Below are 97,404 nucleotides of genomic sequence, written 5' to 3'. Positions count from 1 at the left end.
AGGACCAGAAGGAAGGCATGGCCGCCTTCGCCGAGAAGCGCAAGCCGACGTTCAAAAACCGCTGACCGGCCTTCGGGCATCTGGCGGTCACCGCGCCGGGGCGCGATGGCCGCCGAACGGATCAGAGCGGCCGGAAGCCGAGCTTCTTGAGCAATTCCCCGGTTTCGCACACCGGCAGGCCCATGACCCCGGTGTAGCTGCCGGACAGGTGCTCGACGAACATCCCGGCCCGGCCCTGGATGCCGTAGGCGCCGGCCTTGTCCATCGGCTCGCCGCTCATCACGTAGTGGCGAATTTCCTCGTCGTCGATGGCCCGGAAGCGAACCTCGCTGCTCGACAGCACGTACTCGGTGTGCCCCATGTGGTTGATCGCCACCCCGGTCAGGACCCGGTGCGTCTGCCCGGACAGGCGACGCAGGATGTGGGCGGCATCGGCCACGTCCACCGGCTTGCCGATGATCTCGCCGCGAAACTCGAGGGTGGTGTCGGCCGCGAGCACGGGGCGCATCGGCAAACGGCGCTCCTGGACGATCTTCAGGCCGTGCGTCGCCTTGGCGCGGGCGATGCGCTCGACGTAGACCACGGGATCTTCGTTGAACAGCGGCGTTTCGTCCGTCTCCAGGTCGGCCCGCATGCCGTCGCGGAAAACGACGGTGTCGAAATCGATGCCGATCTGGTGCAGGAGTTCGCGGCGACGGGGGCTGCGTGAGGCAAGGTAGAGGCGCATCATCCCTCCCGGTGATACGGATGGTTCTTCAGCACGCTGACAGCGCGATAAAGCTGTTCGCATAATAGCAGGCGGGCCATGCCATGCGGCAGGGTCAGGCTGGACAGGCGCAGCCGGTCGTCGGCCTGCTGCTTGAATTCCTCGTCGAGGCCGTCGGCGCCGCCGATCAGCAGGGCAACGTCGCGGCCGTCCTGCATCCAGGCCTCGAGACGTTTGGCCAGCTTGAGGGTGGTCAGGTCGTCGCCCTTTTCATCGAGCACGACGATGCGGCAGCTGCCCGGCAATGCTTCGCGGATGCGCGCCTTCTCGGCGGCCAGCAGTTGTTCGCGGGTCTTGGAGCCGCGCGGCTCGGGCTTGATTTCGGCAACGCTGGCCGGCAGCTCGCGCGGCATGCGCTTGAGGTACTCGGCGCAGCCTTCGCTCACCCAGCCGGGCTGGCGATGGCCGACGGCGAGTATGGCCAGCTTCATTCGCCGGCGGCCTGCTCCGCCTGCTGCTTGCGGCGCTGGGCCGGGGTGACCTGCCACAGCTCTTCGAGGTTGTAGTACTGGCGGACCATGGGCTGCATGACATGGACGACGACGTCGCCGATGTCGACCAGCACCCATTCGCCGGCATCCTCGCCTTCGACCGAGACGATCTCGCCGCCGGCTTCGCGCACCTTGTCCTGGACGTTGCGGGCCAGCGCCTTGACCTGGCGGTTGGAGTCGCCGCTGGCGATGACCAGGCGGTCGAACAGCGAGGTCAGCTTGGTGGTGTTGATGACTTCAATGTCCTTGCCCTTGATGTCTTCGAGGGCGTTGACGACGATTTTTTGCAGCTTGCGGATGTCCATCAGGCGTTTCTATAGAGAGAGTGAAGTTGAATATAGTCGAGAACGTCGTCCGGCAGCAAATAGCGGGCGGAAAGTCCGTTGGCCAGCAATTTCCGGATCTGGGTCGCCGAAATGGCCAGCTGGGTCATCGCGAAGGTGACGATGCCGCCGGCGGGCGACGCCCGCAACGCACCGACATCGGTCAGCCGGCGATCGTTGAATTCGGTGGCCAGCTCGTGCGGCAGGCTGGCGGTTTCGACCGGAAAACCCGGGCGGTGCGAGACGGCGACATGGGCCAGTGCGAAAATGTCGCGCCAGCGGTGCCAGGTCGCCAGCCCGGCGAAGGCATCGGCGCCGACCAGCAGCACCAGTGGCTGCCGCTCGCCCAGCTCGGCCCGCAGGCGCTCCAGCGTATGCACGGTATAACTCGGCACGGCCGCCTCGACCTCGCCGGCATCGACCGAGAAGCGCGGATTTCCCGCTGTCGCCGAGCGCACCATGTCCAGGCGCTGAACGGCTGTCACCTGCGGTGTGCCGCGATGCGGCGGCTGGCCGGCCGGAATCCAGCGCACGCCGCCCAGCGCCAGGTGGGCGATGGCCTCCTCGGCCAGGCGCAGATGGCCGTAATGCACGGGGTCGAAAGTCCCCCCGAACAGGCCCAGCGGCTCAGACAATTTCGGAGATGCCGAAGATGTCGCGATAGCTGGCATAGAAGCTGGCGAAGATGGTCGGCGCGACGACCAGCACCATCGGCAGCGTCAGGATGGCCGTCGCCAGATTGGCCGCGCCGGGCATGACCAGAAGCAGGATGCCGAGCAGCAGGCCGGGCAGGATGCCGGCCACGATCAGCAGGCCGATGCCGTAGGTCAGGAAGGGCCGCCAGTTCATCCAGCAGGCCATGAAGCTGAAGAACAGCGCCCGGCCGACGCTGAGGCGATGCCAGGAGGCGAGGACCGGGGCAAACCACCAGGCCATGAGCACGGGAACCATCAGCGTCATGACGAACACGGCCGACAGCATGAAGTCGGAATCCTCGACCGCCGCACGCTCCGCGCGGTTGCTGGCGAGCATGAAACGCAGCAGGTCGCCGCCGTCGAGCAGGGACGACAGGCCGAGCACGCCGAGCGTGGCGCACAGATAGAGCGCGCCGAGCGCGACCAGCGTGCGTCCGTTGTCCTTCAGGCTGCCGAACAGCGTCTGCAGGCCGATCGGCTGCCCGCGTTCGAGATTGCGCGCAGCCTGCATCAGGCCGACCGACAGGCCGGGAATGGCGAGCGAGGCGACCAGCACGCCGATGAAGGGCACGACGTTGAGGAACAGCACGGTGAACCAGTAGGCAACGACCAGCATGCCGAGCATGACGGGGTTGCGCCGGAAGATGGCGAAACCGCCCATGATCCATTGCCAGCCGGCGGCCGGCGGAAGTGTTTGCGCCCGCACGGTCAGCTACCCATGAAAATGTCGCGGTAGGACGCGTAGACCGCGCCGGAGAACACCGGCAGCAGCAACAGCAGCCCCATGCCGACCGGCAACATGGCGAAGAACAGCGCGACGACCAGGAAGACGCCGAAGATGCACATCGGCAGCCAGTTCCGGGCGCCGGCCGTGAAGCTGGCCTTCATCGCATCGAGCGGCTTCATGTCGTGGAACAGTACGAGGACCGGGGCATACCAGGTGGCCATGATGACCGGGATCGACAGCACGAGCACCAGCAGGCCGGCCAGCATGACGCCGCCCAGGGCGATGCCGAAGCCCGCCACCTTGCCGGTGACCACGCCGCCCAGCACGCCGCCGCTGACCAGCAGGAAGGCGATGAAGGCGATGCCGAAGATGCCCGCGGCGAAGAAGACGCCGACCATGACCAGATCCCCCGCGCCATGGCGGAAGCCGGCGAACAGGTCGGCGATCTCGGGTTCCTCGTTGTCGGCGATGTGGCGGCAAATGCGGAACATGCCGGCACCGAACAAGGGCACCAGCAAGTGCGCGGCGATCTGCCCGAACAGGGGAACGATGGAAATGGCCATCAGGATGACCAGCAGCAAAACCGTGGTGCCGATCCAGATGCCGGGATTGACCAGGAACATGGCCCAGCCCTGGCGCAGCCAGTCGAAGCAGGCGCCGGGATCGACCTCGCGACTTTCGCCGGTAAACGGTGCCGGAGCCATCGGAAATGCAGGAGTTTCGTTCATGCGCGGATGCTAACGGGGGAGCGCGGCCGGAGCAAGGCGAAAACACGTCAAAAGCCGACGAAAATCGTCAGGATTCTTGATCGTTACCACTTCGCCCTGGCGCGGACGGTGCCGCACCTCCAGGCGCAGTAGCCAGAAGCGCAGCGCGGCGGCCCGCCGCATGGCCGGCCAGGCCTGTCTTTCGGCCTCGACCAGCGGGCGGACGCCGGCATAGCCCTCGACCAGGGCGGCCAGCGCCGCATCGTCGACGCACCAGTCATTGGCGACGACCGCCAGGTCGAACAGCCAGGCGTCCTCGCCGGCAAAATAGAAGTCGAGCACGCCGCTCAGCTGCCCGGCGGCATCCCACAGCACGTTGTCGCGGAAAAGGTCGGCATGGATCACGCCATGCGGCAGCGCCTTCCAGTCCTGCTGCGACTGGAAGGCTAGCTCATCGGCCAGCATGAGGCGCTCTTCCGCGTCGACGAGCGGCAGCAGGCTGGCCCCGACGCGCTGGCGCCAGGCCGCTCCGCAGGGGTTGGGCAAGGGCTCGGGCATGTCGGCGGCGGCCAGATGCAGGCGCGCCAGCAAGGCGCCGACCACCCGGCACTGCTCGACCGTCACCCGCTCAACGGCCGACCCGGGCAGGCAGCTGAGCAGGGCGGCCGGCTTGCCGGCCAGCATCCGCCAGCGCCGGCCCTGGTCATCCGCCACCGGCCGGGGACAAGGCAGGCCGCTGACGGCCAGGCGGTCCTGCAGGGCGAGATAGAAATCGAGGGCGGCCGGCTCGAGATGTTCGAACAGCGTGAGCACGAATCGCCCGGCCGCGGTCGTCACGAAATAATTCGAGTTCTGCATGCCGGCGGCGATACCGGCATGGTCGATCAGCTCGCCCAGCCCGAGCGGCTGGAGCCAGGCGGCGAGTTCGGCCCGCCCGACCGTGGTATAGACGGACAAGACTTACCAGCTATGAATGACCCACATCGGCGGCTTGGTCGGATGCTGGTCGGGACCGACATCGACCATCACGCCGTCGCCCTGGCGGTCGACCAGGTAGTACGGCTTGCCGACGGCGGGGGTGACCTTGACCATGTACAGCTTGCCCTTGATGCGGAATTCCTCGCGCGTTTCGGTCTCGCGCTTGATGATGGTGACCTGCGGTTCGAGCGCTTCGTCGAAGGCTTCCATGCCCGGCGGCGGAGGCGGCACGGCGGGCAGCGGCTGGAGGTCGCCCTTCTGCGCCCAGACAGGCAGTGCGGCAAGCAGCAGGATGGGGAGAAGACGGCGCATGATGGAATCCTCGGAATCGATAAGCCAATTTTACAGGTTGAGCAGCATCTCGTGTTCGTTCGGCAGCGGGCCGAAGGGGCGGGATTCGTAGTGCTTGAAGATGGCTTCGACGACCTTTTCCGGCTCGTCGATGAGCTGGATCAGGTTCATGTCCTCGGCATCGACCATGCCCTCGGCGACCAGCCGGTCCTTGAACCAGTCGATCATGCCGCCCCAGAATTCGGAACAGACGAGGATGAGCGGAATCTTGCGCGCCTTGCCGGTCTGGATCAGGGTCAGCGCCTCCATCAGCTCGTCCAGCGTGCCGAAGCCGCCGGGCATCACCACGTAGGCGCTGGCGAAGCGGACGAACATGTATTTGCGGGCGAAGAAGTGGCGGAAGGTCTGCGAGATGTCCTGGTAGGGATTGGACTTCTGCTCGTGCGGCAGCTGGATGTTGAGGCCGACCGACGGCGACTTGCCGAAGAAGGCGCCCTTGTTGGCCGCTTCCATGATGCCCGGGCCGCCGCCCGAAATGACCGAGAAGCCCGAATCCGACAGCAGCCGGGAGAGCTGCTCGGTGAGCATGTAGTACTTGGACTCGGGGCGCACACGGGCCGAACCGAACAGGGTCACCGCCGGCTTGATCGCCGCCAGGCGTTCGGTCGCCTCGACGAACTCTGACATAATGCCGAAAATCCGCCAGGACTCGCGGGCCGTCGTGTTCTTCAACAGGGCCTCGGTCTCCACACCCATCACCAGCTTATCGCTTTCCGTCACTTCGTATGCCTCTCTTGTTGTTGGTGGACGGTTCGTCCTATCTCTATCGCGCTTTCCACGCCCTGCCCGACCTGCGCAACAAGGCCGGCGAGCCGACGGGCGCCATCTACGGCGTCCTGAACATGCTACGTCGTCTGGAAAGCGACTACAAGGCGGACTTCAAGGCGGTCGTCTTCGACCCCAAGGGCAAGACCTTCCGCGACGACTGGTATCCCGAGTACAAGGCGCACCGGCCGCCGATGCCGGACGACCTGCGCGCCCAGATCGAACCCATCCACGCCGCCATCAAGGCCGCCGGCTGGCCGGTAATCATGGTCGACGGCGTCGAGGCCGACGACGTGATCGGCACGCTGGCCACGCAGGCGGCCGGCGCCGATATCGAGACGCTGATCTCGACCGGCGACAAGGACCTGACCCAGCTGGTCGGCCCGAAAGTCCGCTGGTACAACACGATGAGCAACGAACTGCTCGACGCGGCCGGCGTCGAGGCCAAATTCGGCGTGCCGCCGGAACGCATCGTCGATTACCTGGCGCTGGTCGGCGATGCCGTCGACGGCGTGCCCGGCGTCGCCAAGTGCGGCCCGAAGACGGCTGTCAAATGGCTGAGCCAGTACGGCACGCTCGACAATCTGGTGGCCCATGCCGAATCCGTGTCCGGCGTGGTCGGCCAGAACCTGCGCGACCACCTGGGCTTCCTGCCGCTGGGCAAGAAGCTGGTCACCGTCGTCTGCGACCTGCCCGACCTGCCCGACCTGCCGGCACCGACCGGCCTGACGGCCACGCCGCCGGATAACGAGACGCTGCGCACGCTGTACACCCGCTACCAGTTCCGCACCTGGCTGGCCGAGATCGACGGCCCCGCGGCGGCTGCCAACGTGCCGGCGCAGACGGTCGGCATCGCGGAGGCTCCGCCCCCGGCCGAAAAGATCGCCGTTCATTACGACACCGTGCTCGACTGGCCGCTGTTCGACGCCTGGCTGGCCAAGGTCGAGGCCGCCGGCCTGAGCGCGCTGGACACCGAAACGACCAGCCTCGATTCCTTCGCCGCCCGCATCGTCGGCATTTCGCTGTCGGTGACGCCCGGCGAAGCCTGCTACATCCCGCTCGCCCACACTGCCCCCGGCGTCGCCGACCAGCTGCCGCGCGACGAGGTGCTGGCCCGCCTGAAGCCCTGGCTGGAATCCGCCGCCCACCAGAAGGTGCTGCAGAACGCCAAGTACGACCAGCACGTCTTCGCCAACCACGGCATCGCGCTGGCCGGCATCGCCCACGACACCATGCTGCAGAGCTACGTCATCGAGTCCGACAAGGGGCACGACCTCGGCCAGCTGTGCAGCCGCCACCTCGGGCTGGAGACCATTTCCTACGAAGACCTGTGCGGCAAGGGCGCCAAGCAGATCGGCTTCGACCAGGTCGATATCGAGCGCGCCGCGATCTATGCCGCCGAGGACGCCGATGTCACGCTGCGCGTGCATGACGTGCTGCATCCGCAGTTCGCCAGCGAACCCGGCTTGAGCCGCATCTACCACGACATCGAGATGCCGGCCCGGCAGGTGATCTGGCGGATCGAGCGCAACGGCATCCTGGTCGACGCCGACGTGCTGTCCAGGCAGAGCCACGAGATGGGCCAGAAGATCATGGCGCTGGAAACCCAGGCCTACGAACTGGCCGGCCAGCCCTTCAACCTGGCCTCGCCGAAGCAGCTGGGCGAGATCCTGTTCACCAAGCTCGGCCTGCCGGTGAAGAAAAAGACCGCTTCCGGCGGCCCCTCGACCGACGAGGAAGTGCTGACCGAACTGGCCCTCGACTACCCGCTGCCCAAGCTGCTGCTCGAACACCGCAGCCTGTCCAAGCTGAAGGGCACCTACACCGACAAGCTGCCGCGCATGGTCAATGCGCAGACCGGGAGAGTGCATACTCACTTCTCGCAAGCGGCAGTAGTGACCGGGCGACTCGCCTCGAGCGATCCCAACCTGCAGAACATCCCGGTGCGCAGCGAGGAAGGCCGGAAAATCCGTACCGCCTTCATCGCCCCCGCCGGCAGCAGCATCGTGTCGGCCGACTATTCGCAGATCGAGCTGCGCATCATGGCCCACCTGTCCGGCGACGAGCGGCTGCGCGAGGCCTTCGCCCACGGCGAGGACGTGCACCGGGCGACGGCGGCGGAAATCTTCGGCGTCACGCCGCTCGAAGTCGGCCCCGACCAGCGCCGCGTCGCCAAGAGCATCAACTTCGGCCTGATCTACGGCATGAGCGCCTTCGGCCTGGCCCGCCAGCTCGGGCTGGAACGCAGCGCGGCGCAAATCTACATCGACCGCTACTTCGCCCGCTATCCCGGCGTCGCGCAATACATGGAGGAAGCCCGGCAGACGGCACGCGACAAGGGCTACGTCGAAACCGCCTTCGGCCGCCGCCTGTGGTTCCCGGAAATCCGCTCCAGCCAGGCCATGCGCCGCCAGGGCGCCGAACGCGCCGCGATCAACGCGCCGATGCAGGGCACCGCCGCCGACCTGATCAAGCTGGCCATGGTCGCCGTGCAGGACTGGCTGGACGCCAGGGCCATGCAGTCAAGACTGGTGCTGCAGGTGCACGACGAACTGCTGCTCGAAGTGCCCGATGGCGAACTGGTCGACGTCCGCACCCACCTGCCGCGCCTGATGGGGCAAGTGGCCGAACTGGCCGTGCCGCTGGTCGTCGAGGTCGGCGTCGGGCCGAACTGGGAAGCGGCGCATTAAGCGCCTTCGAGCTCCCGCACAGCGGCTTCAACCTGATCGACCGAAATATCGGCCACTGCGAAGGTGGCCGGCTGCAGCAGCACATGCCGCGCGCCCCACGGATACCAGCGGGTGCGCTTGGCTTCCGAATTCTCGAACAGCGCCGCGGTCTTCAGCTTGAGCGCCGCCGCCAGGTGCATGGCGCCGCCATCGGCGCCGACGAAACCGTCGCACAACGACAACGCGGCGATCAGTTCCTCCAGCCGCTCGGTCACCACCGGCACCGCGCCCTTGTCGCGGCAGGCGGCGAGCACCTGTGCCGCCTTCTCGTCGTCGCCCGGATGGGCCGGATGATCGGCCGGCCCCGGCGACCAGAGCAGTGCGAAGCCGCGTTCCGGCGAAGCCAGGCGTTCGATCAATTCGATGTACTTCTCGGCCGGCCAACGCCGGCTTTTCTCGCGTGCACTGAGGTGGATGGCCCAGATTTTCCGGCCGGCCAAACCGGCCAGTTTCGGGCGCATGGCGGCCACGACTTCAGGTAGCGGCGTCAGTTGCAGGGGCCCCAGTTCCGGCGCGATGCCCAGCGGCGCCAGCAGCTTGCCGACCGCCTCGACCTCGTGGAAAGGCGCGCCCGGCTTGTCGGCGATGATTCGCCGCGCGCCGACCAGGCGCGCGTAACGGTCGCCGCCCGGCGAAGCGACGATGGCGACATCGATCCCCTTGCGCCGCAATGTCCACAGCAGCCCGGCCGTCTCCAGCCAGATCGCCAGCTTGCTCTCGCCCGGACCGCGATGCTTGGCCTTGCGATAGGCGAAGACCGCATCGACATCCGGATTGCCGCGCATCACGGCGACGTTGTACTGGTTGACCAGCACGCCGATCCAGGCGTCGGGCATGGCCTTGCGCAGAGCGGCAAGCATCGGCGTGGTGCACACCAGGTCGCCGATGTTGTCGCGACGGATGACCAGGATATTCATTTGCTCTCCACCGCTGAAATCGTTCGCTCGTTGAACGCCAGGCCGACCAGGATGCCGACCAGCGCGCAGGCCATGTTGGCCAGGCCTCCGACCCAGAAGCCGTTGGCCAGGTTACCGAGCAGGTAGGCGAGCAGGGTCGTCAGGATCACCGCCCGCAGGCGCTGGTTTTCCAGCGTACCGCGAACCAGCCCCTTGAGACCGAGCCAAAATACGGCGAGCCAGAAGGCCAGCACCAGCAACAGGCCGGGAATGCCGATCTCGAACGCCACCTGCAGGAAATAATTGTGCGGATTGACCTTGCCGTAACCCGCCTGCTCCGCCTCGCCCAGGAAGTAGGCCGCCTTGCCCGGATCGCTCGCCTTCCAGCGCTCGGCATAGCCGCCGTCGTTGATCGCCCAGGCCAGCTTCTTCCAGCCGTAACCGTAGCCGAGCAGCGGCCGGGCCTCGATCAGTTCGATGACGCCGGACCACACGTCGAGACGCAGGCTCAAGCCCTGGTTGGTGACATAGGTGTCTTTCTGGGCCAGGGAACGATACTTCTCGAGGTAGCCGAGATTGCCCTGCGCAGCCACCCACCCGGCCCCCAGCGCGATGACCAGGAAAACCGCCGCGAGGGCCTTCCAGGCACGCAGCAAGCCGAACAGCACGAGCACCGATATGGCGACCACCAGCAAGGGGCTGCGCGAACCGTACAGGCCGGTCAGCACGATGCCGGCAATCAGCAGCAGGCCGAGCAGCAGGCGCTGGCGCACGGTAGCCGCCGTCGAAACGGCAAACGCGATGACCAGCGGCAGGCAGAAGCTGGCCATGTTCGCATAGCCGCCCCAGAACGATTTGTGGGAGCGCGGAATCTGCCCTTCGCTCAAGGCGTGATCCTTCAGGTAGGAAGCGACCTCGAAAACCGACAGCGCGCTGACGGCAGCGAAGCCGGCCATGATCACCCACAGTGCCGTTCGCGCCTGAGCGGCGTTGCGCACCAGCAGGCAGCCGACCAGCAGCAGTTCGGCCTGCAGCAGCAGGTCGCGCGGCAAGGCGTGCAGGCTGTCGGCCGGATACGGGCTGGCGGCGGACACCGCGACGCACCAGACGACGATGGCCAGCGCCAGGCCGAGCACGCCGCTCCGGGCGCGCAGCCGCTGGCGGATGTCGGCGCGCCGGGCGAGCGGCACGGCGACGACCAGCAGGCCGACCATCAACAGGTACTTCACGGCCACGAATTTTTCGAAGGGCTGGATGAACAGCAAGCCGAACCACAGGCCAAGGGCTGCCTGCACCCAGCGATCCGGCTTGTCGGCGAAGCTTTCCGTTGCCGCGCTCATCGCCCCTGCTCCATCTTTTCCAGCACGGCCTTCAGCGCCAGGCCGTTCCGGCGCGCATCGTAATGGCGGCGCGCATGGTTCAGGCAATGCACACCCAGTTCGGCCGCCAGTTCGCGCGAGGCATGGATGGCGCGCAGCCTGGCCGCCAGTTCCCGGAAATCGCCCGGCGTGAAGATCAATTCGTCGCGCTCGCCAACCACTTCCGGCAAGCCGCCGACCCGCGACACCAGCGTCGGCAGGCCGCAGGCCATCGCCTCGGCGACGACGAAACCGAACTGTTCGGCCAGGTTGATCGCCGGCAGCGCGGGCAGCACGAAGGCGTCGGACTGCGCATAGATGTCGGGCAAGGCGTCGTATTTCAGGAAGCCGGTGAATTTGACCCGATCCTTGATGCCGAGCAGTTCGGCCGCCTGCTCCAGCCCCTGGCGCTGGGCGCCCTGGCCGACGAAGGTCAGTTCCAGACTGGGGATTTCCGCCAGCAGTTCCTTGGCCGCGTAGAGCAAGGTGTAGCAACCCTTCCAGCTGACCAGCTTGCCGACGAACAGGACGCGGAAAACGTCGTCCTTCGCCGGCTGCGCCCGGGGCTGGAAAACCTCGGTATCGACGCCGGGATAGACGTGCACGATCTTCTCCTCCGGTATCCCTTCGAGCAGCAGCACCCGGCGACAGGTGTCGGTGATCGCCACGAACAGGTCGACCTGCGGAAAGGCCGCCTGGCGGATGGCCAGCGAACGCGGGTCGAACATGTCGACGAAGGGGATGGTGAAGGGAATCCAGTACACCAGCTTGAACCGGTGACCCTTGGCCTTCAGCGAGGCCAGGGTGTGCAGCGAACGGTCGGAGCCGGTCAGCGCGACGTCGAACTCGCCGCTGGCTGCCGAACGTTCAACTTCCTGATAGAAAAAATCGCGCTTCTTGTCCTTGTCGTTTTCCTGCAGACGGCGCCAGGCCTTGAGCGGCGATTTCAGGTAGTCGCGCAACTGCTGCTTCTTGGTGAGCAGATGCACCCTGTGCGGCGTGATGTTCAGGCCGGACTTGTTCTTTTCCGACAGGAAGAAGGTGGTGTCCGGAATCGAATCGAAGAGCTGGGCGAAGTAACGCCCGACGCCATAGTCCTTGAAAACGGCAAGTTTCATTGTCGACACTCGGCAACGGAAGTTTGGGAGGCCAGGATCGCCTCGACCGACGCTACGACGGCCGGGATGGGCAAATTGGCAATGCACGCCCGCGTCCCCAGCCGGCAGGCATAGGGCGCGTCGAAGGCATGCGAACAGGGGGCGCAGGATTCGGTGCTGCGGATCAGCACCGCCTGACGACCGATCGGCCGTTGGTCGTCGGCGTCGGCCGGCCCCATGAAATCGACGACCGGCACGCCCTGCGCGTCGGCCATGTAGGTGGCGCCGGAATCGACGCCGACGAAGCAGTCGAGCGCGCCGAGCAGCACCGGCAGCTCGTCGAGCGCCCATTGGCTGGTGGTATCGACGGCGCGGCCGGCCGGCAAGCTGGCGCACAGCGCTTGCGCCGCCGCCTGATCGGCCTCGGTGCCGATCAGGACCAGCGTCGCCGCGGTGCGGCCGACGATCTGGCCGGCCAGCGCTTCGAGCTGCGCCGTATCGAGCGCCTTCATGCGGTTGCCGGCGCCGAGGCCGAGGCCGACCAGCGGACGGCGCAGTTGCGGCGACAAGGCGGCGAGCCGCGCCCGGCCGCTTTCCACACCGGCAATCTCGTTGGGCAGCGCCAGCAGGTCGGCATCCACCGCGATGCCGAACCCGGCCAGCGCGCGCAACGCGGTTTCGCGGAACAGCTGCCCAGCGCGGTGCAGCTCGCCGTGGGTCAGGAAGGGCCAGGCCAGGCGGGCGCTGCCTTGCCGGCGGTCGGCGAGGACCGACACGCGCTTCGGCACGCCGGCCCAGAAGGGCACCAGCAGGTTGGTCAGGTTCGGGCTGAGGATCAGCACGCCGTCGTAGCCATCGGCCAGCAGGCCGAGCAGCCAGCGCTTGCCGGCCCAGCCCTTGAAGCCGTGCCTGGGCAGGGCCACGATGCGGTCGATGCTGTCCAGCGTTCGGGCCAGCGGCATATTGACCGGATTGAGCAGGACAACGATCTCGGTGCCCGGCAGGCGCTTGCGCAAGGCCCGGAACACCGGCGTCGTGGCGACGAAATCGCCGATCTTGGCGGTCTGGATGACCAGGATGCGCCTTGCCGGAACGGAGCGGCGCAGCGAGGCGCGCAGCCACAGCAGCGGCGCCAGCAGCCAGGTCAGCAGCAGGTAGATCACCGCAGCGCCTCGTCGAGTACCGTCATGACGCCGGCCACGTAGGCCTCGATCGAATAGCGTTCGGCCACCCGCCGACATCCGGCCTCGCCCATGCTGCGGCGCAGTTCGCCGTCGGACAGCAGGCGGCGCAGCGACGCGGTCAGCGCCGCGACGTCGCCGTAGGCGTAGAGCAGCCCGGTTTCCTCATGGACGACCAGCTCGCGGGTGCCGGTCACGTCGGAGCCGACCACCGGCTTGCTCGCCAGCATGGCTTCGAGCACGACGCGCGGCAGGCCTTCCTTGCTCGAACACAGCACGCAGACGTCCATCGCCTGGACCCAGGCCAGCGGCAGCGGCTGGAAGCCGACGAAACTGACCTGGTCGAGCAGGCCGAGCCGGACCACGGCGCTTTCCAGTTCGGCGCGCTGCGGCCCCTCGCCGAGGATCAGGCAGGTCACCGGCAGGCCGTCGGCCTTCAGGTTGGCCACTGCCTGCAGCAGGTGCTGCACGCCCTTGCGCGCCGTCAGCTGGCCGACCGTGCCGATGACCAGTTCCCTGGCCGTCGGCGACAGATCGACCGGCGCCGGCAGCGCGATGCGGCTGTCGATGGCGTTGCAGACCACGCGCAGGCGGTTCTCGGCCACGTGCTGGGCGGCCAGCACGTCGGCCACGCCTTGCGAGACGCAGATGATGCGCGTCGCGGTGCGATTGACCACAGCCGCCTCGTTGGCCTGCAGGGTCGGCTCGATGCGGCAGTGCTGGACAACCGGCAGGCCGGCCGCCTCGGCGGCGAGATAGCCTTCCAGGTTCGACGACGGCTGGTTGTTCATGTACAGCAGGTCGTAAGCGCCCTCTTCGAGCAGCAGCTTGAGGGCGGCGACGCGCGGCTTGATCCGCCACTGCAGCTCGATGCCCAGGACCGCCCGTTTCTTCAGCCGGCCGGACCACGACAGCAGGCCGCGCGCGATCTCCTTGGCCAGCTTGGCCCACAGCGGCTGCCTGCGCTGCGGCAGCACTATCAGCGGAATGCCGATATCGGCCAGTTCCTCGGACAGCAGCCGGCCGCTCTTGCCCTTCTTGTAGTCCTTGTAGAAGCAGCAGGTCACGGCGAAGCGCGTGCGGTCGATGCGCTTGAGCAGCTCGAACATGCTGTTGGTGCCGCCGCCCCACTCGTTGCCGGTGTCGAGCAGCAGGATGCGTTTGGGTACGCTCATGCGACGTTCCGGCTCAGGATGCCATCGACCGCGGCCACCACTTCGTCGACGGCGATGTTGTCCATGCAGATCGGCTCGGCATAGGGGCAGTTCTTCGAGTAGCAGGGATCGCAGGTCCGCCACTTGCGGATCACGACGTGCTTGTCGAGGTCGTAGCCGGGGCCGGAACGCGCCGGGTCGGACACCGCGAACAGCGCGACGACCGGCGTATCGACCGTCACCGCCAGGTGCATCGGCCCGGTGTCGCCGGTGACCAGCAGGCTGGAACGACGTAACAGGTCGGGCAAGGCGATCAGCGGCAGCTGCCCGGCCGAGGCCCAGGCCCGCGATCCATCAGCCAAGGGCGCGGCGGCTTCGATGCCGGCCGCCACCTCCTGGCACAGCGCCGCTTCGGCCGGCGATCCGGTGACGACGAAGCGCAGTCCGGGCCGCGCCTTGACCATCGCGGCGGCCGCCGCGATGAAACGCGAACGCGGCCAGCGCCGGCTCATCGTCGACGCGCCGGGCTGGAAGGCGACGACAGTCGCGTCCTGCCAGCCGCGCTCGGCCAACGCCTGATCGACCGCCGCCTTGCCCTCGGCATGGGCCGGCACGGTCATGCGCCGCGCGAATTCCCCTGTTGCCCCGGCCAGTTTCGCCACGGCCAGGCGCTGGTCAATGCCGTGACCGAGATCGTCCCAGCCGAGCACCGGCTCGCGGTTGCTGAGCAGGAAATTCCAGCGGTTGTTGTTGGGCAGCTTGAAGAGGTGGCGGGCGCCGGACAGGTAGGCCAGCGGCGTCGCCTGCGGCTCGTTGCCATGGAAGATAGCCGCCAGGTCGTAAGCCTTGAGCTGGCCGGCGGCGCGACGAAAACCCCGCCATTTGCCGTCGTAGGGGACCAGTTCATCGACCTCGGCCAGGCCGGTGAACAGCTGCTGCAGCGACGGATGCACGAGCAGCGTGATGTGGGCCTGCGGATAGGTCTGGCGCAGCGCCCGCAGGCCGGGCGTGGACAGCAGCGTATCGCCGAGCGCCGTGCAGGAAACGGCGAGGATGCGACGGATGGCCGGCGTGCCGAGTTCCTCGGCGGGACGCGGCCGCCGGTCGAGCGCCCGTTTCAGGCGCAGCCAGCGGTAAAGCAGCGGTTCGCGCAGGCGCAGGCGCATCAGTGGCCCTTCTTGCCCGACTTCAGGCCGAGATAGAGGGCCGACAGCAGCGGCCGGCCGTAGAGGCCCATGCGTCCGCCGAACCACTTGGCCGGCTTGTCCTTGATGACCAGGCGCGGAATCCGGGCCGGATCGACATCGCGGCGCGCGACGCCAGGCTCGGTGGTGTACAGGTGGGTAAAGCCGGCGGCCCGCGCCACGCGCTGGTAGGCGGCGTCGTAATAGCCCTGCGGCCAGCACAGATGCGGCGTCGCGCTGCCCAGCCGGGCGGCCAGCGTGGCGCGCGAGGCGGCCAGGTCGTCGGCCAGCGCCCGGTCGCGCTCGGCCGGGTCGGCGATCTGGCGGTCCCAGCGGGTATGGGTATGGGTGTGCGAATGGAAATCGAAGGTGCCGGCGGTACGCATGGCCTCGACTTCCGACCAGCGCAGGAAGGCGTCGTCGAGCTTGCCGTCGGCGGCCGCGGCCATCGCCTGGCTGTGGGTCGGCACCTCCGGCACGCCGGGCTGGCCGGCATGCGGGCGGACCGCCCCCTCGCCGATCCAGCCGGTGATCAGGAACAGCGTGGCGCGCTGGCCGAATTCCTCGAGCACCGGGTGGGCGTAGACCCAGTTGTCGAGGTAGCCGTCGTCGAAAGTGACCAGCACGCTTTTCTTCGGCACCTCGCCGCTCGCCAGGGCTTGGGCGAATTCGTCGGCGGACAGCGTTTTCCAGCCGTTAGCGGCCAGCCACTGCATGTGCGCCCGGAAATTTTCCGGCGAACAGGTGACCAGCCCGGGCTTGGGGCTGATGTGGTGGTACATCAGCACGGGCAGCGGCTGCCCGAGGCTCATTGCGCCTCCAGCAGGCGTTCGTACAAGGCTTCCATGCCCTGCGCCATGACTTCGCGGGCGAATTTGCGATGCACGAACTCGGTCGCGTTGGCGCCCATCGACTGGCGCAGCACGGGGTCGGCCAGCAGGCGGACCAGCGGCTCGATCAGCGCCTTGCCGTCATGGGGAGGAACGAGATAGCCGGTCTTGCCTTCGAGGATGACCTCCGGCACGCCGTCGACGTGAGTCGCCACCGCCGGCAGGCCCATGGCGCCGGCCTCGATGAAGGCGGTACCGAGGGCTTCCTGGTGCGTCGGCAGCACGAAGACGTCGAGCGAGGCGAGCACGTTGGTGACGTCGCGGCGCAGGCCGAGCAGGTGGATGCGCCCTTCCAGCCCGTCGACGGCGATGCGCGCCTTCAGGTTGTCGGTCTGCGGGCCGTCGCCGGCGAAGACGAAATGGGCGTTGGGGAAGCGCGCCAGCACGTCGGGCGCCGCATCGAGGATGTCGGCATGGCCCTTCTTGGCGCGCAGGATGGCGACCGTGCCGACGAGCAGGGCGTCGGCCGGCAGGCCCAGTTCCTCGCGCAGGTTGCCCTGCACGGCGGAGCGGTCGTAGCGCGAGAAATCGACGCCGGTCGGGATGGTCGTGATGCCCTCGCGCGGCACGCCGGCCTCGGCCAGGTAGTTCTCGACGAACTTGCTGACCGTCACGACATGGTCGGGCAGCACGCTGTAGGTAAATTTCGACGTGATCGGCAGCGCCAGGTGGCGGGTGCGGACGATGGCCGGGCGATTGCACATCGTGCGTGCCGCCATGCCGGCCAGCTGGGTGTCGCGGCCGCTGTGCGTATTGACGATGTCGGCGTTGAAGCGCTTGATCACCGAGCGCAGGCGGACGATCGCCGGCAGGTCGATGGCGCCGCGCATGTCGACGACGAAAGTCTCGAAACCGGCTTCCTTGGCGCGATCCAGGATGCGCGCCCCGGGCCGGCCGACGACGGCCAGCGTATGCCCCCGGTCACGCATGGTGACCAGCTCGTTCATCGTCCGATTTTCCTGGCCGCCCCAACCTTTGGACGACTCCGTATGCAGGATGCGCATCAGACGGCGACCTCTTCCGCCTTCTGCATGCGGTACAGGCGGGCGTACAGGCCGTCGTGGGCGAGCAGTTCGGCGTGCGAGCCCTCTTCCTGCTTGTGGCCGTGGGCCAGCGCGATGATGCGGTCGGCGCGCTCGATGGTCGACAGGCGGTGGGCGATGACCAACGTGCTGCGCCCCTTCATCAGTTCGTCGAGGGCGGCCTGGACGTGGCGCTCGGACTCTGTATCGAGGGCGGAAGTGGCTTCGTCGAGGATCAGGATGGGCGCATCTTTCAAAATGGCACGCGCGATGGCCAGGCGCTGGCGCTGGCCGCCGGACAGCTTGACCCCGTTCTCGCCGATCATCGTGTTCAGGCCGTCGGGCAGGGCCTCGATGAACTCCAGCGCATGCGCCGCCTTGGCCGCGGCGCGGATCTCGTCGACCGTCGCATCGCGCTTGCCGCCGTAGGCGATGTTGGCGCCGATGGTGTCGTTGAACAGCACGACATCCTGGCTGACCAGCGCGATGTTGTCGCGCAGGCTGTTCAGGCGGATGTTCGGCAGGGCATGGCCGTCGACGCGGATTTCGCCGGCGTCGAGCGCATAGAAGCGGGGCAGCAGATTAGCCGCCGTCGTCTTGCCGCTGCCCGACGGGCCGACCAGCGCCACGCATTCGCCCGGGCGCAGGGTTAGTGACACACCGTCGAGCGCCGGCCGCTCGGCGCCGGGGTAGGTGAAGGTGACCTTGTCGAACTCGACCAGGCCTTGGGCACGGCCCAAGTCTTCCTGGCCGCTATCCGGCTCGGCATCCTCGTCGATCAGCGAGAAGACGCTTTCCGCCGCCGCCAGGCCGCGCTGGATGGGCGCATTGACGTCGGTGACCCGCTTCAGCGGTGCCATCAGCATCAGCATCGCGGTGACGAAGGAAACGAAGCTGCCGACCGTCGTCTGGTCGCTGGAAGCCTGCTTGAGGGCGACGCCCATGATGATGGCGACGCCGGTCGCGGCAAAGAACTGGACCAGCGGCGACTGCGCGGCCGAGGCCATGGTCGCCCGCATGGCGAGGCGACGCTGTTCGCGCACCGATTTGTAGAAGCGGTCTTCCTCGTACTTCTGGCCGCCGAAGATCTTGACCACCTTGTGGCCTTCGATGGTCTCCTGCAATACCTGCGTGATCTTGCCCATCGACTCCTGCTGGCCGCGGGCGACGCTGCGCAGGCGCTTGCTGAAGATGCGCACGACGATGGCGATGAAGGGCACGACCGACAGGGTGATCAGCGTCAATTTCCAGTTCAGCCAGAGCAGCCAGACGAGCAGGCCGACGATGGACAAGGAGTCCTTGATCAGCGAGGTCAGCGCGTTGGTCGCGGCGCCGGCGACGCCGGTCACGTCGTAGGCGATGCGCGACATCAGCCGGCCGGACAGGTTGTCGCTGTAGTAGCGGGTGGGCAGGCGGACCATGCGGGCGAACATGGCCTGGCGCAGCTCGGCCACGACGTTGCTCGACACCCAGCTCATCAGGTAGTCGCCGAGGAAGCCGAAGATGGCGCGGACGAGGAAGATGCCCATGATGGCCAGCGGGTAGAACAGCCAGTCCCACGGGCCGTTGGCCTTGGAAAAACCGTCGTCGAGCAGCGATTTCATGATCGCCGGAAAGACCGGTTCCGCCAGCGAGGCCAGCCCCATGCACGCCAGCGCGGCAAGGAAGGCCTTCCAATAGGGACGGACATAGGTCAACAGCCGTACATAAAGCTCGCGGCTGGTCATGTCATGAGACATGCAAATCCTTGAAGCAAAAAGTAGAACCCGGGATTATACCTGCGCCGCGTCAGCGGCCCAGCGCGCGGTACAGCGTCAGCAGCCGGTCGGCCATCGCCGGCAGGGTCAGCGGCTCGGCGACCGCCCTCGCGGCCGCCCGGGCCTCGGCGTTGCCGGCCAGCCCGGCGAGGTCGTCGAGACGCTGCGCCAGGCCGTTGATATCGACGGCATCGACCACCCAGCCGTTGTCACCGGAGCGCACCCACTCCTGCGCCCCGCAGGTCGTCGAGGTGACTACCGGCAGGCCGCAGGCCAGGGCCTCCAGCGCGGCGTTGGGGCACGGATCGTAGAGGGTCGGCAGCACGAAGCCGTCGGCCGCGCCGTACCACGGGCGGACATCCTTGAGCGGCCCGGTGAACAGCACGCGCCGGCTCAGCCCGAGCAGCCCGGACAATTTCTGCATCGCCTTCAATTTACGGTCGGCGCCGACGATGACGATGCGCGCATCGGTTCGCTGCATGCGTGCCACGGCCCGCAGCAACTGCGGCACGCCCTTGCGCTCGAAACCGCTGCCGACGAAGAGCAGCAGCGGCGCCGCGTCGGGAATGCCATTGCCGGCCCGCATCGAGCGCCGGAATTCATCGGCCAGCCCGGGGTGGAAGACCTCGGTATCGACGCCGTTGTAGATCACCTGCAGCTTGCTGCGCGCCACGCCGTAGTAGCGTTCGACCTCGTCGGCGACCATCCGCGAGTTGCAGATCACGGCACGCAGGGCCGGATGGCCGAACATGGCCTTTTCCGCCCCCAGCACGTAGCGGTGATACGGCGACCAGCGTTGCGTCGCCCGCTGCAGCGGCCCGAGGATGCGGGCGCGATGGTCGAGCCAGGCGGCATGCACGCCGTCGCCGGCGCGGAAGATCATGCACCCGGGAATGCGCTCGTGCGACTGGGTGATGTCGAAGCCGCCCCTGGTCATTTCGGCCTGCGCCGCGGCGGCAAAACTGCGGTCGCGCGCCGCCCGTCCGCCGAGCAACCGGGAATAGGCCGGGTCGCAGGTGATCTGCCGGAAATCGGCACGCGGCGCGCCGTCCCAGCTGCGGGTGATCAGCGTCACCTCGGCCCCCTCGCCGGCCAGCGCGCCGAGGGCGCGCTCGACGAAACGCTCGGCGCCGCCGAACGGGTTGTAGCGCTGGCGAACGATGGCGATCTTCACGCGCCGAGGAATTCCTGTGCGGCGGCCATCACGTCGTCGACGGCAATCGAGGTCAGGCAGTCGCTGACCTTGCCGCCGCCGCAACCGTCGTGGCCGCAGGGGCGGCACGGGTGAACCTGGCTCGCGACGACGCGGCTGTTCGCGCTCCACGGCCCCCACTGCTTGTCGCCGGATGGCCCGAACAGCGCCACGGTCGGCGTGCCGACCGCCGCCGCAATGTGCATGGGTGCCGAATCGACGCCGATGAACAGCTTCGACGCCTGGGTCAGTGCCGCCAGTTCCTTCAGCGACAACTGGCCGGACAGGCTGAAGGCCGGCTTGGCCAACCGCGCCTGGATGGCCTCCAGCATGGCCTTTTCGTCGTTGCTCGGTGCCGCCGTCAGGACCACGGCATGGCCCGCCGCCTGCAAGCGCTCGACCAGCGCCGCCATGCGCTCGACCGGCCAGCACTTGAAGAACCAGCGCGAGGCCGGATGGACATGGATGAAATCCTTGCCCTTCAGGCCAAAACCAGCGAGATACGTCGCCACCGCCGCTTCGGCCGCCGGCCCCGGCACCAGCGTCAGGCGCCGCTCGTCCGGCCCCGGCCGGATGCCCAGGCGGCGCAGCGAATCCAGGTTGGTCTCCGCCATGTGGCGCTGCGGGTTGTGGATGGTCTGGAGGTGCGTGAAGCTCTGTTTCCAGCGCTTCGGCCGCCCCTTCACCGCCGGACCGACCGACCAGCGCGGCTTGAGCAGCCGGCACAGCCAGGCGCCGCGCCAATGCTCGGTGAGGTGGATGATCAGGTCGTAACCCCGCGCCTTCTGGGCGTTGTACAGCGCCAGTTCGGCCTTGAGCTGCCCCATCGCCCCCAACTGCTTCCATTTGCGGTCGATGGTGTGCACCTGCGCGATGGCCGGATGCAGCGTCACCATCTCGGCCGTATCGGCATAGACCAGCGCGTCGATCTCGGCCTGCGGCGCGTGCGCCTTGAGCACCGAGAAAACCGGCGAGCTGACCAGCACGTCGCCGTGATGGCGCAGCTTGATGACCAGCGCCCGGCGGATGTCGCCAACCGGAATCGCGTCGCGCAGGGGATTGAAATTTTCCATGGCCGGCATTCTACCGGGGGACATCGACCCGCGTGCAGGAAGCGTAGGGGAAGCTCAGCTCCGTCCACCGCTCGGGCGGCAGGCCCTGCCAATGGGCCAGCAGGGTGCGGATCACCCCGGCGTGGGTGACGATCACCGCCTCCGGCACGGCAAGCGAAGCCACGAAATCCAGCGCCCGCCGCTGCAATGCGCGCGGCGACTCGCCGCCCGGTGGGGCGTAGCCAGCGACATCGGCTGCCCAGGCGTCGAGCTCGGCACGGGGAATGTCATCCCAGCGTCGGCCTTCCCAGGCACCGAAGTCCATCTCGGCAAGGCGGTCGTCGATGACGGGCTGAGCATGCAGCCGCTCGGCCAGGTCGCGACAACGGCGCAAGGGGCTGCTCCATACCGGCAATCCGGGCGGCAGCTCAGCCAACAGGCTGGCGGCCGCCGAAACCGCATCTTCCGCCGGGCAATCGAGCCGGCCATAGCAGATACCGGCTTCGATCAGGGGCTTGGGGTGGCGGATCAGGTGGAGGCGCATCTGGCTAGTTAAGGGTTGGAACCCTGCTTCACGCCCAAAGCGAAAGCAGGCAATTCGAAAAACAGACGTTCAATGTTGGAATCTGGCAGCCAACAGCTGAAAAATCAGGGGCCACGACCAGAAATCACGTGGGACTTACGCAGCTCAGCCATAAGGCCATCCACAAATTCCGTGGCTCGCCCTGTCGGATTTTCATCGCCGAGAAACCACTTCATATGAGAACTGAAGGATGTTGTCGACCAGTGAACTTTGTTCGTCTGAGCGTCGATAAGCGTCCACCGGATGTCGAAGTTCGAGCCCGTGTTGGACATCATTACCGAGGCCGGGAATACTAGCAGCCGATGCGTGGCACCGAAGGACTGCTCATCTTCGCGGGTCGCCACAACCACCTCATCAACCGGCACTCGCGTATTGGTCGTTGCCGGATTTGGCCCCTTGGCCTCCAACGAAAACTGTGCCCGGAGCGGCGACTCGTTAAACCAAAGCTGTTTCGTCCTAATGCCCTCTTTGGACAGTGCATCAGACAGCTGACGCCTTACTTCGACAAGAAACTGCTTGCCGAGAGCCCCTTCGCGCAGATCAAGAAATGAATAGACGTACACGGCAGTAACTTGGCCGGGGCCGTCATAGACTTGTCCCCGCGAATTGAAAGTTGTACCGCACGCACTGACAAGAACGGCAATTGCAACGACCATTAGCCCTCGCATGATCGCTATTCCTTTTGCTTTGACCCCAGATACCACGGCAATTACCTCCCTGTTGAAAATGGCGCTTAAGCGTTATTAAACAGAGTCACTCGATTCACGTATGAATTGATGCCCATGCATCAATTATGCGTTTCGAATCTCGCACCCAACAAGGAAATTGATGTGACGAATACCTATAAAGCTTCAATAAGGCTATTTAAAGGATGGTTTTGTAGTCAGCGGAGTTAAGGCACCAGAACGGCCATATTCGCCGCCAGACCCAGATAAAACCCAATCTCCGCCAATTGCTGCGTCGCCCCCAGGCAATCCCCGGTATACCCCCCCAGCCAGCGCCTGAATTTTCCGACCAGCCACAGCGTAAGCATGGCAGCGAGCGCCACTCCGGCCAAGGCTTTCCACAAAGGCAGCGCCGCCAGCGGCGCGATGGCGAAACACAGGGCGACCAGCAAGGCGCGGGCGGACATGCGGGTGGCCAATGGCTTGGCCTTGCTCAGGGCGTCGTCGCGGACGTAGTCCATGGTCGCCAGCAGCGTCGTCGCGCAAAAACGCGATACAGCATGCCCGGCAAGCAGCGCCAAGGGCACCAGCGCCGGTTCCAGCGACGAGAGCAGCACGAACTTGCCGAGCAGCGCCAGCACCATGGCGATGACGCCGTAGCTGCCGACCCGGGAGTCCTTCATGATGTCGAGGATGCGCTGCTTGTCCCAGCCACCGCCGAGGCCGTCGGCGGTGTCCGACAGGCCGTCCTCGTGGAAGCCGCCGGTGGCGTACAGGGTCGCCGCCATCGACAGCAGCACCGCGACCGGCTGCGGCCACAGGTGCAGTGCCAGCCAATAGACCAGGGCGCCGATGCCGCCGACGACCAGGCCGACGGCCGGGAAATAGCGTGCCGAATGGCTCAGCGCCTCGGCCGAATGCCCGACCCAGCCGGGCACCGGCAGCCGCGTGAAGAAGCGGATGGCGCCGAAGAAGTATTCGAGCTCGCGGCGGATCATTCCTTGTCCGACACGCCGGCCGACTCGAAGCTGGCCATCTCGTTGAGGAAATCGACCGCCGCCTGGACCAGCGGATAGGCCAGCGCGGCGCCGGTGCCTTCGCCGAGGCGCAGGCCAAGGTCGAGCAGCGGTTCGGCGCCCATGGCCAGCAACTGGGTGCGATGGCCGGCTTCGGCCGAACGGTGGCAGAAGACGCAGTAGTCGAGCAGGGCCGGGGCGAGGCGCGAAGCGACCAGGGCGGCCGAGCCGACGATGAAGCCGTCGATGAGCAGCACCATCTTCGCTTCGGCCGCAGCCAGCATGGCGCCAACCATGGTGGCGATCTCGAAGCCGCCGAATTCGGCGAGCACGGCAAAGGCATCGTTGTTGCCGCCGCCGTTGCGGTAGCGTAGCAGGGCCTGGTCGAGCAGGTCCTGCTTGCGGGCGAGGCCGGCGTCGTCCAGGCCGGTGCCGCGCCCGACGCATTCGGCCAGCGGCAGGCCGGTCAGGCAGTGGGTGAGCAGCGAGGCGGAGGCGGTATTGCCGATGCCCATTTCGCCGAAGCCGACTACATTGCAGCCGGCGGCGGCCAGCCCGAGCACGATGCCGGCGCCCTGCTCGATGGCCTGGGCGCACTGGGCCGCGGTCATCGCCGGTTGTTCGATGTAGTTGGCGGTGCCGGGGGCGATCTTGAGGTCGATCAGCCCTTCGCGCTCGCCGCCGAAACCATGCGCCACGCCGGCGTCGATGACCGACAGCCCGAAACCGTTCTGGCGGGCGAAGACGTTGATCGCCGCGCCGCCGGCCAGGAAATTCTCGACCATCTGCCAGGTCACGTCCTGCGGGTAGGCCGACACGCCGGCCTTGGCGGCGCCGTGGTCGCCGGCGAAGACCAGCATCTGCGGGTTGACCAGGCGCGGGTTCAGCGTCTGCTGGATCAGGCCGATCTTGCGGGCGGTTTTTTCCAGCTGGCCGAGTGCGCCGAGCGGCTTGGTCTTGCGGTCGATCTTGTGTTGCAGGACGGTGTCGATGTCCCGGTTCGGGGCAGCGATGTTGAATTGATGGTCAAACGAATGCATCCGATTCTCCAAAAGCAAAAAAGGGCCTCGCGGCAACGTTGTCCAAACGCGGTCGCGAAGCCCTGTCCACAGGCTTTCAACTAGCAGGTATCGACACGTCTTCTGGCTTTCGGATCGTTCCTCCACCGCGCCTTCCCGCCGGGTCTGTTTCCCCATTGCAGTGGCTGTTGCGGCATCGGTCCCCGATTACAGCGGCGGGCCCGCCCCGGATTCAAACCGGGTTCCGTATTGTCGAAGCGCCCATTATACCGGTTGCCGCCCTGCCGGCCTTCACCCACAATGCCGGCCATGAAAGAACTGATCCTCGGCGGCGCGCGTTCGGGCAAAAGCCTGCTCGCCGAACAACGCGCCCGCGAATCCGGCCTCAAGGTCGTCTACGTCGCCACCGCCCAGGCGCTCGACGGCGAAATGGCCCGCCGCGTCGCCCACCACCGCGAACGACGCCCGGCCGAATGGGGCTGCATCGAGGAAACCCTGCACCTGGCCGACCGCCTGCGCGAACTGGCGGCGCCGGATACCTGCCTGCTGGTCGATTGCCTGACCCTGTGGCTGTCCAACCTGCTCTTCGCCGGCCGCGCGGCAACCCAGGCCGAAGCCGGCGAGGCCATCGACTGCCCGCTGTTCCGCGCCCAGACCGGCGCCCTGGTCGACGCGCTGCCGCAATTGCCGGGCCGCATCATCCTGGTCTCCAACGAAGTCGGCTGGGGCATCGTGCCCATGCACCCGGTGTCGCGCCTGTTCGCCGACGAACAGGGCCGCCTCAACCAGCGCGTCGCCGCCGTCTGCGAACAGGTCACGCTGGTTGCCGCCGGACTGCCGCTGCCGCTCAAACCCCGCTGAGGCACCGGCTTGCGCCGCCGGTCACCCGACAGGCGGCAACGGTTCCATCCACCCGCCGCCCGGCGTATGCTTGCGCGCAGAGGGACAACCGCCATCGGCGACATAAAGACATGCAGAAACTGCTCGACATCCTGGCGTCAGGCATTCACGACGCAAAAAACCAGCTGTTCCAGGCCGAATCGACGCTGATCGAAGCCGAAAGCAGACATGGCGTCGACCTCGGCGAAGCGCGCTACGCCATCGAATCCGCCGCCCAGCGCCTGTCGCGCACGCTGACCGCCTACCGGCTCGGCCGCGACGACCAGGCGCTGGCCATCGTGCCGACCGTGGTCGGCGACCTGTGCGACGAGGTTGCCCTGGCCCAGCGCCATCATCTCGCGGCCACGCAGATCCGGCTGGAAATCGACTGCCAGGTTTTCGACGAATGGCCGCTCGACCGCGACCTGCTGACCGACATTCTCAACAACGCCGTCCAGAATGCCGGGCGTTTCGCCAAGACCTGCGTCCGCCTCGGCGCCGCGCTGGACGACGGCGGCTTGCTGCTGCGCGTCGAAGACGACGGCCCCGGCTATGCGGAAGTGCCGCCGGCCGGGGGCACCGGGCTCAAGCTGGCCGAAACCCTGGCCGCCCTGCATGCGCGCAAGGGGCGGCAGGGCAGCCTGCGCCTGGACAACGGCGGCCCGCTCGGCGGCGCCCGCTTCACGCTGTGGCTGCCATGAACAACCCTTACATCAAAAAGCGCTTCCTGGTCATCGACGACCAGCCGACCGCCCGCGACGCGCTGCGCACGGTCGCCCAGAACATCGGGGCCTTTGCCGTCGAATTCGCCGCCAATTACCAGGACGCCCTGTACCGCATCCGCAACAACACGCCGGACATCATCCTGTGCGACTACATGCTGGGCGAGGGCCGCTCCGGCCAGCAACTGCTGGAAGAGCTGCGCCGCTTCAACCTGCTCGCCGACGAAACCATCTTCATGATGGTGACCGGCGAACAGTCTTACGAGCAGGTCGTTTCCGCCGTCGAACTGGTTCCCGACGACTACATCATCAAGCCTTTCTCGCCGGACAAGCTGCTCCTGCGCCTGGACCGCATCGTCGCCAAGAAGGAGTTCTTCAAGGATTACTACCGGGCCAAGCGCAAGCAGGAGTTCGACCAGGCGCTGGCCCTGCTCGCCAAGAAGCGCGACAGCGAGGCCGGCCGCCCCTACCGTTTCGAAATCCTCCGCCAGCAGGCGGAAACGGAAATGGCCAGCGGCAACGCCAAGACCGCCGAGGAAACCTACCGCACGATCCTCAGCAACTACGAATTCCCCTGGGCGCGCGCCGGGGTGGCGCGCAGCCTGCACAGGCAGGAGAAGCTCAGCGAAGCGCGCGAGGAAATCGAGCGCGTCGTCAGCAGCACCCCGACCTTCTTCGACGCCGCCGACCTCAAGGCCAGCATCTGCATGGCGCAGGGCGAAGCGGAAGAGGCGCAGCGCGTGCTCGACGAGGTGGCCAAGAAAACGCCGCGCAACTACCTGCGCAAGCGCCTGCTGGCCGAGGCCGCAACCCTCAACGGCGACGACGAGACGGCGCGCGCCGCGATGGCCGACGTCATCGCCAACGACAGCATGCCGGGCGCCGTGCAGCCGGAAGACCGGCTCGCCCTGGCGCGCAGCCAGGTCAATGGCAACGAGGTGATCGCCGCCGAAAAAACCCTGGTCGGCCTGAAAGAGTCGGAATTGCAGAACCTGACGCTCGACCTTCAGGCCAGCTATGCGGCGCTGCTGGCGATCTCCTCGCCCGGCAAAGGCAAGCCGCGCTTCGCCGGCCTGCGTCCGGCGCTGATGTCGGCGGCGCTCGAATCGACACCGCGCCTGGACATCCTGCGCGCCGCGCTGAGCCTGGGCGACCACGAACTCGCCGACCACCAGGCCGAAACGCTGATGGAGGCCGACGACGCCAAGAAGACCTTCGGCAGCACGCGCAAGCTGTATTCGCTACACGGCCGCGAAATGGACTTCCGCAACATCCAGAAGCAGGTCGCGCTCAAGCGCATCAAGCACGAAACGCCCGCCGCCTGAACGGCCGGGCGACGATTTCGCTCAGCGCGGCAGCCAGGGCGCCAGTTTCGACCAGTCGAGCGCCGCCTCGACCGAATCGGCCAGCCGATCCAGATCCGCCTCGCGCCGGGCGGCGAAATCGACCGACTGGCTTTCGCTCATGCCGGCCCAGGCGAGCAGGGCGCCGAGCGCATCCGGATGGTCGAAAACGCCGTGGCAATAGGTGCCGAACACCTGTCCGTCCTCGGAAATGGCCCCATCCCGGCGCCCGTCGGCCAGCTCGACCGCCGTGGCGACCAGTCCTTCGCCGCGCGTCACGCCGAGGTGTATTTCGTAACCGGTCATTGCCGGGCAGCCAGGAAGCGACAAGTGACCGCTCACATTGCGCAACTGCTTCTCGCTTTCCAGCGTGGTATCGACAGCCAGCACGCCCAAGCCCGGGGTACTGCCGGCCGCCCCCTCCAGACCGAGCGGATCGTGGATTTCCCGGCCCAGCATCTGGTAGCCGCCGCACAGGCCGATCACCTTGCCGCCGTAGCGCAGGTGCTTGCGGATCGCCGCGTCCCAACCCTGCGCACGCAGCCAGTCGATATCGGCGCGCACCGCCTTGGAGCCGGGCAGCACGATCAGGTCGGCGGCGGGCGGCGCCTCGCCCGGGCCGATCCAGCGGAAATCGACTTCCGGATGCAGGCGCAGCGGATCGAGGTCGTTGTGGTTCGAGGTGCGCGGATAGGCCGGCGCGACGACCTTCAGCCGCGCCCCGCGCTTGTCGCCGATGGCCGCCGTGGCAATGGCGTCCTCGGCGTCGAGCATCAGCCCGTGCAGGTAGGGCAGGACGCCGAGCACCGGCTTGCCGGTGCGCTCCTCCAGCCAGGTCAGGCCGGATTCGAGCAGGCCGATGTCGCCGCGAAAGCGGTTGATGACGAAGCCGACGACCCGGTTCTGCTCCGAGGGCGACAGCAGGTCGAGGGTGCCGACGAGATGGGCGAAGACGCCGCCGCGGTCGATATCGGCGACGATGATCACCGGGCAGTCGACCGCCTCGGCGAAGCCCATGTTGGCGATGTCGCGGGCGCGCAGGTTGATCTCGGCCGGCGAGCCGGCGCCCTCGACCAGCACGCAATCGTAAGTTGCCATCAGCCGCTCCCAGGACTCGAGCACCGCGCGCATCGCCCGCGGCTTGTATTCCTGGTAGTCGCGGGCATTGAGGTCGGCCGCGACCTTGCCGTGGATGACCACCTGCGCCTTCTTGTCGGTGGTCGGCTTGAGCAGCACCGGGTTGAAGTCGGTATGCGGCTCCAGCCCGCAGGCCAGCGCCTGCAGCGCCTGCGCCCGCCCAATCTCGCCGCCGTCGACGGTCACCGCCGAATTGAGCGCCATGTTCTGCGGCTTGAACGGCGCCACACGCACGCCCCGGCGCTTGAGAATGCGGCACAGGGCGGCGACCAGCGTGGATTTGCCGGCATCGGAAGTGGTCCCCTGGACCATCAGGGCGGTACGGAGCATGGCGAGGCGAAAGGACAAAACGTCGATTATCGCGGAAATGGGGCGGGCCGGGCCGGCGATGCGCGATAAACGCCGCACCATGGCGCTAGAATTCCCGGATCGCCGGCGGCGCGACGCTCCGCGCCGGCCCGTTCCGCCACCGAGAATCATGACGACGCCCATCTCCGACCTCGCCACCCTGATCCGTTCGATGGAGCCCGAGCTCCACGCCGGCACCTATGCCTACTGCGTCGTGCCGCACGGCAGCGACACCGCGGGCCTCCAGCCCGTGGCGACGATTGCCGAGCGCGAAGGGATCACGCTGGTCCTGCCCGAGGAGCAGGCCAGCGCAGCCGGGCTGTCCATCCTCTTTCGCGCGGCCTGGATCACCCTGACGGTTCATTCGGACCTCCAGGCCGTCGGCCTGACCGCCGCCTTCGCCGATGCCCTGGGACAGGCGGACATCAGCTGCAACGTGATCGCCGGCGCCTTCCACGACCATATCTTCGTTCCGGTCGAGCGCGGCGCGCAGGCGCTGGCCGCGCTGGAGATGCTGCAGCAGGGCATTGCGATCCGCCCGGCCGGGATACCGGCCGATCTTGGGGCGGTGACCGCGATTTTCCGGGAGTATGTCGCCAGCCCGACGGTCAGCCTGGCGTACCAGGATTACGAAACGGAATTCGCCGATTTGCCCGGGAAATACGCCGAACCGGACGGCCGCATCCTGCTCGCCTGGCTCGACGGCGCGCTCGTCGGCTGTGCCGCGTTGCGCCGGGTGGATGGCGAGCGCTGCGAGCTGAAGCGGGTCTATGTCCGCCCTGCCGCCCGCGGCCGGCGCATCGGCCGGCTGCTGGTCGAGCGGATGATCCGCGAAGCCCGCAAGGCGGCTTACGCGACGATGTGCCTCGACGTGCTGCCCGAATTCGCGGCCGCGCGCCAGCTGTATGCAAGGCTCGGTTTCGTGCCGGCGCCGCCGGTCAGCCACAACCCCGTTCCCGGCACCGCCTTCCTCGCCCTCGACCTGTCGTAAGGCTGCCCGTCGCGCTACCCCGCCTCCACCTGTTATCCTTCGCACTTCAGGTCTCTCGGTGCCGTCTGTTCATGCAGGCGGAGAATCGGGAAGGCGGTGCGATTCCGCCACGTGCCCAACGCTGTAAGGAGGACGTTCGCCGCAGGCGGCCACTGGTGTTTCACCGGGAAGGCGCGGCAACGGGTGAATCCAAGTCAGAAGACCGGCCGGGAGACAAAACCGGGCTGCATGGACAGGCAGCCATCGTTTTTCCACAAGGGGAATTCATGGAAAACCAGAACGACCACGCCTTTTCCGACGCCGAGCGCGCCGCCGTCTATCGCACCATCTTCAACCGCCGCGACGTGCGCGGCCAGTTCCTGCCCGACCCGGTGCCCGACGAGGTGCTCGCCCGCGTCATGCTGGCCGCCCACCACGCGCCGTCGGTCGGCTTCATGCAGCCGTGGAATTTCCTGCTCGTCCGTTCGCCCGAGGTCAAGCGGCGGGTGCGCGACGTCTTCGCCAAGGCCCACGCCGAAGCGGCCATGATGTTCCCCGAGGGCAAACGGGAAACCTACAGCAAGCTCAAGCTCGAAGGCATCGTCGAGTCGCCGATCAACCTGTGCATCACCTGCGACCGCGAGCGCACCGGCCCGGTCGTCGTCGGCCGCACCCACATCAAGACCATGGATCTGTACAGCAGCGTGTGCGCCGTGCAGAACCTGTGGCTGGCCGCCCGCGCCGAAGGCCTCGGCGTCGGCTGGGTGAGCATCTTCAACCAGCCGGAACTGCAGGAAGCCCTCGGCATGCCGGCCGACATCGTGCCCATCGCCTACCTGTGCATCGGCTACGTCAGCCACTTCCACGACAAGCCGGAGCTGGAAAAGGCCGGCTGGCTGCCCCGCCTGCCCATCGCCGACCTGCTCTACTACGACCAGTGGGGCCAGGTCGACGCCGAGCGCCGCGAATCGCTGACCGGCGCGCTCGAAACCATGCAGGACGATATCCAGCAACGGGGCATCTTCCCGAAATGATGCCGGATGGTGCGCTCGCCATGCCGGCCGCCGCGCTGGCGGCGACGCTGCTCGACCGGCTGCTCGGCGAGCCGCGCCGCTTTCATCCGCTGATCGGCTTCGGCAAGCTGGCCGGTGCCGTCGAAAAGCGTCTCAACCGGCGCCGGCTGCCGGCCGGCCTGCTGGCCTGGGCGCTGGTCGTCCTCCCCTTCGTCGCCCTGGCCTTCGCCTTGCGTCCCTTCGCCCCGTTCGCCGTCGACGTCGCCCTGCTCTATTTCGCCCTCGGTTCGCGCAGCCTGGCAGAACACGCCGAAGCCGTCGCCCGACCGTTGCGCGAAGGGCGGCTCGACGAGGCCCGCCGGCGCGTCGGCTGGATGGTGTCGCGGGAGACGGCGCAGCTCGACGAATCCGGCGTCGCCAAGGCCGGCATGGAATCGGTGCTGGAGAACGGCAACGACGCCATTTTCGGCACCCTGTTCTGGTTCGCCCTGCTCGGCGGCCCCGGCGCCCTGCTCTTCCGGCTGGCCAACACGCTGGATGCCATGTGGGGCTACCGCACCGAGCGCTTCAACCTGTTCGGCCGCCCGGCCGCCCGCCTCGACGACGCGCTGAACTGGCTGCCCGCCCGCCTGACCGCCCTGACTTACGCCCTGCTCGGGCAGACGCAACAGGCCGTGCGCTGCTGGCGCACCCAGGCCGGCAACTGGGAAAGCCCGAACGCCGGACCGGTAATGTCGGCCGGGGCCGGCAGCCTGGGCGTTCAACTCGGCGGCGCCGCGATCTACCACGGCCAGGAGGAAATCCGCCCGCCGCTCGGCTGCGGCCCGGCACCGGTGGCGGCCGACCTCGACCGGGCCATCGCCCTGATCCGGCACAGCCTGTGGCTCTGGCTGGCCGTCCTTTTCGTGATTGGATTCCTGCATGCTTGAACACGGTGGCCGCCTGCGCGCAGCCGCAGCGCACTACGACATCCCGCTCGACCGCTGGCTGGACCTGTCCACCGGCATCAATCCGGAAGCCTGGCCGGTGCCCGCGCTGCCGGCGACGGTCTGGCAGCGCCTGCCGGAAACCGGCGACGGCCTGGAGGCAGCCGCCGCGGCCTATTACGGCAACCCCGGGCTGCTGCCGGTCGCCGGCTCCCAGGCCGCCATCCAGTGCCTCCCGGCCCTGCTCCCCAAGGCGGCTGTCGCCTGCATCGCACCCATCTATGCCGAGCATCCGCACGCCTGGCAACAGGCCGGCCACAAGCTCCGCTTCCTGCAGAACGCCACGCTGCCGCGCGCGCTGACGGCGATCACGCCCTACATCCTGCTGTGCAACCCGAACAACCCGACCGCCGACCGCCACCCGGTCGAGGCGGTGATCGACGCCGCCCGGCAGCTGAAAAAACGCGGCGGCTGGCTGATCGTCGACGAAGCCTTCATCGACGCCACGCCCGAACTGAGCCTGACGCCGCTGGCCGGCACCGACGAGGCGCCCAACCTCATCGTCTTCCGCTCGCTCGGCAAGTTCTTCGGCCTGGCCGGGGCGCGGGTCGGCTTCGTGTTCGCCGCCCCCGAGCTGCTCAACCGCATGCAGGAATCCATGGGCCCGTGGACCATCCCCGGCCCGTCCCGCGAAGTGGCCCGCCAGGCGCTGCTCGACACCGCATGGCAGGCGACGGCGCGCAGCCGCCTGCAGGCCCAGGCCGAGCGCCTGCACGGATTGCTGGCGCCGCTCGGCGAGGTCAAAGCGACTTCGCTGTTCGCCACGCTGAACTCGCCCCACGCCGGCGAACTCCACGAGCACCTGGCCCGCCGCGCCATCCTGACCCGCCGCTTCGACCAGCACTCCCTGCTCCGCTTCGGCCTGCCCGGCCACGCCGCCGAATGGCAGCGACTCTCCGACGCCCTGAACGAATGGAAACCCGCATGAAGACCCGCCAGCTCGCCCTCCTGCTCTCAGGCCTTGCCCTGGCCGGCCTGGCTCGCGCCGACCTCAGCCTCAAGGACGACAGCGGCCAGGAAGTCCGCCTCAAGGCGCCCGCCAGGCGCATCGTCGCCCTCGCCCCGCACATCGCCGAAAGCCTCTATGCCGCCGGCGCCGGGGACAAGCTGGTGGGCACCGTGGAATACAGCGATTACCCGCCGGAAGCAAAAAAGGTCGCCCGCGTCGGCGGCTATTCCCGCGTCGACCTCGAAGCCGTCGCCGCGCTCAGGCCCGACCTGGTGCTGGCCTGGGAGAGCGGCAACAACATGACCCAGATCGACAAGCTGAAGGCGCTCGGCCTGACCGTCTATGTGTCCCAACCGAACAAGATGGAGAACGTCGCCGATCAGCTGGAACGCCTCGGCCAGCTGGCCGGCACCGAAGCCGTCGCCAAGCCGGCGGCCGAGCGCTTCCGGCAGCGCCTGGAAAGCCTGCGCAAGGCCAATGCGGCCAAGCCCAAGGTGCGCGTTTTCTACCAGATCTGGAAAGCCCCGCTGATGACCGTCGGCGGCCCGCAGATCATCAGCGATGCGATCAGGCTGTGCGGCGGGGAAAACGTCTTCGGCCACCTCGGCAAGATGGCGCCGACCGTCAGCGTCGAGGCGGTGCTCGAAGCCGACCCGGAAGCCATCGTCGCCACCGGCATGGGCGATTCGAAGCCGGAATGGCTGAACGACTGGGACAAATGGACCAAGCTGACCGCCGTCAAGCGCAACAACCTGTTCCATATCAACCCCGACATCATGCAGCGCCATACGCCGCGCATTCTCGACGGCGCCGAGAAACTTTGCGCGCATCTCGATGTCGCAAGAAGCCATCGTCCCGCCAAGTAAAAAACCATGCCCCGCCTGCCCCAACGCATCGTCTGCCTGACCACCGAAACCGTCGAGGTGCTCTACGCCCTCGGCGAGCAGGAGCGCATCGTCGGCATCTCCGGCTACACCGTCCGGCCGCCCGAGGCGCGCAAGGAAAAGCCCAAGGTCTTCGCCTTCACCAGCGGCGACATCGAGAAGATTCTCGCCACCCGGCCCGACCTGGTGCTTACCTTCTCCGACCTGCAGAGCGAGATCTCGCGCGACCTGATCAAGGCCGGCGTGCCGGTCTACGCCCTCAACATGCGCAGCGTCGACGACATCCTGGCGATGATCGAGACCGTCGGCCGCCTGCTCGGCGCCGAGGCCAGGGCGCTGGCCATCGTCGCCGAACTGGAGGCCGAGATCGGGAAGACGCGGCGCATCGCCGCCGAGCGCCTGGCGCGGACCGGGCGCAAGCCGCGCGTCTATTTCGAGGAATGGGACGAACCGCTGATCAGCGGCATCCGCTGGGCCTCCGAGCTGATCGAGATCGCCGGCGGCGAGGACGTCTTCGCCGAACAGTCCCGCTCCCCGCTGGCCAAGGATCGCCGGCCGACAGCGGAACAGGTCATCGCCGCGGCCCCGGACATCATCATCGGATCGTGGTGCGGCAAGCATTTTCGCCCCGAACGCGTGGCCGCCCGCCCCGGTTGGGAAAACGTCCCGGCGGTTCGCGACGGCCGGATGCACGAAATCAAGTCGGCCGTCATCCTGACCCCCGGCCCGGTCGCCATCAGCGAAGGCCTGCCCGCCCTGCTCGACATTTTTGATCTGTGAAAAGGCCGGCCTCGGCTGAGCGCCTATAATCGGCGGCCAGACTTGAGGAGATACCCGATGAAGATCGCTGCCCCGCTGCTGTTCCTGTCCATGGCCGCCCTGTGCATCCCGGCGCATGCCGCCGACGAAGGCCCGGCCGCCGTTGCCGAACTCGGCCAGCTCAACGGCATCGCCCTCGCCTGCCAGCAGCCGGCCCTGGTCAGCCGCGCCCGCAACGCCATCGTCACCGCCGCGCCCAAGACGCGCGACATCGGCGAGGCCTTCGAAAACGCCACCAATGCCGCCTATCTCGAGCAAGGCAAGGGCAAGACCCCGTGCCCGGACGGCGCCACGCTGGCCAGCCGCATCGCGGCCGGCGAGAAACGCCTGCAGGCCGCCTTTCCGAAGGCCCAATGATCCGCCTGGGCATCCTTTGCCTGGCGCTGCTGGTCACCGGCCCGGCCGCCGCCCAGGCCAGCCACAGCCTGGAACTGCTGCGCGGGGAAAACGCCGGCATCAACCCGCGCTACCTGCTGCAGGACCCGAACGGCCGCGGCGTTTCCAGCGAAGACTTTCGCGGCCGCTTCCAACTCATCTCGTTCGGCTACACCTATTGCCCCGACGTCTGCCCGACCACCCTGGTCGAGATGGCCGAAATCCTGAAACAGTTGGGCAAGAACGCCGACCGCTTCCAGGCCATTTTCATCTCCGTCGACCCGGAACGCGATACCGGCCAGGTCCTGAAGACCTACACCGAGTTTTTCGATCCGCGCATTCTCGGCCTGACCGGCTCGCCCGCCCTGGTTCGCCGCGCCGCCGACAACTTCAAGATCCGCTACGCCAAGGTCCGCGAACCCGGCGCCGATCCCGGCCGCTACGCCGTCGATCACTCGGCCGGCATGATCCTGCTCGGCCCCAATGGCGAGTTCATCAAGAAATTCGCCTTCTCGACGCCCGTCACCGACATAACGAAACAAATTGGCGAACTGTTAAATAGTCGCTGATTTGCCCCAATCCGTCATTGCTTTGGCATACCGGGCATGCGATATTTTGCAAATGCGCACGCTGGCGTCATTTTTCCTCTTTTTCCTGCTTTCCCTGGCCACCCCGGCCTGGGCTGGCAGCATTGCGCTCATTCTCAGCGAGAGCGGCGGTGCCTATGGCGAGTTCGCCAGCGTACTCGAAGATGTCCTGAGCGGCTCCAGCTGGAACATTCATTCGACGACCCAGGCCGACGGCGGCCATCCCCCCCCGGCCGACCTGGTGGTGACCGCCGGCAGCGACGCCCTGCGCAAGGCGCTGAGTCGCGGCGACAGCCCGCCGATCATCGCTACCCTGCTGCCGCGTCAAAGCTACGACCGCATCCTCGCTGAAAATCGCCGGCCCGGCCGCATCACCGCGATCTACCTCGATCAGCCGGCAAGCCGCCAGGCGGCTTTCCTGCGCCACCTGTTCCCGGACCAGAAGCGCTTCGGCATGCTGGTCAGCACCGAAAGCCGCGCGCTGCTGCCCCAGTTCCGGCAGGCCTTCGTCAACGCCGGGCTCAGCCTCGATGTCGAAGATGCCGATACCGACCGGGCTCTGCTCCCGGCGCTCAATTCGGTCCTGGAACGTTCCGCCGCCCTGGTTGCCATACCGGATAACACCATCTATCGGCGCAACAACATCAAGGCCATCCTGATTACCGCCTTCCGCCAGCAGCGTCCCGTGATCGGCTACTCGCCCGCCTTCGTCACCGCCGGCGCGCTGGCCGCCCTGCACACCACGCCGACGCAGATTGCGCGCCAGACGGCGGACATGATCCTCGCCCATGGAAGCAGCCTTCCGCCGCCGAGCGGACCGCAGCAGTTCGCCATTGCCATCAATTCCAACGTCGCGCAGTCACTCGGCCTGAAAATCCCCGACGAAGCTGCCATCCGACGCGCCATGAACGCCGACAGGGAGTCGCGATGAACCATCTGACCCTGCGCCATCGACTGCTATTCCTGACCCTGCTCCCCAGTGCGCTAATCGCCATCGCACTGGTCGCCTATTTCACCCTGAGCGGCATCCATACCCTCGAGGGCGAGCTTCGCCTCAAGGGGCTGGCCACCGTCCGCTACCTGGCGCCGATCAGCGAATACGGGATCATTGCCGGGCAGGTCGAGAGCCTGCACGGGCTGGCCCAGGCCACCGTCCAGGAGTCGGGGGTCAAGGCCGCCGTGGTGGTCAACCAGAAAGGCCGGACCATCGCGGTCAGCGGGCGGGTATCCCTGTCGGCCGAGGAGCTCCGCAATGCGCTGAGCGAACCCCGGCTGGTTGCCGAAACCGACCACTGGATCGCCTTCGGCGCCCCGGTCAAGCGCTCGACCACCGATACCGACCTGTTCTTCGACCCGCCGTCAAACGCCGAAAAATCCTCGACCCCGGAGATCATCGGCTACATTTTCGTCGAACTGGACAAGAGCGAACTGGCCAACAAGCAGCGGGAACTGGTCATGCGCGGCCTGATGATCGTCCTCTTCGGCATGCTGGTGCTGGCAGCGCTCGCCATCGCCATGGCCGACAACCTGGCCCGCCCGGTCATGCGCCTGGTCCAGGCCGTCGCCGGCATGTCGTCGGGCAAGCTGGAAACGCGGGTGCCCACGACCTCCAGCGGCGAACTCGGCGTCCTCGAAAACGGCTTCAACCAGATGGCCTCGCGCATCGAGGAGGTCCACCTCTCGATGCAGGCGCGTATCGAGGAAGCAACCGCCCAGCTCGCCTTCCAGGCCCGCCACGACGCCTTGACCGGCCTGCTCAACCGGCGCGAATTCGAACATCGTCTGGAAAAGGCGCTGGCCAGCGTCCAGGCGGGCGACGAGGAATTCACCGTCATCTTCGCCGACCTCGACCGCTTCAAGCAGGTCAACGACACCTGCGGCTATCTCGCCGGCGACGAACTGCTGCGCCAGATTGCCCTGCTCTTCCAGGGCCGCCTGCGCGAGGACGATACGCTCGCCCGGCTCGGCGGCGACGAATTCAGCATCATCCTCGCCAACTGCACGGGCGCCCGGGCGCGCCAGGTCGCCGAGGACCTCTGCGGGCTGGCTTCCGCCTATCGCTTCATCTGGCAGGACAAGGTCTTCGCCATCGGGGCCAGTATCGGCGTCACGACGGTCACCCGCAAGGTCAGGAACATCAACGAAATCCTCGCTGCCGGCGACGCCGCCTGCCATCGCGCCAAGGAAAGCGGCCGCAACCGTGTGTGCGAACAGGAGGTTGCCCAGACGCAGGACAGGCGCCAGGAAAACAGCAACTGGGCCAGCCGGATCGCCATTGCCCTGTCCGAGGATCGCCTGCTGGTCGAGGCCATCCCCCTGCGTTCGCTGCAGGTTTCGACCGGCGGCCACACCGTTGCGCTGACCGCTCGCCTCAACGAGCCGGGGCAACCCCCGGTGACACTGGCCGCGCTGATCGACGCCGCCGAACGCTACGATCTGGCCCCGGCCATCGACCGCCGCCTGATCGACTGCGCCGTCGCCGCCCTGGCGCGGGCGAGGCTGCAGCAGCGCTCGCTGTACTGCCTGGTGCCCCTGTCCCGCGGCTCGATCAGCAGCCGCGAAACCGTCGATTACATCGCGCATAGCCTGACCACCCACAACCTGTCCGGAGATCGACTGTGCTTCGTGTTCTCCGAAGACATCCTGACCCATCAGACCAGCCAGGCCATCGAGTTCTCCCGCCAGATGAAGAGCCTGCGCTGCCAGATCGGTCTTGAGGATTTCGGCGGCGGTCTGTCCTCCTTCAGCCACCTGCGCAGCATCTACCCCGGCTACGTCAAGCTCAGCCGCAGCCTGACCCGCGACCTGGGCGGCAGCCGTGCGTCCACCGCCCTCCTGCGGGCGGTGCAGGAAATCACCGCCGACCAGCACATTCGCTCGATCGCCGAAGACATCGACGATCTGGAAACGCTGGAACAGTTGCGCGACCTGGGAATCGACTACGCGCAGGGCAAGGCCATCGCCCCCAACGAGCCCTTCGACGTCTGGTTCGAGGGCGCGGTCATGCGCTCCGCGTGATGGCGAGGTCCCGGCCGCCGCGGCCGCTCAGAAATCGAGGCGCAGGCTGATCCACTGGCGGCGGTCGACGATCCGCCCGGTGCCGTCCGGGTCCCTGCCCGATCCGTCGTAGGTCTTGTATTCGCCGTGCGCGCCGTTGATCGACTGGACGACGTAGGCGATCTCGGCATTGACCCCGCCCATCCGGAACGGATAGGCCAGCCGCCCATCGAAGCGGCGATATTTGGCCGACCACGAGTTGGACGACCATTTCATCTTGTCCTGCCAATACCCGGCCAGGGAAAACTGGAGGCCATGAGGCAGGTTCTGCATCCACAGCAGGGAAGTGGCCCGACGCGGCATGGAACGCTCGGTCAAGGCCTCGATGTTGCCGTTGGCGTTCGCCTGGCTGAGCGTTCCGTTGGGATAGGCCAATGCCGATCCCAGATAGTCGGCGTCCAACTTCGCGAAAGCCTGGTTCAGGACCAGGCGTGTCGGCTCGAAGGGCTGCCATTTGAACTGGTATTCGACGCCGTGTATGCGCACATCCTGAATCGGGGTGGTCAGCGACGGGACCAGATCGCTGTTGGCGTTGCGGTCGATGGTGTAGTGGCGATTCCTGATCGTTTCATCGAACAGCCGGACATCGAGGCTGGCCCGCCAGGAGCGCCAGTCGCCCAGATAACCGATCTCCCACGTATCCATCGCCTCGGGCTTCAAGGATCGATCTGCCGCGAACAGGTAGCGGTCGAGCACGACAACGCCCGCATTCTGGACCCGCAGCCGATAGTCGGCCCGATAGTCGTAGATGCTGCCTGTGCGGTAGGCTCGCGAATAGCCGATACGCACGGTATTCTCGGGGCTCAGGTGAAAATTGGTGCTGGCCCGCGGCGACCAGAGAAAACCGGCCAGCGAATCATTCTCGCCGGCCAGGCCGAGGTTGGTGGTCAGCCAGGCGGCCGGCCTGGCCTCCCAGTTGCCGAACAGCCGGGCCGTATCCCGATGCACGCTGCCCTGGCCCGGCAAGGTCCATTCGGAGCGCACGGCGTCCTCCCGCCAGCTTGCCCCCCAGGCCAGCCTTCCGACGCCCGCCAGTTGCAGGCTGTGGAGGAATTCCAGCTCATGGCGAGTGCCCTCGTCGCCGCTCTGGTTGATGCGATACGTCTGCGGCGGAACGAAGGGAACGACGATATTGAAGGCGTCGTCCGAGCGGTCGGCGACATAGGCGTAGCGCAACTGGAAGTCGGCGCTCGAGGACACGACATGGCGCCAGGCGATCTGGGCATAGGTATCGCTCTGGCGCATGCCGCGGATCGGATTGGTGGACTGACCGAAGAACTTTCCGCTGTTCAGGCGGCCGACACCGGTCACTGCCTCGGAACGCCCGGCATTCAACTGCAGGGTGTTGGTTTCGTCGATGGCGAGATCGGCCCTGACATCGAACAGGCGCGAAGCGTAATCGTCGATCCAGTCCCCCCGGTTGGCCAGCGCGTCGTCATTCTGGTGGCGATAGGTGAAGCGGAAATCCCCCACCTCGCCGATCCGTCCTCCCGCCCGCAGGCCGTAATCGCGGACATTCTGGCTGCCGCGGCTGGCCGATACCGAAAATCCCCGCGTCAGCGCCGGATCGATGGTGATGATGTTGATCACGCCGAGGAAGGCATTGCTGCCATACGACACGCTGTTGGTCCCGCGCACGACCTCGATGCGCTCGATATCCTCCAGCGCCACCGGCAGGGTCGCCCAATTGACGCCGCTGCCGAACAAGGGGGAATACATCGAACGGCCGTCGATCAGCACCTGCACGCGCGGCGAGTAATCCTCGTCGCTCAGGCCGTGGTAGCTGACCCGTGCCGGCTCGGTACTGTGCGGATGCGTCTGGAAGCCCGGCACCAGCCGGAACACGTCGTTCAGGCTGCGCGCCCCGGAGGCCTTGATCATCGCCTGGTCGATGACCGTTACCGCGGTCGGCGCGTCGGCCAGACGCTGCGGCAGCCGGCTGACCGAGGCGACCACCGGAAAATCGCTGAAATAGGCGCCCTCGTCCGCGGCCAGGGCGCTGCCGCCCCAGGCCAAAGTCGCCCAGGCGGCCAGCGCCCGGCCCCTCCAGGCTTCGTTCACCCGTCGATGTCCAGTCGTTCTATACTGCCCGGCGCCGCCAGCGCTTGTGCCCAGGCCTCGGCAAAGCAGGCGGATTGCGTACCGATCGTCGCGCCGTGCCGCTTGGTGGCGACCAGGCACAGCGCCAGGCCCGCCTGCTCCACCGCGGTCACGCCCTCGAGGTCGATTTCATCGACGCCCATGCGCGTCAGGGCATGCATGAAATCGCTGCGCAGGACGGCCGACAAGCCGCCGGTAATCCGCATCGTCTTGCGCCCGCCCAGTTCGTGGACGGACAGGATGGAGGCCTTGCCGCTGGCCAGCGCCGCGTTGATCGCGTCCTCGATCACGATCTGGCTGATCGGCCCCTGCTGGAAGCGCACCCCGTACAGGTCGCAGACGCGGCTGACGACGACGGCCGGAACGTCGATCACCGGCGAATCGAAGACGCTGAACTCGCAGCCGATGTTGTGGGAAATCTCGAGCGGCATCGGCGTCCGCAGCATCAATCCCGACAGCGAGAGATTCTCGATCACCCCCGCGCCGACCTGCCCGCCGAAACCGATACTGATCGTCTGCGGCGTACCAAAGCGAATGCGCTGATGCCTTCGTTGATCCAACATGGGCCAGATTCTTTCCAAGGGTTCGAGCCGGGAATTCTAACAAAACTTGCCCACCCGAAACGGCTTAAGCGCCTCGTTTCATTGACATTTCGATGCGCCGCCGGTATCGTCCATGAACGTCGAATGCAAGTTCGGCCGCGCCGATTTGAGCTCTGATTGCGGGCGCTTATAAATACAGCTAAAACGGGAACCACCCAGTTCGCGTTTTTCGGCCAACTGGGTTTTTTGTTTTCAGGAACAGCATGCCAGGACAATCCGTCGGCGTCGTCACTTCGCAACGCGCCCACTTCGACCAGCCGCTCCAGCTGCGCAGCGGCGGGGTTCTGCCGGCCTACGATCTGGTCTACGAGACCTACGGCACGCTCAACGCCGCCAAGTCGAACGCCATTCTCGTCTGCCACGCGCTGTCCGGCCACCATCACGTCGCCGGCCACTACGCCGACGCCCCGAACAACATCGGCTGGTGGGACAACATCATCGGCCCCGGCCGGCCGCTCGACACCGACCGTTACTTCATCGTCGGCCTGAACAACCCCGGCGGCTGCCACGGCTCGACCGGCCCGTCGTCGATCAACCCGGCCACCGGCAAGCCGTGGGGCGCCGACTTCCCCATCGTCGCCGTCAGCGACTGGGTCGAAGCCCAGGCCCGGCTGGCCGACCTGCTCGGCATCGACGCCTGGGCAGCGGTCATCGGCGGCAGCCTCGGCGGCATGCAGGCCATGCGGTGGACGATCAGCCAGCCGGAACGCGTCCGCCACGCCATCATCATCGCCTCGGCCCCCAAGCTGTCGGCGCAGAACATCGCCTTCAACGACGTCGCCCGCCAGGCCATCCTGACCGACCCCGACTTCCACGGCGGCAACTACTACGAACACAACACCCGCCCGGTGCGCGGCCTGCGCCTGGCGCGCATGCTCGGCCACATCACCTACCTGTCCGACGACCAGATGGGCGAGAAATTCGGTCGCGAGCTGCGCAACGGCTCCTTCGGCTTCGATTTCGACGTCGAGTTCGAGGTCGAGTCCTACCTGCGCTACCAGGGCGACAAGTTCGCCGGCTATTTCGACGCCAACACCTACCTGCTGATGACCAAGGCGCTCGATTACTTCGACCCGGCCCGTCTCGACGGCGGCGACCTGACCAAGGCCATGGCCCGCAGCCACCCGGACACCGGCTTCCTGATCGCCTCGTTCACCACCGACTGGCGCTTCACGCCGGCCCGCTCGAAGGAAATCGTCGCCGCACTGCTCGCCAACAACCGCAACGTGTCGTACGCCGAAATCGACCTCAACTTCGGCCACGATTCCTTCCTGATGGACGACGCCCATTATCACGGCGTCGTCGCTGCCTACCTGCGGAACATCAAGCTATGACGCACACGCTGGGACGCCCCGATTTCGACATCATTTCCGCCTGGATCGAGCCCGGCCACCGCGTCCTCGACCTTGGCTGCGGCGACGGCACGCTGTTGAAGCACCTGATCGACACGCGCGGCGTGCGCGGCGTCGGCGTCGAGATCGACGACGCCAACATCCTGGCCGCCATCAAGAACGGCATCAACGTGCTGCAGGGCAACCTGGAAAAGGGCCTCGACGAGTTCACCGACCAGTCCTTCGACCACGTCGTGCTGTCGCGCACGCTGCAGACGGTGCGCCACACCGAGGGTGTCCTGCGCGAAATGCTGCGCGTCGGCCGCGAGGCGGTGATCTCCTTCCCCAACTTCGCCTACTGGAAGAACCTGCGCTCGGTGCTCGACGGCCGCATGCCGGTGTCGGAAGATCTACCCTACCAGTGGTACGACTCGCCCAACGTCCGCTTCTTCACGCTGCTCGATTTCGAGGCGCTGTGCGCGCGGATGGGCCTGATCATCCGCGAACGGCACGTCCTCGACGAAAGCGGCAACAAGGTCGGGAACGATGACGAGCGGGAACTGAATTTCCTCGGCAGTTTGGCGGTCTATCGCCTGACCCAGCAGCGTTGATGCCGGCCTGGCTCGCGGCCCTGCTCACCCGGAAGATGCTGATCTGCATCTTCACCGGGTTCTCGTCGGGCCTGCCGCTCTACCTGCTGCTCAACCTGCTGCCGGCCTGGCTGCGCAGCGAGGGCGTCGACCTCAAGACCATCGGCTTCTTCGCGCTGATCCAGTTTCCCTACACCTGGAAATTCATCTGGGCGCCGCTGCTCGACCGCTACGCCATTCCCGGCTTCGGCCGCCGGCGCGGCTGGATGCTGCTCACCCAGATCGGCCTGCTGGTCGCCATCGGCTCGCTCGGCGGCTTCGATCCGAAGGAAAACATCTGGCCCATCCTGTGGCTGGCGACGCTGCTCTCGCTGCTCTCCGCCACCCAGGACATCGCCGTCGACGCCTTCCGCCGCGAAATCCTGAGCGACAACGAACTCGGCCTCGGCAACGCCGTGCATGTGAACGCCTACCGCATCGCCGGCCTGATTCCCGGCTCGCTGTCGCTGATCCTGGCCGACCGCCTGCCGTGGAACGAGGTGTTCTGGATCACCGGCGCCTTCATGCTGCCCGGCATGGCCATGGCCTGGCTGGTCAGCGAGCCCCAGGTCAAGGGCGCGCCGAAGACCCTGCGCCAAGCGGTCACCGAGCCCTTCCGCGAATTCATGGGACGCCAAGGCTGGCGCGGCGCCGTCCTGGTCCTCGGCTTCATCTTCCTGTACAAGCTCGGCGACAGCCTGTGCACCGCCCTGGCCACCCCGTTCTACCTCGACATGGGCTTCACCAAGACCGACATCGGCCTGATCGCCAAGCACGCCGGCTTGTGGCCGGCTGTCGTCGGCGCCCTACTCGGCGGCCTGTGGATGGTCAGACTGGGCATCAACCGGGCGCTCTGGCTGTTCGGCGTGGTCCAGCTGGTGTCGATTTTCGGCTTCGCCTGGCTGGCCGCACAGGGGCACTACGACAGCATCGGCGCCAGCGAGCGCGTCGCGCTGGCCTTCGTCATCGGCCTCGAGGCCCTCGGTGTCGGCCTGGGCACCGCGGCCTTCGTCGCCTTCATCGCCCGCGCCACGCATCCGGCCTATACGGCCACGCAGATGGCGTTGTTCACCAGCCTGGCCGCCGTGCCGCGCACCTTCATCAACGCCTCGGCCGGCTGGCTGGTCGAACAACTGGGCTGGCTGAATTTCTTCTGGCTGTGTTCCGCCCTGGCCGTGCCGGGCATGGTGCTGCTGTTGAAAGTGGCGCCGTGGAACGCAACGGCGACAGAGGCTAGTCGCCCCGCCTGAGGCGGCGCCGGTCCAGCCACCAGGCGTAGATCGGCAAAAACAGCACCGAGCCGGGCAGCAACAAGGCAATCAGGTAAGGCGACAGATGCGCCATGCGGCGCAGGTGGGCCAGCAGCTGGGCCTTTTCGGCCGCATCCCAGGATTGCCCGTTACGCGCCTTCATCAGCAAGGGCATGATGCCGCGCGTTTCCATCAATTCGGCCAGGATGCGACTCGCCTCGCGCCGCTGCGACGAAACGATCTGGCGCCACCAGCCCGGTAGCGCGGCTTCCTTGCCGCCGACCGCCATGCTCAGCGCACTCCCGCCAGGCGACTCTTGACGGCCTGCCAGCCGCGCCACAGGAAAAAACCCTGGCGGGCCCAGCGCCACGCCCTTTTCGGACGAGCGACAGCGACCGCGGCAACGGCCGCGCCCACCGCGGCCGGATGGTGCTTGAGCCAATCCACCCCGTCGAGAACGGCATCCCCCTTGGCCAGCGCCGCCTCCAGCGGTGCCGCATGGCGCGCCAGCTGGCGGCGTTGCTCGGCGATGCGTACCTGCAGCGCGCCATGGCGGGTCGCCAGTTCGAGCAGCTTGGGATTCATTCCGGGCGGTCGCGGTAACGACGCAACTGAGCCATGTCGGCCTCGAGCTCCGACAGGCTGGCCTTGAACATCTTGCTCGGCTGGCTCGCCTGGCGCTGGAGGGATCGGACCAGCAGGAAGCCGCTGCCGACAAACAGCACGGCGAAGATGCCGAAGACGACGACACGCTGCTCCCAGAAAGCCAGGGCGATGCAGCAGACGAACATCACGACGCCCAGCGCGAGCAGGAATGCCGCACCGATAGCCTTCGCCCACAGCGACATGAGGCGGAATTTCTCCTCCTCAAGCTCGGTGACCAGCAGTTCGGCACGCGTCTTCCCGATCGCGAGCAGCGTCGCGACGAGATTTTTCAAGGAGGTGAAAAGGCCTTCGCGGCCTTCTTCACCCCCCGCGAATTGCGTCATTCGCTTAGCGACGGCCGATCAGGACGCCCAGGGCCAAACCCAGGGCAGCGGCAACGCCTACTGCCTTCCACGGTTGCTCGTGGACGAAATCGTCGGTTGCACGCGCTGCAGCCTTGGTCTTGTCGACAACGGCGGCCTCCAGGTCAAGCACGCGTTCCTTGGCGTCGCGCAGACGGACGCCCAGACGCTCGCGCAGTTCGCCAACCTTCTCGCCGGCGGCACCGGCGGTGGCGCGCAGCAGCTCTTCGGTATCGGAAATGACAACCTTCAGGTCGGAAACCAGTTTTTCCTTGTTGGCTACGGACAGTTGTTCAGACATTTTTCTACCTCGTTGTGAGTCGGTTAATCAGTACGGTTCAAGGGTATCCCTTGCTCGTGACGAAATCAATTCATACGGGATGCTTATTTGAAGTCGTAATCGACAATCAGCGGCGCGTGGTCGGAAAATCGCTCGGCCTTGTAAACACCGGTCTCGACGGCGGTCGCCGCGATCCCTGGCGTGGCGATCTGGTAATCGATCCGCCAGCCGACGTTCTTGGCCCAGGCCTGCCCGCGATTGCTCCACCACGTATACGCCTCGCCGGTGGTATCGGGATACAGGCGGCGATAGACATCGACCCAGCCCTGTTCGTCGAAGACCTTGCTCAACCAGGCCCGCTCCTCGGGCAGGAAGCCCGAGTTCTTCTGGTTCGACTTCCAGTTTTTCAGGTCGATTTCCTTGTGCGCGATGTTCCAGTCCCCGCACAGAACGATCTCGCGCCCCTCGGCGCGCAATGCCTGCATGTGCGGGAAAAACACGTCGAGAAAACGGAATTTTGCCTCCTGGCGCTCCGGTGACGACGAGCCGGATGGCAGGTAAAGCGAAATCACCGACAGATTGCCGAAATCCGCCCGGATATAGCGCCCCTCGGCATCGAATTCGCCGCCGTCGAAGCCCTCGACGACACGATCCGGCTCGCGCCGGCTCCAGATGCCGACGCCGCTGTAACCCTTTTTCTCGGCGCAATGGTAGTAGGCATGCATGCCGTCGGGTGCCCGCATTTCGCTCGTCAGGTCCGGGTGCTGAGCCTTCAATTCCTGCAGACAGATGACATCGGCTTTTTGAGCTGCCGCCCAGGGCAGTACATTTTTACTCCACGCCGAGCGGATACCATTGAGGTTCAGGGATATGATGCGTAACATTGTGCTTAGACTAGGCCGTATTTTTGGGTCGTTTGTAATTAGGAAACCATGGATTTTCGTCAGGACTTCATCGAATTCGCGCTCGCTTGCCAAGTGCTGCGCTTTGGCGAATTCAAGACCAAGGCGGGGCGCATGTCGCCCTACTTTTTCAATGCCGGACTGTTCAACGACGGCAACTCGCTCGGTCGACTCGCCGAATTCTACGCCAAAGCCGCCGAAGCCGGCGGCGTCCAGTTCGACATGCTGTTCGGCCCGGCCTACAAGGGCATCCCGCTGGTCGCCACGATCGCCATGGCGCTCGCCCAGCGCGGCCGCAACTTCCCCTTTGCCTACAACCGCAAGGAAGCCAAGGACCACGGCGAAGGCGGCAACATTGTCGGCGCCCCGCTGCAAGGCCGCGTCCTGATCGTGGACGACGTGATTTCGGCCGGCACCTCGGTGCGCGAATCGGTCGAACTGATCCGCGCGGCAGGCGCCACCCCGGCCGGCGTGCTGATCGCGCTCGACCGCCAGGAGCGCGGCCAGGGCGAACTCTCGGCCGTGCAGGAAGTGCAGCGCGATTACGGCATCCCCGTCGTCGCCGTTGCCGGGCTGAAGGATTTGATGGCCTTCCTGGCCGAACACGCCGAATTTTCTGCCCACCAGGCAGCCGTCGCCCGTTACCGCGAGCAGTACGGGGTCGATGCGTAAGACCGCAATCCTTCCGCTTCTCGCCCTGCTCCTGGCCTCCACGGCCCAGGCCGGAGGCGAATTCTATTGCTGCCAAGACCCCGCCAGCGGCCGCCGCGTCTGCGGGGACACCCTGCCCGAGCAATGCCGCGGACGCGCCTACCGGGTTCTGGACAGCGCCGGCAATGTCGTCAAGGAGGTCGGCGCCCCGCTGACTCCCGAACAAAAAGCCGAGCAGATCCTGGAAAACAAGCGGCGCAAGCAGATGGAAGACGCCGGGCGCGAGCAACGACGGCGCGACCAGGCATTATTGGATACCTACTCGACGCCGGAAGACATCGACCTCGCCCAGAAAAAGGCCGAGGCCGACGTGAATGTCACCATCCAGACGACCAACGAACGCATCGCGACCGCCCAGAAAAAGCGCAGCAAACTGGCCGACGAAGCCGAGTTCTACAAGAAAAAGACGATGCCGCCCGAGCTGGACAAGGATTTGCGCGCCATCGACCACGAAATCAGGCTGCAGCAGGAACTGGTCGAACTCAAGAAGAAGGAGTTCGACACCATCAAGGCCAAGTACGACGCCGACCGCAAGCGCTACTTCGAACTGACCCGCCGCTCGCCGGCCGCGCCGCTGCGCTGATCAGCCGGCCAGCTTCTGCTTCAGCAGGTCGTTGACCTGCTGCGGGTTGGCCTTGCCCTTGGCCGCCTTCATCACCTGACCGACCAGCGCATTGAAGGCCTTTTCCTTGCCGGCCTTGAATTCGGCGACGTTGGCGGCATTGGCGGCGAGCACCTCGTCGACCAGCGCCTCGATGGCACCGCTGTCGGTAATCTGCTTCAGGCCCTGCTTGTCGATGACCTCGTCGGCCGTCGCCCCTTCGCCGTTCCACAGCGCCTCGAATACCTTCTTGGCGATGTTGTTGGAAATGGTGTTGTCGGCGATGCGCTGGATCAGGCCGCCGAGTTGCGGCGCGCTGACCGGCGCTTCGGCGATCTCCTTGCCTTCCTTGTTCAGGCGGGCGGCGAGATCGACCATGACCCAGTTGGCGCACGGTTTGGCGTTGTTCGCGCCGGCGACGGCAACCGTGGCCTCGAAATAGGCGGCGATTTCCTGGCTGGCGGTCAGGGTGCCGGCATCGTAGGCCGACAGGCCGAGGCCGGTCATGAAACGCTCGCGCTTCTGGCCCGGCAGCTCGGGCAGTTCGCCCTTGACCCGAGCGACCCACTCGGCACCGATGACCAGCGGCAGCAGGTCGGGATCGGGGAAGTAGCGGTAGTCGTGCGCATCTTCCTTGCTCCGCATCATGCGGGTTTCGCCGCTATCCGGGTCGAACAGCACGGTCGCCTGCTGGATCTTGCGGCCTTCCTCGATCTCGTTGATCTGCCACTGGACTTCGAAGTCGATGGCTTCCTTGAGGAAACGGAAGGAGTTCAGGTTCTTGATTTCGCGGCGGGTGCCGAACTCGACCTGCCCCTTCGGGCGCACCGAGACGTTGGCGTCGCAACGGAAGGAGCCTTCCTGCATGTTGCCGTCGCAGATGCCGATCCAGCGCACCAGGCCGTGCAGCACCTTGGCGTAGGCCACCGCTTCGTCGGACGAGCGCATGTCGGGCTCGGAGACGATCTCCAGCAGCGGCGTGCCGGCCCGGTTCAGGTCGATGCCGGACTTGCCGTGGAAATCCTCGTGCAGCGACTTGCCGGCATCCTCCTCGAGATGGGCGCGGGTCAGGCGGACGACCTTCTCGTAGGCCTTGTCGCCGCTGCCGACCTGCAGGGTCAGGCTGCCGCCGACGACGACCGGCAGGTCCATCTGGCTGATCTGGTAGCCCTTGGGCAGGTCGGGGTAGAAGTAGTTCTTGCGGGCGAAAACCGATTTCGGCGCGACGTCGGCACCGATGGCGAGGCCGAAGCGGATGGCGCAATCGACGGCCTTCCTGTTGAGCACGGGCAGGACGCCCGGCAGGGCCAGGTCGACCGCGCAGGCCTGGGTATTCGGCTCGGCGCCGAAGGCCGTCGAGGCACCCGAGAAAATCTTCGAAACCGTCGCCAGTTGCGCGTGCGTTTCGATACCGATGACGACTTCCCACTGATTCATAGCTTCATCCGTTTCACGAACATTGGCCGGTTTTCGACTCGACGAGTATCGGCCACAAATAATCGAATGCCTTGCCTTCGCACGACTTGTGGCAGCCGGTGAAGGCGATGGTGATTTTTTCACCCTGTTCGCGCCACATGCGAACGGTACACGCGCTGTTCCTGGCATGGCGCAGCAGAACCTGCGGCGTTGCGCTTTCCTGGCGGAAATCGGGCAGTGCGAAACGGCAGGTTCCGCGCCCCTTGATCGCCACGCTGGCCTGGAAATCGCGCACGTCGCCGTCATCGACCTGCAGGTTCAGCCTGGTCGCCGTGCCGATTTCATCGACATGCGAGCAACGCGACGTGACGCTGACCGGCGAGGTGTCGTGCTGCTTGATGCCGCGGCGTGCCAGTGCGCGCTGGGCTTCGGCCGACAGACCGGGCGGGCGGGCCGGGCGACTGCTCGGCGGCTTGCCCACGGCGGGTTCCGGCGCTTGCTCGCTCTCCGGTGGCGGCGTCGCGCAACCGGCAAGCAGCAGCGCGACGGCCAGCGGGGCCAGCCAGCGACGCATCAGGCGATCGCTTCCGGCCGCCGGGCGTGCCAGTCGGTTGCCTGCTGGTAGCGATGGGCCACGTTCAGCAACTGCCCTTCGGCGAAGTAGTTGCCGATCAGCTGCAGGCCGACCGGCAGGCCGCCGGCAAAGCCGCAGGGAATCGACATGCCGGGCAAGCCGGCCAGGTTCACGGCGATGGTGTAGATGTCCGACAGGTACATCTGCACCGGATCGGCGGCCTTTTCGCCGAGCTTGAAGGCGGTCGACGGCGAGGTCGGCCCCATGATCACGTCGCACTGCTTGAAGGCCTCGACGAAATCGTTGGCGATCAAGCGGCGGATGCGCTGGGCCTGCAGGTAGTAGGCGTCGTAGTAACCATGCGACAGCACGTAGGTGCCGATCAGGATGCGCCGCTTGACCTCGGCGCCGAAGCCCTGGGCGCGGCTCTTCATGTACATGTCGTCGAGGTTGCCGTATTCCGGGGCACGATAGCCGTAGCGCACGCCGTCGAAGCGGCTCAGGTTGGAGCTGGCCTCGGCCGGGGCGATGACGTAGTAGGCCGGCACCGACAGGTGCGAATTGGGCAGCGAGACCTCGACGCAGGTAGCGCCGAGCTTCTCGTACTCGGCGATGGCGGCGCGCACGGCGGCCATCACCTCGGCATCGCAGCCTTCGCCGAAGAATTCCCTGGGCAGGCCGATGCGCAGGCCGGCCAGCGGCTTATCCAGATCGCGGGCATAGTCTTCGGCCGGACGATCCAGCGAAGTCGAGTCGCGTTCGTCGAAGCCGACCATGGTGTTGAGCAGCAGTGCGCAATCCTCGGCGCTGGCCGCCATCGGGCCGCCCTGGTCGAGCGACGAGGCGAAGGCGATCATGCCGTAGCGCGAGACCACGCCGTAGGTCGGCTTCAGGCCGGTCAGGTTGCACAGCGCGGCCGGCTGGCGGATAGAACCGCCGGTATCGGTGCCGGTCGCCGCCGGCGCCAGGCGGGCCGCCACGGCCGCCGCCGAACCGCCGGACGAGCCGCCCGGCACACGGGCGCGGTCCCACGGGTTCTTCACCGGACCGAAGTACGAGGTTTCGTTGGACGAGCCCATGGCGAATTCGTCCATGTTGGTCTTGCCCAGCGACACCATGCCGGCTTCGGCGTGCATCTTGCGGATCACCGTCGCGTCGTAGGGCGACACGAAATTGGCCAGCATCTTCGAGCCGCAGGTCGTCGTCCAGCCTTCGGCGCAGAAGATGTCCTTCTGGGCGACCGGGATGCCGGTCAGCGGACCGGCCGTGCCGGCGGCGATGCGGGCATCGGCGGCGCGCGCCATGGCCAGGCTTTTCTCGCGGTCGACGGTGACGAAGGCGTTGATGTCCGGGTTCAGGCGCTCGATGCGGTCGAGAAACAGCGTGGACAGTTCGACGCTGGAAATCTGCTTCGCGGCCAGGGCCTGCGACAGTTCCTTCAGGCTGGCGTGGATCATTCGATCACCTTGGGCACGAGATAGAGGCCGGCTTCGGTTTCCGGGGCGACGGCCTGGTAGGCGGCACGCCGGTCGGCTTCGCTCACCGCGTCGTCGCGCAGGCGCTGGGCGAGGTCCTGGGCATGCGCCATCGGCTCGATGCCGGCGGTATCGACCGCCTGCATCTGCTCGATCAACTGGAAGATGCCGTTGAGATGGCCCTGCGTGGAAAGTGCCTCGGCATCGCTGGTCTCGATACGAGCCAAATGGGCGATGCGCTTAACCTGTTCTAATGTGAGCGACATGGGTGCCAAAGACTTTTTTGCAGTGCACAAAGTCTTAAAATGGAAAGCGTTATAAGGTATCATAAAAGTTTTCCCTACCGCACCCCCCCAACGCGGAGCTATAGATGTTCGGTTTCCTCAGCAAATACTTTTCAAACGACCTCGCCATCGACCTCGGCACGGCCAATACGCTCATTTATGTACGCGGCCGCTCCATCGTTCTCGACGAACCGTCGGTCGTCGCCATCCGCCTCGAAGGCGGCCCCAATGCCAAAAAAACCATCCAGGCTGTCGGCAAGGAAGCCAAGGAGATGCTGGGCAAGGCCCCGGGCACGATCACCGTCATCCGCCCGATGAAGGACGGCGTGATCGCCGACTTCACCGTCACCGAGCAGATGCTCAAGCAGTTCATCAAGAAGGTGCATGACTCCAAGCTGTTCAGCCCGAGCCCGCGCATCATCATCTGCGTGCCCTCCGGCTCGACCCAGGTCGAACGCCGCGCCATCCGCGAATCGGCCCTCGGCGCCGGCGCCAGCCAGGTGTACCTGATCGAGGAGCCGATGGCGGCCGCCATCGGTGCCGGCCTGCCGGTCGCCGATGCGACCGGTTCCATGGTCGTCGACATCGGCGGCGGCACCACCGAAGTCGGCGTCATCTCGCTCGGCGGCATGGTCTATGCCGGTTCGGTGCGCGTCGGCGGCGACAAGCTGGACGAAGCGATCATCAATTACATCAGCCGCAACTACGGCATGATGATCGGCGAAAACACCGCCGAGAACATCAAGAAGAACATCGGTTCCGCCTTCCCGGGCGCCGAGGTCAAGGAAATGGAAGTGTCCGGCATCAACAAGGCCGAAGGCATTCCGCGCAAGTTCACGATTTCGTCCAACGAAATCCTCGAAGCGCTGACCGACCCGCTGAACCAGATCGTTTCCGCCGTGAAGTCGGCGCTGGAAAAGACCCCGCCCGAACTCGGCGCCGACATTGCCGAGAAGGGCATGGTGCTGACCGGCGGCGGCGCGCTGCTGCGCGACCTCGACCGTCTGCTGATGGAAGAGACCGGCCTGCCGGTGATCGTCGCCGACGAGCCGCTGACCTGCGTCGCCCGCGGCTGCGGCATGGCGTTGGAAAAGATGGACAAGCTGGGCAGCATTTTCGCTTCGGACTAAGTCTTGATTTCAGCCAGGCAGGACTGAGCGATGGCCGGCATCGATCACGCGCCACCACCGTTCTTCAAGCGAGGGCCAGCACCGCTGGCCCTTCTGACTTTCTACATCGCCGTTTCGCTGGCGATCTTCGTGTTCGACCTGCGTTTCCAGAGCCTCGAACTGCTGCGCCAGAGCATTGCGCTGGTTGTCGACCCGGTTCAGCGCGTTGCCCAGACGCCGGGCAGCCTGGTCGACTATGCCGGGCAGTACCTGCAGGGCATGCGCTCCCTGCAGCTCGAGAACGATGAGCTCAAGCACGCCAAGCTGACCACCGCGCCCGACCTGCAGCGCGTGGCGCAACTGGAGGCGGAAAACACCCGCCTGCGCAAGCTGCTCGAGGTCAAGGAACGCGAAAAGGCCAATGGCCAGGTCGCCCAGATCATGTACACCGCCCGCGACCCCTTCTCGCGCAAGGTGATCGTCGACAAGGGGCAGCAGGCCGGCATCGCTGCCGGCCTTCCGGCCATCGACGAAGCCGGCGTCGTCGGCCAGGTGACCCGCGTCTTCCCCTTCTCCGCCGAAATCACGCTGATTACCGACAAGGACCAGGTGGTGCCGGTGCAGGTCGTGCGTACCGGCCAGCGTTCCGTGGTCTTCGGCCTCGGCAACGGCCAGCTCGAACTGCGCTACATGCCGGCCAACGCCGACATCCAGGTCGGCGACCTGCTGGTCACGTCGGGCCTCGATGACATCTATCTCCCCGGATTCCCGGTCGCCAAGGTGGTCAACATTGAGCGCGACAGCGCCTATTCATTCGCCCGCATCTTCTGCGTGCCGATCGCCGGCGTCGAGAACTTCGGCGAAGTGATGATCCTCGCGCAGCGCCAGGCCAGGCCGGAGCGTCCGCCGGAAAGCGCCAGCCGGGCCGCGGCCAACGACGGCCAGCGGGTCAAGAAAAAACGGATGGCCAAGAACTGATGCAACCGACCTTTTCCTCATCGCGCATCCTGCTGCCGGTTCGCCCGTGGTTCATCTTCCTGAGCCTGATTGCCGCCGCCGTGCTCAATTTCCTGCCGACCGCGCACTGGCCCGGCATGCCGGACTGGGTGGCGCTGGTCCTGTGCTTCTGGAGCGTGCGCGAATTCCGCCGGGTCGGCATGGGCTGGGGCTTCGTTCTCGGCCTGCTGATGGACGTGGCCGACGGCGCGGTCCTCGGCCAGCACTGCTTCGCCTACGTGATGCTCGCCTACACCGCCTCGTCGCTGTCCCGGCGCATCCTGTGGTTCCCGCTTGCCCAGCAGGCGCTGCAGATCATGCCGCTGCTCATCGGCACGCAGATCATCCAGGCCTTGATGCGCCTGGCGGTCGGCGCCGATTTCCCGGGCTGGGGATATTTTGTCGGCCCCTTCGTGGCGACCCTGCTGTGGATTCCGGCCACCTTTATCCTGCTCCTGCCGCAATACCGTCCGGTCGAGCAGGACCCCAACCGTCCGATCTGAGGGCGACCGCGTGGGTGACTTCAACAATCCGGAAGCCGATCTCGACCGCTTCCGATTCCGCCTCGGCTTCGCCGCGGTCTTCGTCCTTGTCTGTTTTGGCATCCTGATCGCCCGTTTCGTCTGGCTGCAGGTGATCCAGCACGATTTCTACCAGACCCGCGCCGAAGACAACCGGATTGCGCTGATCCCCATCGTCCCCAACCGGGGCGTCATCACCGACCGCAACGGCGTGGTGCTGGCCCACAACTATTCCGCCTTCACCCTGGAAATCACGCCGTCGCAGGCGGGAAGCCTTGAGCAAACCATCGATGCGCTGGCCGAAGTGATCGATATCCAGCCCAAGGACCGCAAGCGCTTCAAGCGGCTGATGGACGAAGCCAAGAACTTCGAATCCATCCCCATCCGCACCCGCCTGAGCGATGCCGAAGTCGCCAAGTTCTCGGCCCACCGCTATCGCTTCCCCGGCGTCGAGGTCAAAGCCCGCCTCTTCCGCCAGTACCCGCTGGGCAGCGTGGCCTCGCATGCCATCGGCTATATCGGCCGGATCACCGAGCGCGACCTGAAATGGATCGAGGAAGCCGAGAAGCAGGCCAACTACAAGGGCACCGACCATATCGGCAAGACCGGACTGGAGCAGCATTACGAGTTCGAGCTGCACGGCGAAACCGGTTACGAGCAGGTCGAAATCGATGCCGGCGGCCGCGCCCTGCGCAGCCTGAAACGCATTCCCCCGGTGTCGGGCAACAACCTGCAGCTGACGCTGGACATCAAGCTGCAGGAAATAACCGAAAAGGCCTTCGGCGACCGCAAAGGCGCCCTGGTCGCCATCGATCCGACCACCGGCGGCGTCCTGGCGCTGGTATCCACGCCGACCTACGACCCCAATCTTTTCGTCGATGGCATCACGCCGGAAAACTGGAAGGAACTGAACGACCATCCGGACAAACCGATGGTCAACCGCACCATCAACGGCGCCTACCCGCCGGGCTCCACGTTCAAGCCCTTCATGGCCCTGGCCGCGCTGGAGATGGGCAAACGCACGGCGCAGCAGGCGATCAGCGACCCCGGCTTCTTCACCTTCGGCAACCATACCTTCCGCGACGACAAGAAGGGCGGCCACGGCAGCGTGGACATGTACAAGTCCATCGTCCACTCCTGCGACACCTACTACTACATGCTGGCCAACGACATGGGGATAGACAACATCGCCAAGTTCATGGGCAGCCTCGGCCTCGGCCAGCGCACCGGGATCGACCTCGGCAAGGACGATGCCGGCGAGTCGAAGGGTGTGCTGCCCTCGCAGGAATGGAAGAAGCAGCGCTTCAAGAAGCCGGAACAGCAGAAGTGGTATGCCGGGGAAACCATTTCCATCGGCATCGGCCAGGGATATAACGCCTACACGCCGATCCAGCTGGCGCAGGCGGTGGCCACCCTGGCCAACAACGGCGTGATGTTCCGCCCCCACCTGGTCCAAAACATCGTCGACACCAAGAGCGGCGACAAACGGCCGGTCGAGCCCAAGCCCCTGCGCGACCTCGAGTGGAAGCAGAAGAACCTGGAAGTCATCCACCGCGCCATGATCGGCGTGAACAAGGAAGGCACCGGCGCGCGAGCCTTCGCCGGCGTCCCCTACAGTGTCGGCGGCAAGACCGGCACGGCCCAGGTCTTCTCGCTGAAAGGCGCCCAGTACAAGGAATCCTCGATCAAGAAGAACCTGCGCGACCACGCCTTGTTCATTGCCTACGCCCCGGTCGAAAACCCGAAGATCGCCCTCGCCGTGCTGGTCGAGAACGGCGGCTTCGGCGCCCAGTCGGCGGCGCCGATCGCCCGCATGGTGCTCGACTACTACCTGCTCGGCAAACTGCCGGCCGGCGCCGCCAGGGAAGACAGCGACGCCATCGAGGAGGAGCACGACGAATGATGGACATCGCCGGAACCTTGCGCCGGGCCTGGGCCAACGCCATCGCCCATATCGACTTCCCCCTGCTGCTGATCACCGCCGCCATCATGGCGGTTGGCCTGGGCACGGTGTATTCCGCCACCTACGACAGCACGCACCGCATGATGTCGCAGGCCGCCAACATGGGGGTCGCGCTCGTCGTCATGTGGGTCATCTCCCGCGTTCCGCCGCAAAAACTGATGAGCTTCGCGATCCCGCTCTACATCGTCGGCATCGTCCTGCTGGTGGCCGTCTTCCTTTTCGGCATCAAGGTGAACGGCGCCCGGCGCTGGCTGTCCATCGGCTTCACGCGCGTCCAGCCGTCGGAAATCATGAAGATCGCCATGCCGCTGATGCTGGCCTGGTATTTCCACAAGTACGAGGCAACCCTCAAGCTCAAGCACTACGGCGTCGCCGCCCTCCTGCTCATCGTGCCCTTCGGCCTGGTCGCCAAGCAGCCCGACCTCGGCACCGCCCTGCTGATCGGTGCCGCCGGCTTCTATGTGATTTTCTTCGCCGGCCTGCCGTGGAAGATCATCGTCGGCCTCATTGCCGCGGCCGGGGCCGCCGCCCCCGTGCTCTGGAACATGCTGCACGACTACCAGCAGAAGCGCATCCTGACCCTGATCGACCCGACCACCGACCCGCTCGGCTCCGGCTACCACATCATCCAGGCGACGATCGCCATCGGCTCGGGCGGTGCCGTCGGCAAAGGCTTCCTGAACGGCACGCAGACCCACCTCGAATTCATTCCGGAAAAGCACACCGACTTCATCTTCGCCGTCTATTCCGAGGAATGGGGCCTGCTCGGCAACGCCACGCTGGTCTTTCTGTATACCCTGCTCATCGGCCGCGGCCTGATGATCGCCTCGGCTGCGCCGACCACGTTTTCCCGCCTGCTGGCCGGTGCCATCACCCTCGGCTTCTTTACCTACGCCTTCATCAACATGGGCATGGTCAGCGGCATCCTGCCCGTCGTCGGCGTCCCGCTGCCCTTCATGAGCTATGGCGGCACGGCGCTGGTCACCCTGTTCCTGGGCATCGGCATGCTGATGTCGATTCACACGCACCGGATGCTGGTCAAGAAATGAAGTCCCTGCTCGCGCCGCTCGCCGCTGCGCTGCTCGTCGCGGCCTGCGGCGGCCCCGCCCCCGTTCGCGAGCCGGGCGCCGAAAGCCCCAGGGCGCCGACGGCGAAGACGCCGACCCCGACGAAGAAGCCGACCGCCGTGCTCAAGCGGGGCGGCGGCTTCTACAAGGACGACGGCCCGGCCGACGAGATTCCCGATGGCCTGGAAGACATCCCGGACGCCGAACCCAAATGGGAGCCGCTGCACAAGCCGGCGACCAAGCCCTATGTCGTCCTCGGCAAGGAATACGTTCCCAATACCGCGCTCAAGCCGTACAAGGCGCGGGGCATCGCCAGCTGGTACGGCAAGAAGTTCCACGGCCAGAAAACCTCCATCGGCGAGCCCTACGACATGTTCGCCATGACCGCCGCCCACACCACGCTGGCCTTGCCCTCCTATGCCCGGGTGACCAACGCCCAGACCGGCAAGTCGGTCGTCGTGCGCATCACCGACCGCGGCCCCTTCCACGCCGACCGGGTCATCGACCTCTCCTACACCGCCGCCTACAAGCTCGGGCTGATCAACGGCGGCAGCGGCCAGGTCGAGGTCGAGGCGATCATTCCGGGCGAAACGGGCGGGACGACCTATGCCCAGGTCACGCCGCCGCCCCGCCCGAGCACCGGCGAGAGCGACGACATCGCCCAACTCGCCCGCCGCATGGCGCTCGAGGAGAAGCCGGTGCAAACTGCCGCGATGGCCGGGATGAGCGGCGACACCGGCATGGTCAAGGGGATTTATCTGCAACTCGGCGCCTTTTCCAGCGCCGACAATGCCGAAAACCTGAAGAACCACCTGACACGCGAACTGGACTGGCTGGTCGAGCCGATGCGGATCAATCCGGCCGGCGGCATTCACCGCCTGCACCTGGGCCCCTACGCCAGCCGCGGAGACGCCGAAAAGGTCGCCGACAAAATCCGCGCCGCGCTCGGTTTCAAGCCGACCTTCGTCACCCGCTGAGCAAACTCAGCGCGTGACCCGGGCAACCACCACGTTGCCCTTGCCCTGGTACTCCAGCGACGAAAAACTCATCATCCTGGCCATCGCGATGCCGCGACCATTGGGATCGAAAGCCCGGTCGGGATCGAAGCTCAGGAATTTATCCCAGACGAAACCGCCCCCCTGGTCGGTAATCGTAAACGTCAGGCTCTGGGCATCGCGCTCAACCCGCACCGTGGCAAAACGCCCCTGGAACTGCGGCAAGGCCAGGCGACGCTGGATTTCCCCCTCCCAGTCGCCTTCCCACTTGAGCAGGGACTTTTCCTGGTAGGTCACGCCCAGGTTGCCGTGCTCCACGGCATTGACCATCAGGTCGGACAGGCCAGGCGCGACGACGTCCGGAACCGGACACATATCGGCCAGCACCGGAACCAGCGAGGCAATGTCCTCGAGCGTCACAAAGCTGTACTCGACAGTCCGGATCAGCGCCTGCGCTTCCTCCAGGCGGGCCGCACGACTGCGCAGCTGGCGGCGGCCGCGGCGATCCTCCAGCGCGGCCCGGACAATGGAGATCAGCGCTTCCGGCTCATAGGGCTTGGTCAGGTAGTAGTAAGCGCCCGCTTCGAGCCCTTCGCGCACCTGATCGGGCGACGAGGCCGCCGTCTGCATGATGACCGGCACGTCGGCGAAACGCGCTTCGCGCTTCATCCGGCGGAGCAATTCCATGCCATCGAGCTCCGGCATCATGCGGTCGAGCACCACCAGCGAAAAATTGCTCTCGGGAGCGCTCAGGCTCGACCAGGCATCCAACGGATTGCTGTGCATCTCGAGCTCGATGTCTTCCTGTTCGAGAAACTCCTCGATGATGAACAGGTTCAATTGTTCATCATCTACAACGAGGACACGTTCCTTATCCATTGCTCAGTCTCTCTCCTGCGCCAGGGGCCGGATGCCGAACGGGTAGCTGCACGGTGAAGCAGGCCCCGCCATCCTGGCGATTCTGCGCATAGATCATACCGCAATGCAGGCGAATAATTTCCCGACACAACGCCAGTCCCAAGCCGGAACCGCCGGCCCCGCTGTTCGTCGTCGAGCTTTGCGCGAAATTGTCGAAGATGCGCTCCAGTTCGTCCGCCGGGATGCCTGCCCCGCGATCCTCGACGACCAGGCTCAGGGCCGCCACCGTCTCGCCGGCCAACGACATGCTGTCCGGCCGGAGGTGGACGGACACGACGCTTCCCTGCGGCGAAAACTTCCCGGCATTCGCAAGCAGGTTGCGGACAACCTGGGCCAGGCGCTCGGGATCGCCGTGCATCCATGTGTCACCCGTGCAGGAAAAGACTATCCGCTGTCCGCGCAGTTCGAACAGCGCGTGCAGTTCGCGCGCCACACGGCGCACCAGCTCGGCGAGATCGAGCGCGACCGGCTGTGCCAGCAGCCTGCCGGCCTCCAGCCCGGAAAGATCGAGCAGATCGTTGAGCAGCACCAGCAGGCGCTTGCCGCTATCCTGAATCAGCTGGAAATATCCGCCCAGGCGTTCGTCGTCGACTTTGCCCACCCTGTCGGCCCCCAGGCGGGCACACGAAAGGATGCCATGCATCGGGGTCCGGAGTTCGTGCGACATGTTCGACAGGAATTCCGCTTTCGCCCGGTTGGCCGACTCGGCCACCTCCTTGGCACGCAGGAGGTCGGCCGTACGGCTATCGACCAAGGCCTGCAGATGCTCGCCATGCTCGCGCAACGCCGCCTCCGCGGCCTTGGCGCGGGTGATCTCCCGCCCCGTTCCGCGATAGCCGACGAAACATCCCGTCGCGTCAAAAATGGGATTGCCGGATACCGAGTACCAGTGCAGGCGCCCGTCGTCGCCACGGATCGGATACTCGAAATCGGAAAATGGCCGGCGCGCCGCCAATACGGCCTTGTGCGCCGCCCAGTCCGCCTCATCGAGCAGGATCGGCAGCTCCCAGCGTCGCTTGCCCTCGGTACTGCGGGTGCTCATGCCCGCCCGGATCAATCCGGACGACATGTCGCGGAAGCGCAGCTCGGCATCCTGCTCCCACAGCCAGTCGGACGAAAGCGTCGCCAGGTCGCGAAAGCGCGCCTCGCTCCGCGCCAATGCCGCGTTGGCCCGGCGCAGGCTGGCCCAGTGCCGGTTGTAGAGCGGCAGCAGAACGAGCAAGGCGACCAGGGCGCTGATCGACGAAGCGAGCAAGGTATCGCCGATTTCGCCGCGCAAGCTGCTCTCGACCTTGAGCACGCCAACGACGCGCTGATCCAGCCGGATCGCCGCGCTGCCCGACACGCTCGGCCAGGAAGGCGGATCGCTCAGCGTCGCGACGGTCGAACCGGAGGCATCCTCCAGCACCGTCCGGTGCTCGGGATAGATGCGCCCGGCCAGTGCGTCGAGCATCTCTCCCGGCGCCCAGCGCCAGGCATCCGGCGCCTGCGCCGCAAAACGGGATGCCAGCTCGGCCTGGGCATTGGCCTCGCTCGCCACGCTGCCCGAGAGGCGCGAATATTCGAGCAGGAGGTGCACGCTCGGCAAGACCAGAACCAGGATCAGCAGCAGCACCCCTCCCGCCAACCCCGGTCGCGCGGCCGGCTCCGGAAGAGCCTCCGGGTCCGCATGAACTGCCTGGCGAGATTGCGCGCACATTTTACGTATCCTCCGTTTTGATTCTGACCCTCGCATCGCCCATGTGTTTGACGAGGATCAATGGCGCGCAAAATGGTGTGGCTATACTCCGGCGCTTGATATTCAGGAGTCCGCCCATGAGCTCCCTGCCCGATCTCGTCTGCCCCGCCGGCAGCCTCCCCGCCCTCAAGGCAGCCGTCGACAACGGCGCCGACACCGTCTATCTCGGCTACAAGAACGATACCAACGCCCGCAATTTCGCCGGCCTGAACTTCGACGCCAAGACCATGGCCGAGGGCATCCGCTACGCCCATGCCAAGGGGCGCGAAGTGCTGATGGCCATCAACACTTTCCCGCAGGCCGGCCGCATCGCCGACTGGCACAAGGCCGTCGATGGCGCCGTCGACCAGGGCGTGGACGCCATCATCCTGGCCGACATCGGCCTGCTCGACTACGCCCGCAACAAGCATCCGCAGCAACGCCTGCACCTGTCGGTCCAGGGCTCGGCCACCAGCTACGAGGCGATCAACTTCTGCCAGCGCGAATTCGACATCCGCCGCGCCGTGCTGCCCCGGGTGCTGACGCTGGCCCAGGTCGAGCACGTGATCAAGCACACCACGGTCGAGATCGAGGTCTTCGGCTTCGGCAGCCTGTGCGTCATGAACGAGGGCCGTTGCTGGCTGTCGTCCTACGCCTGCGGCGAATCGCCGAACACCGTCGGCGCCTGCTCGCCGGCCAAGTACGTCAAGTGGGACAAGAAGCCGGGCGCCATGGAAACGCGGCTCAACGGCATCCTCATCGACCGCTTCGGCGACGACGAGCCGGCCGGCTACCCGACCCTGTGCAAGGGCCGCTTCGAGGTGCAGGGCGAGACCTATTACGCGCTGGAAGAGCCGACCAGCCTGAACGTGCTGGAACTGCTGCCGGACATCATCAAGATCGGCGTCAAGGCGATCAAGGTCGAAGGCCGCCAGCGCAGCCCGACCTACGTCGCCCAGGTCACCCGCACGCTGCGCGCCGCCCTCGACGCGGCCCGCGACAGCGCCGAACGCTTCCACGTCAAACCGGCCTGGCAGGCCGAACTGGCCAAGGTTTCCGAAGGCAGCCAGGCCACGCTCGGCGCCTACAACCGGCCGTGGCGCTAACGAGAACACGCATGAAACTTTCGCTCGGACCCCTGCTCTACTTCTGGCCCAAGGCCGAAGTCATGGAGTTCTACGCCGCGATGGCGCAGAACCCCGCCCTCGACATTGTTTACGTCGGCGAAGTCGTCTGCTCGCGCCGCCAGCAGCTGCGCACCGCCGACTGGATCGGCCTGGCCCGCGACCTGACCGACGCCGGCAAGGAAGTCGTCGTCTCCGCCCAGGCCCTGCTCGAATCGGAAAGCGACCTCAAGGCCCTGCGCCGGCTGATCGACGAGGCCGGCTGCAAGGTCGAGGCCAACGACCTCGGCGCGGTCAACCTGGTGGCCGGCCGCGATTTCGTCGCCGGGCCGCACCTGAACATCTACAACGAATCGGCGCTGGCCACCTTCGCCCGCTTCGGCCTGAAGCGCTGGGTGCCGCCGCTGGAAGCGACGCGCACGCTGATCGACACGCTGCACCGCAGCCGCCCGGCCGGCATCGAAACCGAGGTCTTCGTTTTCGGCAAGATCCCGCTGGCCTTCTCGGCGCGCTGCTTCACCGCCCGCCATTACAACCTGAACAAGGACGACTGCCAGTTCAAGTGCCTCGACCACGCCGAGGGCCTGACGCTGAAAACCCGCGAGGGGCAGGATTTCCTGACCATCAACGGCATCCAGACCATGTCGGCGCAGAGCTACAACCTGCTGCACGAGATTCCCGACATGCTGGCCATGGGCATCGACGCCGTCCGCATCAGCCCGCAGAAGCAGCACATCGACGAAATCATCGCCGCCTTCGACGCCGCCCGGCGCGGCGAGCCGGCAGCGGCCGACAGCCGGAACTGGAGCGAAAGCGGCCTGGTCGACGGTTACTGGTTCGGCGATGCCGGCATCCGCCAGCACCACACGCAAGCCCTCGCTACCCTGGGAGCATGACCATGAACGGCAATTTCACCATTCCCAAATTCAAGCTGCCCGCCTTCGTCGCCAGCCTCGGCCACAAGCTGCCGCAATGGCCGCATGCGCTGGCCCTGGTCGGCGTGCTCAACACCGCGCTGAAAATGAAGCTCCTCCCGGAAAGCGAACTGGCCCTGCTCGAGGACAAGCTGTTCCGCGTCCGCGTTCTGGATACCGGCGGCGAAGCGTCCTACACCTACCGCCACGGCCTGTTCCGGCCGGTCTTTCGCCCCGAACGCGAGCCCGACCTGGCCTTTGCCGCCAATTTGTCGGCCTATCTGCAATTGCTGGCCCGCCAGGAAGACCCGGATACCCTGTTCTTCAACCGCGAACTGGAAATCACCGGCGACACCGAACTTGGGCTGATCGTCAAGAACATGCTCGACGCCGTCGAGTGGCCCAAGCTGCCGCGCCTGCCGCTGGCCAGCAGCTAAACCTGCACAGCCCGCGGGCCGGTCGTCCGGCCCGCTCCCGGCGGCTCAGTCGCCGATGGAAATCAGCGCCTCGGCCGGCGCTTCCGCTTGCGGCTCCCGCTCTCGCGCCGGTACCGCACAGGCCATCACACCGGTGGCGACGATACTGAGCACCTCCTCCTGGCCGACCGGCGAAGACAGCTCCTTGGGCTGCGTACAGCCGCCCAGGCAGATGCTCAGGCCTTCCGCCAGCCGCCCGTCGCCGCAGAGAACCCGCGCGGCGAAATCGGGGTAGGTATGCCCCACGGCATGCAACACGTCGCCCACCGTTTCGCCGCTGGCCATCACCTCGTCGTGCCCCCCCGCCAAGGCACGCAGTTCCATCGGAATATGAACCGAGACCACGGGCAATTCGCTCATCAACATGGCACACCTCCTTGCTTGCTGTGCACGTTGGACAAGCGCGCAAACGGAAGTTCGAAAAAAACGGGAGGCCGCAGCCTCCCGTTCTTGAGATCGAATCGCCCTGGCGATCAGTTCTTCTTCTGGGCGTCCAGGCGGAATTTGACGTAGGCGCCCGGGGCGTCTTCGATAACCTTCAGCTTGCCGTCGGCCGGCTGGCGTGCCTTGACCTTGGCGGAGCCGCCCGACAGGCCGGTCACCCACTGATCCCAGTGCGTCCACCACGAACCGGCGTTCTGCGTGGCGCCGGCCAGGAAGTCTTCCGGGCTTTCCGGCAGGTCGCCGTCGGTGGCGTCATTGGTCCAGAAACCGTACTTGTTGGCGACCGGCGGATTGACGATGCCGGCGATGTGGCCGGAGCCACCGAGCACGAACTTGGTCGGGCCGGAGGGCAGACGGGCACCCATGTAGGTGCTCTTCCACGGGGCGATGTGGTCTTCGATCGTGGAAATGAAGTAGCACGGGGTCTTGACCTTGCTGATGTCGATCTTGACGCCGCCCAGCGTGATGCCGCCCGGTTCCTTGAGCAGGTTGCCGAGGTACATGTTGCGCAGGTAGAAGCTGTGCATCGCGGCCGGCATGCGGGTCGAGTCGGAGTTCCAGTAGAGCAGGTCGAACGGGAACGGGTCCTTGCCCATCAGGTAGTTGTTGACCACGAAAGACCAGATCAGGTCGTTGGCGCGCAGCATGTTGAAGGTGCCGGCCATTTCCGAACCTTCGAGGAAGCCGCGTTCGGCCATCTTCTTTTCCAGGCCGGCGACGGCGCCTTCATCGAGGAAGACACCCAGTTCGCCCGGCTCGGAGAAATCGAGCATGGTCGTGAAGAAGGTGCCGGAGTTGGCGCGCTTGTCCTTCTTGGCGGCCATGTAGGCCAGCGTGGTCATGGTCAGCGTGCCGCCCAGGCAGTAGCCGGCCAGGTTGACGCTGTCCTCGCCGGTGTGGGCGCAGACCTGGTTGATGGCTTCCAGCGAGCCTTCGAGCAGGTAGTTCTCGAAGGATTTCTGGGCCAGCTTCTCGTCCGGGTTGATCCAGGACATGATGAAGGTGGTGTGGCCCTGGCTGGTCGCCCAGTTGACCATCGAATTCTTCTCGCGCAGGTCGAGGATGTAGTACTTGTTGATCCACGGCGGCACGATCAGGAAGGGCTTCTTGTACTGGTCCGGGGTCTTCGGATCGTACTGGATGAGCTGGAACAGGTCGTTCTGGAAGATCACCTTGCCCGGCGTCGTGGCGACGTTCTTGCCCATTTCGAAGGCCGAGGTGTCGGTCATGCGGATGCGCAGCTGGCCGTCGCCGGCTTCGACGTCGTGCAGCAGGTTGTTCAGGCCCTTGATCAGGTTCTGGCCGTGCGACTTGACGGTTTCGCGGAAGACTTCCGGGTTGGTCAGTGCGAAGTTGGACGGCGACAGGGCGTCGATGTACTGGCGGGTGAAGAAGTTGACCTTGGTTTGGGTCGCCTCGTCCAGGCCTTCCGTGCCGGCCACGGTGTCATGGATGTGACGGGCGGCGATGAGGTAGGACTGCTTGACGAAATCGAACAGGAAATGCTGCTCCCAGTCTTCGTCCTTGAAGCGATTGTCGCCCTTCTTCGGGGCGGCGATCGGGGCAGCGCCGGGCATGCCCATCATCTTCATCATGGAACCCTGCCACAGCGAGAAGTAGTCCCACATCATGTTCATCTGGGTCTGGGCCATCTTGTACGGATTGGCCATCAGGCGGGCCGACAGGTCCATGAAGGCCTTGGCCACGCCCAGTTCGTCGGCCGGCGCATCGACGCCGTCCTTGGCTTTCTTTTCCATGAACTGGGTGATCACGCGGGAGGCGCGCTGGGCGACTTCGGCGTAGGTCTTGGCCATTTCGGCCGGATTGGGCAAATTCATGCCCTGGTTTTCGGTTTGCTGCGACATCTTCAAACTCCCTCTCTGTCAGTGCGCGGCGGCTCAGTGTCCCGTCCGCGTATAGCGAATCACCCCTTCGGCATCGCATTGACGCGACAACCGACCAGCTTGTTCAAGGTAGTTCAGATGAGCGATCGCCTCGCCCATCGCGAACATGGTTTGGTGTGTATCGAGTTGCCGGTTGAACAACGTTTCCAGCAATTCGGCTGCGCTCTTTGGCGCTTGTTCACAGCTTGTCTCCAAGGCCCGCAGTCGCTCCTCGTGGTGCGCATGCAAATCCCCTACCCTCTCCTGCACCCCCGTGAAGGGAAGCCCGTGCGAAGGCAGCACGAGCGTTTCTGCCGGAATCTCCCGCGCCATCACATCCAGCGACTCCAGGTACCAGCGCAGCGCATCCGCTTCCGGTGTTGCCGCAAATACGCTGATATTGGTGGAAATTCTCGGCAAAAGCATGTCTCCGGAAATTAACACGCCGAGTTCGGCGCAGTAAAGCGCCACATGTTCCGGCGCGTGGCCGTGGCCGATCACGAGCTGCCAGTTGCGGCCGTCGATGACGACCGAATCGCCCGCCATCAGCCGATTGTAATAATCCGGCAGGGCCGGGACCGCCTTGCGATACCCGGAACCGCGCTTCTCGAACTTGGCCAGGTGCTCGGCATCCAGCCCGTGCTGGCGGAACTGTTCGACCATGAAGCGGGCGCCGTGGCCGCCCACTTCGTTCCAGACGACGTGGGCGGTCAGGAATTCGCCCGTGCTCATCCACAGCGGCGCGCCGGTTTTTTCCATCAGCCAGCTGGCCAGGCCGAGATGATCGGGGTGGAAATGGGTGACGATCAGCTTGTTCACCGGCCCGTCCAGCCGGTCGAGGATCAGCGACCAGGTTGCGCGGACGTGGTCTTCGGGAAAGCCGGTATCGACGATGACCCAGCCGTCGCCGTCGCGCAGCAGCCAGAGGTTGATGTGATCGAGCTGGAAGGGCAGCGGCATGCGCAGCCAGAAGACACCGGACGCGACTTCGGTCAGTTCGCCGGCGGCCGGCGGATGGGCGTGGGGAAAATGCAGGGCCATGATGTGCTCTTGTCTGGTGAAACGGCAACTTACCATACGGTGGCGGATTGAAAAAAGCCCCCGCATCTGTTTTACTCTGCCGCTCCAACAGGAGACAAAATGAGCCAGGCTGGCCCCACCTTCGCGATTTCCGACCTCGCCCGCGAGTTCGACATCACGCCGCGCACGATCCGCTTCTGGGAAGACCAGGGCATCCTGGCGCCGCAGCGCGAAGGCAACAAGCGCGTATTCACCCGCCGCGACCGGGCCCGGCTGAAGATGGCCCTGCGCGGCAAGCGCCTCGGCTTGTCGCTGGCCGAGATCAAGGACCTGATCGGCATGTACGCGTCGACCGAGGACGAGACGCCGCAACTGCTCGAATGCCTGCGCATCATGGATAGACGGCGGGCGGCGCTGCAGCAGCAGCGCGAGGACATCGAAGCCATGCTCGGCGAGATCGCCCAGTTCGAAACGCTGTGCCAGGACGAATTGACGCGCCGCGGCGCAAAGTGAGCCGTCGCGCCTAGCGGGCGTCGCGGTGCGAGATTTCGACGACGCGGGCCCGCGCCGCCAGTTGCCCGACCAGTTCCCGCGCCGCCTGTCGGTTGCCGGCATCCAGGTTGGCATCCCATTCGTCGAGCAGGTAGATCGCTTGCGCCGTCTCCGCCACGATTTCGCGCAGCACCTGCAGCTGGCGCTCGCCTGAGGAATAGCCGGTTTTTTCCTGCGCCGCTTCCTCGGCGCTGAACGCTTCCGGCTCCTCGGCTTCGTCGTCCGGATCGATTTCCGGCATCGGCGCGCCGCCCCCTGTGTTGAAACGGAAGTTCAGGCGATCGTGGGCCGGCCAGTAATAGGCCCGGCCGGCGAAGCACGCCTTCAGCGCGACGAGCAGGGTCGACTTCCCCGCCCCGTTGCCGCCGCGCACGGAGACCAGCCCGGTCGGCTCGGCGAGCACCGCCTGGAGCGCCTCGGCCAGGCTGCCGCAGTTTTTTTCCCGGTCGCCGACCTTGAGGACGAGGCGGTCGAAAGCGATGCGTTCGTCGATGCGCTCGTCGCCGGCCGGTTGCATGTGTTCGCAAATGCCCTTGATGCGCGTCCAGATGGCGAGCAGGTCGGTCATGCCGGCGGTCAGCTGGTGCATGTCGAGGGTCATCTCAATCTGCCGGGGCAAGGTGGCGGCCAGGGCGATCAGCAAGGCGACGTTGCCGGATTCGTGGACGGCGACCCAGGCGGTGGCGGCGAGGACGATGATCAGCGCGATGATGCCGCTGATCGCGCTCCACCCCTCGCGCGCCAGGATGGCCCGGACCTGGGCGCTCAAGGCCGCCCCCAGCCGGTCGCGCAGGTCGCCATGCCACAGCCGGAAGTTGTAGCGATTGCCGGAAAAGATGTTGTCCCAGGCGTTGTAGGTGCGCGCCATCATGCGGTTGGTCATCCGCTGGTTGTGCAGGTAGGCGGCGGCCAGCGGCTTGCGCAGGGTCCATTGCAGGACGACCAGCAAGGCGAAGGCGAGGACGTAGGCGAGCGGCAGCCCGCCGTCGATTTCCATGCCGAGGACGGCGGCATTGAAGACGATGTTGAAGAAGAGGCGCAGGTAGAACTGCAGGTCGTACATCAGGTCGAAGCAGACCCGGAAGCTTTCGTTGGTCAGGAAAGGCTCGGTGCTCTCGCGGGCCTGGGCATCGCCGAGCAGGGCCGTCCGGAAGCGGTTGCTGCGGGCGAAATGCAGCAGGTACTTGCCGAAGGCGGTAAAGCCGGTGCGTTCGGCGTAAATCCAGCTGGCCGCGCCGGCCAGGTAGGAAAAGGTCTGGGTGACGACGATCCAGACGAAATCGCCGGCCGTCACATGGGCTTCGGTGATGTCCCGCGCCACCCGGATGACCAGCCAGGTCGTCCCGGCCCCGAACAGTTCCTGCACCATGACCAGGAAGAGCATGGCCGCGAAAGAGGGGCCGAGCAGGAAGCGCAGGAAATCCCGGCGCTGGAATGAGGAATGGGCGGACATAAACGGATTTTGAAGCAGAAATGAAAAAAGCAGACTTGCGCCTGCTTTTTTGTCGAACACGATACAGCGATTACTTCTTCTTTTTCTTCTTGGCCATTTGGATTCTCCTCGTGAGCGGTTGGTTAAAGGCGGCGCGATGCCGCAGGGCTCAGTCTATTCCATAAATCCTGACGCGAAACTGTCGGGTGCAGATAATTTCATGCGGCAGTTGACGTTAACGTAAACGTCAATACAATCACCCTACGCCAACCCGTTTTGGAGACCCGCATGAGCTTGCACGCCCACGACCCCGCTTTCGCCGACCGCGTCCGCGCCAGCTTCGCCAAGCAGCACGCCATGGACCTGATCCGGGCCACGCTGCCGCTGGTCGAGCCCGGACGCACGGAAATCCACCTGCCGCACTGGTCGGGTGTCGAGCAGCAGCACGGCTTCGTGCATGGCGGCGTGGTCGGCATGATCGCCGACTCGGCGGCCGGCTACGCGGCGATGACGCTGGTTTCCGCCTCGGCATCGGTGCTCACCGTGGAATACAAGATGAACCTGGTCGCCCCGGCCGACGGCGAGAAGCTGATCGCCCGCGGCAAGGTGGTGCGCCCGGGCCGCACGCTGGTCGTCACGCAAGCCGAAGTGTTCGCGGTGAAGGAAGGCAAGGAAACCTTGTGCGCGCTGATGCAGCAGACCATCATGGTGATGCACGGCAAGGAAGAGAAACGCTAGTCACTAGTCATTAGTCGCTAGTTACCAGCAAGCTGACGACTAATGACTAGCAACTAATAACTAACCGGAGACAAACATGAACATTCCCAGCCTCGATTTCGCCCTCGGCGAAGACATCAACCTGCTGCGCGACGCGGTGAAGGCCTTTGCCGACGCCGAGATCGCGCCGCGCGCCGCGGAGATCGACCGGGTCAACGAATTCCCCGCCGACCTGTGGAAGAAGTTCGGCGACATGGGCCTGCTCGGCATGACCGCCGGCGAGGAATACGGCGGCACCAACATGGGCTACCTCGCCCACATCGTCGCACTCGAGGAAATCTCGCGCGCCTCGGCCTCGGTCGGCCTGTCCTACGGCGCCCACTCCAACCTGTGCGTCAACCAGATCCGCCGCAACGGCAGCGCGGCGCAGAAAGACAAATACCTGCCCAAGCTGATCTCCGGCGATCACGTCGGCGCCCTCGCCATGTCCGAGCCGAACGCCGGTTCCGACGTCGTGTCGATGAAGCTCAAGGCCGAGAAGAAGGGCGACCGCTACGTCCTGAACGGCGCCAAGATGTGGATCACCAACGGCGGCGATGCCGACACCCTGGTCGTCTACGCCAAGACCGATCCCGAGGCCGGCGCCAAGGGCATGACCGCCTTCATCGTCGAGAAGGGCATGAAGGGTTTCACCCACGGCACCCACCTCGACAAGCTGGGCATGCGCGGCTCGAACACCTTCCCGCTGTTCTTCGACGACTGCGAAGTGCCGGAAGAGAACGTGCTGGGCGGCGTCGGCAACGGCACCAAGGTGCTGATGTCCGGCCTCGACTATGAGCGTGCCGTGCTTTGCGGCGGCCCGCTCGGCATCATGGCCGCCTGCATGGACATCGTCGTGCCCTACCTGCACGAGCGCAAGCAGTTCGGCCAGGCGATCGGCGAATTCCAGCTGATGCAGGGCAAGGTCGCCGACATGTATTCGACCTGGATGGCCAACCGTGCCTACGTCTATGCGCTGGGCCGCGCCTGCGACACCGCCGACCACGCCCGCACGCTGCGCAAGGACGCCGCCGGCGCCATTCTCTACTCGGCGGAAAAGGCGACCTGGATGGCCGGCGAGGCGATCCAGACCCTGGGCGGTGTCGGCTACACCAACGAATACGCCACCGGCCGCCTGTGGCGCGACGCCAAGCTGTACGAGATCGGCGCCGGCACCAGCGAGATCCGCCGCATGCTGATCGGTCGCGAACTGATGGCGGAGACACGCTGAATCCATAATTTTCGGCACGGGTAGAATAGGTCGTCCGCGCAATCCGCGCGCCTCACGTCCAACGAACGGCGGCACCACCTGCCGCCGTCGCTACCCGGAGCCCCACCCCATGACCATCACCTTACGCACCCTCTCTGCCGACGACAGCGAAGCCCTGGAGCAGGTTCGCCAGTATTTCCGCAACTACGCGGGCTGGCTGGGCGTCGACCTGTCGTACCAGAATTTCGACCAGGAAATGGCCTCCCTGCCCGGCGCCTATGCGCCGCCTCAGGGCCGCCTGTTCTTTGCCGAAATCGACGGCCGGCCGGTTGGCTGCGTCGGGGTGCGCCCGTTGCAGGACAGTGACGGCCTGTGCGAGATGAAGCGCCTCTACGTCGATCCGGAAGCGCGCGGCCAGGGCGTCGGCGCCGCGCTGGCCATGGCTGCGATCAAGGCGGCCAAGGAAATCGGCTACAAGAAGCTGATGCTCGACACCCTGCCCAACATGCGCATGGCGGTGAAGCTCTACCGCGAGCTGGGTTTCACCGAAGCGCCGGCTTACTACCAGACGCCGGTCGAAGGCACGATGTTCCTGACCCTCGATCTGGAAAACTGGTCGGAAGAAGAAGTGCGCAGCGAGAACCTGTCGCACCTGTTCGACTTCAACCGCGCCTGGGCGCGCAAGATGCAGGAAGTCGACGCCGACTACTTCAACCGGCTGGCCAAGATCCAGACACCGGAGCTGCTGTGGATCGGCTGTTCCGATTCGCGCGTGCCGGCCAACGAAATCGTCGGCCTGCTGCCGGGCGAGGTCTTCGTCCATCGCAACGTCGCCAACCTCGTGCTGCACACCGACCTCAACTGCCTGTCGGTGATCCAGTACGCCGTCGACGTGCTCAAGGTCAAGCACATCACGGTCGTCGGCCACTACGGCTGCGGCGGCGTGCTCGCCGCGTTGAACAAGGCGCGCGTCGGCATCGTCGATTTCTGGCTGGACAACGTGCAGCAAGTCCATAACAAGCACCTGGCGCAGGTCGACAGCCTGCCGGTGGCACAGCGCCATGCCCGCCTGTGCGAACTGAACGTGCTGGAGCAGGTGGTCAGCGTGGTCAACACCCCGGTCGTCAAGGACGCCTGGGCGCGCGGCCAGGACCTCACCATCCACGGCTGGATCTACGGCCTGAAGGACGGCCTGATGCACGACCTCGGCATCACCGTCGACTGCCCGGAAGACCTGCCCGTACGCTACGACGCCGCATTGAAGGCACTCGAGGCCTGAACCGATTTATTCATAAAAACCGTCAAGGAGAGATCAGCATGAATGACCCGATCGTTATCGTTTCCGCCGTCCGCACCCCGATGGGTGCATTCCAGGGCGCCTTCGCCGGCCTCACCGCGCCGCAGCTCGGCGCCGCGGCGATCAAGGCCGCCGTCGAGCGTGCCGGCATCGATGCCGCGCTGGTCGAGGAAGTGCTGATGGGCTGCGTGCTGCCGGCCGGTCTCGGCCAGGCCCCGGTGCGCCAGGCATCCCTGCTCGCTGGCCTGCCGCTCTCCGCCGGCTGCGCCATGGTCAGTAAGGTCTGCGGCTCCGGCATGAAGGCGACCATGATCGGCCACGACGGCCTCCTCGCCGGCTCCTCGGCGATCACCGTGGTCGGCGGCATGGAGTCGATGACCAACGCCCCCTACCTGCTGCCCAAGGCACGCGGCGGCTATCGCCTCGGCCACGGCCAGATGCTCGACCACATGTTCTTCGACGGCCTGGAAGATGCCTACTCCAAGGAAACCAGGGGCCGCCTGATGGGCACCTTCGCCGAAGACTGCGCCGGCAGCTACGGCTTCACCCGCGAAGACCAGGACGCCTACGCCATCCGCTCGACCAACCGCGCCATCGAAGCCTCCAACAACGGCGCCTTTGCCTGGGAAATCGCCCCGGTCACCGTCGCCGGCCGCAAGGGCGATGTCGTGGTCGACAAGGACGAAGGCCCGTTCGCCGTCAATGTGGACAAGATCCCGACCCTCAAGCCGGCCTTCAAGAAGGACGGCACGGTGACCGCCGCCAACTCCTCGTCGATCTCCGACGGCGCCGCCGCGCTGGTCCTGATGCGCGCCTCGAAGGCTGCCGAACTGGGCCTCAAGCCGATCGCCAGGATCGTCGGCCACACCACCAACGCCAACACCCCGGCCCTGTTCCCGACCGCGCCGGTCGGCGCCATGCAGAAGATGCTGGCCAAGGCCGGATGGACCGCCGACAGCGTCGACCTGTGGGAAATCAACGAAGCCTTCGCCGTCGTCACGATGGCCGGCATCCACGACATGAAGCTCGACCCGGCCAAGGTCAACGTCAATGGCGGCGCCTGCGCGCTGGGCCACCCGATCGGCGCTTCCGGCGCGCGCATCCTGGTCACCCTGCTCGGCGCCCTCAAGGCGCGCGGCGGCAAGCGCGGCATCGCCTCGCTGTGCATCGGCGGCGGCGAAGCCACGGCCCTGGCTGTGGAAATGATGTAAGTGCCGCAGCAGGCCGGCTCAATCACCTATCTCAAGCTGATCGGCACCATGTTCATGTGGGGTGGAACCTGGATCGCGGGACGGATCGTGGCGCAGGAACTCACTGCGCCGCTGGCCGCCCCGGCCATCCGCTTCCTGCTCGCCGGACTGGCGCTGGCCGGCTTCGCGCTGGCCACCGAAGGGCGCATCCCGCGCCCGCGCACCGGTCGCGAATGGGGGGTGGTGACCGGGCTGGCCATGACCGGCATCTTCATCTACGCCCTGTGCTTCTTTTACGGCCTGAAGCACATCACCGCCGGCCAGGGCGCGCTGGTCGTCGCCCTGAACCCGGTACTGGTCGCCCTCGGCGCCTGGTTCCTCGGCCAGGAACGGATGACGCCGCTCAAGCTGGCCGGCATCGCCATCGCCTGCCTGGGCTGCCTGACCGTGATCGGCCACGGCAACCCGCTGGCCCTGCTGCACGGCTCGGTCGGCATCGGCGAATGGCTGATCCTCGGCTGCGCGCTGTGCTGGACGGCCTACACCTTCATCGGCCGGCAGGCCACCAAGTCCCTGTCGCCGCTGGCGGCAACGCTTTACGCCAGCCTGATCGGCGCGCTGCTGCTCGGCGTCACCGCCTGGCTGCAGGGCGGCACCGACCTCGCCGCCTGGTCGTGGCGGGTGTGGGCCAGCGTGGTTTTCCTGGCCATCGGCGGCACGGCGCTCGCCTTCACCTGGTTCGCCGACGGCGTGCGCCGCATCGGTGCAGCCAAGGCCTCGGTATTCGTCAACCTGGTCCCGGTCTTTGCCGTGCTGCAGGCCGCCGTCCTGCTCGACGAGCGGCTCGGCCTGGCCGTCCTCGGCGGCGGCCTGCTGGTCATCGCCGGCGTCTGGCTGACTACACATTTTTCGGAGAGAACAGCATGATCCTCACGCAAGAACAAGAAATGATCCGCGACTCGATGCGCGCCTTCGCGCAGGAGCGCCTCGCCCCCTTCGCCGCCGAATGGGACAAGCACCACACCTTCCCGGCCGAAGCCCTGAAGGAACTCGGCGAACTCGGCGCCATGGGCATGTGCGTGCCGGAAGAATGGGACGGCGCCGGCATGGACTACATGTCGCTGGTGCTGACCCTGGAAGAAATCGCCGCCGGCGACGGCGCCACCTCAACCATCGTCTCGGTGCAGAACTCGCTGGCCTGCGGCATCACGCAGAAATACGGCACCGATGCGCAGAAGGAAGAATGGCTGAAGCCGCTGGCCCGCGGCGAGAAGCTCGGCTGCTTCTGCCTGACCGAGCCGCATACCGGCTCCGACGCGTCGGCGATCACCACCCGCGCCGACCGCGACGGCGATTCCTTCGTGCTCAACGGCGTCAAGCAGTTCATCACCACCGGCAAGCACGCCCACATGGCCATCGTCTTCGCGGTGACCGACAAGGCGGCCGGAAAGAAGGGCATTTCCTGCTTCCTGATCCCGACCGCGACGCCGGGCTTCATCGTCGGCCGCACCGAGGACAAGATGGGCCAGCACGCGTCCGACACCGTGCAGATCATCCTCGAGAACTGCCGCGTGCCGGCCTCCGCACTGCTCGGCAAGGAAGGCGAAGGCTACAAGATCGCCCTCTCCAACCTCGAAGCCGGGCGCATCGGCATCGCCGCCCAGAGCATCGGCATGGCCCGCGCCGCCTTCGAGGCCGCCGTTCGCTACGCCAAGGAGCGCGTCACCTTCGGCGTGCCCATCATCGAGCACCAGGCGGTCAATTTCCGCCTGGCCGACATGAACACGCTGCTCGACGCCGCCCGTCTGATGGTGTGGCGCGCCGCCCAGCTCAAGGATGCCGGCAAGCCCTGCCTGAAGGAAGCCTCGATGGCCAAGATGTTCGCCTCGGAAGCCGCCGAGAAGATCGCTTCCGACGCCATCCAGATCCACGGCGGCGTCGGCTACACCAGCGACTTCCCGGTCGAGCGCATCTACCGCGACGTGCGCATTTCGCAGATCTACGAAGGCGCCAACGACATCCAGCGCCTGGTCATCGGGCGCAGCATCGCCAGCGAGTAAGCCCCAACCTGGCGGTCGACCGGAACACCCAAGAAATTCCGGCGACCGCCGCCAACAGAGAAGGAGACAAGAGATGAGCGATAGCGACAAGAGCCCGATCGACTTCTGGTTCGATTTTTCCAGCCCCTACGGCTACCTGCTGAGCGAGAAGATCGACGCCGTGGCAGCCAGACATGGCCGCAAGGTGCGCTGGCACCCGGTGCTGCTCGGCGTCATCTTCCAGGCCACCGGCTCGCGCCCGCCGGCCGACGGGGTGTCGGCCAAGGGCACCTACATGTTCAATGATTTCCACCGTTCGGCGCGGCACATGGGCATCCCGTACAACCCGCCGAGCCGCTTCCCGCTGCCGACCCAGAACGCCGCCCGTGCCTACTACTGGCTGCACGGCCAGGATTGCGCGCTGGCCCGGCAGTTCGCCCATGCCGTGTATCGCGGCTTTTTCGTGGACGATCTGGACATCTCGTCGCCCGACACCGTGCTCGACATTGCCGCCGGGCTGGGTATTAACCGCGAGCAGCTGGCCGCCGCGCTGCAGGCGCCCGAGATCAAGGCCCGGCTCAAGGACGAGTGCGACAAGGCGCTGGCCGCCGGCGTCTTCGGTTCGCCGCACGTGATCGTCGACGGCGAGGCCTTCTTCGGCGCCGACCGCCTGGCGCAGATCGAACACTGGCTGGAAACCGGCGGTTTCTGACATGCAACGACTCTGCGTCTTCTGCGGCGCCAACGCCGGCGGCAACCCGATCTACCGGACCGAGGCCGAAAAGCTCGGCCGCCTGCTCGCCGCGCGCGGCATCGAACTGGTCTATGGCGCCGGCAACATCGGCCTCATGGGCGCCGTCGCCGATGCCTGCCTGGAGGCCGGCGGCACGGTCATCGGCATCATCCCGGAAGCCTTGATGGGCAAGGAAGTCGCCGGACGTTCCGTCGATCACCGGACGCTGACGCGGATCGAGGTGGTCGATTCGATGCACACCCGCAAGGCGCGCATGGCCGAGCTGTCCGACGGCTTCGTCGCCCTGCCCGGCGGCTTCGGCACCTTCGAGGAGTTCTGCGAAGTCCTGACCTGGGGCCAGCTCGGCTTCCACGCCAAGCCGATGGGCCTGCTCAACGTGAATGGTTTCTACGACCCGCTGCTGGCGATGTTCGACAAGGCCGTCGAGGAAGGTTTTTTGCGGCCGCAGAACCGGGCGATGGCGCTGGCCGACACCGATATCGAATCGCTGCTGGCGCAGATGGAAGCCTACCGGGCCGAACCGGTGAGCAAATGGCTGAAAGGCAGCAGCGAGTTATGACAAGCGGTTGTAAGTTGCTAGTCGTTAGCCGCTAGCAAAACCACACGCCCAACCGCTAACAACCAGTAACCAACAACTAATAACTAGCAACTAGGACGAGACATGACCACCCTGAAAACCCAGCTCAATCCGCGCTCGGCCGATTTCCAGGCCAATGCGGCAGCCATGGAAACGGTTGTTGCCGACCTCCATGAAAAAGTCGACAAGATCGCCCTCGGCGGACCGGAAGCGGCGCGCCAGAAGCACCTGGCGCGCGGCAAGCTATTGCCGCGCGAACGGGTCAACGGCCTGCTCGACCCCGGCACGCCCTTCCTCGAGATCGGCCAGTTCGCCGCCTACGGCATGTACGGCGGCGACGTGCCGGCGGCCTCGGTGATCGCCGGCATCGGCCGCGTCGAGGGGGTCGAGTGCATGATCGTCGCCAACGATGCCACCGTGAAGGGCGGCACCTACTACCCCCTGACCGTCAAGAAGCACCTGCGCGCCCAGGAAATCGCCCTGGAAAACCGCCTGCCCTGCGTCTACCTGGTCGATTCCGGCGGCGCCTTCCTGCCCATGCAGGACGAGGTTTTCCCGGACAAGGAGCACTTCGGGCGCATCTTCTTCAACCAGGCCAACCTGTCGGCGCAAGGCATTCCGCAGATCGCCGCCGTCCTCGGATCATGCACCGCCGGCGGCGCCTACGTGCCGGCCATGTGCGACGAGTCCATCATCGTCAAGAACCAGGGTACCATCTTCCTCGGCGGTCCGCCGCTGGTGAAGGCGGCGACCGGTGAAGTCGTCTCGGCCGAAGACCTCGGCGGCGCCGACGTGCACACCCGCATCTCCGGCGTCGTCGACCACCTGGCCGAGAACGACGCCCACGCGCTGGCCATCGCCCGCCGCATCGTCAAGGACCTGAACTGGAAGAAAGCGCCGCCGGTCACCCTGACCCCGCCGCTCGAACCGCGCTACCCGACGCAGGAGCTGTACGGCGTCATCCCGACCGATTCCAAGAAGCCCTTCGACGTGCGCGAAATCATCGCCCGCATCGTCGACGACTCCGATTTCGACGAATTCAAGGCACGCTACGGCACCACGCTGGTCTGCGGCTTTGCCCGCATCTGGGGCTACCCGGTCGGCATCGTCGCCAACAACGGCATCCTGTTCTCGGAATCGGCGCTGAAGGGTGCCCACTTCATCGAACTGTGCGCCCAGCGCGGCATTCCGCTCGTCTTCCTGCAGAACATCACCGGCTTCATGGTCGGCCGCAAGTACGAAAACGGCGGCATCGCCCGCGACGGCGCCAAGATGGTCACCGCCGTCGCCACCGCCAAAGTGCCGAAATTCACCGTCGTCATCGGCGGTTCGTTCGGCGCCGGCAACTACGGCATGTGCGGCCGCGCTTACTCGCCGCGCTTCCTGTGGATGTGGCCGAACGCCCGCATCTCGGTGATGGGCGGGGAACAGGCGGCCGGGGTGCTGGCTACCGTCAAGCGCGATGGCATCGAAGCCAAGGGGGGTTCATGGTCGGCGGAAGAGGAAACGGCATTCAAGACGCCGATCCGCGAGCAGTACGAGACGCAGGGGCATCCGTATTACGCCTCGGCGCGGCTGTGGGACGACGGGATCATCGATCCGGCCGACACTCGCCGCGTGCTCGGACTGGGGCTGTCGGCCTCGATGAATGCGCCGGCGGAAGACACCAAGTTCGGTATTTTCCGGATGTGATGGTGGTGCTGGAAATGCGTGCTTCAAGTCTGCAGACGTTGCTTTCCGCCTTGAGGGCGGGCGTACTTTTTCTTGCTTCGCCAAAAGAAAGCAAGACGTCCCGCAAGAGCAGAACCTCACGCTAAAACAAACAGATAACGCAGGAGACAAACAAAAAATGCCCTTCACCACGCTGGAAATACAACTCAACGGCCCGGTCGCCACGATCTGGATGAACCGCCCCGACCTCCACAACGCCTTCGACGAAACCCTGATCGCCGAACTGACCGCCGCCTGCATGGCCCTCGACGATGACCAGGACGTCCGCGTCGTCGTCCTCGCCGGCCGCGGCAAGAGCTTCTCGGCCGGCGCCGACCTGAACTGGATGAAGCGCGCCGCCAACAACGGCCTCGACGACAACCTCAGCGACGCCCGCGCGCTAGCCCACATGCTGCGCACCATCGCCGAGATGAACAAGCCGACCATCGCCCGCGTCCAGGGCGCCGCGCTGGGCGGCGGCATGGGGCTGGCGTCGGCCTGCGACATCGCCGTCGCATCGACCAGGGCGGTGTTCGCCACGTCCGAGGTCAAATTCGGCATCATCCCGTCGGCCATTTCGCCCTACGTGCTGCGCGCCATCGGCGCCCGCCAGGCCTACCGCTACTTCCAGTCGGCCGAGCGCATCGACGCCGTCCGCGCCCGCGAAATCGGCCTCGTCCATGAAACCGTCGAGCCGGAAGCGCTGGACGCCAAGGTGCAGGAAATCGTCGCCAGCCTGCTGCAGGGCGGCCCGCTCGCCCAGGCAGCGGCCAAGGACCTGATCCGCGCGGTCGGCAACCAGCCGATCAACGACACGCTGGTCGAGGAAACCGCCCACCGCATCGCCCACCTGCGCGCCACACCGGAAGCCCGCGAAGGCATTTCCGCCTTTCTCGACAAACGCCAAGCCAACTGGATTGGGGAATAAAGCATGTTCACAAAAATCCTGATTGCCAACCGTGGCGAGATTGCTTGCCGGGTCATCAAGACCGCCCGCCGCATGGGCATCCGCACCGTCGCCGTTTATTCCGAGGCCGATGCCAACGCCCGCCACGTGCGGCTGGCCGACGAGGCCGTGCTGCTCGGTCCGGCGGCCGCCCGCGAGTCCTATCTCGTTGCGGACAAGATCATCGACGCCTGCAAGCGCACCGGCGCCCAGGCCGTGCATCCGGGCTACGGCTTCCTGTCCGAGAACGAGGAGTTCGCCGAGGCGCTGGCCGCCAACGGCATCACCTTCATCGGCCCGCCGGCCTCGGCGATCCATGCCATGGGTTCGAAGTCGGAAGCCAAAAAGCTGATGGGCAAGGCCGCCGTGCCGCTGACGCCGGGCTACCACGGCGACGACCAGACGCCGGAACTGCTGCACAAGGAAGCCGACGCCATCGGCTACCCGGTGCTGATCAAGGCCGCCGCCGGCGGTGGCGGCAAGGGCATGCGCCTGGTCGAGAAGAGCGAGGATTTCCCCGACGCCCTCGCTTCGTGCAAGCGCGAGGCGATTTCCAGCTTCGGCGACGACCACGTGCTGATCGAGAAATACATCACCAAGCCGCGCCACGTCGAGATCCAGGTTTTCGCCGACACGCTGGGCAATTGCGTCTACCTGTTCGAGCGCGACTGCTCGGTGCAGCGCCGCCACCAGAAGGTGCTGGAAGAGGCGCCCGCCCCCGGCATGCCGGAGGAACGCCGCCGCCAGATGGGCGAAGCCGCCGTTGCCGCAGCCAAGGCGGTCGGCTATGTCGGCGCCGGCACGGTCGAGTTCATCGCCATGCAGGACGGCACTTTCTACTTCATGGAGATGAACACCCGCCTGCAGGTCGAGCACCCGGTCACCGAAATGATCACCGGCCAGGACCTGGTCGAATGGCAGCTGCGCGTCGCCGCCGGCCAGCCGCTGCCGCTGCGCCAGGACCAGCTGGCCATCCGCGGCCATGCGCTGGAAGCGCGCATTTACGCCGAGGACGCCAACAAGGGCTTCCTGCCCGCCACCGGCAAGCTGGTCCGCCTCGCCCCGCCGGCCGAGTCGATCAACGTGCGCGTCGATACCGGCGTCGAGGAAGGCGACGAGATCACCCCCTGGTACGACCCGATGATCGCCAAGCTCATCGTCTGGGACGAAACCCGCGACGGCGCGCTGGCCCGCATGCGCAAGGCGCTGGCCGACTACCAGGTGGCCGGCCTGACCACCAACATCGACTTCCTGTCACGTCTCGTCGCCTGCCCGGCCTTCGCCGGCGCCGACCTCGACACCGGCCTGATCGAACGCCAGAAGGATTTCCTCTTCCCCGAAGCCCAGCCGGTGCCGCGCGATGCGCTGCTCGTCGCCACGGTCGGCGAACTGCTGTGGGAGCAACATAAAGCCAAGCAAACCGCCAAGGCCAGCGGCGATCCGTGGTCGCCGTGGCATGCCCGCGACGGCTGGCGGATGAACCTGTCGTCGGCGCGCACCATCAGCTTCCGCGATGGTGAGGCCCTGGTCGATGCCCAGGTCCGCTACCAGGGCGATCAGTGGCAGATCACCGTCAACGGCCAGACCACCGTCGCCCGCGGCAAGAAGCTCGACGGCGACCGTTTCGCCGTCGAACTCGACGACCGCCGGCTGATGGCTTCGGTGGTTGCCGTCGACGACAAGCGCAGCGTCTTCCTCCAGGGCAGCACCTACTTGCTGCTCCGCGACGACCCGCTGCATCGCGTCGATGCCGGCGACAGCCACGGCGGCGGGCTGACCGCGCCGATGCCCGGCAAGGTCGTCGCCCTGCTCGCCCAGCTTGGCCAGAAGGTGGAAAAAGGCACGCCGCTGCTCATCCTCGAAGCGATGAAGATGGAGCACACCATCACCGCCCCCGCCGCCGGCGTGGTCAAAGCCTTCTGCTACGCCGCCGGCGAGCAGGTCAGCGACGGCGCGCCGCTGGTCGAGTTCGAAGCGGCCAACTGATCCCTTACCCCGGCATGCGCCGGGGGTTTTCATTGCTGCAAGCACACCACTCCGCAAGAGAGTTGGAGGAGACACCCATGCAAGAACAGCCCAGCTACGTCCACGGGGCGAGCGACAAGCCGCTGATCGGCCAGACCATCGGCGATCATTTCGACGCCATCTGCCGGCGCCATGCCGACCGCCCGGCGCTGGTCGTCCGCCATCAAAACCTGCGGATGAGCTACGGCCAGCTCCAGGAAGCCGTCGACAACGTCGCCTGCGGCCTGCGCCGCCTCGGCCTGCAACCCGGCGACCGGGTCGGCATCTGGTCGCAGAACAACCTCGAATGGGTGCTCACCCAGTTCGCCACGGCCAAGGCCGGGCTGGTCCAGGTCAACATCAATCCGGCCTACCGGCGCGCCGAACTGGAATACGCGTTGAACAAGGTCGGCTGCAAGGCGCTGATCCTGGCGCCCAGCTTCAAGAGCAGCGACTACCTCGCCATGGTCCGGGACCTGGCGCCGGAACTGGCCGGCAGCGTGCCCGGCCAGCTGAAGAGCGAACGCCTGCCGCAACTGCAATGGGTCGTCCGCCTCGGCGACGAACGCACGCCGGGCATGCTCAATTTCAGCGAACTGGCGCACCCGGCCAGCCGCGCCGAACTGAACGACCTGGCCGCCATCGGGCAGCAACTGCAGTTCGACGACGCCATCAACATCCAGTTCACCTCCGGCACCACCGGCGCCCCGAAGGGTGCCACGCTGACCCACCACAACGTGCTGAACAACGGTTTCTTCATCGGCGAGGCGATGCGCCTGACGCCGGAAGACCGACTGTGCATCCCGGTGCCCTTCTACCACTGCTTCGGCATGGTGCTCGGCAACCTCGCCGCGCTGACCCACGGTGCGGCGATGGTCATCCCGGCCGAAGGCTTCGACCCGCTGTCCACGCTGCAGGCGGTCGCCGAGGAGCGGTGCACCGCGCTGCACGGCGTGCCGACCATGTTCATCGCCGCCCTCGACCACCCGGATTTCCGCGCCTTCGACCTGTCCAGCCTGCGCACCGGCATCATGGCCGGCAGCCCGTGCCCGGTCGAGGTCATGAAGCGGGTGATCGGCGAAATGCACATGGAACAGGTCACCATCGCCTACGGCATGACCGAGACCTCGCCGGTCTCCTTCCAGAGCTCGACCGACGATCCGCTCGACCGCCGGGTATCCACCGTCGGCCGCGTGCAGCCGCACGTCGAGGTCAAGATCGTCGATACCGACGGCCGCATCGTGCCGCGCGGCCAGCCCGGCGAGCTGCTCACCCGCGGCTATTCGGTCATGCTCGGCTACTGGGGCGACGAAGCCAAGACCGCCGAGGCCATCGACCGCGCCGGCTGGATGCACACCGGCGACCTGGCGGTGATCGACGACGCCGGCTACTGCAACATCGTCGGCCGCCTCAAGGACATGGTGATCCGCGGCGGCGAGAACATCTACCCGCGCGAAATCGAGGAATTCCTCTACCGCCACCCGAAAATCCAGGACGTGCAGGTGGTCGGCGTGCCCGACCCCAAGTACGGCGAGGAACTCTGCGCATGGATCATCCTCAAGGCCGGGCAGAGCTGCGGCGAGCAGGACATCCGCGATTTCTGCCAGGGCCAGATCGCGCACTACAAGGTGCCGCGCTACCTGCGTTTCGTCGACAGCTTCCCGATGACCATCACCGGCAAGATCCAGAAGTTCATGATCCGCCAGGCGATGAAGGACGAACTCAAGCTCGAGGAGGCGAAGCATGCCTGAGCGCGGCCTCCCCGGCGTCAATTGCGCGGCATAGAATGACGTCCATCTCATCCGGACGAGTCTCATCGCCATGAACACCACGCGCAGGGCACTGATCCTCCTCGGCGGCGCGGCCGCCATCCCGATGTCCATGGGCTGCATCACCGCGGCCGTGATGTCGGGCGGCGACCGCGAGACCTACACGGAAACCGTGGACTCGGTGCTCGTGTCCGCCGACGGCAAGACGCTCGCCGTCCTCGGCCAGGATTATCACTACCTGTTCGACGCGCCGCCGGCGATCAAGCTGCTCCTCCAGCCCGACCTGCGCGACGCGGTGGATGTCAGCTTCCACGCCTTCTCGGTCGATGCCAACCAGCGCATTGCCGGCGGCTATTTCCTGCGCCTCGGCAAGAACGCATCGCCGGAACAGCAGGAAAAGGCCATGGCCGCCGGCTTCAAGGCGCTGCCCTCGGGCGAGCTGAGCTACAACGGGACCCTGAACGGCACGCGCTATGCGGCCAACGGCATCCAGGCCACCGCCGCCGCGCAAAAACTGCGCAAGACCTACACGATCAACATCTCCGCCGAGAAAACCGCCGGCGCCAAGGCCGCCTCGAAGGCCGGCAAGCTGCTGCTCACCCCCATCACGCTCGCCGCCGACGGCGTGCTCATCCTCGTGGCCGTTCCCTTGCTGCTGATCGTCGCGATCGGCGCGGCCGCCTCCCGCTGATACGGATAGCCCACCATGACCCTACCCTCCCGCGTCAAAATCGTCGAAGTCGGCCCGCGTGACGGCCTGCAGAACGAAAAGCAGGTCGTCCCCACCGCGATCAAGATCGAACTGATCGAACGCCTGGCCGACGCCGGCGTGCGCGTCATCGAAGCCACCTCCTTCGTGTCGCCCAAGTGGGTACCGCAGATGGGCGACAACACGGCCGTGCTGCAGGGCATCAAGCGCCATCCGCAGACCGTCTACACCGCCCTGACGCCCAACCTGCAAGGCTTCGACGGGGCGGTTCAGGCCTGCGCCGACGAAGTGGCCATCTTCGGCGCCGCGTCGGAGAGTTTTTCGCGAAAAAACATCAATTGCAGCATCGCCGAGAGCCTGAAACGCTTCGAACCCGTCGTTTCGGCCGCCTCGGCGCTGGAAATCCCGGTCCGCGGCTACGTTTCCTGCGTCGTCGGCTGCCCCTACGAGGGTTCCATCGCCCCGGAACAGGTCGCCAGCGTGGCGAAAACCCTGTTCGACATGGGCTGCTACGAAGTGTCGCTCGGCGACACCATCGGCGTCGGTAACCCGGCCTCGGTCCGGCGCATGATCGAAGCCTGCGCCAGGGTCGTTCCCATCGAACGCCTCGCCGGCCACTATCACGACACCTACGGCATGGCCATCGCCAACATCCACGCCTCGCTGCAGGCGGGCATGGCCATCTTCGACGCCTCGGTCGCCGGCCTTGGCGGCTGCCCCTACGCCAAGGGCGCCTCGGGCAACGTCGCCACCGAGGACGTGATCTACCTGCTCGACGGGCTGGGCATTGAAACCGGCATCGATCTGGCTAAACTGGCGCTCATCGGCGACTGGATTTCCACCGCCATCAACCGCCCGAACGGCGCCAAGGCCGGCCGGGCCCTTTGCGCCAGCATGCCCGGAACCGAGTGAGCCTTCTCTCCGCCGTCGCCGATTTCCTCAAGCCCTCGCCGCCGCTCGAGCGGAGCGTCGAGCAGGCGCTGACGCGGATTACCGACATGGTCGATCCGCTGCTCCGCCACGCCCCGGGTTTCGAAAAACACCTCGGCGGCCCGGTCCGGCATGCCCTCGGCTATTGCGACGGGCTGGTCGCCGCCCTGCCGGGGCCGCTGGACATCAACCGCCACGCCTTCGCCAACGACCCGCTGGTCCATTCGCTGTTCGCCACGGCCGACGACATCGACCAGATGCTCGGCCGCAGCCAGGCGGTGCGCGACTTCCTGGCCGAGCCGTGCAGTTGGGAAAGCGACCATTTCTACGCCATGTTCGCGGCGCGCCGCCAGCAGAAGAAGCAGCTGGGCATGGAGCAGCAGGGCGAGGTCATCCGCAACGACGTGCCGCAGCTGGTTCTCTATTTCTCCGGCCAGACGCTGATCGAACCGAGCTGCCAGCTCGAGACCACCCTGCACGGCCTGCGCTGCAAGGCCTTCGAAAGCCTGCTGCACACGTTTCATGCGCACCTCGACGCCTTGCGCCAGGAACGGGAAGGGCTGCGCGCCGACGTTTCGGTCGAGCGCGCCCACCTGACCGTCCTGCGCGGCCACACCGGCGGCCGCGAATACCAGGTCCATACCCGCCACCTGGCCGAACTCGACGGCCGGCTGCGCGAGAACAACGAAGCCCTGATGCCGGGCCACCTGATCGCCGCGCTGGCCGACTACCTGCAGGCGCCCGAGCCGGCCCTGCACCTGACGCCGGTGACGATCACCGTCGACCGCCTGGGCATCGTCCGCGACGACTCGGCCGGCGAGGTCGGCGTCCATACGCTGAACTTCCCGGAACTGACCGCCCGCGACCGCCGTCTACATCTCGCCATGCTGGCCCGGATCAGTCGCGACGAGGCCCTCGAAGCCGTCGAGATGGTGCGCGACCAGGAACACCGCTTCATGCTCATCTGAGTGCGGAAGCATCAATCGACCGCTGCCATGAGTCCAACGATCCAATCCCCCTGCATCAACATCTGCAAGATGGATGCCGCCAGCGGCCTGTGCCTCGGCTGCTTCCGCACCATAGACGAAATCACCGTCTGGTCGCGCAGCGACGATGCGGCGCGCGTCCATATCCTCGCCGCCGTCGCCCGCCGCCGCATGGAAAATGAGACAGGCACGAACAGCAAACAACCATGACTGAACAATACGAAGACCTCTACCAATGCGTCGGCGTCTGCATGTCCGACCCCGAATCCGGCGTCTGCATGGGCTGCGGCCGCCCCCCGCTGGGCGGCCCCGACGTCGCCATCGAAATCGTTCCCGTCTCGCGGGAAACGCAGATACCCGCCGGCGACCCGGACTCCCCGACATGAGTCCCGTCCTCCCCGACAGCCTGCTCGTTCTCGAGCGCGGCTGGCTGTCGGCCAACAACATCCTGTTTTTCGAAGGCGAACGGGCGACGCTGGTCGACAGCGGCTACGTCACCCATGCCGAACAGACGGTCAACCTGGTCGGTCACGCCCTGGCCGGCCGGCAACTGGCGCGCCTGGTCAACACCCACTCGCACTCCGACCACATCGGCGGCAATGCCGCGCTGAAGGCGGCCTACGCCTGCGAGATCATCGTTCCCGCCGGCCTGCACGCGGCCATCGCCGACTGGGATGTGGACGCCCTGCTGCTCTCCCCGCTCGGCCAGCAGAACGCCCGCTTCCAGCACGACAGCCTGATCAGCGCCGGCGCCGAGATCGACATGGGCGGGCTGAACTGGCAGGCGCTGGCCGTACCCGGCCACGACATGGAGGCGCTGGCCTATTACTGCCCGGAAAAGCGCATCCTGATCTCCGGCGACGCGCTGTGGGAAAACGGCTTCGGCGTGATCTTTCCCGAACTGCTCGGCGAGGCCGACGGCCTGCTCCACACCCGGCAGACGCTGGAAATGCTCTCCCGCCTGCCGATCGACACGGTCATTCCCGGCCACGGGCGCCCCTTCGCCACCATCGACGAGGCCTTCGAGCGCGCTTTCCGGCGCATTACCCAGTTCGAGAACAATATCGAGCAGCTGGCCTGGCATGCCATCAAGGTCAGCGTCTCCTTCGCCATGCTGGAAAGGCGCAGCATTCCGCGCGAACAGTTCGCCGACTTCATTCTCGGCCTGCCCTTCGCCGTCGACGTCAATGCCCGCTTCCTGGACATGACGCCGGACGCCCTGGTCGCCAAGGTCGAGCGCGAATTGCTGCTGGTCAACGCCCTGCGGCTGGAGGACGGGATGTTCGTCGCCGGCTAGTACGGTCCTAGGCCGCCAGCCAGCGGCGGACGAGGTGCACCCAGTAGCTGGCGCCGAGGGTCAGCAGTTCGTCGTTGAAATCGTAATGCGGGTTGTGCAGCGTGCAGCCGCCGGTGCCCGGCCCGTTGCCCAGCCAGACGTAGCAGCCGGGCTTCTCGTTGAGCATGTAGGCGAAATCCTCGGCGCCCATCGACGGCAGGATGTCGGTCAGCACCTTGTCGGCGCCGAACACCTCGGCCGCAACCTGCTGGCAGAATTTCGCCTCGGCCGCGCTGTTCACCGTCGGCGGGTAGCGATGATCGAAGACGACGCTGATCTGCGCCCCGTTGGCCGCCGCGATGCCACTGCACAGGCGCTCGATGGCCCGTTCGACGGTTTCCTGGATTTCCGGCTTGAAGCTGCGGATCGTGCCGCGCAGCACCACCTCTTCCGGGATGATGTTCCACGCCTCGCCGCCATGGAATTGGGTGACGCTGACCACGGCCGATTCGCAGGGATGTAGCGTCCGGCTGGTCACCGTCTGCAGGGCCTGCACCAGCTGCGCCCCGGCGACGATGGAATCGACGCCCTGGTGCGGCATGGCGGCGTGGCAGCCATGGCCGCGCACGATGATCTCGAAGGCGCAGGTGCCGGCCATCACCGGCCCCGGCATGGCCATCATCTCGCCGACCGGGATGCCCGGCCAGTTGTGCAGCCCGAACACGGCCTCGACCGGGAAGCGCTCGAACAGGCCGTCCTCGATCATCACCGCCGCACCGCCCTCCGACTCCTCGGCCGGCTGGAAGATGAACACGGCGATGCCGTCGAAATCCGGGTTGCCGGCCAGGTGGCGGGCGGCACCGAGCAGCATGGCGGTGTGCCCGTCGTGACCGCAGGCGTGCATCTTCCCCTGGTGCCTAGAGTGGTGCGGGAATTCGTTCAGCTCGGCCAGCGGCAGGGCATCCATGTCGGCGCGCAGGCCGATCATGCGTGACGAGGTCCCGGCGCGCAGCACGCCGACGACGCCGGTCTTGGCGATGCCGCGATGCACCTCCAGCCCGTAGCGCTCCAGTTCGCGGGCGACGATGTCGGCCGTCCGATGCTCGTCGAAAGCCAGCTCGGGATGGGCGTGGATGTCGCGGCGCAGGGCCGTCAGCTCGGACAGGAAGGGAAGCTTGAGCAGCGGTAGGGTCGGGGGCATGGAAGTCTCCTGCTTTTATCTTTGGGCCGGCGATTTCGGCAGCATGCCCGGAATTGCTTCGCCGCCGGAATGCCTCGCATGCCGGGCCAAACAACCGGATTGCCGACCCGATATTATGCCGTGGGTTGCTGCCGCGCGCCGCCTTGATTATGCTCCCGTCCATGGAACTCATTCTCATTAGCGGCCTGTCCGGTTCAGGCAAGTCGGTCGCCCTGAACCTGCTGGAAGATTCGGGCTACTACTGCGTCGACAACCTGCCGGTGGTGATGCTGACCGTGCTCGCCCGCATGCTGCAGGAGGATGGCATCCACAAGGTCGCCGTCGCCATCGACGCGCGGGCCGCCCACGGCATCGACCTGCTGCCGGAAAAGCTCGAGAAACTGAAGTCCGGCGGCATCAACGTCACCTTCCTGTTCCTGCATTCGACCGAGGAAACGCTGCTCAAGCGCTATTCGGAATCGCGCCGCCGCCATCCGCTGGCCACCGCCGACCAGACGCTGATCGAGGCCATCCGCGCCGAGCGCGAGCTGCTCGAGCCGATTTCCGGCCTCGGCCACCGCATCGACACCAGCGGCATGAAGGCCAACGGGCTGCGCGAGTGGGTCCGCCAGTTCATCGAGGCCGCCCCCGGCCTGGGCCTGACCCTGATGTTCGAGTCTTTCGGCTTCAAGCACGGCATACCGCTCGACGCCGATTTCGTCTTCGACGTGCGCTGCCTGCCCAACCCGCACTACGACCCCGACCTGCGCCCGCTCACCGGGCGCGACCGGCCGGTCATCGACTTCCTCGAAAACCAGGCCGAGGTCGCCCTGATGCGCGAGGACATCCACCGCTTCGTCGCCACCTGGCTGCCCTGCTTCATCCGCGACAACCGCAACTACCTGACGGTGGCCATCGGCTGCACCGGCGGCCAGCACCGCTCGGTCTACATCGCCGAATGGCTGGCCCGCGAATTCGCCGACCGCGTCCGCGTGCTGGTCCGCCATCGCACGCTGGCCGGCAATTAGTCGTCACTCGCGCTGATTCCGCCATGGTCGGCACGCCCCGCATCCCCGCGAACCGGCGTGACCGGCCAGCAGCCCGGACATGAAACCCTGGCTGGCCCTGATCCGGCCCGGCGACTGGCTGGTCATGCTCGGCAGCGCCGCGCTGGTCGGCGCCAGCATCCCGGTTTTCTGGCAGGGCGGCATGGCCGACCGGGCCATCATCCGCCAGGAAGGCAGGGTCTTCGCCGAAGTCGATCTCAAGGCACGCAAGGAGTTCGCCGTCAGCGGCCCGCTCGGCACCACGCTGGTCGCCGTCGAACCCGGCCGCGCCCGCGTCGTTTCCGACCCCGGGCCGCGCCAGTATTGCGTCAGGCAGGGCTGGCTGATGCGCCCCGGCGAAATCGCCATCTGCGCCCCCAATCGCGTCAGCGTGCAAATCGCCGGACGGACCAGGATTTATGACTCGATCAGCTACTGAGCGGGAGGCTGACGCCCCCGGGGTGATTCGGCTCGCCGTCACCGAGGAGGACCGCCGCGTCGCCTGGCTGGCCACCGCCGCCGTCGGCCTGTCGCTGGTCGATGCCGCGATTCCCTCGCCGCTGCCCGGCGTCAAGCCGGGGCTGGCCAATATCGTCACCCTGGTCGTGCTCGCCCGCTACGGCTGGGGTACCGCCGTCTGGGTCAGCGCCCTGCGCGTGCTGGCCGGCAGCCTGCTGCTCGGCTACTTCCTCGCCCCCGGCTTCTTCCTGTCGCTGACCGGCACCACGCTCAGCCTGCTCACGCTGGGCCTCACCCGCCACCTGCCGGCCCGCTGGTTCGGCCCGGTCAGCCTGTCCATCCTCGCCGCCTTCGCCCACATCGGCGGCCAGCTGCTGCTCGCCCGGGCCTGGCTGATCCCGCACGACGGCGTCTTCCTGCTCACCCCGGTGTTCGCCGGCGCGGCACTCGTCTTCGGCACCATCAACGGCCTGATCGCGGCTAAACTGCTGGCTGAACCCCCTCCTTCGGACTCTGCCGATGCCTAAGACCATCTGCCTCGCGCTGACCGGCGCTTCCGGCATGCCCTACGGCCTGCGCCTGCTCGACTGCCTGCTGGCGGCCGGCTGCCGGGTCCAGCTTCTCTACTCGCAGGCCGCCCAGGTCGTCGCCAAGCAGGAAATGGATGTCGAGCTGCCGTCGCGCCCGGCCGAAGCCAAGGCCGCCCTGCTCGCCCGCCTGCCCGGCGCCGACCCCGACCGGCTGGCCGTCTACGGCCGCGAGGAGTGGTTCGCGCCGGTCGCCTCCGGCTCCAATCCGCCGGACGCGATGATCGTCTGCCCGTGCAGCATGGGCACGCTGGCCGCCATCGCCCAGGGCCTGGCCGACAACCTGATCGAGCGCGCCGCCGACGTGGTGCTCAAGGAAGGCCGCAAGCTGGTACTGGTGCCGCGCGAAACGCCGTTCTCGGCCATCCACCTCGAAAACATGCTGCGCCTGAGCCGGGCCGGCGCCGTCATCCTGCCGCCCAGCCCCGGCTTCTACCAGCATCCGCAAAGCGTGCAGGACATCGTCGATTTCGTCGTCGCCCGCGTCCTCGACCAGGTTGCCGTGCCGCACACCCTGATGCAGCGCTGGGGCGAGGCGCGCTGACATGGGCTGGTTCGATTTCGTCCGCTCGCCCGGCGGCACCTCGGTCGAGACCCTGAGCATCCCGCTCTTCCCGCTCAACACCGTGCTCTTTCCCGGCGGCCTGCAGCCACTCAAGATCTTCGAGCAGCGCTACCTCGACATGGCCGCCGCCTGCATGAAGGACGACACGCCGTTCGGCATCTGCCTCATCGACAAGGGCGGCGAGGTCGGCACGGCCGCCGTCCCCCACCCCGTCGGCACCTTGGCCACCGTCGCCCGCTGGGAAATGGAGCAGCTCGGCATCCTGATGATCGACGCCCTCGGCGGCCGGCGCTTTCGCATCATCGAAACGCGCGTCGGCGCCAACAACCTGCTCGAAGGCACGGTCGAACTGCTCGCGGAATTGCCGCCGACCCCGCTGCCGCAGGAGCGCGAACGCCTGCTGCCGCTCCTCCAGCGCATCGTCGGCGATCTCGGCCCGGAACGCATCCCCGAACCGCACCGTTTCGACAGCGCCGAATGGGTGGGCTACCGGATCACCGAAGTGCTGCCCATCCAGAACCTCGCCAAGCAGAAACTGCTCGAACTCGACGACCCGCTGGCGCGACTGGAAATCCTGGAAAAATACCTCAATCAGCGCAAGCTGCTCGGCTGATGCGGCAAGCCGCGGCGCGTCAGAACTTGTCCGAGCGCAGCACCGACACATCGCTCAGGTAGCAGACCATCGCGTAGGCGGCGAAGTAGGTTTTCTGCAGGTGTGCCGCGATGGCGTCGGCTACCGCGGCTTCGCACAGGATGTCGATGCGCACGTTGCCGCTCATCGGCCAGCCGCCGTCCCGCTCGCCGTGCTGGCCGCCGCCGCGCGCCTCGCCGGCGGTGTAGCCGTGGGCGCCGAGGCGTTTGGCGTCGGCCACCACACGGGCCTCGATGGACGATTCGCAGACCACCGTCAGCAGGGTTCGTCGGGTATAGCTCGCGGCCATCACACCACTCCTTCAAGCCGGCTCGCCAGCCAGTAATAGGTCGGAATCCCGATCACCAGGTTGAACGGGAAGGTAATGCCCAGCGCCGCGCCGATGGACAGGGCCGGGTTGGCCTCGGGCACGGCGATGCGCATGGCGGCCGGCGCCGCGATGTAGGAGGCGCTAGCGTACAGCGTGGCGAGCAGCGCGGCACCGCCGACGCTCAAGCCGATCAGGCTGGCGGTCAGCGCGCCGAGGGCGCCGGCGAACAGCGGCATGGCGACGGCGAAACCGAGCAGGAAGGCGCCGGCCCGCTTGAGGTCGCCAATCCGGCCAGCCGCAACCAACCCCATTTCGAGCAGGAAGATGGCCAGCAGCCCCTTGAACAGGTCGAAAAACACGTTGTCGAGCGGCTTCAGGCCGTCCGCGCCCGCCATCCAGCCGATGAGCAGGCCGCCAACCAGCAGCACGATGCTCTTGCCGGCGAACACCTCGTGCAGGACCTTGCCCATGTTCGACCCGCCCTGGCCGCGCTTGGCCAGCCAGACACCGATCATCAGCGCCGGGAATTCAAGCAGCACCAGGAAGACCACCATGTAGCCCTCGTAGTCCTGCCCCCTGTTGGACAGGTAGGCGGCGCCGACGGCGAAGGTGACGACGCTGACCGAGCCGTAATGCGCCGCCACCGATGCGGCGTCGGCGCGCGACAGCCGGCCCAGGCGTTGCAGCACGGGAAAGGCGATCAGGGGCAGCAAGGCGCCGATGGCGACGACGACCAGGGCCGGCAGCAGCAGTTCGGACAGCGACTGGCGGGCCAGCTCGACGCCGCCCTTGAGGCCGATGGCGAGCAACAGGAAGATGCTCAGGGATTCGTAGAGCACCGCCGGTATCTTGAGATCGGAACGCGCCAGCCCGGCGAGTACGCCGAGCAGGAAAAAGAGGATCACGGGTTCAAAAGGCATGGCGCTCACCGGGCATCGAAACGGCGCGAACTATCCCATCCCGAATCCATTAAATCCAATTAAACTTTATCGCCACAGCCATTTATAAAAACTTATATGTCGCGCCGACACCTGACCTTTCGCCAGCTGGAAACCTTCGCCACGGTCGCCCGCTACGGCAGCTTCTCGCGTGCCGCCGAAGCCCTGCACCTGACGCAACCGGCCGTCTCCATCCAGATCCGGCAGATCGCCGACCAGGTCGGCCTGCCGCTGTTCGAACAAAGCGGGCGCGACATCCAGCTCACTGCCGCCGGGCAGGAGCTGCTGCAGACGGCCCGCGAACTGGACGACAGCTGGAGCCGCTTCGAATCGGCCATTGGCGCGCTGAAAGGCTTGAAGAAGGGGCGCCTGCGCGTCGCCCTGGTCACCACCGCCAAGTATTTCCTGCCGCGCATGCTCGGCGCCTTCTGCCAGCGCTATCCGGACATCGACATCGAACTCGAGGTCGCCAACCGCGCCCGCATCGTCGAACGCCTGCGCGCCAACGAAGACGACCTCTACATCATGTCCTTCCCGCCCGAGGAGCTCGACGTGGTCGCCACGCCCTTCCTCGACAATCCTCTCGTCGTCGTCGCCCCGGCCAGCTATACGCTCCCCGCCGGGCCACTGGGCCTGGCCGAGCTGACGCCTTACCCCTTCCTGATGCGCGAAGCCGGCTCCGGTACGCGCCGAGCCGTCGACCGCCACCTGGCCAAAACCGGGCACGCCCTGAACGTCAAGCTGTCGCTGGGCAGCAACGAAGCCATCCGCGACCTGGTCGCCAGCGGCATGGGCCTGGCCATCCTCTCCCGCCACGTGGTCGGCGACAACCCGGAACAGGAAGGCCTGCACATCCTCGACGTCGCCGGCTTCCCGCTGCAACAGCCGTGGTCCATCGTGCACCTCCGGCGCAAGGTGCTCTCCCTGCCGGCCCGGGCCTTCATCGACGAGTTGCTGGAACACGCGGCGCTTTCCTGAGGCAGGCGAGAAGAAAACCGCCTCCGCCCGCCGGCATTCGGAGCGACGATCAACAGGCCAAGGATCAGGCTGCCGGCATCTGGATCGCCTTGAGCTCGGTAAACTCCTCGATGCCGTAAATGCCCATCTCGCGTCCGTTGCCGGACTGCCGAAAACCGCCGAACGGGGCCTGGATATTGAAGGCCGCCCCATTGATATCGACCTGCCCGGCACGCATCTTCCCGGCGACGCCGGCCGCCCGCGCCGGACTTTGCGACCAGACCGCGCCGGCCAGGCCGTAGATCGTGCCGTTGGCGATGGCCAGCGCGGCATCGTCGTCGCCGTCCGGATAAGTGAGGATGGACAGTACAGGCCCGAATATCTCCTCCTGATCGAGCACGCTGCCCGGTGCCACGCGCCCGAAAACCGTCGGCACGCAGAAGTAGCCGCTCGCCGGAAGCGACGCCCCCGCAACGCCGCCGAGGAGCAATTCGGCCCCCGACGCGATGCCCTGGCGGATCAGCGCATGCACCCGCTCCCGCTGCGCCCGTGAGACCAATGGCCCCATCCGCGTCGCATCGTCGTTCGGATCGCCCAGCGTGAAGCGCTCCGCCGCCTCGACCGCCAGACGGGCGGCCTCCTCGTAGCGGCCCTGCGGAACCACCAGGCGGGTCAGCGCCGTGCAGGTCTGGCCGGAATTGAGGAAGCAGGAACTCACGGTCGCCCGCACCGCCATCGGCAGGTCGGCATCGTCGAGCACGACGGCGGCCGATTTGCCGCCGAGCTCAAGGGCGACGCGCTTGACCGAGTCGCTGGCCGCCTTGCCGATGGCACGACCGGCCGTCGTCGACCCCGTGAAGGAAACCATGTCGACATCCGGATGCGACACCAGCCGCTGACCGACGGATGCGCCATAACCCGTCACCAGGTTGAAGACCCCGGGCGGAAAGCCCGCCTCGGCGAACAGCTCGGCGAGCAGGAAAGCATTCAGGGGGGCCACTTCGGAAGGTTTCAAGACCACAGTGCATCCGGCCGCGATTGCCGGCACCACCTTGGCGACGATCTGGTGCAAGGGGTAATTCCATGGCGTGATGCAGGCGACGACCCCGATTGGCTCGCGCAGCACCCGCGAATGGCCGATCTGCCTTTCCGCCAGGGCTGTCGGCAGCAGATCGGCGAAGATGCCGAACTGCTGCATCGGCAGGCCGACCTGGATGCGCCGGGCGAGCTTGGCCGGCATGCCCACTTCCGACACTAGGGTGGCGGTGAAGGCATCGCGCTTCGCGGCGAAGATTTCGTGGCAGCGTTTCAGCAACGCAACCCGCTCGTCGAGCGATGTCGCCGACCACGCCGGAAAGGCCCGCCGCGCCGCCGCGACCGCGCTGTCCGCGTCGGCATTGTCGGCATCGGGGACATGCCCGATAACCTGCTCGGTGTACGGATTGACGACCTCGATACGCCGGGGCGACGCGGGGCTCACCCAGTGGCCATCGATATACAGCTGATCGTGCTTGTGCATGTTGTCTCCATTCGTCCGGGTCAATCCTCAAGCACTATACGAATGCTTCGGCGGCGGTCAATGTGTGCCGTTAGCCGTAAGGTGACCGGAAAATAAGGCATAACCTGTCCGAAACATCAGGCTCTGCGGCGAGTCCCCTCTATGCCGATAAAACATAACCTGTCCTATCGGTAAAAAATAAAGCATAAGGTGTCCAAAAAATATTGCCTTAGAAAACAGGGAGATTTCGACCTGTTTCCCACAAGAATCACGTTCTCCACCCCGGCCAATGGATGAAGGTTCCCTTTGGGGTCAGCATCCTGCAAAAACTCACCAACAAGTTACATAGGTTCGGTTTTTTCGAATCAAGGCTCAGCAGTGGATTGATTTTTTGGTAACACGCTACGACTTACAGTGACATCACCAACCACTGGAGGAGTTATCCACCATGCGCACTGAAGCACGTGTTATCGACCTGAGCAGAACCGAATATGGCACGTTTGCGGCGCCCGACACCAACCGTGTCATTCGCAATACCTACCAACTGCTCGCTCTTTCAACGGCTGTTGCCGGCGTCGGCGCTGGTATCAGCATGCTGGTCGGTTTTGGCCCGCTGGCCGGTATCGTATTTACCCTGCTTGGCCTAGTGCCGCTGTTCTACCTGCACAAGAAACGGAATACGGCGGCAGCCGTTCCGGCCATGCTCACCTTTACCGCCCTGAGCGGTATGGGTATCGGCCCGACGCTGACCCACTACATCAACATGCCTGGTGGCAGCGGCACGGTGCTAACCGCGGCCGTGATAACTACCGCGGTCACCTTGGCCCTGACGGCTTACGTCCATAAAACCGGCAAGGATTTCTCCCGCATGGGCGGCTTCCTGGTCGCTGGCTTGATTGTCGTCATTCTGGCCAGCATTGCTGCGATGTTTGTCCCGGCCATGCAGGCTGGCGTATCGGCTGTCGCCGCGCTCCTGTTCTCAGGTTTCATCCTGTACGACACCAGCCGTCTGGTGCGGGGGGAAGAGGACAACTATGTGATGGCCGCAGTCAGCATGTACCTGAACGTGCTGAACCTCTTCCTGTCGGTGCTGCAACTGCTCGGATTCTCCAGCAACGACTAACCAAGTTCGCCGCAAACAGGTGTCACCGCGGCTCGCCAATTGGCGGGCCGTTTTTCCGTTCCGCTAGTAGACTTTTTTGCTCGGAGGAGTAATCTGGAATCGAAGCCTGACGGGCAGTTGGTCAGGCCCTTCAGGAACAACGCGATTGGAGGCAGCATGACTGAAAATCCGCCGCAGTTCGACAAGATGACCAAGTAGCACCCCAACGGTAATGAACCGTTCACCTTGGCCGTGAGCGCCAAGGTTCAAGATTTACGAAGCCCATGTTTAGCGACATGGGCTTCTTGCTTTTTGCCTTCAGGCCTTAGGCCGTTTCTGGATTCGCAGGCTGTTTCCGCCTCACGTAATGAGGGTCAAATTCACGCAATATGTTGGAGTTGTAGAACTTTTTCTTTGTGCCATCCGGCTTGAGTGGGTCAAGTAGTCGTTCCCTACAGAAACGACTATCGCCCTCAAGTGCCTTACGAATTTGGTGGTATTGACCGTTTACCTTGAAGTTTTCATACCTCAAGCGGAGACGCTGGGTCAGGTTTTTGTACTCCCAAGGGTAAGTCTCACGTATATCAGCCTCATCCAGTCGTATCGGTAATGCTGATGGATGGTTCGAGACGCTGAAGACGTTACTTGCCCCCTCCTTGGTTCGCTTCAGGGCAACTTCAACGGTCAATGCTACAGAAAAGTCACCATCGTGGCCAGAATCGCTAGCTTTGATTGCTTCAAGATACTTCGCCAGATGACGCTCCTCTCCATTCATGCAGAGACCAGGCACCGTGTTCACGCCTGAGACGAAAGCTAATGGCATTAAAAACATGCGCTGTCCGGATAGGTCATCACCGAACCAGATACGTGCGGCCTGCACGAAATTTGCCACGGTCGCCGAGCTAATTTCATGGAATGCCTTCGCAAATGCCAGGTCCTTGTTTGCAAAATGCACCGCATTGTCCCGAATCTCAGACAAAGCCTCCAAATTCTGTCG

The 97,404-nt window shown here is 66.0% G+C and carries 101 protein-coding genes and 2 riboswitches; of the genes, 54 read left to right on the top strand and 47 right to left on the bottom strand.

Annotation, left to right across the window (positions count from 1 at the left end):
* Window positions 1-121: 121 nt before the first annotated feature.
* Genes Q0P59_RS09655 through Q0P59_RS09615 form a run of 9 tightly spaced genes read right to left on the bottom strand, consistent with a single transcriptional unit; the run spans window position 122 to window position 5,734 of the window.
* Entirely contained in the window at window positions 122-727 is a 606-nt protein-coding gene (locus Q0P59_RS09655; RefSeq protein ID WP_295006045.1) for a Maf family protein, read from the bottom strand.
* Window positions 727-1,197, bottom strand: coding sequence for a 23S rRNA (pseudouridine(1915)-N(3))-methyltransferase RlmH (rlmH, locus tag Q0P59_RS09650; protein ID WP_295006043.1), 471 nt, complete (start codon window positions 1,195-1,197; stop codon window positions 727-729). The genes Q0P59_RS09655 and rlmH overlap by 1 nt, the downstream gene beginning before the upstream one ends.
* On the bottom strand, window positions 1,194-1,562 hold the full coding sequence (gene rsfS / locus Q0P59_RS09645; RefSeq protein WP_275707470.1) for a ribosome silencing factor: 369 nt from the start codon (window positions 1,560-1,562) through the stop codon (window positions 1,194-1,196). Before rsfS ends, rlmH begins: the two co-directional genes overlap by 4 nt.
* On the bottom strand, window positions 1,562-2,215 hold the full coding sequence (gene nadD / locus Q0P59_RS09640) for a nicotinate-nucleotide adenylyltransferase (protein WP_295006039.1): 654 nt from the start codon (window positions 2,213-2,215) through the stop codon (window positions 1,562-1,564). Before nadD ends, rsfS begins: the two co-directional genes overlap by 1 nt.
* Window positions 2,208-2,981 carry a BPSS1780 family membrane protein gene (locus Q0P59_RS09635; protein ID WP_295006037.1) on the bottom strand — a complete coding sequence of 258 codons (774 nt, stop codon included), beginning with the start codon at window positions 2,979-2,981 and terminating at the stop codon, window positions 2,208-2,210. Before Q0P59_RS09635 ends, nadD begins: the two co-directional genes overlap by 8 nt.
* 2 nt (window positions 2,982-2,983) lie before the next feature.
* The gene (locus tag Q0P59_RS09630; RefSeq protein ID WP_295006035.1) at window positions 2,984-3,730 is read right to left on the bottom strand and encodes a BPSS1780 family membrane protein; all 747 of its coding nucleotides are present in this window, start codon (window positions 3,728-3,730) and stop codon (window positions 2,984-2,986) included.
* 9 nt (window positions 3,731-3,739) lie between these two features.
* Complete coding sequence (locus Q0P59_RS09625; RefSeq protein WP_295006033.1) at window positions 3,740-4,666, bottom strand: homoserine kinase; 927 nt, start codon at window positions 4,664-4,666, stop codon at window positions 3,740-3,742.
* Window positions 4,667-4,669: 3 nt separating this feature from the next.
* A complete protein-coding gene (locus Q0P59_RS09620) occupies window positions 4,670-4,999 on the bottom strand; it encodes a DUF2782 domain-containing protein (protein WP_295006031.1) in 330 nt (109 codons plus the stop codon).
* 30 nt (window positions 5,000-5,029) lie between these two features.
* The gene (locus Q0P59_RS09615; RefSeq protein WP_295006051.1) at window positions 5,030-5,734 is read right to left on the bottom strand and encodes a TIGR00730 family Rossman fold protein; all 705 of its coding nucleotides are present in this window, start codon (window positions 5,732-5,734) and stop codon (window positions 5,030-5,032) included.
* 29 nt (window positions 5,735-5,763) lie between these two features.
* Here Q0P59_RS09615 and polA point away from each other — a divergent pair, with 29 nt between their 5' ends.
* Complete coding sequence (polA, locus tag Q0P59_RS09610) at window positions 5,764-8,493, top strand: DNA polymerase I (protein WP_295006029.1); 2,730 nt, start codon at window positions 5,764-5,766, stop codon at window positions 8,491-8,493.
* On the opposite strand, the gene Q0P59_RS09605 is transcribed toward polA, so the two are convergent.
* The 15 genes from Q0P59_RS09605 to cobT form a co-directional block, all read right to left on the bottom strand.
* Window positions 8,490-9,449 (bottom strand): glycosyltransferase family 9 protein, encoded by a 960-nt coding sequence (locus Q0P59_RS09605; RefSeq protein WP_295006026.1) that lies wholly within the window; start codon window positions 9,447-9,449, stop codon window positions 8,490-8,492. The genes polA and Q0P59_RS09605 overlap by 4 nt on opposite strands.
* Window positions 9,446-10,768 (bottom strand): O-antigen ligase family protein, encoded by a 1,323-nt coding sequence (locus Q0P59_RS09600; protein WP_295006024.1) that lies wholly within the window; start codon window positions 10,766-10,768, stop codon window positions 9,446-9,448. Before Q0P59_RS09600 ends, Q0P59_RS09605 begins: the two co-directional genes overlap by 4 nt.
* On the bottom strand, window positions 10,765-11,904 hold the full coding sequence (locus tag Q0P59_RS09595; RefSeq protein ID WP_295006021.1) for a glycosyltransferase family 4 protein: 1,140 nt from the start codon (window positions 11,902-11,904) through the stop codon (window positions 10,765-10,767). The genes Q0P59_RS09600 and Q0P59_RS09595 overlap by 4 nt, the downstream gene beginning before the upstream one ends.
* On the bottom strand, window positions 11,901-13,046 hold the full coding sequence (locus Q0P59_RS09590; protein WP_295006019.1) for a glycosyltransferase family 9 protein: 1,146 nt from the start codon (window positions 13,044-13,046) through the stop codon (window positions 11,901-11,903). The genes Q0P59_RS09595 and Q0P59_RS09590 overlap by 4 nt, the downstream gene beginning before the upstream one ends.
* A complete protein-coding gene (locus tag Q0P59_RS09585) occupies window positions 13,043-14,239 on the bottom strand; it encodes a glycosyltransferase (protein WP_295006017.1) in 1,197 nt (398 codons plus the stop codon). Before Q0P59_RS09585 ends, Q0P59_RS09590 begins: the two co-directional genes overlap by 4 nt.
* A complete protein-coding gene (locus Q0P59_RS09580; protein ID WP_295006015.1) occupies window positions 14,236-15,384 on the bottom strand; it encodes a glycosyltransferase family 9 protein in 1,149 nt (382 codons plus the stop codon). The genes Q0P59_RS09585 and Q0P59_RS09580 overlap by 4 nt, the downstream gene beginning before the upstream one ends.
* A complete protein-coding gene (locus Q0P59_RS09575) occupies window positions 15,384-16,214 on the bottom strand; it encodes a polysaccharide deacetylase family protein (RefSeq protein WP_295006013.1) in 831 nt (276 codons plus the stop codon). Before Q0P59_RS09575 ends, Q0P59_RS09580 begins: the two co-directional genes overlap by 1 nt.
* Complete coding sequence (locus Q0P59_RS09570; RefSeq protein WP_295006011.1) at window positions 16,211-17,296, bottom strand: glycosyltransferase family 4 protein; 1,086 nt, start codon at window positions 17,294-17,296, stop codon at window positions 16,211-16,213. Before Q0P59_RS09570 ends, Q0P59_RS09575 begins: the two co-directional genes overlap by 4 nt.
* Complete coding sequence (msbA, locus tag Q0P59_RS09565) at window positions 17,296-19,053, bottom strand: lipid A export permease/ATP-binding protein MsbA (RefSeq protein WP_295006008.1); 1,758 nt, start codon at window positions 19,051-19,053, stop codon at window positions 17,296-17,298. Before msbA ends, Q0P59_RS09570 begins: the two co-directional genes overlap by 1 nt.
* A 49-nt stretch (window positions 19,054-19,102) precedes the next feature.
* Window positions 19,103-20,245 carry a glycosyltransferase family 4 protein gene (locus Q0P59_RS09560; RefSeq protein ID WP_295006006.1) on the bottom strand — a complete coding sequence of 381 codons (1,143 nt, stop codon included), beginning with the start codon at window positions 20,243-20,245 and terminating at the stop codon, window positions 19,103-19,105.
* A complete protein-coding gene (gene rfaQ / locus Q0P59_RS09555; RefSeq protein WP_295006004.1) occupies window positions 20,242-21,336 on the bottom strand; it encodes a putative lipopolysaccharide heptosyltransferase III in 1,095 nt (364 codons plus the stop codon). Before rfaQ ends, Q0P59_RS09560 begins: the two co-directional genes overlap by 4 nt.
* A gap of 10 nt (window positions 21,337-21,346) precedes the next feature.
* Entirely contained in the window at window positions 21,347-21,859 is a 513-nt protein-coding gene (cobC, locus tag Q0P59_RS09550; RefSeq protein WP_295006002.1) for an alpha-ribazole phosphatase, read from the bottom strand.
* A gap of 104 nt (window positions 21,860-21,963) precedes the next feature.
* Window positions 21,964-22,602, bottom strand: a complete 639-nt coding sequence (locus Q0P59_RS09545) for a hypothetical protein (RefSeq protein ID WP_295006000.1) — start codon at window positions 22,600-22,602, stop codon at window positions 21,964-21,966.
* Window positions 22,603-22,790: 188 nt separating this feature from the next.
* The gene (locus Q0P59_RS09540; RefSeq protein WP_295005998.1) at window positions 22,791-23,561 is read right to left on the bottom strand and encodes an adenosylcobinamide-GDP ribazoletransferase; all 771 of its coding nucleotides are present in this window, start codon (window positions 23,559-23,561) and stop codon (window positions 22,791-22,793) included.
* On the bottom strand, window positions 23,558-24,619 hold the full coding sequence (cobT, locus tag Q0P59_RS09535; RefSeq protein WP_295005996.1) for a nicotinate-nucleotide--dimethylbenzimidazole phosphoribosyltransferase: 1,062 nt from the start codon (window positions 24,617-24,619) through the stop codon (window positions 23,558-23,560). Before cobT ends, Q0P59_RS09540 begins: the two co-directional genes overlap by 4 nt.
* 74 nt (window positions 24,620-24,693) lie before the next feature.
* A riboswitch (cobalamin riboswitch) is annotated at window positions 24,694-24,887 on the bottom strand.
* A 20-nt stretch (window positions 24,888-24,907) separates the two neighbouring features.
* Here cobT and cobU point away from each other — a divergent pair.
* The 3 genes from cobU (at window position 24,908) to Q0P59_RS09520 (ending at window position 27,524) form a co-directional block, all read left to right on the top strand.
* The gene (cobU, locus tag Q0P59_RS09530; RefSeq protein WP_366090544.1) at window positions 24,908-25,459 is read left to right on the top strand and encodes a bifunctional adenosylcobinamide kinase/adenosylcobinamide-phosphate guanylyltransferase; all 552 of its coding nucleotides are present in this window, start codon (window positions 24,908-24,910) and stop codon (window positions 25,457-25,459) included.
* Between the two features lie 110 nt (window positions 25,460-25,569).
* A complete protein-coding gene (locus Q0P59_RS09525; protein WP_295005992.1) occupies window positions 25,570-26,178 on the top strand; it encodes an ATP-binding protein in 609 nt (202 codons plus the stop codon).
* Window positions 26,175-27,524 (top strand): tetratricopeptide repeat-containing response regulator, encoded by a 1,350-nt coding sequence (locus Q0P59_RS09520; RefSeq protein WP_295005989.1) that lies wholly within the window; start codon window positions 26,175-26,177, stop codon window positions 27,522-27,524. Before Q0P59_RS09525 ends, Q0P59_RS09520 begins: the two co-directional genes overlap by 4 nt.
* Window positions 27,525-27,545: 21 nt before the next feature.
* On the opposite strand, the gene Q0P59_RS09515 is transcribed toward Q0P59_RS09520, so the two are convergent.
* Window positions 27,546-29,009, bottom strand: coding sequence for a cobyric acid synthase (locus Q0P59_RS09515; protein ID WP_295005987.1), 1,464 nt, complete (start codon window positions 29,007-29,009; stop codon window positions 27,546-27,548).
* 148 nt (window positions 29,010-29,157) lie between these two features.
* Between Q0P59_RS09515 and Q0P59_RS09510 the strand changes: the two genes are divergently transcribed.
* The 10 genes from Q0P59_RS09510 to Q0P59_RS09465 all read left to right on the top strand — a co-directional run bounded on the left by Q0P59_RS09510 (window position 29,158) and on the right by Q0P59_RS09465 (window position 38,628).
* The gene (locus Q0P59_RS09510; protein ID WP_295005985.1) at window positions 29,158-30,018 is read left to right on the top strand and encodes an ACT domain-containing protein; all 861 of its coding nucleotides are present in this window, start codon (window positions 29,158-29,160) and stop codon (window positions 30,016-30,018) included.
* Between the two features lie 39 nt (window positions 30,019-30,057).
* Window positions 30,058-30,244, top strand: a riboswitch (cobalamin riboswitch).
* Window positions 30,245-30,284: 40 nt separating this feature from the next.
* A complete protein-coding gene (gene bluB, locus Q0P59_RS09505; RefSeq protein ID WP_295005982.1) occupies window positions 30,285-31,031 on the top strand; it encodes a 5,6-dimethylbenzimidazole synthase in 747 nt (248 codons plus the stop codon).
* On the top strand, window positions 31,031-31,939 hold the full coding sequence (gene cbiB, locus Q0P59_RS09500; RefSeq protein WP_295006049.1) for an adenosylcobinamide-phosphate synthase CbiB: 909 nt from the start codon (window positions 31,031-31,033) through the stop codon (window positions 31,937-31,939). Before bluB ends, cbiB begins: the two co-directional genes overlap by 1 nt.
* Window positions 31,932-32,924, top strand: coding sequence for a threonine-phosphate decarboxylase CobD (gene cobD, locus Q0P59_RS09495; protein ID WP_295005980.1), 993 nt, complete (start codon window positions 31,932-31,934; stop codon window positions 32,922-32,924). Before cbiB ends, cobD begins: the two co-directional genes overlap by 8 nt.
* Window positions 32,921-33,811: a cobalamin-binding protein gene (locus Q0P59_RS09490; RefSeq protein WP_295005978.1), complete on the top strand. Its 891-nt coding sequence runs from the start codon at window positions 32,921-32,923 to the stop codon at window positions 33,809-33,811. The genes cobD and Q0P59_RS09490 overlap by 4 nt, the downstream gene beginning before the upstream one ends.
* A gap of 6 nt (window positions 33,812-33,817) precedes the next feature.
* Window positions 33,818-34,609, top strand: coding sequence for a cobalamin-binding protein (locus Q0P59_RS09485; RefSeq protein ID WP_295005975.1), 792 nt, complete (start codon window positions 33,818-33,820; stop codon window positions 34,607-34,609).
* 57 nt (window positions 34,610-34,666) lie between these two features.
* A complete protein-coding gene (locus Q0P59_RS09480; protein WP_295005973.1) occupies window positions 34,667-35,005 on the top strand; it encodes a hypothetical protein in 339 nt (112 codons plus the stop codon).
* Window positions 35,002-35,592 carry an SCO family protein gene (locus tag Q0P59_RS09475; RefSeq protein WP_295005971.1) on the top strand — a complete coding sequence of 197 codons (591 nt, stop codon included), beginning with the start codon at window positions 35,002-35,004 and terminating at the stop codon, window positions 35,590-35,592. The genes Q0P59_RS09480 and Q0P59_RS09475 overlap by 4 nt, the downstream gene beginning before the upstream one ends.
* 52 nt (window positions 35,593-35,644) lie before the next feature.
* Window positions 35,645-36,541, top strand: coding sequence for an ABC transporter substrate binding protein (locus Q0P59_RS09470; RefSeq protein WP_295005968.1), 897 nt, complete (start codon window positions 35,645-35,647; stop codon window positions 36,539-36,541).
* Window positions 36,538-38,628: a diguanylate cyclase gene (locus tag Q0P59_RS09465; RefSeq protein ID WP_295005966.1), complete on the top strand. Its 2,091-nt coding sequence runs from the start codon at window positions 36,538-36,540 to the stop codon at window positions 38,626-38,628. Before Q0P59_RS09470 ends, Q0P59_RS09465 begins: the two co-directional genes overlap by 4 nt.
* A gap of 27 nt (window positions 38,629-38,655) precedes the next feature.
* Here the strand turns inward: Q0P59_RS09465 and Q0P59_RS09460 are convergent, their stop codons facing one another.
* Together Q0P59_RS09460 and Q0P59_RS09455 are read right to left on the bottom strand one after the other, a co-directional pair.
* Complete coding sequence (locus Q0P59_RS09460; RefSeq protein WP_295005964.1) at window positions 38,656-40,728, bottom strand: TonB-dependent receptor; 2,073 nt, start codon at window positions 40,726-40,728, stop codon at window positions 38,656-38,658.
* Window positions 40,725-41,330, bottom strand: coding sequence for a PilZ domain-containing protein (locus Q0P59_RS09455; protein ID WP_295005962.1), 606 nt, complete (start codon window positions 41,328-41,330; stop codon window positions 40,725-40,727). The genes Q0P59_RS09460 and Q0P59_RS09455 overlap by 4 nt, the downstream gene beginning before the upstream one ends.
* 242 nt (window positions 41,331-41,572) lie before the next feature.
* On the opposite strand from Q0P59_RS09455, the gene Q0P59_RS09450 reads away from it, so the two are divergent.
* From Q0P59_RS09450 to Q0P59_RS09440, 3 genes are read left to right on the top strand one after another with little or no spacing between them, the layout of a single operon-like run.
* Window positions 41,573-42,703, top strand: coding sequence for a homoserine O-acetyltransferase (locus Q0P59_RS09450; RefSeq protein ID WP_295005960.1), 1,131 nt, complete (start codon window positions 41,573-41,575; stop codon window positions 42,701-42,703).
* Complete coding sequence (metW, locus tag Q0P59_RS09445; protein WP_295005958.1) at window positions 42,700-43,311, top strand: methionine biosynthesis protein MetW; 612 nt, start codon at window positions 42,700-42,702, stop codon at window positions 43,309-43,311. Before Q0P59_RS09450 ends, metW begins: the two co-directional genes overlap by 4 nt.
* Window positions 43,311-44,579 carry an AmpG family muropeptide MFS transporter gene (locus Q0P59_RS09440; RefSeq protein ID WP_295005956.1) on the top strand — a complete coding sequence of 423 codons (1,269 nt, stop codon included), beginning with the start codon at window positions 43,311-43,313 and terminating at the stop codon, window positions 44,577-44,579. Before metW ends, Q0P59_RS09440 begins: the two co-directional genes overlap by 1 nt.
* Here Q0P59_RS09440 and Q0P59_RS09435 read toward each other — a convergent pair.
* The 5 genes from Q0P59_RS09435 to Q0P59_RS09415 form a co-directional block, all read right to left on the bottom strand.
* Window positions 44,563-44,868: a hypothetical protein gene (locus Q0P59_RS09435; RefSeq protein ID WP_295005954.1), complete on the bottom strand. Its 306-nt coding sequence runs from the start codon at window positions 44,866-44,868 to the stop codon at window positions 44,563-44,565. The two genes, Q0P59_RS09440 and Q0P59_RS09435, sit on opposite strands and share 17 nt — an antisense overlap.
* Before the next feature lie 2 nt (window positions 44,869-44,870).
* Window positions 44,871-45,164 carry a YqjK-like family protein gene (locus Q0P59_RS09430; protein ID WP_295005952.1) on the bottom strand — a complete coding sequence of 98 codons (294 nt, stop codon included), beginning with the start codon at window positions 45,162-45,164 and terminating at the stop codon, window positions 44,871-44,873.
* Window positions 45,161-45,568: a phage holin family protein gene (locus Q0P59_RS09425; RefSeq protein ID WP_295005950.1), complete on the bottom strand. Its 408-nt coding sequence runs from the start codon at window positions 45,566-45,568 to the stop codon at window positions 45,161-45,163. The genes Q0P59_RS09430 and Q0P59_RS09425 overlap by 4 nt, the downstream gene beginning before the upstream one ends.
* A gap of 4 nt (window positions 45,569-45,572) precedes the next feature.
* Window positions 45,573-45,887, bottom strand: coding sequence for a DUF883 family protein (locus Q0P59_RS09420; RefSeq protein WP_150428580.1), 315 nt, complete (start codon window positions 45,885-45,887; stop codon window positions 45,573-45,575).
* 83 nt (window positions 45,888-45,970) lie between these two features.
* Complete coding sequence (locus tag Q0P59_RS09415) at window positions 45,971-46,750, bottom strand: exodeoxyribonuclease III (protein WP_295005946.1); 780 nt, start codon at window positions 46,748-46,750, stop codon at window positions 45,971-45,973.
* A 48-nt stretch (window positions 46,751-46,798) separates the two neighbouring features.
* Here Q0P59_RS09415 and pyrE point away from each other — a divergent pair, with 48 nt between their 5' ends.
* Together pyrE and Q0P59_RS09405 are read left to right on the top strand one after the other, a co-directional pair.
* Window positions 46,799-47,440 (top strand): orotate phosphoribosyltransferase, encoded by a 642-nt coding sequence (pyrE, locus tag Q0P59_RS09410; protein WP_295005944.1) that lies wholly within the window; start codon window positions 46,799-46,801, stop codon window positions 47,438-47,440.
* Window positions 47,433-48,062 (top strand): hypothetical protein, encoded by a 630-nt coding sequence (locus Q0P59_RS09405; RefSeq protein WP_295005942.1) that lies wholly within the window; start codon window positions 47,433-47,435, stop codon window positions 48,060-48,062. The genes pyrE and Q0P59_RS09405 overlap by 8 nt, the downstream gene beginning before the upstream one ends.
* On the opposite strand, the gene gatB is transcribed toward Q0P59_RS09405, so the two are convergent.
* Genes gatB through gatC form a run of 4 tightly spaced genes read right to left on the bottom strand, consistent with a single transcriptional unit; the run spans window position 48,063 to window position 51,811 of the window.
* On the bottom strand, window positions 48,063-49,517 hold the full coding sequence (gene gatB, locus Q0P59_RS09400; RefSeq protein ID WP_295005940.1) for an Asp-tRNA(Asn)/Glu-tRNA(Gln) amidotransferase subunit GatB: 1,455 nt from the start codon (window positions 49,515-49,517) through the stop codon (window positions 48,063-48,065).
* A gap of 13 nt (window positions 49,518-49,530) precedes the next feature.
* Window positions 49,531-50,070 carry a hypothetical protein gene (locus Q0P59_RS09395; RefSeq protein WP_295005938.1) on the bottom strand — a complete coding sequence of 180 codons (540 nt, stop codon included), beginning with the start codon at window positions 50,068-50,070 and terminating at the stop codon, window positions 49,531-49,533.
* Window positions 50,070-51,527, bottom strand: a complete 1,458-nt coding sequence (gene gatA, locus Q0P59_RS09390; RefSeq protein WP_295005936.1) for an Asp-tRNA(Asn)/Glu-tRNA(Gln) amidotransferase subunit GatA — start codon at window positions 51,525-51,527, stop codon at window positions 50,070-50,072. The genes Q0P59_RS09395 and gatA overlap by 1 nt, the downstream gene beginning before the upstream one ends.
* The gene (gene gatC, locus Q0P59_RS09385) at window positions 51,524-51,811 is read right to left on the bottom strand and encodes an Asp-tRNA(Asn)/Glu-tRNA(Gln) amidotransferase subunit GatC (protein ID WP_295005934.1); all 288 of its coding nucleotides are present in this window, start codon (window positions 51,809-51,811) and stop codon (window positions 51,524-51,526) included. The genes gatA and gatC overlap by 4 nt, the downstream gene beginning before the upstream one ends.
* Before the next feature lie 104 nt (window positions 51,812-51,915).
* On the opposite strand from gatC, the gene Q0P59_RS09380 reads away from it, so the two are divergent.
* From Q0P59_RS09380 to Q0P59_RS09355, 6 genes are read left to right on the top strand one after another with little or no spacing between them, the layout of a single operon-like run.
* Window positions 51,916-52,959, top strand: a complete 1,044-nt coding sequence (locus Q0P59_RS09380; RefSeq protein WP_295005932.1) for a rod shape-determining protein — start codon at window positions 51,916-51,918, stop codon at window positions 52,957-52,959.
* Between the two features lie 30 nt (window positions 52,960-52,989).
* Complete coding sequence (gene mreC / locus Q0P59_RS09375) at window positions 52,990-53,916, top strand: rod shape-determining protein MreC (RefSeq protein ID WP_295005930.1); 927 nt, start codon at window positions 52,990-52,992, stop codon at window positions 53,914-53,916.
* On the top strand, window positions 53,916-54,437 hold the full coding sequence (gene mreD / locus Q0P59_RS09370) for a rod shape-determining protein MreD (RefSeq protein ID WP_295005928.1): 522 nt from the start codon (window positions 53,916-53,918) through the stop codon (window positions 54,435-54,437). Before mreC ends, mreD begins: the two co-directional genes overlap by 1 nt.
* A 10-nt stretch (window positions 54,438-54,447) precedes the next feature.
* The gene (gene mrdA, locus Q0P59_RS09365; protein ID WP_295005926.1) at window positions 54,448-56,358 is read left to right on the top strand and encodes a penicillin-binding protein 2; all 1,911 of its coding nucleotides are present in this window, start codon (window positions 54,448-54,450) and stop codon (window positions 56,356-56,358) included.
* Window positions 56,355-57,467: a rod shape-determining protein RodA gene (rodA, locus tag Q0P59_RS09360; RefSeq protein WP_295005925.1), complete on the top strand. Its 1,113-nt coding sequence runs from the start codon at window positions 56,355-56,357 to the stop codon at window positions 57,465-57,467. The genes mrdA and rodA overlap by 4 nt, the downstream gene beginning before the upstream one ends.
* Entirely contained in the window at window positions 57,464-58,462 is a 999-nt protein-coding gene (locus Q0P59_RS09355; protein WP_295005924.1) for a septal ring lytic transglycosylase RlpA family protein, read from the top strand. Before rodA ends, Q0P59_RS09355 begins: the two co-directional genes overlap by 4 nt.
* Window positions 58,463-58,468: 6 nt before the next feature.
* On the opposite strand, the gene Q0P59_RS09350 is transcribed toward Q0P59_RS09355, so the two are convergent.
* Window positions 58,469-59,359 (bottom strand): response regulator, encoded by an 891-nt coding sequence (locus Q0P59_RS09350; RefSeq protein WP_295005922.1) that lies wholly within the window; start codon window positions 59,357-59,359, stop codon window positions 58,469-58,471.
* On the bottom strand, window positions 59,352-61,097 hold the full coding sequence (locus Q0P59_RS09345) for a PAS domain-containing hybrid sensor histidine kinase/response regulator (protein ID WP_295005919.1): 1,746 nt from the start codon (window positions 61,095-61,097) through the stop codon (window positions 59,352-59,354). Before Q0P59_RS09345 ends, Q0P59_RS09350 begins: the two co-directional genes overlap by 8 nt.
* 116 nt (window positions 61,098-61,213) lie before the next feature.
* Between Q0P59_RS09345 and Q0P59_RS09340 the strand changes: the two genes are divergently transcribed.
* From Q0P59_RS09340 to Q0P59_RS09330, 3 genes are read left to right on the top strand one after another with little or no spacing between them, the layout of a single operon-like run.
* Entirely contained in the window at window positions 61,214-62,221 is a 1,008-nt protein-coding gene (locus Q0P59_RS09340; RefSeq protein WP_295005917.1) for a peptidase U32 family protein, read from the top strand.
* Window positions 62,222-62,232: 11 nt separating this feature from the next.
* A complete protein-coding gene (locus Q0P59_RS09335) occupies window positions 62,233-63,135 on the top strand; it encodes a U32 family peptidase (protein ID WP_295005915.1) in 903 nt (300 codons plus the stop codon).
* A gap of 2 nt (window positions 63,136-63,137) precedes the next feature.
* A complete protein-coding gene (locus Q0P59_RS09330) occupies window positions 63,138-63,590 on the top strand; it encodes an SCP2 sterol-binding domain-containing protein (protein ID WP_295005913.1) in 453 nt (150 codons plus the stop codon).
* Between the two features lie 45 nt (window positions 63,591-63,635).
* Here the strand turns inward: Q0P59_RS09330 and Q0P59_RS09325 are convergent, their stop codons facing one another.
* From Q0P59_RS09325 to Q0P59_RS09315, 3 genes are all read right to left on the bottom strand, one after another.
* Entirely contained in the window at window positions 63,636-63,989 is a 354-nt protein-coding gene (locus Q0P59_RS09325) for a hypothetical protein (protein ID WP_295005911.1), read from the bottom strand.
* A gap of 113 nt (window positions 63,990-64,102) precedes the next feature.
* Window positions 64,103-65,938: a class I poly(R)-hydroxyalkanoic acid synthase gene (gene phaC / locus Q0P59_RS09320; protein ID WP_295005909.1), complete on the bottom strand. Its 1,836-nt coding sequence runs from the start codon at window positions 65,936-65,938 to the stop codon at window positions 64,103-64,105.
* Window positions 65,939-65,971: 33 nt separating this feature from the next.
* Window positions 65,972-66,997, bottom strand: coding sequence for an MBL fold metallo-hydrolase (locus Q0P59_RS09315; RefSeq protein ID WP_295005907.1), 1,026 nt, complete (start codon window positions 66,995-66,997; stop codon window positions 65,972-65,974).
* A gap of 99 nt (window positions 66,998-67,096) precedes the next feature.
* Here Q0P59_RS09315 and Q0P59_RS09310 point away from each other — a divergent pair, with 99 nt between their 5' ends.
* Window positions 67,097-67,489, top strand: coding sequence for a MerR family DNA-binding transcriptional regulator (locus Q0P59_RS09310; protein ID WP_295005904.1), 393 nt, complete (start codon window positions 67,097-67,099; stop codon window positions 67,487-67,489).
* Between the two features lie 10 nt (window positions 67,490-67,499).
* Here Q0P59_RS09310 and Q0P59_RS09305 read toward each other — a convergent pair whose 3' ends face one another.
* Window positions 67,500-68,981, bottom strand: coding sequence for an ABC transporter ATP-binding protein (locus tag Q0P59_RS09305; RefSeq protein WP_295005902.1), 1,482 nt, complete (start codon window positions 68,979-68,981; stop codon window positions 67,500-67,502).
* A 267-nt stretch (window positions 68,982-69,248) separates the two neighbouring features.
* On the opposite strand from Q0P59_RS09305, the gene Q0P59_RS09300 reads away from it, so the two are divergent.
* The 18 genes from Q0P59_RS09300 to Q0P59_RS09215 all read left to right on the top strand — a co-directional run bounded on the left by Q0P59_RS09300 (window position 69,249) and on the right by Q0P59_RS09215 (window position 87,134).
* Window positions 69,249-69,698, top strand: a complete 450-nt coding sequence (locus Q0P59_RS09300) for a PaaI family thioesterase (protein WP_295005900.1) — start codon at window positions 69,249-69,251, stop codon at window positions 69,696-69,698.
* Window positions 69,699-69,774: 76 nt separating this feature from the next.
* Window positions 69,775-70,947 (top strand): isovaleryl-CoA dehydrogenase, encoded by a 1,173-nt coding sequence (locus Q0P59_RS09295; RefSeq protein WP_295005897.1) that lies wholly within the window; start codon window positions 69,775-69,777, stop codon window positions 70,945-70,947.
* Window positions 70,948-70,951: 4 nt separating this feature from the next.
* Window positions 70,952-72,205, top strand: a complete 1,254-nt coding sequence (gene can / locus Q0P59_RS09290) for a carbonate dehydratase (RefSeq protein ID WP_366090553.1) — start codon at window positions 70,952-70,954, stop codon at window positions 72,203-72,205.
* A 38-nt stretch (window positions 72,206-72,243) separates the two neighbouring features.
* Complete coding sequence (locus Q0P59_RS09285; protein ID WP_295005895.1) at window positions 72,244-73,434, top strand: acetyl-CoA C-acyltransferase; 1,191 nt, start codon at window positions 72,244-72,246, stop codon at window positions 73,432-73,434.
* Entirely contained in the window at window positions 73,435-74,340 is a 906-nt protein-coding gene (locus Q0P59_RS09280; protein ID WP_295005893.1) for a DMT family transporter, read from the top strand. It begins immediately after the preceding gene.
* Window positions 74,337-75,473 carry an acyl-CoA dehydrogenase gene (locus Q0P59_RS09275; protein ID WP_295005891.1) on the top strand — a complete coding sequence of 379 codons (1,137 nt, stop codon included), beginning with the start codon at window positions 74,337-74,339 and terminating at the stop codon, window positions 75,471-75,473. The genes Q0P59_RS09280 and Q0P59_RS09275 overlap by 4 nt, the downstream gene beginning before the upstream one ends.
* Before the next feature lie 73 nt (window positions 75,474-75,546).
* Complete coding sequence (locus Q0P59_RS09270) at window positions 75,547-76,164, top strand: 2-hydroxychromene-2-carboxylate isomerase (protein WP_295005889.1); 618 nt, start codon at window positions 75,547-75,549, stop codon at window positions 76,162-76,164.
* 1 nt (window position 76,165) lies between these two features.
* Window positions 76,166-76,765: a TIGR00730 family Rossman fold protein gene (locus tag Q0P59_RS09265; RefSeq protein ID WP_295005887.1), complete on the top strand. Its 600-nt coding sequence runs from the start codon at window positions 76,166-76,168 to the stop codon at window positions 76,763-76,765.
* Window positions 76,766-76,867: 102 nt separating this feature from the next.
* A complete protein-coding gene (locus Q0P59_RS09260) occupies window positions 76,868-78,475 on the top strand; it encodes a carboxyl transferase domain-containing protein (protein ID WP_295005885.1) in 1,608 nt (535 codons plus the stop codon).
* Window positions 78,476-78,632: 157 nt separating this feature from the next.
* Window positions 78,633-79,421 (top strand): enoyl-CoA hydratase/isomerase family protein, encoded by a 789-nt coding sequence (locus tag Q0P59_RS09255; protein WP_295005883.1) that lies wholly within the window; start codon window positions 78,633-78,635, stop codon window positions 79,419-79,421.
* 3 nt (window positions 79,422-79,424) lie between these two features.
* A complete protein-coding gene (locus Q0P59_RS09250; RefSeq protein ID WP_295005881.1) occupies window positions 79,425-81,425 on the top strand; it encodes an acetyl/propionyl/methylcrotonyl-CoA carboxylase subunit alpha in 2,001 nt (666 codons plus the stop codon).
* A gap of 77 nt (window positions 81,426-81,502) precedes the next feature.
* Complete coding sequence (locus Q0P59_RS09245; RefSeq protein ID WP_295005879.1) at window positions 81,503-83,194, top strand: AMP-binding protein; 1,692 nt, start codon at window positions 81,503-81,505, stop codon at window positions 83,192-83,194.
* Window positions 83,195-83,264: 70 nt separating this feature from the next.
* Window positions 83,265-83,903: a hypothetical protein gene (locus Q0P59_RS09240; RefSeq protein WP_295005877.1), complete on the top strand. Its 639-nt coding sequence runs from the start codon at window positions 83,265-83,267 to the stop codon at window positions 83,901-83,903.
* A 15-nt stretch (window positions 83,904-83,918) separates the two neighbouring features.
* Window positions 83,919-84,833 (top strand): hydroxymethylglutaryl-CoA lyase, encoded by a 915-nt coding sequence (locus tag Q0P59_RS09235; RefSeq protein ID WP_295005875.1) that lies wholly within the window; start codon window positions 83,919-83,921, stop codon window positions 84,831-84,833.
* Window positions 84,830-85,819 carry a hypothetical protein gene (locus tag Q0P59_RS09230; protein WP_295005873.1) on the top strand — a complete coding sequence of 330 codons (990 nt, stop codon included), beginning with the start codon at window positions 84,830-84,832 and terminating at the stop codon, window positions 85,817-85,819. Before Q0P59_RS09235 ends, Q0P59_RS09230 begins: the two co-directional genes overlap by 4 nt.
* Before the next feature lie 27 nt (window positions 85,820-85,846).
* Window positions 85,847-86,047 carry a DUF1289 domain-containing protein gene (locus Q0P59_RS09225; protein ID WP_295005870.1) on the top strand — a complete coding sequence of 67 codons (201 nt, stop codon included), beginning with the start codon at window positions 85,847-85,849 and terminating at the stop codon, window positions 86,045-86,047.
* The gene (locus Q0P59_RS09220; protein ID WP_295005868.1) at window positions 86,044-86,223 is read left to right on the top strand and encodes a DUF1289 domain-containing protein; all 180 of its coding nucleotides are present in this window, start codon (window positions 86,044-86,046) and stop codon (window positions 86,221-86,223) included. Before Q0P59_RS09225 ends, Q0P59_RS09220 begins: the two co-directional genes overlap by 4 nt.
* Complete coding sequence (locus Q0P59_RS09215) at window positions 86,220-87,134, top strand: MBL fold metallo-hydrolase (RefSeq protein ID WP_295005866.1); 915 nt, start codon at window positions 86,220-86,222, stop codon at window positions 87,132-87,134. The genes Q0P59_RS09220 and Q0P59_RS09215 overlap by 4 nt, the downstream gene beginning before the upstream one ends.
* 7 nt (window positions 87,135-87,141) lie before the next feature.
* On the opposite strand, the gene Q0P59_RS09210 is transcribed toward Q0P59_RS09215, so the two are convergent.
* Complete coding sequence (locus Q0P59_RS09210; RefSeq protein WP_295005864.1) at window positions 87,142-88,314, bottom strand: M20 aminoacylase family protein; 1,173 nt, start codon at window positions 88,312-88,314, stop codon at window positions 87,142-87,144.
* A gap of 161 nt (window positions 88,315-88,475) precedes the next feature.
* On the opposite strand from Q0P59_RS09210, the gene rapZ reads away from it, so the two are divergent.
* From rapZ to Q0P59_RS09185, 5 genes are all read left to right on the top strand, one after another.
* A complete protein-coding gene (gene rapZ / locus Q0P59_RS09205; RefSeq protein ID WP_295005862.1) occupies window positions 88,476-89,321 on the top strand; it encodes an RNase adapter RapZ in 846 nt (281 codons plus the stop codon).
* Between the two features lie 79 nt (window positions 89,322-89,400).
* Window positions 89,401-89,778: a NusG domain II-containing protein gene (locus Q0P59_RS09200; RefSeq protein ID WP_295005860.1), complete on the top strand. Its 378-nt coding sequence runs from the start codon at window positions 89,401-89,403 to the stop codon at window positions 89,776-89,778.
* Window positions 89,759-90,325 (top strand): Gx transporter family protein, encoded by a 567-nt coding sequence (locus tag Q0P59_RS09195; protein ID WP_295005858.1) that lies wholly within the window; start codon window positions 89,759-89,761, stop codon window positions 90,323-90,325. Before Q0P59_RS09200 ends, Q0P59_RS09195 begins: the two co-directional genes overlap by 20 nt.
* Window positions 90,318-90,929 carry a flavin prenyltransferase UbiX gene (locus Q0P59_RS09190; RefSeq protein WP_295005856.1) on the top strand — a complete coding sequence of 204 codons (612 nt, stop codon included), beginning with the start codon at window positions 90,318-90,320 and terminating at the stop codon, window positions 90,927-90,929. The genes Q0P59_RS09195 and Q0P59_RS09190 overlap by 8 nt, the downstream gene beginning before the upstream one ends.
* Before the next feature lies 1 nt (window position 90,930).
* The gene (locus Q0P59_RS09185) at window positions 90,931-91,563 is read left to right on the top strand and encodes an LON peptidase substrate-binding domain-containing protein (RefSeq protein WP_295005854.1); all 633 of its coding nucleotides are present in this window, start codon (window positions 90,931-90,933) and stop codon (window positions 91,561-91,563) included.
* 19 nt (window positions 91,564-91,582) lie between these two features.
* Here Q0P59_RS09185 and Q0P59_RS09180 read toward each other — a convergent pair whose 3' ends face one another.
* Window positions 91,583-91,891, bottom strand: coding sequence for a transcriptional regulator (locus Q0P59_RS09180; protein WP_295005852.1), 309 nt, complete (start codon window positions 91,889-91,891; stop codon window positions 91,583-91,585).
* Window positions 91,891-92,832: a sodium-dependent bicarbonate transport family permease gene (locus Q0P59_RS09175; protein ID WP_295005849.1), complete on the bottom strand. Its 942-nt coding sequence runs from the start codon at window positions 92,830-92,832 to the stop codon at window positions 91,891-91,893. The genes Q0P59_RS09180 and Q0P59_RS09175 overlap by 1 nt, the downstream gene beginning before the upstream one ends.
* A 96-nt stretch (window positions 92,833-92,928) precedes the next feature.
* Between Q0P59_RS09175 and Q0P59_RS09170 the strand changes: the two genes are divergently transcribed.
* Window positions 92,929-93,828 carry a LysR family transcriptional regulator gene (locus Q0P59_RS09170; protein WP_295005847.1) on the top strand — a complete coding sequence of 300 codons (900 nt, stop codon included), beginning with the start codon at window positions 92,929-92,931 and terminating at the stop codon, window positions 93,826-93,828.
* 64 nt (window positions 93,829-93,892) lie between these two features.
* Here Q0P59_RS09170 and Q0P59_RS09165 read toward each other — a convergent pair whose 3' ends face one another.
* Window positions 93,893-95,326 carry an aldehyde dehydrogenase family protein gene (locus Q0P59_RS09165; RefSeq protein WP_295005845.1) on the bottom strand — a complete coding sequence of 478 codons (1,434 nt, stop codon included), beginning with the start codon at window positions 95,324-95,326 and terminating at the stop codon, window positions 93,893-93,895.
* 427 nt (window positions 95,327-95,753) lie between these two features.
* Here Q0P59_RS09165 and Q0P59_RS09160 point away from each other — a divergent pair, with 427 nt between their 5' ends.
* Window positions 95,754-96,428 (top strand): Bax inhibitor-1 family protein, encoded by a 675-nt coding sequence (locus Q0P59_RS09160; RefSeq protein ID WP_295005843.1) that lies wholly within the window; start codon window positions 95,754-95,756, stop codon window positions 96,426-96,428.
* A 304-nt stretch (window positions 96,429-96,732) separates the two neighbouring features.
* On the opposite strand, the gene Q0P59_RS09155 is transcribed toward Q0P59_RS09160, so the two are convergent.
* Window positions 96,733-97,404: DUF3644 domain-containing protein (locus Q0P59_RS09155; RefSeq protein ID WP_295005840.1), on the bottom strand; the 672-nt coding region annotated here is incomplete at its 5' end.

The organism is uncultured Dechloromonas sp. (assembly GCF_945957265.1).
Taxonomy (GTDB): domain Bacteria; phylum Pseudomonadota; class Gammaproteobacteria; order Burkholderiales; family Rhodocyclaceae; genus Azonexus.
Note: the sequence above shows the minus strand (reverse complement) of the source record. Positions and strands in the feature narration are given on the sequence as shown.

Coding starts and splice junctions, on each gene's coding strand:
- Q0P59_RS09655 (WP_295006045.1), bottom strand. CDS start 727: ATGCGCCTCTACCTTGCCTCACGCAGCCCCCGTCGCCGCGAACTCCTG.
- rlmH (WP_295006043.1), bottom strand. CDS start 1,197: ATGAAGCTGGCCATACTCGCCGTCGGCCATCGCCAGCCCGGCTGGGTG.
- rsfS (WP_275707470.1), bottom strand. CDS start 1,562: ATGGACATCCGCAAGCTGCAAAAAATCGTCGTCAACGCCCTCGAAGAC.
- Q0P59_RS09630 (WP_295006035.1), bottom strand. CDS start 3,730: ATGAACGAAACTCCTGCATTTCCGATGGCTCCGGCACCGTTTACCGGC.
- Q0P59_RS09620 (WP_295006031.1), bottom strand. CDS start 4,999: ATGCGCCGTCTTCTCCCCATCCTGCTGCTTGCCGCACTGCCTGTCTGG.
- Q0P59_RS09615 (WP_295006051.1), bottom strand. CDS start 5,734: ATGGGTGTGGAGACCGAGGCCCTGTTGAAGAACACGACGGCCCGCGAG.
- polA (WP_295006029.1), top strand. CDS start 5,764: ATGCCTCTCTTGTTGTTGGTGGACGGTTCGTCCTATCTCTATCGCGCT.
- Q0P59_RS09605 (WP_295006026.1), bottom strand. CDS start 9,449: ATGAATATCCTGGTCATCCGTCGCGACAACATCGGCGACCTGGTGTGC.
- Q0P59_RS09600 (WP_295006024.1), bottom strand. CDS start 10,768: ATGAGCGCGGCAACGGAAAGCTTCGCCGACAAGCCGGATCGCTGGGTG.
- Q0P59_RS09595 (WP_295006021.1), bottom strand. CDS start 11,904: ATGAAACTTGCCGTTTTCAAGGACTATGGCGTCGGGCGTTACTTCGCC.
- Q0P59_RS09585 (WP_295006017.1), bottom strand. CDS start 14,239: ATGAGCGTACCCAAACGCATCCTGCTGCTCGACACCGGCAACGAGTGG.
- Q0P59_RS09580 (WP_295006015.1), bottom strand. CDS start 15,384: ATGCGCCTGCGCCTGCGCGAACCGCTGCTTTACCGCTGGCTGCGCCTG.
- Q0P59_RS09575 (WP_295006013.1), bottom strand. CDS start 16,214: ATGAGCCTCGGGCAGCCGCTGCCCGTGCTGATGTACCACCACATCAGC.
- Q0P59_RS09570 (WP_295006011.1), bottom strand. CDS start 17,296: ATGCGCATCCTGCATACGGAGTCGTCCAAAGGTTGGGGCGGCCAGGAA.
- msbA (WP_295006008.1), bottom strand. CDS start 19,053: ATGTCTCATGACATGACCAGCCGCGAGCTTTATGTACGGCTGTTGACC.
- rfaQ (WP_295006004.1), bottom strand. CDS start 21,336: ATGGAAAATTTCAATCCCCTGCGCGACGCGATTCCGGTTGGCGACATC.
- cobC (WP_295006002.1), bottom strand. CDS start 21,859: ATGCGCCTCCACCTGATCCGCCACCCCAAGCCCCTGATCGAAGCCGGT.
- Q0P59_RS09540 (WP_295005998.1), bottom strand. CDS start 23,561: ATGATCCGCCGCGAGCTCGAATACTTCTTCGGCGCCATCCGCTTCTTC.
- cobT (WP_295005996.1), bottom strand. CDS start 24,619: ATGCATTCGTTTGACCATCAATTCAACATCGCTGCCCCGAACCGGGAC.
- cobU (WP_366090544.1), top strand. CDS start 24,908: ATGAAAGAACTGATCCTCGGCGGCGCGCGTTCGGGCAAAAGCCTGCTC.
- Q0P59_RS09525 (WP_295005992.1), top strand. CDS start 25,570: ATGCAGAAACTGCTCGACATCCTGGCGTCAGGCATTCACGACGCAAAA.
- Q0P59_RS09520 (WP_295005989.1), top strand. CDS start 26,175: ATGAACAACCCTTACATCAAAAAGCGCTTCCTGGTCATCGACGACCAG.
- Q0P59_RS09515 (WP_295005987.1), bottom strand. CDS start 29,009: ATGCTCCGTACCGCCCTGATGGTCCAGGGGACCACTTCCGATGCCGGC.
- Q0P59_RS09510 (WP_295005985.1), top strand. CDS start 29,158: ATGACGACGCCCATCTCCGACCTCGCCACCCTGATCCGTTCGATGGAG.
- bluB (WP_295005982.1), top strand. CDS start 30,285: ATGGAAAACCAGAACGACCACGCCTTTTCCGACGCCGAGCGCGCCGCC.
- cbiB (WP_295006049.1), top strand. CDS start 31,031: ATGCCGGATGGTGCGCTCGCCATGCCGGCCGCCGCGCTGGCGGCGACG.
- cobD (WP_295005980.1), top strand. CDS start 31,932: ATGCTTGAACACGGTGGCCGCCTGCGCGCAGCCGCAGCGCACTACGAC.
- Q0P59_RS09490 (WP_295005978.1), top strand. CDS start 32,921: ATGAAGACCCGCCAGCTCGCCCTCCTGCTCTCAGGCCTTGCCCTGGCC.
- Q0P59_RS09485 (WP_295005975.1), top strand. CDS start 33,818: ATGCCCCGCCTGCCCCAACGCATCGTCTGCCTGACCACCGAAACCGTC.
- Q0P59_RS09480 (WP_295005973.1), top strand. CDS start 34,667: ATGAAGATCGCTGCCCCGCTGCTGTTCCTGTCCATGGCCGCCCTGTGC.
- Q0P59_RS09475 (WP_295005971.1), top strand. CDS start 35,002: ATGATCCGCCTGGGCATCCTTTGCCTGGCGCTGCTGGTCACCGGCCCG.
- Q0P59_RS09470 (WP_295005968.1), top strand. CDS start 35,645: ATGCGCACGCTGGCGTCATTTTTCCTCTTTTTCCTGCTTTCCCTGGCC.
- Q0P59_RS09465 (WP_295005966.1), top strand. CDS start 36,538: ATGAACCATCTGACCCTGCGCCATCGACTGCTATTCCTGACCCTGCTC.
- Q0P59_RS09455 (WP_295005962.1), bottom strand. CDS start 41,330: ATGTTGGATCAACGAAGGCATCAGCGCATTCGCTTTGGTACGCCGCAG.
- Q0P59_RS09450 (WP_295005960.1), top strand. CDS start 41,573: ATGCCAGGACAATCCGTCGGCGTCGTCACTTCGCAACGCGCCCACTTC.
- metW (WP_295005958.1), top strand. CDS start 42,700: ATGACGCACACGCTGGGACGCCCCGATTTCGACATCATTTCCGCCTGG.
- Q0P59_RS09440 (WP_295005956.1), top strand. CDS start 43,311: ATGCCGGCCTGGCTCGCGGCCCTGCTCACCCGGAAGATGCTGATCTGC.
- Q0P59_RS09435 (WP_295005954.1), bottom strand. CDS start 44,868: ATGGCGGTCGGCGGCAAGGAAGCCGCGCTACCGGGCTGGTGGCGCCAG.
- Q0P59_RS09430 (WP_295005952.1), bottom strand. CDS start 45,164: ATGAATCCCAAGCTGCTCGAACTGGCGACCCGCCATGGCGCGCTGCAG.
- Q0P59_RS09425 (WP_295005950.1), bottom strand. CDS start 45,568: ATGACGCAATTCGCGGGGGGTGAAGAAGGCCGCGAAGGCCTTTTCACC.
- Q0P59_RS09420 (WP_150428580.1), bottom strand. CDS start 45,887: ATGTCTGAACAACTGTCCGTAGCCAACAAGGAAAAACTGGTTTCCGAC.
- Q0P59_RS09415 (WP_295005946.1), bottom strand. CDS start 46,750: ATGTTACGCATCATATCCCTGAACCTCAATGGTATCCGCTCGGCGTGG.
- pyrE (WP_295005944.1), top strand. CDS start 46,799: ATGGATTTTCGTCAGGACTTCATCGAATTCGCGCTCGCTTGCCAAGTG.
- Q0P59_RS09405 (WP_295005942.1), top strand. CDS start 47,433: ATGCGTAAGACCGCAATCCTTCCGCTTCTCGCCCTGCTCCTGGCCTCC.
- gatB (WP_295005940.1), bottom strand. CDS start 49,517: ATGAATCAGTGGGAAGTCGTCATCGGTATCGAAACGCACGCGCAACTG.
- Q0P59_RS09395 (WP_295005938.1), bottom strand. CDS start 50,070: ATGCGTCGCTGGCTGGCCCCGCTGGCCGTCGCGCTGCTGCTTGCCGGT.
- gatA (WP_295005936.1), bottom strand. CDS start 51,527: ATGATCCACGCCAGCCTGAAGGAACTGTCGCAGGCCCTGGCCGCGAAG.
- gatC (WP_295005934.1), bottom strand. CDS start 51,811: ATGTCGCTCACATTAGAACAGGTTAAGCGCATCGCCCATTTGGCTCGT.
- Q0P59_RS09380 (WP_295005932.1), top strand. CDS start 51,916: ATGTTCGGTTTCCTCAGCAAATACTTTTCAAACGACCTCGCCATCGAC.
- mreC (WP_295005930.1), top strand. CDS start 52,990: ATGGCCGGCATCGATCACGCGCCACCACCGTTCTTCAAGCGAGGGCCA.
- mreD (WP_295005928.1), top strand. CDS start 53,916: ATGCAACCGACCTTTTCCTCATCGCGCATCCTGCTGCCGGTTCGCCCG.
- rodA (WP_295005925.1), top strand. CDS start 56,355: ATGATGGACATCGCCGGAACCTTGCGCCGGGCCTGGGCCAACGCCATC.
- Q0P59_RS09355 (WP_295005924.1), top strand. CDS start 57,464: ATGAAGTCCCTGCTCGCGCCGCTCGCCGCTGCGCTGCTCGTCGCGGCC.
- Q0P59_RS09350 (WP_295005922.1), bottom strand. CDS start 59,359: ATGGATAAGGAACGTGTCCTCGTTGTAGATGATGAACAATTGAACCTG.
- Q0P59_RS09345 (WP_295005919.1), bottom strand. CDS start 61,097: ATGTGCGCGCAATCTCGCCAGGCAGTTCATGCGGACCCGGAGGCTCTT.
- Q0P59_RS09340 (WP_295005917.1), top strand. CDS start 61,214: ATGAGCTCCCTGCCCGATCTCGTCTGCCCCGCCGGCAGCCTCCCCGCC.
- Q0P59_RS09335 (WP_295005915.1), top strand. CDS start 62,233: ATGAAACTTTCGCTCGGACCCCTGCTCTACTTCTGGCCCAAGGCCGAA.
- Q0P59_RS09330 (WP_295005913.1), top strand. CDS start 63,138: ATGAACGGCAATTTCACCATTCCCAAATTCAAGCTGCCCGCCTTCGTC.
- Q0P59_RS09325 (WP_295005911.1), bottom strand. CDS start 63,989: ATGAGCGAATTGCCCGTGGTCTCGGTTCATATTCCGATGGAACTGCGT.
- phaC (WP_295005909.1), bottom strand. CDS start 65,938: ATGTCGCAGCAAACCGAAAACCAGGGCATGAATTTGCCCAATCCGGCC.
- Q0P59_RS09315 (WP_295005907.1), bottom strand. CDS start 66,997: ATGGCCCTGCATTTTCCCCACGCCCATCCGCCGGCCGCCGGCGAACTG.
- Q0P59_RS09310 (WP_295005904.1), top strand. CDS start 67,097: ATGAGCCAGGCTGGCCCCACCTTCGCGATTTCCGACCTCGCCCGCGAG.
- Q0P59_RS09305 (WP_295005902.1), bottom strand. CDS start 68,981: ATGTCCGCCCATTCCTCATTCCAGCGCCGGGATTTCCTGCGCTTCCTG.
- Q0P59_RS09300 (WP_295005900.1), top strand. CDS start 69,249: ATGAGCTTGCACGCCCACGACCCCGCTTTCGCCGACCGCGTCCGCGCC.
- Q0P59_RS09295 (WP_295005897.1), top strand. CDS start 69,775: ATGAACATTCCCAGCCTCGATTTCGCCCTCGGCGAAGACATCAACCTG.
- Q0P59_RS09285 (WP_295005895.1), top strand. CDS start 72,244: ATGAATGACCCGATCGTTATCGTTTCCGCCGTCCGCACCCCGATGGGT.
- Q0P59_RS09275 (WP_295005891.1), top strand. CDS start 74,337: ATGATCCTCACGCAAGAACAAGAAATGATCCGCGACTCGATGCGCGCC.
- Q0P59_RS09270 (WP_295005889.1), top strand. CDS start 75,547: ATGAGCGATAGCGACAAGAGCCCGATCGACTTCTGGTTCGATTTTTCC.
- Q0P59_RS09265 (WP_295005887.1), top strand. CDS start 76,166: ATGCAACGACTCTGCGTCTTCTGCGGCGCCAACGCCGGCGGCAACCCG.
- Q0P59_RS09260 (WP_295005885.1), top strand. CDS start 76,868: ATGACCACCCTGAAAACCCAGCTCAATCCGCGCTCGGCCGATTTCCAG.
- Q0P59_RS09255 (WP_295005883.1), top strand. CDS start 78,633: ATGCCCTTCACCACGCTGGAAATACAACTCAACGGCCCGGTCGCCACG.
- Q0P59_RS09250 (WP_295005881.1), top strand. CDS start 79,425: ATGTTCACAAAAATCCTGATTGCCAACCGTGGCGAGATTGCTTGCCGG.
- Q0P59_RS09245 (WP_295005879.1), top strand. CDS start 81,503: ATGCAAGAACAGCCCAGCTACGTCCACGGGGCGAGCGACAAGCCGCTG.
- Q0P59_RS09240 (WP_295005877.1), top strand. CDS start 83,265: ATGAACACCACGCGCAGGGCACTGATCCTCCTCGGCGGCGCGGCCGCC.
- Q0P59_RS09235 (WP_295005875.1), top strand. CDS start 83,919: ATGACCCTACCCTCCCGCGTCAAAATCGTCGAAGTCGGCCCGCGTGAC.
- Q0P59_RS09225 (WP_295005870.1), top strand. CDS start 85,847: ATGAGTCCAACGATCCAATCCCCCTGCATCAACATCTGCAAGATGGAT.
- Q0P59_RS09220 (WP_295005868.1), top strand. CDS start 86,044: ATGACTGAACAATACGAAGACCTCTACCAATGCGTCGGCGTCTGCATG.
- Q0P59_RS09215 (WP_295005866.1), top strand. CDS start 86,220: ATGAGTCCCGTCCTCCCCGACAGCCTGCTCGTTCTCGAGCGCGGCTGG.
- Q0P59_RS09210 (WP_295005864.1), bottom strand. CDS start 88,314: ATGCCCCCGACCCTACCGCTGCTCAAGCTTCCCTTCCTGTCCGAGCTG.
- rapZ (WP_295005862.1), top strand. CDS start 88,476: ATGGAACTCATTCTCATTAGCGGCCTGTCCGGTTCAGGCAAGTCGGTC.
- Q0P59_RS09200 (WP_295005860.1), top strand. CDS start 89,401: ATGAAACCCTGGCTGGCCCTGATCCGGCCCGGCGACTGGCTGGTCATG.
- Q0P59_RS09195 (WP_295005858.1), top strand. CDS start 89,759: ATGACTCGATCAGCTACTGAGCGGGAGGCTGACGCCCCCGGGGTGATT.
- Q0P59_RS09190 (WP_295005856.1), top strand. CDS start 90,318: ATGCCTAAGACCATCTGCCTCGCGCTGACCGGCGCTTCCGGCATGCCC.
- Q0P59_RS09185 (WP_295005854.1), top strand. CDS start 90,931: ATGGGCTGGTTCGATTTCGTCCGCTCGCCCGGCGGCACCTCGGTCGAG.
- Q0P59_RS09180 (WP_295005852.1), bottom strand. CDS start 91,891: ATGGCCGCGAGCTATACCCGACGAACCCTGCTGACGGTGGTCTGCGAA.
- Q0P59_RS09175 (WP_295005849.1), bottom strand. CDS start 92,832: ATGCCTTTTGAACCCGTGATCCTCTTTTTCCTGCTCGGCGTACTCGCC.
- Q0P59_RS09170 (WP_295005847.1), top strand. CDS start 92,929: ATGTCGCGCCGACACCTGACCTTTCGCCAGCTGGAAACCTTCGCCACG.
- Q0P59_RS09165 (WP_295005845.1), bottom strand. CDS start 95,326: ATGCACAAGCACGATCAGCTGTATATCGATGGCCACTGGGTGAGCCCC.
- Q0P59_RS09160 (WP_295005843.1), top strand. CDS start 95,754: ATGCGCACTGAAGCACGTGTTATCGACCTGAGCAGAACCGAATATGGC.